99 protein-coding genes, 5 tRNA genes and 1 pseudogene (2 of these 105 running past the window's edge) are annotated in these 115,343 nt (G+C 34.9%); 44 read left to right on the forward strand and 61 right to left on the reverse strand.

The genetic code is table 11. From position 1 onward, the window contains the following. From Q0K76_RS01955 to citX, 6 genes are all read left to right on the forward strand, one after another. Positions 1-594 carry the 3' portion of a fumarylacetoacetate hydrolase family protein gene (locus Q0K76_RS01955; protein WP_294610433.1) on the forward strand. Its footprint begins 252 nt before the window's first position, so the window shows 594 of its 846 coding nt (coding positions 253-846); its start codon lies off the left edge, out of view; the stop codon is at positions 592-594. A gap of 4 nt (positions 595-598) precedes the next feature. Then, complete coding sequence (citC, locus tag Q0K76_RS01960) at positions 599-1,633, forward strand: [citrate (pro-3S)-lyase] ligase (protein ID WP_294610437.1); 1,035 nt, start codon at positions 599-601, stop codon at positions 1,631-1,633. A 22-nt stretch (positions 1,634-1,655) separates the two neighbouring features. Continuing rightward, the gene (gene citD, locus Q0K76_RS01965; RefSeq protein WP_294610440.1) at positions 1,656-1,946 is read left to right on the forward strand and encodes a citrate lyase acyl carrier protein; all 291 of its coding nucleotides are present in this window, start codon (positions 1,656-1,658) and stop codon (positions 1,944-1,946) included. After that, on the forward strand, positions 1,943-2,830 hold the full coding sequence (gene citE, locus Q0K76_RS01970; RefSeq protein ID WP_065557567.1) for a citrate (pro-3S)-lyase subunit beta: 888 nt from the start codon (positions 1,943-1,945) through the stop codon (positions 2,828-2,830). The genes citD and citE overlap by 4 nt, the downstream gene beginning before the upstream one ends. A gap of 12 nt (positions 2,831-2,842) precedes the next feature. Next, complete coding sequence (gene citF / locus Q0K76_RS01975; RefSeq protein ID WP_294610446.1) at positions 2,843-4,372, forward strand: citrate lyase subunit alpha; 1,530 nt, start codon at positions 2,843-2,845, stop codon at positions 4,370-4,372. Positions 4,373-4,440: 68 nt separating this feature from the next. Then, complete coding sequence (gene citX / locus Q0K76_RS01980; protein ID WP_294610450.1) at positions 4,441-4,989, forward strand: citrate lyase holo-[acyl-carrier protein] synthase; 549 nt, start codon at positions 4,441-4,443, stop codon at positions 4,987-4,989. An 88-nt stretch (positions 4,990-5,077) separates the two neighbouring features. On the opposite strand, the gene metB is transcribed toward citX, so the two are convergent. Then, positions 5,078-6,244: a cystathionine gamma-synthase gene (gene metB / locus Q0K76_RS01985; RefSeq protein WP_294610453.1), complete on the reverse strand. Its 1,167-nt coding sequence runs from the start codon at positions 6,242-6,244 to the stop codon at positions 5,078-5,080. Between the two features lie 177 nt (positions 6,245-6,421). Between metB and metJ the strand changes: the two genes are divergently transcribed. Beyond that, the gene (metJ, locus tag Q0K76_RS01990; RefSeq protein ID WP_294610456.1) at positions 6,422-6,754 is read left to right on the forward strand and encodes a met regulon transcriptional regulator MetJ; all 333 of its coding nucleotides are present in this window, start codon (positions 6,422-6,424) and stop codon (positions 6,752-6,754) included. A 92-nt stretch (positions 6,755-6,846) separates the two neighbouring features. Here the strand turns inward: metJ and rpmE are convergent, their stop codons facing one another. The 8 genes from rpmE to Q0K76_RS02030 form a co-directional block, all read right to left on the reverse strand. Next, a complete protein-coding gene (gene rpmE / locus Q0K76_RS01995; RefSeq protein WP_065557564.1) occupies positions 6,847-7,062 on the reverse strand; it encodes a 50S ribosomal protein L31 in 216 nt (71 codons plus the stop codon). A 139-nt stretch (positions 7,063-7,201) separates the two neighbouring features. Next, positions 7,202-8,254 (reverse strand): outer membrane-stress sensor serine endopeptidase DegS, encoded by a 1,053-nt coding sequence (gene degS, locus Q0K76_RS02000; protein ID WP_294610469.1) that lies wholly within the window; start codon positions 8,252-8,254, stop codon positions 7,202-7,204. A gap of 115 nt (positions 8,255-8,369) precedes the next feature. Then, positions 8,370-9,743: a Do family serine endopeptidase gene (locus Q0K76_RS02005; protein WP_363322368.1), complete on the reverse strand. Its 1,374-nt coding sequence runs from the start codon at positions 9,741-9,743 to the stop codon at positions 8,370-8,372. A gap of 80 nt (positions 9,744-9,823) precedes the next feature. After that, positions 9,824-10,228: a DUF1043 family protein gene (locus Q0K76_RS02010; protein WP_294610475.1), complete on the reverse strand. Its 405-nt coding sequence runs from the start codon at positions 10,226-10,228 to the stop codon at positions 9,824-9,826. Positions 10,229-10,285: 57 nt separating this feature from the next. Next, complete coding sequence (locus tag Q0K76_RS02015; protein WP_294610478.1) at positions 10,286-10,747, reverse strand: DciA family protein; 462 nt, start codon at positions 10,745-10,747, stop codon at positions 10,286-10,288. Between the two features lie 437 nt (positions 10,748-11,184). Then, positions 11,185-13,560 (reverse strand): glycoside hydrolase family 31 protein, encoded by a 2,376-nt coding sequence (locus tag Q0K76_RS02020; protein WP_294610481.1) that lies wholly within the window; start codon positions 13,558-13,560, stop codon positions 11,185-11,187. Positions 13,561-13,651: 91 nt separating this feature from the next. Next, positions 13,652-15,061, reverse strand: a complete 1,410-nt coding sequence (gene uxaC / locus Q0K76_RS02025; RefSeq protein WP_294610483.1) for a glucuronate isomerase — start codon at positions 15,059-15,061, stop codon at positions 13,652-13,654. A 14-nt stretch (positions 15,062-15,075) separates the two neighbouring features. Continuing rightward, the gene (locus Q0K76_RS02030; protein WP_294610486.1) at positions 15,076-16,548 is read right to left on the reverse strand and encodes a fructuronate reductase; all 1,473 of its coding nucleotides are present in this window, start codon (positions 16,546-16,548) and stop codon (positions 15,076-15,078) included. A 274-nt stretch (positions 16,549-16,822) separates the two neighbouring features. On the opposite strand from Q0K76_RS02030, the gene Q0K76_RS02035 reads away from it, so the two are divergent. Next, positions 16,823-17,584, forward strand: a complete 762-nt coding sequence (locus Q0K76_RS02035) for a GntR family transcriptional regulator (protein ID WP_294610489.1) — start codon at positions 16,823-16,825, stop codon at positions 17,582-17,584. A 79-nt stretch (positions 17,585-17,663) separates the two neighbouring features. Next, a complete protein-coding gene (gene uxuA, locus Q0K76_RS02040) occupies positions 17,664-18,845 on the forward strand; it encodes a mannonate dehydratase (RefSeq protein WP_294610492.1) in 1,182 nt (393 codons plus the stop codon). A 240-nt stretch (positions 18,846-19,085) separates the two neighbouring features. Here the strand turns inward: uxuA and Q0K76_RS02045 are convergent, their stop codons facing one another. Further along, entirely contained in the window at positions 19,086-20,384 is a 1,299-nt protein-coding gene (locus Q0K76_RS02045) for an MFS transporter (RefSeq protein WP_294610494.1), read from the reverse strand. Between the two features lie 567 nt (positions 20,385-20,951). On the opposite strand from Q0K76_RS02045, the gene Q0K76_RS02050 reads away from it, so the two are divergent. Beyond that, positions 20,952-21,380, forward strand: a complete 429-nt coding sequence (locus Q0K76_RS02050; RefSeq protein ID WP_294610496.1) for a DUF3597 domain-containing protein — start codon at positions 20,952-20,954, stop codon at positions 21,378-21,380. 104 nt (positions 21,381-21,484) lie between these two features. On the opposite strand, the gene pth is transcribed toward Q0K76_RS02050, so the two are convergent. Further along, complete coding sequence (pth, locus tag Q0K76_RS02055; protein ID WP_294610499.1) at positions 21,485-22,069, reverse strand: aminoacyl-tRNA hydrolase; 585 nt, start codon at positions 22,067-22,069, stop codon at positions 21,485-21,487. 72 nt (positions 22,070-22,141) lie between these two features. Continuing rightward, positions 22,142-23,089: a ribose-phosphate pyrophosphokinase gene (locus tag Q0K76_RS02060; protein WP_294610501.1), complete on the reverse strand. Its 948-nt coding sequence runs from the start codon at positions 23,087-23,089 to the stop codon at positions 22,142-22,144. 254 nt (positions 23,090-23,343) lie between these two features. On the opposite strand from Q0K76_RS02060, the gene trmB reads away from it, so the two are divergent. From trmB to Q0K76_RS02080, 4 genes are all read left to right on the forward strand, one after another. Next, complete coding sequence (trmB, locus tag Q0K76_RS02065; protein WP_294610504.1) at positions 23,344-24,045, forward strand: tRNA (guanosine(46)-N7)-methyltransferase TrmB; 702 nt, start codon at positions 23,344-23,346, stop codon at positions 24,043-24,045. Positions 24,046-24,063: 18 nt separating this feature from the next. Continuing rightward, positions 24,064-24,795, forward strand: coding sequence for an oxygen-insensitive NADPH nitroreductase (gene nfsA, locus Q0K76_RS02070; RefSeq protein ID WP_294610507.1), 732 nt, complete (start codon positions 24,064-24,066; stop codon positions 24,793-24,795). After that, the gene (locus tag Q0K76_RS02075; protein ID WP_294610510.1) at positions 24,795-25,949 is read left to right on the forward strand and encodes a histidine-type phosphatase; all 1,155 of its coding nucleotides are present in this window, start codon (positions 24,795-24,797) and stop codon (positions 25,947-25,949) included. Before nfsA ends, Q0K76_RS02075 begins: the two co-directional genes overlap by 1 nt. Before the next feature lie 207 nt (positions 25,950-26,156). Then, positions 26,157-26,519 (forward strand): hypothetical protein, encoded by a 363-nt coding sequence (locus Q0K76_RS02080; RefSeq protein ID WP_294610513.1) that lies wholly within the window; start codon positions 26,157-26,159, stop codon positions 26,517-26,519. 460 nt (positions 26,520-26,979) lie between these two features. Here the strand turns inward: Q0K76_RS02080 and Q0K76_RS02085 are convergent, their stop codons facing one another. Further along, positions 26,980-27,426 (reverse strand): hypothetical protein, encoded by a 447-nt coding sequence (locus Q0K76_RS02085; RefSeq protein WP_294610516.1) that lies wholly within the window; start codon positions 27,424-27,426, stop codon positions 26,980-26,982. Positions 27,427-27,976: 550 nt separating this feature from the next. Between Q0K76_RS02085 and Q0K76_RS12985 the strand changes: the two are divergent. After that, a pseudogene (locus Q0K76_RS12985) lies at positions 27,977-28,135 on the forward strand (integrase core domain-containing protein); the annotation flags it as partial. A gap of 66 nt (positions 28,136-28,201) precedes the next feature. Here Q0K76_RS12985 and Q0K76_RS02090 read toward each other — a convergent pair. Both Q0K76_RS02090 and Q0K76_RS02095 read right to left on the reverse strand, forming a co-directional pair. After that, on the reverse strand, positions 28,202-28,765 hold the full coding sequence (locus tag Q0K76_RS02090) for a hypothetical protein (RefSeq protein ID WP_294610518.1): 564 nt from the start codon (positions 28,763-28,765) through the stop codon (positions 28,202-28,204). A 645-nt stretch (positions 28,766-29,410) separates the two neighbouring features. After that, positions 29,411-29,486: transfer RNA gene (locus Q0K76_RS02095), tRNA-Asn, on the reverse strand. 155 nt (positions 29,487-29,641) lie between these two features. Between Q0K76_RS02095 and Q0K76_RS02100 the strand changes: the two genes are divergently transcribed. Further along, positions 29,642-30,217, forward strand: coding sequence for a TIGR00730 family Rossman fold protein (locus tag Q0K76_RS02100; RefSeq protein ID WP_294610521.1), 576 nt, complete (start codon positions 29,642-29,644; stop codon positions 30,215-30,217). 49 nt (positions 30,218-30,266) lie between these two features. Here the strand turns inward: Q0K76_RS02100 and fruA are convergent, their stop codons facing one another. From fruA to Q0K76_RS02140, 8 genes are all read right to left on the reverse strand, one after another. After that, complete coding sequence (gene fruA, locus Q0K76_RS02105; RefSeq protein WP_294610524.1) at positions 30,267-32,003, reverse strand: PTS fructose transporter subunit IIBC; 1,737 nt, start codon at positions 32,001-32,003, stop codon at positions 30,267-30,269. An 8-nt stretch (positions 32,004-32,011) separates the two neighbouring features. Further along, positions 32,012-32,947, reverse strand: coding sequence for a 1-phosphofructokinase (gene fruK / locus Q0K76_RS02110; protein WP_294610527.1), 936 nt, complete (start codon positions 32,945-32,947; stop codon positions 32,012-32,014). Beyond that, on the reverse strand, positions 32,947-34,134 hold the full coding sequence (fruB, locus tag Q0K76_RS02115) for a fused PTS fructose transporter subunit IIA/HPr protein (RefSeq protein WP_294610529.1): 1,188 nt from the start codon (positions 34,132-34,134) through the stop codon (positions 32,947-32,949). Before fruB ends, fruK begins: the two co-directional genes overlap by 1 nt. Before the next feature lie 210 nt (positions 34,135-34,344). Next, entirely contained in the window at positions 34,345-35,367 is a 1,023-nt protein-coding gene (cra, locus tag Q0K76_RS02120) for a catabolite repressor/activator (protein WP_294610532.1), read from the reverse strand. Positions 35,368-35,567: 200 nt separating this feature from the next. Then, positions 35,568-36,323, reverse strand: coding sequence for an ATP-binding cassette domain-containing protein (locus Q0K76_RS02125; RefSeq protein ID WP_294610535.1), 756 nt, complete (start codon positions 36,321-36,323; stop codon positions 35,568-35,570). Beyond that, positions 36,320-37,291 (reverse strand): iron chelate uptake ABC transporter family permease subunit, encoded by a 972-nt coding sequence (locus tag Q0K76_RS02130; RefSeq protein WP_294610538.1) that lies wholly within the window; start codon positions 37,289-37,291, stop codon positions 36,320-36,322. The genes Q0K76_RS02125 and Q0K76_RS02130 overlap by 4 nt, the downstream gene beginning before the upstream one ends. Further along, positions 37,281-38,240, reverse strand: a complete 960-nt coding sequence (locus Q0K76_RS02135) for an ABC transporter permease (protein ID WP_294610541.1) — start codon at positions 38,238-38,240, stop codon at positions 37,281-37,283. Before Q0K76_RS02135 ends, Q0K76_RS02130 begins: the two co-directional genes overlap by 11 nt. Positions 38,241-38,248: 8 nt before the next feature. Further along, positions 38,249-39,190, reverse strand: a complete 942-nt coding sequence (locus Q0K76_RS02140; RefSeq protein ID WP_363322380.1) for a siderophore ABC transporter substrate-binding protein — start codon at positions 39,188-39,190, stop codon at positions 38,249-38,251. A gap of 307 nt (positions 39,191-39,497) precedes the next feature. Between Q0K76_RS02140 and Q0K76_RS02145 the strand changes: the two genes are divergently transcribed. Beyond that, complete coding sequence (locus tag Q0K76_RS02145) at positions 39,498-39,872, forward strand: hypothetical protein (protein WP_294610546.1); 375 nt, start codon at positions 39,498-39,500, stop codon at positions 39,870-39,872. Between the two features lie 146 nt (positions 39,873-40,018). Here the strand turns inward: Q0K76_RS02145 and glnG are convergent, their stop codons facing one another. The 4 genes from glnG to Q0K76_RS02165 all read right to left on the reverse strand — a co-directional run bounded on the left by glnG (position 40,019) and on the right by Q0K76_RS02165 (position 45,719). Continuing rightward, entirely contained in the window at positions 40,019-41,470 is a 1,452-nt protein-coding gene (glnG, locus tag Q0K76_RS02150) for a nitrogen regulation protein NR(I) (RefSeq protein WP_294610549.1), read from the reverse strand. Positions 41,471-41,482: 12 nt separating this feature from the next. After that, on the reverse strand, positions 41,483-42,532 hold the full coding sequence (gene glnL / locus Q0K76_RS02155) for a nitrogen regulation protein NR(II) (protein ID WP_294610552.1): 1,050 nt from the start codon (positions 42,530-42,532) through the stop codon (positions 41,483-41,485). A 78-nt stretch (positions 42,533-42,610) separates the two neighbouring features. Next, on the reverse strand, positions 42,611-44,020 hold the full coding sequence (glnA, locus tag Q0K76_RS02160; RefSeq protein WP_294610555.1) for a glutamate--ammonia ligase: 1,410 nt from the start codon (positions 44,018-44,020) through the stop codon (positions 42,611-42,613). A 310-nt stretch (positions 44,021-44,330) separates the two neighbouring features. Next, positions 44,331-45,719: a DUF4952 domain-containing protein gene (locus Q0K76_RS02165; RefSeq protein WP_294610558.1), complete on the reverse strand. Its 1,389-nt coding sequence runs from the start codon at positions 45,717-45,719 to the stop codon at positions 44,331-44,333. Positions 45,720-45,916: 197 nt separating this feature from the next. On the opposite strand from Q0K76_RS02165, the gene Q0K76_RS02170 reads away from it, so the two are divergent. Genes Q0K76_RS02170 through gpsA form a run of 3 tightly spaced genes read left to right on the forward strand, consistent with a single transcriptional unit; the run spans position 45,917 to position 47,925 of the window. Next, complete coding sequence (locus Q0K76_RS02170) at positions 45,917-46,357, forward strand: rhodanese-like domain-containing protein (protein WP_294610560.1); 441 nt, start codon at positions 45,917-45,919, stop codon at positions 46,355-46,357. A gap of 25 nt (positions 46,358-46,382) precedes the next feature. Then, positions 46,383-46,871, forward strand: coding sequence for a protein-export chaperone SecB (gene secB, locus Q0K76_RS02175; protein WP_294610563.1), 489 nt, complete (start codon positions 46,383-46,385; stop codon positions 46,869-46,871). A gap of 40 nt (positions 46,872-46,911) precedes the next feature. Continuing rightward, positions 46,912-47,925: an NAD(P)H-dependent glycerol-3-phosphate dehydrogenase gene (gpsA, locus tag Q0K76_RS02180; RefSeq protein WP_294610566.1), complete on the forward strand. Its 1,014-nt coding sequence runs from the start codon at positions 46,912-46,914 to the stop codon at positions 47,923-47,925. A gap of 75 nt (positions 47,926-48,000) precedes the next feature. On the opposite strand, the gene Q0K76_RS02185 is transcribed toward gpsA, so the two are convergent. Then, positions 48,001-48,975, reverse strand: coding sequence for a hypothetical protein (locus Q0K76_RS02185; protein WP_294610570.1), 975 nt, complete (start codon positions 48,973-48,975; stop codon positions 48,001-48,003). 206 nt (positions 48,976-49,181) lie between these two features. Between Q0K76_RS02185 and aas the strand changes: the two genes are divergently transcribed. From aas to Q0K76_RS02220, 7 genes are all read left to right on the forward strand, one after another. Next, positions 49,182-51,323, forward strand: coding sequence for a bifunctional acyl-ACP--phospholipid O-acyltransferase/long-chain-fatty-acid--ACP ligase (gene aas / locus Q0K76_RS02190; RefSeq protein WP_294610573.1), 2,142 nt, complete (start codon positions 49,182-49,184; stop codon positions 51,321-51,323). A gap of 15 nt (positions 51,324-51,338) precedes the next feature. After that, the gene (lplT, locus tag Q0K76_RS02195; protein ID WP_294610576.1) at positions 51,339-52,526 is read left to right on the forward strand and encodes a lysophospholipid transporter LplT; all 1,188 of its coding nucleotides are present in this window, start codon (positions 51,339-51,341) and stop codon (positions 52,524-52,526) included. Further along, positions 52,513-53,421: an N-acetylmuramic acid 6-phosphate etherase gene (murQ, locus tag Q0K76_RS02200; RefSeq protein WP_294610579.1), complete on the forward strand. Its 909-nt coding sequence runs from the start codon at positions 52,513-52,515 to the stop codon at positions 53,419-53,421. Before lplT ends, murQ begins: the two co-directional genes overlap by 14 nt. Positions 53,422-53,825: 404 nt before the next feature. Further along, complete coding sequence (locus tag Q0K76_RS02205) at positions 53,826-54,800, forward strand: mannose/fructose/sorbose PTS transporter subunit IIA (RefSeq protein ID WP_294610582.1); 975 nt, start codon at positions 53,826-53,828, stop codon at positions 54,798-54,800. Between the two features lie 25 nt (positions 54,801-54,825). Next, complete coding sequence (locus Q0K76_RS02210; protein ID WP_294610585.1) at positions 54,826-55,626, forward strand: PTS mannose/fructose/sorbose transporter subunit IIC; 801 nt, start codon at positions 54,826-54,828, stop codon at positions 55,624-55,626. 17 nt (positions 55,627-55,643) lie between these two features. Continuing rightward, complete coding sequence (locus Q0K76_RS02215; protein WP_294610587.1) at positions 55,644-56,555, forward strand: PTS system mannose/fructose/sorbose family transporter subunit IID; 912 nt, start codon at positions 55,644-55,646, stop codon at positions 56,553-56,555. 171 nt (positions 56,556-56,726) lie between these two features. Then, on the forward strand, positions 56,727-57,101 hold the full coding sequence (locus tag Q0K76_RS02220) for a DUF956 family protein (RefSeq protein ID WP_294610590.1): 375 nt from the start codon (positions 56,727-56,729) through the stop codon (positions 57,099-57,101). Positions 57,102-57,129: 28 nt separating this feature from the next. Here the strand turns inward: Q0K76_RS02220 and Q0K76_RS02225 are convergent, their stop codons facing one another. Continuing rightward, positions 57,130-58,017 (reverse strand): LysR family transcriptional regulator, encoded by an 888-nt coding sequence (locus Q0K76_RS02225; protein ID WP_294610593.1) that lies wholly within the window; start codon positions 58,015-58,017, stop codon positions 57,130-57,132. Between the two features lie 378 nt (positions 58,018-58,395). Here Q0K76_RS02225 and Q0K76_RS02230 point away from each other — a divergent pair, with 378 nt between their 5' ends. From Q0K76_RS02230 to Q0K76_RS02265, 8 genes are all read left to right on the forward strand, one after another. After that, positions 58,396-59,706, forward strand: coding sequence for a citrate:proton symporter (locus Q0K76_RS02230; protein ID WP_294610596.1), 1,311 nt, complete (start codon positions 58,396-58,398; stop codon positions 59,704-59,706). Between the two features lie 21 nt (positions 59,707-59,727). After that, positions 59,728-61,065: an acyclic terpene utilization AtuA family protein gene (locus Q0K76_RS02235; protein WP_294610599.1), complete on the forward strand. Its 1,338-nt coding sequence runs from the start codon at positions 59,728-59,730 to the stop codon at positions 61,063-61,065. A 1-nt stretch (position 61,066) separates the two neighbouring features. After that, positions 61,067-61,369: a hypothetical protein gene (locus Q0K76_RS02240; RefSeq protein WP_294610602.1), complete on the forward strand. Its 303-nt coding sequence runs from the start codon at positions 61,067-61,069 to the stop codon at positions 61,367-61,369. A gap of 212 nt (positions 61,370-61,581) precedes the next feature. Continuing rightward, entirely contained in the window at positions 61,582-61,830 is a 249-nt protein-coding gene (gene rpsP, locus Q0K76_RS02245; RefSeq protein WP_294610605.1) for a 30S ribosomal protein S16, read from the forward strand. Between the two features lie 19 nt (positions 61,831-61,849). Further along, positions 61,850-62,380, forward strand: coding sequence for a ribosome maturation factor RimM (gene rimM / locus Q0K76_RS02250; protein ID WP_363322369.1), 531 nt, complete (start codon positions 61,850-61,852; stop codon positions 62,378-62,380). Positions 62,381-62,396: 16 nt separating this feature from the next. Next, complete coding sequence (trmD, locus tag Q0K76_RS02255) at positions 62,397-63,149, forward strand: tRNA (guanosine(37)-N1)-methyltransferase TrmD (protein ID WP_294610610.1); 753 nt, start codon at positions 62,397-62,399, stop codon at positions 63,147-63,149. Positions 63,150-63,180: 31 nt separating this feature from the next. Beyond that, complete coding sequence (rplS, locus tag Q0K76_RS02260) at positions 63,181-63,531, forward strand: 50S ribosomal protein L19 (protein WP_025314641.1); 351 nt, start codon at positions 63,181-63,183, stop codon at positions 63,529-63,531. 155 nt (positions 63,532-63,686) lie between these two features. Then, positions 63,687-64,289, forward strand: a complete 603-nt coding sequence (locus tag Q0K76_RS02265; RefSeq protein WP_294610659.1) for a MarC family protein — start codon at positions 63,687-63,689, stop codon at positions 64,287-64,289. 174 nt (positions 64,290-64,463) lie between these two features. Here Q0K76_RS02265 and Q0K76_RS02270 read toward each other — a convergent pair whose 3' ends face one another. Genes Q0K76_RS02270 through lysA form a run of 4 tightly spaced genes read right to left on the reverse strand, consistent with a single transcriptional unit; the run spans position 64,464 to position 69,914 of the window. Next, positions 64,464-65,870 (reverse strand): amino acid permease, encoded by a 1,407-nt coding sequence (locus Q0K76_RS02270; RefSeq protein ID WP_294610662.1) that lies wholly within the window; start codon positions 65,868-65,870, stop codon positions 64,464-64,466. 54 nt (positions 65,871-65,924) lie between these two features. Next, positions 65,925-67,031, reverse strand: coding sequence for an alanine/ornithine racemase family PLP-dependent enzyme (locus tag Q0K76_RS02275; RefSeq protein WP_294610665.1), 1,107 nt, complete (start codon positions 67,029-67,031; stop codon positions 65,925-65,927). Between the two features lie 21 nt (positions 67,032-67,052). Further along, positions 67,053-68,462: an APC family permease gene (locus Q0K76_RS02280; RefSeq protein WP_294610668.1), complete on the reverse strand. Its 1,410-nt coding sequence runs from the start codon at positions 68,460-68,462 to the stop codon at positions 67,053-67,055. Between the two features lie 54 nt (positions 68,463-68,516). Continuing rightward, positions 68,517-69,914, reverse strand: a complete 1,398-nt coding sequence (gene lysA, locus Q0K76_RS02285; protein ID WP_294610671.1) for a diaminopimelate decarboxylase — start codon at positions 69,912-69,914, stop codon at positions 68,517-68,519. Between the two features lie 259 nt (positions 69,915-70,173). Here lysA and Q0K76_RS02290 point away from each other — a divergent pair, with 259 nt between their 5' ends. Beyond that, the gene (locus tag Q0K76_RS02290) at positions 70,174-71,610 is read left to right on the forward strand and encodes a sigma 54-interacting transcriptional regulator (RefSeq protein ID WP_294610674.1); all 1,437 of its coding nucleotides are present in this window, start codon (positions 70,174-70,176) and stop codon (positions 71,608-71,610) included. 17 nt (positions 71,611-71,627) lie between these two features. Here the strand turns inward: Q0K76_RS02290 and Q0K76_RS02295 are convergent, their stop codons facing one another. Continuing rightward, positions 71,628-72,812 (reverse strand): NAD(P)/FAD-dependent oxidoreductase, encoded by a 1,185-nt coding sequence (locus Q0K76_RS02295; protein ID WP_294610677.1) that lies wholly within the window; start codon positions 72,810-72,812, stop codon positions 71,628-71,630. Between the two features lie 363 nt (positions 72,813-73,175). On the opposite strand from Q0K76_RS02295, the gene gltB reads away from it, so the two are divergent. Then, positions 73,176-77,633: a glutamate synthase large subunit gene (gene gltB, locus Q0K76_RS02300; protein ID WP_294610680.1), complete on the forward strand. Its 4,458-nt coding sequence runs from the start codon at positions 73,176-73,178 to the stop codon at positions 77,631-77,633. Between the two features lie 13 nt (positions 77,634-77,646). Further along, positions 77,647-79,059: an FAD-dependent oxidoreductase gene (locus Q0K76_RS02305; protein WP_294610682.1), complete on the forward strand. Its 1,413-nt coding sequence runs from the start codon at positions 77,647-77,649 to the stop codon at positions 79,057-79,059. Positions 79,060-79,155: 96 nt separating this feature from the next. Here Q0K76_RS02305 and Q0K76_RS02310 read toward each other — a convergent pair whose 3' ends face one another. Genes Q0K76_RS02310 through mazG form a run of 3 tightly spaced genes read right to left on the reverse strand, consistent with a single transcriptional unit; the run spans position 79,156 to position 81,131 of the window. Beyond that, the gene (locus Q0K76_RS02310) at positions 79,156-79,848 is read right to left on the reverse strand and encodes a glutathione S-transferase (RefSeq protein WP_294610684.1); all 693 of its coding nucleotides are present in this window, start codon (positions 79,846-79,848) and stop codon (positions 79,156-79,158) included. A 46-nt stretch (positions 79,849-79,894) separates the two neighbouring features. Then, positions 79,895-80,335, reverse strand: a complete 441-nt coding sequence (locus tag Q0K76_RS02315) for a hypothetical protein (protein WP_294610687.1) — start codon at positions 80,333-80,335, stop codon at positions 79,895-79,897. After that, the gene (gene mazG / locus Q0K76_RS02320; RefSeq protein WP_294610690.1) at positions 80,328-81,131 is read right to left on the reverse strand and encodes a nucleoside triphosphate pyrophosphohydrolase; all 804 of its coding nucleotides are present in this window, start codon (positions 81,129-81,131) and stop codon (positions 80,328-80,330) included. The genes Q0K76_RS02315 and mazG overlap by 8 nt, the downstream gene beginning before the upstream one ends. A 219-nt stretch (positions 81,132-81,350) precedes the next feature. Between mazG and Q0K76_RS02325 the strand changes: the two genes are divergently transcribed. Further along, on the forward strand, positions 81,351-83,363 hold the full coding sequence (locus Q0K76_RS02325) for an oligopeptide transporter, OPT family (RefSeq protein WP_294610693.1): 2,013 nt from the start codon (positions 81,351-81,353) through the stop codon (positions 83,361-83,363). A gap of 48 nt (positions 83,364-83,411) precedes the next feature. Here Q0K76_RS02325 and Q0K76_RS02330 read toward each other — a convergent pair whose 3' ends face one another. The 6 genes from Q0K76_RS02330 to Q0K76_RS02355 all read right to left on the reverse strand — a co-directional run bounded on the left by Q0K76_RS02330 (position 83,412) and on the right by Q0K76_RS02355 (position 90,451). After that, positions 83,412-84,569: a glycerate kinase gene (locus Q0K76_RS02330; RefSeq protein ID WP_294610696.1), complete on the reverse strand. Its 1,158-nt coding sequence runs from the start codon at positions 84,567-84,569 to the stop codon at positions 83,412-83,414. Between the two features lie 63 nt (positions 84,570-84,632). Next, positions 84,633-85,514: a 2-hydroxy-3-oxopropionate reductase gene (gene garR / locus Q0K76_RS02335; RefSeq protein WP_294610698.1), complete on the reverse strand. Its 882-nt coding sequence runs from the start codon at positions 85,512-85,514 to the stop codon at positions 84,633-84,635. Between the two features lie 38 nt (positions 85,515-85,552). Continuing rightward, entirely contained in the window at positions 85,553-86,323 is a 771-nt protein-coding gene (garL, locus tag Q0K76_RS02340; RefSeq protein ID WP_294610701.1) for a 2-dehydro-3-deoxyglucarate aldolase, read from the reverse strand. 48 nt (positions 86,324-86,371) lie between these two features. Then, entirely contained in the window at positions 86,372-87,706 is a 1,335-nt protein-coding gene (gudD, locus tag Q0K76_RS02345) for a glucarate dehydratase (RefSeq protein ID WP_294610704.1), read from the reverse strand. A gap of 40 nt (positions 87,707-87,746) precedes the next feature. After that, the gene (locus Q0K76_RS02350) at positions 87,747-89,084 is read right to left on the reverse strand and encodes an enolase C-terminal domain-like protein (RefSeq protein WP_294610707.1); all 1,338 of its coding nucleotides are present in this window, start codon (positions 89,082-89,084) and stop codon (positions 87,747-87,749) included. A 35-nt stretch (positions 89,085-89,119) separates the two neighbouring features. Then, a complete protein-coding gene (locus tag Q0K76_RS02355; protein ID WP_294610709.1) occupies positions 89,120-90,451 on the reverse strand; it encodes an MFS transporter in 1,332 nt (443 codons plus the stop codon). A 376-nt stretch (positions 90,452-90,827) separates the two neighbouring features. Between Q0K76_RS02355 and garD the strand changes: the two genes are divergently transcribed. After that, complete coding sequence (gene garD / locus Q0K76_RS02360; RefSeq protein ID WP_363322381.1) at positions 90,828-92,366, forward strand: galactarate dehydratase; 1,539 nt, start codon at positions 90,828-90,830, stop codon at positions 92,364-92,366. Positions 92,367-92,456: 90 nt separating this feature from the next. Here the strand turns inward: garD and Q0K76_RS02365 are convergent, their stop codons facing one another. Continuing rightward, positions 92,457-93,614, reverse strand: a complete 1,158-nt coding sequence (locus tag Q0K76_RS02365; protein ID WP_363322382.1) for a sugar diacid recognition domain-containing protein — start codon at positions 93,612-93,614, stop codon at positions 92,457-92,459. 95 nt (positions 93,615-93,709) lie between these two features. Here Q0K76_RS02365 and Q0K76_RS02370 point away from each other — a divergent pair, with 95 nt between their 5' ends. Next, positions 93,710-95,635: an ABC transporter ATP-binding protein gene (locus Q0K76_RS02370; RefSeq protein ID WP_294610716.1), complete on the forward strand. Its 1,926-nt coding sequence runs from the start codon at positions 93,710-93,712 to the stop codon at positions 95,633-95,635. A gap of 154 nt (positions 95,636-95,789) precedes the next feature. Here Q0K76_RS02370 and fbpC read toward each other — a convergent pair whose 3' ends face one another. The 14 genes from fbpC to Q0K76_RS02440 form a co-directional block, all read right to left on the reverse strand. Next, on the reverse strand, positions 95,790-96,836 hold the full coding sequence (gene fbpC / locus Q0K76_RS02375) for a ferric ABC transporter ATP-binding protein (protein ID WP_294610719.1): 1,047 nt from the start codon (positions 96,834-96,836) through the stop codon (positions 95,790-95,792). A 172-nt stretch (positions 96,837-97,008) separates the two neighbouring features. Next, positions 97,009-99,093: an iron ABC transporter permease gene (locus Q0K76_RS02380; RefSeq protein ID WP_294610722.1), complete on the reverse strand. Its 2,085-nt coding sequence runs from the start codon at positions 99,091-99,093 to the stop codon at positions 97,009-97,011. A gap of 108 nt (positions 99,094-99,201) precedes the next feature. Continuing rightward, positions 99,202-100,230 (reverse strand): ABC transporter substrate-binding protein, encoded by a 1,029-nt coding sequence (locus Q0K76_RS02385; protein ID WP_294610725.1) that lies wholly within the window; start codon positions 100,228-100,230, stop codon positions 99,202-99,204. Positions 100,231-100,732: 502 nt separating this feature from the next. After that, positions 100,733-101,278 carry a transcription termination/antitermination protein NusG gene (gene nusG, locus Q0K76_RS02390; RefSeq protein ID WP_294610728.1) on the reverse strand — a complete coding sequence of 182 codons (546 nt, stop codon included), beginning with the start codon at positions 101,276-101,278 and terminating at the stop codon, positions 100,733-100,735. A 1-nt stretch (position 101,279) separates the two neighbouring features. Beyond that, positions 101,280-101,621 carry a preprotein translocase subunit SecE gene (gene secE / locus Q0K76_RS02395; protein WP_294610731.1) on the reverse strand — a complete coding sequence of 114 codons (342 nt, stop codon included), beginning with the start codon at positions 101,619-101,621 and terminating at the stop codon, positions 101,280-101,282. 196 nt (positions 101,622-101,817) lie between these two features. Beyond that, entirely contained in the window at positions 101,818-103,002 is a 1,185-nt protein-coding gene (tuf, locus tag Q0K76_RS02400) for an elongation factor Tu (protein WP_294610733.1), read from the reverse strand. Positions 103,003-103,186: 184 nt separating this feature from the next. Next, positions 103,187-103,262 (reverse strand) — tRNA-Thr (locus tag Q0K76_RS02405). Between the two features lie 3 nt (positions 103,263-103,265). After that, a tRNA-Gly gene (locus Q0K76_RS02410) sits at positions 103,266-103,340 on the reverse strand. A 56-nt stretch (positions 103,341-103,396) separates the two neighbouring features. Then, positions 103,397-103,481 (reverse strand) — tRNA-Tyr (locus tag Q0K76_RS02415). A 33-nt stretch (positions 103,482-103,514) separates the two neighbouring features. Beyond that, positions 103,515-103,590: transfer RNA gene (locus Q0K76_RS02420), tRNA-Thr, on the reverse strand. A 163-nt stretch (positions 103,591-103,753) separates the two neighbouring features. Beyond that, positions 103,754-106,447 (reverse strand): bifunctional acetaldehyde-CoA/alcohol dehydrogenase, encoded by a 2,694-nt coding sequence (gene adhE / locus Q0K76_RS02425; protein WP_294610736.1) that lies wholly within the window; start codon positions 106,445-106,447, stop codon positions 103,754-103,756. Positions 106,448-106,727: 280 nt separating this feature from the next. Further along, positions 106,728-107,522 (reverse strand): tRNA cyclic N6-threonylcarbamoyladenosine(37) synthase TcdA, encoded by a 795-nt coding sequence (gene tcdA, locus Q0K76_RS02430; protein WP_294610739.1) that lies wholly within the window; start codon positions 107,520-107,522, stop codon positions 106,728-106,730. A gap of 206 nt (positions 107,523-107,728) precedes the next feature. After that, positions 107,729-109,084, reverse strand: a complete 1,356-nt coding sequence (locus tag Q0K76_RS02435; RefSeq protein ID WP_294610742.1) for a PFL family protein — start codon at positions 109,082-109,084, stop codon at positions 107,729-107,731. Between the two features lie 36 nt (positions 109,085-109,120). Further along, positions 109,121-109,390, reverse strand: coding sequence for an ACT domain-containing protein (locus tag Q0K76_RS02440; RefSeq protein WP_294610745.1), 270 nt, complete (start codon positions 109,388-109,390; stop codon positions 109,121-109,123). A 147-nt stretch (positions 109,391-109,537) separates the two neighbouring features. Here Q0K76_RS02440 and Q0K76_RS02445 point away from each other — a divergent pair, with 147 nt between their 5' ends. Beyond that, positions 109,538-110,752 carry a pyridoxal phosphate-dependent aminotransferase gene (locus Q0K76_RS02445; protein ID WP_294610748.1) on the forward strand — a complete coding sequence of 405 codons (1,215 nt, stop codon included), beginning with the start codon at positions 109,538-109,540 and terminating at the stop codon, positions 110,750-110,752. A 91-nt stretch (positions 110,753-110,843) separates the two neighbouring features. On the opposite strand, the gene Q0K76_RS02450 is transcribed toward Q0K76_RS02445, so the two are convergent. Then, positions 110,844-111,407, reverse strand: a complete 564-nt coding sequence (locus tag Q0K76_RS02450) for a hypothetical protein (RefSeq protein ID WP_294610751.1) — start codon at positions 111,405-111,407, stop codon at positions 110,844-110,846. A 114-nt stretch (positions 111,408-111,521) separates the two neighbouring features. Beyond that, the gene (locus Q0K76_RS02455; RefSeq protein WP_294610753.1) at positions 111,522-112,280 is read right to left on the reverse strand and encodes a M48 family metallopeptidase; all 759 of its coding nucleotides are present in this window, start codon (positions 112,278-112,280) and stop codon (positions 111,522-111,524) included. Between the two features lie 155 nt (positions 112,281-112,435). Here Q0K76_RS02455 and queA point away from each other — a divergent pair, with 155 nt between their 5' ends. Then, complete coding sequence (queA, locus tag Q0K76_RS02460; protein ID WP_294610755.1) at positions 112,436-113,473, forward strand: tRNA preQ1(34) S-adenosylmethionine ribosyltransferase-isomerase QueA; 1,038 nt, start codon at positions 112,436-112,438, stop codon at positions 113,471-113,473. A gap of 89 nt (positions 113,474-113,562) precedes the next feature. Here queA and Q0K76_RS02465 read toward each other — a convergent pair whose 3' ends face one another. Next, complete coding sequence (locus Q0K76_RS02465) at positions 113,563-114,243, reverse strand: M48 family metalloprotease (protein ID WP_294610758.1); 681 nt, start codon at positions 114,241-114,243, stop codon at positions 113,563-113,565. A 142-nt stretch (positions 114,244-114,385) separates the two neighbouring features. On the opposite strand from Q0K76_RS02465, the gene tgt reads away from it, so the two are divergent. After that, a protein-coding gene (tgt, locus tag Q0K76_RS02470; protein WP_294610761.1) for a tRNA guanosine(34) transglycosylase Tgt crosses the window boundary here: on the forward strand, positions 114,386-115,343 show its 5' portion. It continues 179 nt past the right edge of the window; 958 of the gene's 1,137 nt are visible here — the first part of the coding sequence; the start codon lies at positions 114,386-114,388; its stop codon lies off the right edge, out of view.

The raw sequence follows: 115,343 nt of genomic DNA on the forward strand, positions 1-115,343 counted from the left end.
GAAAAACGTGCAGAATTTAATGAAACGAGCTCAGCTCCAACATTATTTGTTCGTTTTCCGGATTCTCAAACAGGCCATAAAACTAATATTATTAAACCAGCAATTACTAATGAATTAGATTACGAGGGTGAATTAGCGATTATTATTGGTAAAGCTGGCTTTCGTATTGACGAAAAAGATGCTTTATCATATGTTGCAGGCTATAGTTGTTATATGGATGGTTCGATTCGTGACTGGCAATATACTTGGTTTACTGCTGGTAAAAATTGGCCTAGTACCGGTGCATTTGGTCCTTGTTTAACTACTAGTGATGAAATCCCAGATCCAACTACTTTAACCTTAACCACTTATTTAAATGGTAGGGAAATGCAACACGATTCAGTGAAAAATCTTGTTCATTCTGTACCAGAATTAATCGCCTACATTAGTACATTCACCCATTTATCTCCAGGTGATGTAATTCTTACTGGTTCACCAGGTGGAGTTGGTAAAAAACGTAATCCGCCAGTATTTATGCAAGATGGCGATATTATAGAAGTTGAAATTACTAATATTGGACGTCTAACTAACTTTGTTGTTGCTGAAAAAAGGTAGTTTTATGTACGATGCAGTTGATTATTTAGTTGTTGATATTTCTAAATCTGAAGTAGCACAAAAAGAAATTAAATATTTATTATCAATATCAAATCTTGATTTAGATTCACAAGCGACTATCTTTGTAGTGGCTAAGATGAATAATAATATCATTGCCTGTGCAGGTATTGATCATAATATTATTAAATGTGTTGCAATTCATCCAGACTATAGAGGCAATCAACTTAATCTTACTTTAATCGATAAAGTCATAAAATATGCTAATGAAAATGGCTATTTTCACCTGTTTTTGTACACCAAACCTGAAAATAAAGATTTTTTTAAAGGATGTGGCTTTTTCCCAATTGTTGAAATAACTGATTTAGTTGTTTTGATGGAAAATAATCCGGTTGGGATAAAGCAATATTGCAAACATTTGAGCACACAACGAAAAGAAGGAGCAAAAATTGGCAGTATTGTGATGAATGCTAATCCCTTTACTAAAGGTCATCAATATTTAATTCAATACGCAGCAAGTCAATGTGATTGGTTACATGTCTTTGTGGTTAATGAAAATGTGTCATTATTTCCATTTGATGTGCGTTTACAATTAGTCAAAGAGGGTTGTAAGGGAATAAACAATGTCACTGTACACCCCGGTTCATCATATATAATCTCCAAAGCAACTTTTCCATCTTATTTCTTAAAAGATAAGACCAAAATTGATTATGCTTATATGGGCATTGATTTGCTAATTTTCCGAGATTATATAGCGCCTGCTCTAAATATTACTCATCGCTTTGTTGGTAGTGAGCCTTATAGTGAAGTAACGCGGGCTTATAATGAAGCTATGTATTATTGGTTACAAGACATAACTTTAGATCAATATCCAACTATTACCGTAGTAGAAATCCAACGAATAGCCGAGGGTAAATCAGTAATATCAGCATCATTAGTTAGGAAGTTACTTGTAGCAAAACAATATGAACCGATTAAAAAATTAGTTCCACCTTCTACTTGGGCATATTTATCTACTCATATGGTTGAATCAACCAATTAATTCGTTTTAAAAAGGTAACAAAATGAAAATACAAAAAGAAGCCATGGCAGGAACTCTCGAATCAAGTGATTTGTTAGTGAAAGTCATACCCAATACGGGAATAGAAATTGTTATTAATAGTGATGTTAATAAGCAATTTGGTGATCAAATACGCGCAGTTGTAAATCAAACATTAAACGATCTTAATGTAACAGATGGTTTAATTATTATTGATGACAAAGGTGCACTTGATTGTGCTATTAAAGCAAGAGTACAGTGTGCAGTTTTACGTGGCGCAAACGAAGAAAACTTAGATTGGAGTAAATTACTATGAAAAAATTACGTCGAAGTATGCTGTTTCTTCCTGGTGCCAACGCTGCGATGTTATCAACATCTTTCGTGTACAAACCTGATTCAATCATGTTTGACCTTGAAGATGCGGTTTCAATTAAAGAGAAAGATTCTGCTAGATTATTAGTCGCTCAAACGTTGCTTTTGCCTGTTTATAAAGAGCATGGTATCGAAACTGTCGTTAGAATCAATGCGCTAAATACTCCTTTTGGTTTAAAAGATCTTGAAGCAGTTGTAAGAGCTGGCGTGGATGTTGTTCGTTTGCCTATGACTAATTCTGCTGATGATATTCATGAATTAGAAGCACATGTTGAAAGAATCGAAAAAGAATGTGGCCGTGAAGTGGGTAGCACAAAATTAATGGCTGCGATTGAATCAGCGGTAGCTGTAGTTAATGCCGTTTCAATTGCTAAGTCATCTCCTCGTTTAATAGGCATTGCGTTAGCTGCATTTGACTACCTTGTAGATATGCAAACTGAACGTGGTGACGGTACTGAATTATTTTATGCGCGCTGCGCCGTTTTACATGCAGCTCGTGTAGCTAAAATTGATGCCTTTGATGTGGTTTACTCTAATGTTAATGATGATGAAGGCTTCTTAAAAGAAGTAAGTTTGATCAAAAAATTAGGTTATAACGGTAAATCACTGATTAATCCTAGACAAATAGAACTATTGCATAATGCTTATGCACCAACAGCTGCAGAAGTTGAACATGCGAAAAAAGTGGTTGAAGCCGCAGAAGAAGGGGAAAGAAATGGGCTTGGCGTTGTTTCTTTAAATGGCAAAATGATTGATGCTCCGATTATTGCTAGAGCTCAAAAAGTTATTGAGCTAGCCAAATATTCTGGCGTCCGTAAAGAAATTTGATAGGATTGAAAAATGACTACTTCTATAAACAAAAAAATTGATGACTTGCTTAAACAGCATCCAGAGCTCAAAAATATTGCACCATTTGTTGATGCCAATGCTACTACACCTTATTTAAAAGATGAATCAAAATATACCCGTAAATTATGTGCATCAATCGAACAAGCAATCGAAAAATGTGAATTACGTGATGGTATGACTATCTCTTTCCACCATGCGTTTCGGGAAGGCGATAAAGTCATTAATAAAGTGGTGGAAATCATTAGCAAATTAGGAATTAAAAATCTAACGCTGGCTTCTAGCTCATTATTAAGTTGTAACTCAGCCTTAATTCCCCATATTGAAGCTGGAGTGATCACTAAAATTTACACTTCAGGTTTAAGAGGAAAATTAGCTGATGCAATTTCACATGGTTTAATGGATAATCCTGTACACATTCATTCTCATGGTGGACGCGTAAAATTAATCCAAAGTGGTGAAATTAATATCGATATCGCCTTTTTAGCTGTTTCAACTGCTGATGAACAAGGTAATGCTAATGGTGTGTCAGGTAAATCACGATGTGGTGCATTAGGTTATGCGATGGTTGATGCTCAGTTTGCCAAAAAAGTCGTGTTACTTACTGAAGATATTGTTGATTACCCTAACTATCCAGCAAGTATCCGTCAGGATCAAGTTGACTACATTGTTAAGGTAGATGAAGTTGGCGATCCAACTAAAATAAGTGTAGGTGCTGCCCGTATTACCAGCAATCCACGTGAACTTATGATTGCTCGTTATGCTGCTGATGTAATTGAACATTCTGGTTATTTTAAAGATGGATTCTCCATCCAAACTGGCTCTGGCGCATCTTCAACTGCGGCTACGCGTTTCCTTGAAAATCGTATGCGAGCTAAAAACATCACTGCTGCATTTGCATTAGGTGGTATTACGGCAAGTATTGTTGATTTACATGAAAAAGGTTTGGTTAAACGTCTACTCGATACCCAAAGTTTTGATGGTACCGCTGGACAATCTTTAGCAAAAAATAAAGATCATATCGAAATTTCTACTAACTTTTATGCAAATCCGGCATCAAAAGGAGCAAGTTGTGATGAACTAGATATTGTTATCCTAAGTGCTTTAGAAGTTGACCTAGACTTTAACGTTAATGTATTAACTGGTTCTGATGGTGTTATGCGTGGTGCTTCTGGTGGTCACTGTGATACTGCGGCAGGTGCAAACTTAACTATTATCGTGGCGCCATTAATTCGAAGCCGTATACCAACCGTAATTAAAAAAGTTACTACTGTTGTAACTCCTGGTGAAAGCGTTGATGTTCTAGTTACTGACCATGGTATTGCTGTTAATCCAGGTCGTCCTGAAATTGCTGAGCGTCTTAAAGCAGCTAATTTACCAGTAATGTCAATAGAGGAACTATACCAACGAGCTGTTGCCTTAACTGGTGAACCGCGTCCAATTGAATTTAATGATAAGATTGTTGGTATTGTACATTTCCGTGATGGATCAATCATTGATGTAGTTCGACAAGTTAAAGATTAACGTCTATAGTGATTGTAATAGCATAACATTTTGTAATGTTATGCTATTATTTGTTTATGCTGAATAATATGTTAATAAATTTTAATGATGGTCAACCCATTGACTTAGCGCAGATGCTATTAGCGAAGGAAAAACGAGTAGAAAATCAGAAATTGATGCTTAATCGTTATAACTATCCTCTTATCTCTTTAAGTATAGTTATTCCTGGGCCAATTAAAAATAGCAGTGGTGCTAATTTCTTATTCAAAGAAGCAATCAAAGCACTACATGATGGTTTTACAGAAAACGCTCTTTTAGTAATTGATGAGCAACATTATCACTCTATAGCCGGAGCAGAAGCTATTATGTCAGTGAAATGCTCTGTCAATAAATTAAAACAGTATTGTATAAATATTGAAGAAAATCATCCATTAGGACGTTTATGGGATATTGATGTTATAGATCCAATCACCCAGCAGAGTCTTTCTCGTTATGAATTTGAACATCACGCCAGGCAATGCTTAGTTTGTCAGGATATGGCTAAAGTATGTAGTCGAGCAAGGCGACATTCATTAGATGACATTTTTTCTGCTATGGAAAAGAAAATTAATGATTATTTAATAAATACGCCTGTCTAATATTTAAAAGCAACAATTCAAACAGAACTGTTGAGATTAAATATTATGTTGTATATCATTATTATCAATCCAATTTAATCAAGATTATTTAAATTGTTGTTAGTGCTTGCTCCAAATCAGCGAGCAAATCGCTAATGTCTTCAAGACCAACGGAAATACGTAATAATTGATCTGAGATACCTGCTATTTTTCTAGCTTCAGCAGTAATCCCCGAATGCGTCATCGTTGCAGGATGGCAAATAAGACTTTCTACTCCACCCATCGATTGGGCTAAGGTAAAAATATTCAGCGCTTTTAAGAATTTTGGCATAGCATCTGGTTTATTTATTAATTCAAAACTTAATAAGGAACCAAAACCTTTTTGCTGTTTTTTAGCAATTTCATGACCTAGGTTTGAAGGTAAAGAAGGATGATATACTTTGGCAATTTTTGGATGATTAACCAAGAATTCAACCACTTTTTGTGCATTTATTTGTTGTAATGTTACACGGGCAGCAAGTGTGCGTAATCCACGTAATAATAAGTAACTATCAAAGGATGAGGTTAATGTGCCAATATTATTTGCCCACCATAAAACATCTGTTGCTAGCTTTTGATCTTTAAAGACTAAAATCCCCGCTAATAAATCCGAATGTCCATTTAAAAATTTAGTACACGAATGGGTAACAATATCTGCACCAAGCTCTAAAGGTTTTTGTAAAATTGGAGTCATAAAGGTATTATCTACCAACACTAAAGCCCCTACTTCATGAGCTTGTTTAGCAATTTCTTGAATATCGACTACACGTAATAATGGATTACTTGGTGTTTCAATTAATACTAGTTTAGGTTTTAAGCATAACGCTTCTTTCAACGCTATTTGATTTGATTGATCAACAAAATTTGCCTTAAAATAACCACGTTGACTTAAGCTATTAAAAAGACGATAGCTACCACCATAGCAATCATGTGGTGCAATAACTAAATCATTAGGAGTCAAAAGTGCTATGCTAATTAAATGAATTGCAGACATACCACAATTAGTTAGAATTGCATCGACACCACCTTCTAATTTAGCTACCGTTTCTTCAACTAAACGTCGGCTTGGATTTGTTTTTCGTGCGTAATCAAACTCTCTTGGCTTTGCAAACTCTTGATAACGGAAGCAAGTAGAAGGAGTAATAACAGGGACAACACTTCCATATTGTTCATCAGTATTTAATCCACCACGTACTGCAATAGTTCCTTGATTTAAATTGTCAGATTGAATAGTCATAGTCACATCCCTAAATAGCACTTATAAGTCGAATAAACCAATATGACAAGAATAGCACATCTGATTAAGACGTCAACATGTCTAGACGTCTAACTATCTTGGTGTATAGTTTGCAGCAAAATAAAAAAAAAGATAAAATTACCCACATTATTTGTGTTGTGATTTTGGTGAAAAAATATGATGAAATGGAATGGTGAATATATAAGTCCTTATGCAGAGCATGGTAAAAAAAGCGAGCAGGTCAAAAAAATTACTGTATCAATTCCGTTAAAAGTATTAAAAATATTGACCGATGAACGAACTCGACGTCAAGTTAATAACTTACGCCATGCCACTAACAGTGAACTATTATGTGAAGCTTTTTTGCATGCATACACAGGCCAACCTTTACCATGTGATGAAGACTTACAAAAAGATCAAAATGATGGTATTCCTAAACAAGCACAAAAAATGATGCGTGATTTAGGCATTGATCCGGAATTAATTGATCCAGAATTATTAGAGAATTAGTTAATTATTATATAAAAATTAAATATCTAAAAGTAAAAAGGCGCACTAAGCGCCTTTTTAACTATAAGAATCTGTAATGGAATTGGCTAATACTATTTTTTACCGCCAACCATTGCAAAACGTTGTTTAAATTTATCTACACGTCCACCAGTTGCAACATCGCGTTGTTTACCTGTGTAAAATGGATGACACTCACCACACACATCAAGGTGAATATCATGACCAATAGTTGAATGAGTTTTAATCACATTTCCACAAGAACAAGTTGCAGTAATTGCTGTATATTCTGGGTGAATACCTTCTTTCATAATAAACCTCTAAAATTTGTTCGTATCGCTATATAGACAGCTATTTAAGCAAAACCTATACACCATACGAGTGTTAAAAACAGAATTTGGGCCGCAATTATACGTCCCAATTGACGTATAATCAAGTATAAAAAAGCGACTAAACGGGTAATTGACCTATTGTAACTTGTAATTCAATTCTCTCCCCATTGCGTAACACTATAATGGGGACGGTTATTCCTGGTTTCAACTCTGCAATTTGATCCATTGTTTCAACAATTGATTTTACCGGTTTATTATCTACCATAATTAAAATATCATTAGCTTTTATTCCTGCCTGTAATGAAGGGCCTTCAGTATTAGTCACTAAAATACCTAAAACCACAGGTTTATCACTAGGATTTTGTGTTGGAGCAAACTCGAAACCATCAATACCAATATAACCACGAATAACTTTACCATCCTGGATTAATTTATTCATAATTTTGACCGCTAATGCTGTTGGAATGGCAAATCCTATACCTTCTGGAACTTCATTACCCATATTTTTTGCAAAAGTTAAAGTATTGATACCAACTAACTCTCCTTTGGTATTAACCAATGCACCACCTGAATTACCGTGATTAATTGAGGCATCTGTTTGAATAAAGTTCTGTCTTCTATATGGGCTTAATCCATCACGTCCTGTTGCACTTATAATTCCCTGTGTAATGGTTTGCCCTATATTGTAAGGATTACCTATTGCTAGAACAACATCACCAATCAGAGGATCGCGCTGAGGATTAATATGAATGGTCGGAATATTATTCGCTTCAATTTTTAATACCGCAATATCTACTAGTTTATCAGTGCCAATTGATAAAGCCTCAAAAAGGCGACCATCTTGTAAAGCAACAATGATTTGTTGCGCACCATCAATAACATGATAATTAGTGATAATATAACCGTGTTCGCTCATAATCACACCAGAACCTAATGGTGTGATTGAGTCATCTTGCGTTTGTTTGGGAACTGTACTGATGGAACGGCTATAAATATTAACTACTGCTGGAGCTGCAATTTTTACTGCATCTGAATAACTTAATGGATCATTATTAAAAATAGATACTGAGAAACTAGATTGATTTCCGTTTCGTAAAGAAGGAAAAATAATTAATAATACAATCGCTAAAACTGTACCAATTAACATGGGCCATAAAAATTTTTTAAGCATTATTATCAAATTATGATGAATGGCGTGTATATGATTCTATCATATCTATAAGAAGGTTAGTATTATTGTTTTTCGTCGATGCTATAGCATCGACGAATTTAAATAAATATAGAAATTAACGCAAAATTAAATAAATACGACTATCGCCTCGTACAATATTTAAAGCAATTGCCGATGGATTACTATCAATAATTTTACGAAGATCAGCAATATTATTCACTCGTTGTTTATTAACACCAGTAATAAGATCACCCTCTTGTAGGCTTAAGCGAGAGGCAGGTGAATTTTTAGCAATACTTTCAATCAAGACACCTTTTTGTCCTTTAATATTACCATTACTCAGCGTAGCACCATCAAGTGCCTCATGTAGAGATTTTGCCTCAGTTGTAGACTCATCACTATTTTTCAGTTTAACGTTTACTGATATTTCTTTTCCATCACGAATTAAACCTAATTGAACAGTTCTACCTGCTCCAGTTGTAGCAACCTTAGCCCTTAATTCGGCAAAACTATCAACGGGTTTGCCATCCATTGAGATAATAATATCACCAGCTTTTATACCGGCATCTTTGGCCGCTGAATCATCAAGAACTTCACTAACAAATGCACCTTTTTGAACATCAAGCTCAAATACATCAGCAATATCGGAGGTTAATTCATTGCCTTTAATACCAAGTACCCCACGTTTAACTTCACCAAATTCAATAATTTGTGAAGTTAAATTTTTGACCATGTTACTTGGAATAGCAAAACCGATACCAACATTTCCTCCATTAGGAGCAATAATTGCTGTATTAATACCTATTAATTCACCATTTAAATTAACTAGTGCGCCACCAGAATTCCCTTGGTTAATTGATGCATCTGTTTGAATAAAATTTTCAAATCCATTCATATTCAGCCCACTTCGAGCCAATGCGGAAATAATACCTGAAGTCACTGTTTGACCAATACCAAAAGGGTTACCAATTGCTATTGCATAATCACCAACACGTAATTTATCTGAGTCAGCTAACTTAATGGCTGTCAATTTTTTAGCATCATCAATCTTAAGTAATGCAATATCACTTTGTGGATCTTTACCAATTAATTTAGCTTTATACTCATGACCATCATTCAGTTCAATAGTAATTTTATCAGCATTATCAATAACATGGTTATTGGTTACTATATATCCTTTTTCTGCATCAATAATTACCCCCGAACCTAGTCCGGTAAACGTTCTTGATTGACTTTCGGGATAACCAAAAAAACGCCTAAATTCCTCAGGTATATTATTTTGCATTTTAGCTGTTCCTTCAACTTTAATACTGACAACCGAAGGTAACACTGTCGCAAGCATCGGCGCTAAACTCGGTTGTTTTGTATTATCATCAGAAGGGATTGTCGGAAAAGCAGCATAAACATTTGGTAACGAAGTCAAACTCATACCTAAACTTAATGTTAAAACGCTTAGTAACTTTTTGTGTTTCTTTAATGTGTGGAACATTTTACAACTCTCACTATTTAATAATTTGATATTTAAATATAGTTAAACCAGATACAAATGGCGAAAAAATTTCATAATACTTAAGATTTATTTTCATCTGTTTTGAATAAACCCGAAGGATTATCCGAATAGTCTTTGGGTTGTTTATCAAAAGTAAGTTTGTTGTTGATATTTGAATCACTATTTGCTTCAAGATTTAAATTTGGTACATCTTCATTAACTATAAACTGACTTGAGTTTTCAGCCATGTGTTGATAAAGGCTGCGAAAATCTTTAGCCATATTATCCAATATTTCGGCACTATGTGAAAAATGTTTAGTGATCATTTCTTTCAGCCTATTTAACTCATTTTTAGTTTGTTCAAGCTCTTTTTTTGCTTTGGTATATTTACGTGCATTAGGACTAATAATGCTCATAAAAATAAGCCCAATGACAAAACCAGTAGCCAATCCAATGATTAAAAAAGTTACTATATCTTTATCCATATTTCACTCCTCGTTTTTTGTTATATAGTTATGTAAAAATTGACAATTAGCCTTACTTTATTTTGCATGGTTAGCAAGTTTTATCAATTGTTTTTTTAATTTATCAGGCGAATTTTCAGCTAAGGTATATAAAAACATTGCACTTTTAGGTGTTATAACGCTTAATAATTTTTTTTGATTTAATGACTGATTATTTAGTTCAGATAACTGAGCTGAAATATTTGGATTAATCTGATATTGAATTGAAGATAAAGATGGTAAAGTTTTTCTTCGTATACCTTGTATTAAATTACTTTGTTCATATCTTAATCTCGACAACCAGCTAGCTGAACTTACCTCTATAATAAGTACACCACAACGATAATTAGCAACTCTGCATTGCTGATTTAATGGAGGAGGTAATATATCCTTAACAACATTAGACAACTTACTCAACGCAATAGTTCTTTCTTGAATTTTTGACAATGAGGAAGCTTGTAATAAAATTGACGTTAATATTCTTGGTTCATTATAACGCATGAATTAGTTTTATCCTTCTGTTGTTTACCAAACAAAGAACAAAAAGTCTTTAAGCTAAATAAGGTTATTAAAGATAAACTAATTTACTCTATTTATTATAAAATGTCTCATTCAAAAAAATATATTTACATTTTGTTAAAATTTCATTTACTCAATCACTTTTAAAAGAAGTGGATTAAAGTTATGTTGCTTAATAAAAATTGTTTAGTTTGAATTTTATTCAAGTTAAACCATTTTCTATATTAGAGAATAAATATTGAATATTATGATTAAAATAATCCTATAAAAAATATAAAGTTATTTTAACCCTAATAGAGATTATGCAGACTAATAAAGGTTATTCTTATTATTCTATTTTACTTATTCAACTTAAAATTTTTTACAATAAAACATCTCATTATCTTGAAAAATAGATAATAAGATGTTTGTTCAGTCCATTATCTCAATGAATCTAATTTTACCGTTTTGGTAATTTGGTTATTAATATAAAGAGTTCTTGTTTCCCCTTTAGGTAACGTAATAACAAGTTCATTCCATGCAGGACTATACTCGCCTTTTGATTGTAGCATTAAATCTATTCGTTGGTTATTTGAACTTAGCTGCCAATCGATCCATAACGCTTTACCTTCTTTATATGCATAACTTTCACCATCATCTTCAAAAAAAGTTCCTTTTGAAGAAGCTACCCCTTTAGCTGGGAATACCCTGAATTCACGATAATCATCTTGCTGGTGATTAACAAAAGCCATACGATTAGAAATTGGTATTATCGCACCAGCTCTAACTAATAAAGGGAATGATTCAAGCGGTGCAGGTAATGTTACTGACTGTTTTCCACTAAACCATTGATGAGAGTGAAAACAATACCAACCCGTTTGATTATCGGGTAAATAAACAGTACGTTCACGTTGTTCAGGTTCAACAATACTTGCAACTAAGAGATCTTTACCAATCATAAAATCATCTGTTTCTGCAAAGGTATTGATATCATGTTCATGATCTAGAAAAGTTGGTCTTAACATAGGTTCATCATTTTGATGAGCATCCCATAATAGATTATAAAAATAAGGTAGTAATTGGTAACGAAGGCAGATCATGTCACGAATAATTGGCGTGACTTCTGGGTACATCCATGGTTCATTAACAGTATGATCATCATTCCATGAATGAATTGTAAAGCGTGGATGCATTATGCCATTTTGCACCCAGCGGACAAATAATTCTGGCTCAGGTTTATCACCTGAAAAACCACCAACATCATGACCAACATTATAAAGACCAGATAAACTCATTCCTAAACCCATTCGAATATTGTAACGGAGAGTTTGCCAATTAGTTCGATTATCACCAGACCAAGTTTGCACATAACGTTGAATACCAGCACATCCAGAACGAGAAATTAAATATGGGCGAATATTGGGTTTAGCGCTTTGTTGTGCTTCCATAGAGGCTCTACACATTAGTAACGGCATAACCGGACGAATATGTTTTATCGCTATCTCCCGACCAAAACCATGACAACGAGCTTCACCGTCCCATACCTCAAACTCATTGTTATCATTCCAAGTGGAATCAATGCCCATATCAAGAAGTTGTTTTGTGACATTTTGTTTCCACCAGTTAAAAGTAGCAGGATTAGTTAAATCTAGATGCGATCCCTCATCGTCCCAAAACACAGAACGTTCTGGATTATCAGTTTCTGAATCTTTTATGAACAAACCATTTTTTACTGCTTCACTATATTTGGGATGATCTTGTAATAAACAGGGTTTAATATTAGCGGCTATTTTTAATCCTGCTTCATGGTATGATTTAGTAAAGGCTTTTGGATCGGGGAACTTATCATAGTTCCAATTAAATACATAGCGTTTACCATTAATTGAAGTATAACCTGAAGAAAGTTGAAAAGAATCACATGGAATCCCATGTACTTTACACAAATCAATAAAATGTTGCATCTGCTCTTGAGCATTTGGAGCATCAGTATAAAACATAGTGGACCCACTGTAACCCATACTCCATTTAGGACCAAAAAAGGTTTTTCCTGTAAGTTTGATAAATGATTTAGTCACATCGATTATTTTAGGTCCTAAAAAGAAATACATATCGATATCACCTGCTTCGGCCTGGTAACGACGATACGGAAGATGATAGTTATCATGTTCAGTGCCAAGATCAATCCAACAACTACAAAGATTGTCGTAAAACATGCCAAAACTAACTGCATTACGGTGAGTAATAGTAAAAGGAATATGTTTGTATAAAGGGTCGGTGTCTTTAGCGTTATATCCCATTGCGTCAAGGTTTCTCATTTCAAAGCGTCTACCTGCTCGATTAAGATCACCTGCTTTTTCACCTAAGCCATAATAATGCTCATTTTTATACCTACGTTGATAGTGAGCAATACCATCACCATGTGGATTAATCAAATAAGCACTTGTTTTTCTATCTTCAACCAGAAGTTCCCAAACACCATGTTCATTTTTATATTCCCAGGTTAACGATAATGGCTGGCTAATGGTCACCCGTAACTGTTGTGTACTGATACTGATTTGATCATCACTTTTGGATAAGTGATAGGTTGGTAATGAAAAGCCTTCGGTACTAAGCCGATCTCTTCCTTCTAATGGTGTATCTTTATTTGGCGTGATACTCCAAGTTCGATCTAAAGACAATGCATTATTGCGTTTAATTAATACACGAAATAGTTTTTCTTCAAGAACATAAACACAAAAATTATATTTTTCATCAACTAACAGTTCAATACAGTTATTTTGTTCTTGTTTAAATATCCATTTTTTTAATGTTTTCATTTTACAACCTCATAAAAAACACTTATCGATCTAATATTAGATTTCTTTATTAAATACGCTATTATGTCACTTAAATATATACCGACACTCGTTATTTATTTGGAAAATAACGGCTAGCATTATTGAAACAAATATCTTGAATCATTTTTCCCACCATATCAAAATCCGCAGGGATTTCGCCGTTTTCCATCCAATTTGCAATCATATTGCACAAAATCCGTCTAAAGTACTCATGCCTTGTGAATGATAAAAAACTACGTGAATCTGTGAGCATTCCGACAAATTGACTTAATAACCCCATTTGCGATAACTGCATAAGTTGCCGTTCCATACCATCTTTCTGATCATTGAACCACCAACCTGAACCAAATTGAATTTTTCCGCTTATTCCCGAACCTTGAAAATTACCAGCCATTGTGGCTAAAACTTCATTATCGCTTGGATTTAAACAATATAAGATAGTTTTTGGTAATTGATCAGTTAAATCTAAAATACCTAGTAGAGCAGAAAGTGGTTCTGCAATCGGTCTGTCACCAATTGAATCAAACCCAGCATCAGCACCCAATATCTTAAACATTCTTTGATTATTATTTCGTAATGCACCTAAATGTAATTGCATAACCCAATTACGTTTATGATATTGCTTACCTAGCCATACCAGCACAGCCGTACTGAACTGGGCAATTTCAAGTTCAGAAAGAGTTTGATTATTCAGACGTTTAGTTAATATATTATCAAGTTGTTTTTCAGGTGGAATGGCAGCATAGCGTAATATTTCAATACCATGATCAGATGCTTCACAGCCATGGTATGCAAAATAGTCTAAACGTTTAGATAGTGCATGAAGTAGTTTTTCAAAACTAGTGATCTCAATATCAGTAACCTTACCTAATTGATCAATATAGTTCACAAAACCAGATAACTCTATTTTAAAGACTTTATCTGGTCGCCAACTAGGCCTTACTTTAATTAAAAAAGTGTCATCCAGATGGATTTGTTTATGATATTCCAGTGAATCAATTGGGTCATCAGTTGTACCAACCGCTTTCACATTCATTTGTTTTAAAATACCTCGAGTTGAAAATTCAGCTGTAGCTAATTTTTCATTCGCCTGATGCCAAATGGTCTCAGCCGTTTTTTCATTAAATAAGATATTTTTTATACCAAATGGACGTCTTAATTCTAAATGTGTCCAATGATAAATTGGATTACCGAGTGTTAAAGGTACAACCTTCGCCCAAGTAAGATATTTTTCATAATCTGTCGCCTTACCGGTAATAAAATGTTCATCGATCCCCGCCGTTCGTAGTACTCGCCATTTATAATGGTCACCAGTTAACCATATTTCAGTTAAATTACTAAAATTCTTATTATCGGCGATATCTTTTACTGGTAAGTGGCAATGATAATCATAGATCGGTTGAGCTTGAGCATAATCAAAATAGAGTTTTTGAGCTGTTTGTGTCTGCAATAAGAAATTATCATCTAAAAAACTTTTCATTATTTCTTCATCCGTTATAAGCTAATTAATTCACAGATTGTTTGTTTAGCCCCTTTTTGCATCAAGCTAAGATAATGTTCAGTAATTGTTTGTTTAAACTGGGCATTGTTTGGCAAATCATCACCAAAAACCTGATCCAAACTCAATAATGCATTGACTCGGTCGATACCATCTTGAGTTGAATTAACCAAATCTTTCAATTTTTCATGCATAGGGTCACGAATTTCTATTGGTTGCTGATTATCATCAATGCCACCGACGTAACGCATCCAACCAGCAACACCAAGTGCCAGTAATGAAAAATTCGAATCATTTTTAATGTGCCAACGAATTGAATCTAACATTCTTTGTGGTAATTTTTGTGTACCATCCATAGCAATTTGCCATGTTTTATGTTGCAAGGCTGGGTTACTAAATCGTTCAATAAGTCTATCTGCATATTGTGGTAAATTTACATGGGCGGGGACATGAAGTGTTGGTGCTTGTTGGGTCATCATCAACTTAAGCGTTGCTTTTTTATAATTCTCATCATTCATGCAATCATTAATATGCTGATAACCGGCTAAATACCCTAAATAAGCTAAAAAGGAATGACTACCGTTTAGCATCCTAAGTTTCATCTCTTCATAAGGCACAACATCTTTTACAAACTCAGCCCCTACTTCATTCCAATTAGGACGGTTAGTGACAAAATTATCTTCAATAACCCATTGTATAAATGGTTCACAAGCAATACCACATGGATCGGTCATGCCACCTAGTATAGTTTGAATTTCATTAAGCGTTTCTGATGTGGCAGCAGGTACAATGCGATCTACCATTGTGCAGGGGAAAGTGGTATGAGTTTCAATCCAATCGGCTAATTTTTGATCTCGAACCTTAGCTAACCCTAAAATGGCTTTTTTTAAAACTAAACCATTTTCTGGAATATTATCGCAAGATAAAGCTGTAAATGATTGAAGACCTCGTTGCATTCTCCTATTTAGTGCTTCAACAATAACACCTGGAGCAGACATTGGCTTAGTTGGATTAGCTAGATCTGCTTTTATTAATCCATTATTGAGATCCAACCCAATACCGCCAGGTAACATACAATACCCTTTTTCTGTCACAGTGAGTGAAACAATTTCAACCACAGGATCTGCCATTTTTTCTAAAATGGCGTTAATACCTTCTGTCTGCACTAACATTGATTCTTTTACACTACCAATAATAAATGCTTCTTTTGACTTAGCACCTTTTTCAAGTACGGTATATAAATGATCTTGTCTACGCAATTCTTTTATTAATTCTTCACCGCCCACAATATTGACTTCACAAATAGCCCAATCACTATTACCACTAGCTAGTAACCGATCAGTAAGTAGTGCCTGATGAGCACGATGAAAAGCACCAAATCCTAAATGTACAATGCGCGAAACCATTGTTTCTCTGTTATATAGAGGTTTATTTTTAATTGTATGAGGAATATTTACTAAATTTAACATTTCATCCACCATGTTAAGTGTTTAACAATTTCTTTTGGTTTAACATGTTTTCACTTGTAGATAAATTTTTCACCTTTATTTTTTGTTTTTTGTGATAAATATCACATTTTTTGGTTTATTTTATATAAGTAACTAACAAAGGATCTATAATGCTAACTAATATTGGCATTCCAATTATGAAGAAAAATGAAATTTTTCATAATAGACTTCTTGAACTTGTATTAATTAGCATATAATTGCCTTAATTATTTATAAAAAAAGAGGATTATTTAGAATGCTAACCGTTAACCGGCTATATCAAGAAATTGGTAATGAGCTTAAATCATTATTAAAAAGTGGAACCTATAAAATTGGTGAACGGTTACCACCAGAAAGAGATATTGCAGAAGCATTTAATGTAAGCCGTACAGTGGTACGTGAAGCATTGATAATGTTAGAGCTGGAAAATTTAGTGGTAGTAAAAAAAGGATCTGGTGTTTATGTAATTGGTTTACCGGATGAAGTTTTATCTGAAAAAGATAAAAAAATAGAAGAAGATGATTTGGGTCCATTTGAATTATTACAAGCAAGGCAATTAATTGAAAGTAATATTGCTGCATTTGCAGCTTCACAAATAGTTAAAGCTGACATTATTGAACTCAGAGCAATACTGGAACAAGAACGCCAAATGTTAGAACAAGGAATGCTTGATGATTATAGTGCCGATGAAATGTTTCATATTGCTATTGCTAGAGCGACCAAAAATTCAGTACTCGAAGGTTTACTAGCTGACTTATGGCAAAAACGTTCAGCTAGTAAAATGTGGGATCAATTACACAATCGTATTACTGATCATAGTTATCGTAAAAAGTGGTTATATGATCATGAAAAAATATTACAAGCATTACAAGTTAAAGATGCAAAAACTGCACGTCATGCCATGTGGCAACATTTAGAAAATGTTAAACAGACATTAATGGAAGTTTCAGATAGTGAAGATCCGAATTTTGATGGTTATTTATTCGAGTCTATACCGGTTGCAATTGTCAACCAATAAATAGCAAAAGGAATATCAATATTATTTGTGAATTTTGCTTCAAATAACACTGTAAGTAAATTTTGTTAAGGAGAGTTAGATGGAACAAACAATGCGTTGGTTTGGGCCGAGTGACCCAGTATCATTAGACGACATAAAACAAGCTGGAGCAACAGGAATTGTTACCGCTTTGCATCATATTCCAAATGGTGAGATTTGGACAATTAGTGAAATTCAAAAACGAAAAAAAATGATTGAAGCGAAAGGATTAATATGGTCAGTTGTCGAGAGCATTCCTGTTCATGAAGAAATAAAAACGCATTCAGGAAATGTTGAGCAGCATATTGCAAATTATCAACAATCCATCCGTAATTTGGCAGCTTGTGGCATTGATACCATCTGTTACAATTTTATGCCGGTTCTAGATTGGACACGTACTGATCTGGCTTATGAATTACCTGATGGTTCAAGAGCATTGCGTTTTGATCAAGTTGCTTTTGCCGCTTTTGATATTCATCTGTTACAACGACCTAACGCTGAAAAAGATTATTCTGCCGAAGATATAACGTCTGCTAAAAAATATTTTGAACAAATGACACAAGCCGATAAAGATAAGCTTATAGCAAATATCATTGCCGGTTTACCTGGCGCCGAGGAAGGTTATTCACTTGCGCAATTTAGAGCACACCTTGCAACTTACGATGGTATTGATAAAGCTCAATTACGTGAAAACTATGCTTATTTTTTAAAAGCTATTGTTCCTGTTGCTGAAGAGGTTGGAGCCTTATTAACAGTCCATCCTGACGATCCTCCTCGCCCAATTTTAGGTTTACCACGTATTGTTTCGACTATTGAAGATATGCAATGGATTAAAGAGACTGTTGATAGTATTCATAACGGTTTTTGTTTCTGTACTGGTTCTTATGGTGTTCGTAGTGATAATGATCTAGCTATGATGGCAGAAAAATTTGCTGACCGTGTGCATTTTATTCATTTACGAGCAACAGTGCGAGAAGATAATCCATTATCTTTCCATGAAGGTGATCATCTTGCAGGTGATGTTGATATGTATGCAGTAATTAAAGCTTTAGTTAGTGAAGAAGAGCGACGTAAAAAAGCAGGAATTAAACGTTCAATTCCAGTTCGTCCAGATCATGGGCATCAAATGTTAGATGATCTGAAAAAAAGAACCAATCCAGGCTATTCGGCAATTGGTCGTTTACGTGGCTTAGCCGAAATTCGTGGTGTGGAATATGCGATAAAACGAGCATTTTTCAAATAATATCAAAATTTAGTAATGTCTTTTCAAGATTATGCCCATTTAATGGGCTTTTTTTATTCTAATATTACCAAAGCTTGATAATAAAAAACATGATATTTTATCAACACCAAGTTAGTTCAGTTCTATTAAAAGATGTTTTATCAATGATTCGTCATTTTAATATTGCCAAAACTTGATAATAAAAAAGCATGGTATTTTTGTTAATACCATGCTAGTTAAGTTCTATTAAGTCATATTTTATTAATGCTTCATAGTATCATCAGTAAAACGTTTTTGATTACGTTGATATAATAATGAACACATAATAAGTGCGCCAACAATATCCAAAAAGCCCATTGTAATAAAGAAAGGTTTGAAACCAATAGAATTGACGAACTGTCCTACAATAATGGTAAATAAGAAACTAGCTATCCAAGCCGAGCTACCTCGTAAACCATTGACAGTTGAAACTTCTTTACCTTCAAAGTTTTCAATAACTTGGATTGTTAACATAGCAGATAACATTTGATGTCCCCATGCGCCAATAGCGATTAAAGCAATCGCTGCATAAGGGCTTTCGGTTAAACTAGCAAATGCCATTGACAACATAAAGAAAGCAGCACCTAAATAAGTTGTACAAGCAGCATTAATTCTTGATAATCCAAACCGTTTATTTAACATTCGAGAAAAATAACCCGAAGATAAACCACCAAAATCAGCAGCAAGAAATGGGATCCAAACAAACATTGCCATCTCTTTTAATTGCATTCCTCGTTCTGTCAATAAGTAATAGGGAACCCAAAAGTTTACCGCAGCCCAAGCAGGTTCCGCTAAAAATGCTGGAATTGCAATACCATAAAATCTCTTCTTTGATACAACTTTTTTAATCGCTATCAAGATGTTCTTATTTTGTTGTACCTCACCTTCATCTTGATCGGATAGTATGTATTTCTTTTCAGCTTCGCTTATGAAACGACTATTTGAAGGTTCATTAAAAAAGAATAGCCAGATTCCAGCCCAAATAACCCCTAAAGAACCAGGAATTAAAAATGCTAATTGCCAACCACCAATTTGGTGAATTGAATAAATCAACGGTGGTGCAATCATCGCACCTAAAGAGAAACCAACCATACTCCAACCATTAGCAATAGCTCGTTCTTTTTTAGGAAACCATGAACTAATAACTTTGGCATTTGCTGGTGCCACTACAGACTCTGCACCACCCATTACAAAACGTAAAATAGCTAAATGAATCCATGCCCCTGCCCCTGCATGCAGTAAACACATAACAGACCATATTACGACCATTATAGCGAAACCAATACGTAAACCAATTACATCAACAAACCATCCTACTATTGGCTGAAATATTGTATAAGCTAATTGGAAAGCGCCTGTAATGTATGAATATTCTTTTGCGGTTATACCTAAATCATTAATAATTTCTTTAGACATAATACCTAGTGCATTTCTATCGATATAATTAAGAATAACACCCGTTGCAAACAGAATAATCATTAACCAACGAACGTATCCTCCTGATTTTAATATGGCTTTCATAATAACCTCTAGTTGTAGTTAAATTTTTCTAAAATCTATTTGATCCAATTTTAATATTGGTAAACCAAATCCTACAACTAATTTACTTTCCAGTATTCCAAATTTAGTAGTTTTTGTGATACTGATCACATAAAAATTAATATTGGTATAATATATATAGTATGCCAATATTAATTAAATTTTAAAAAACACACACTGAAAAACATAGTATATATTTGAAGTTATATATTATTAACAGTTTTGATTATTATCATTAATAATTGGTAGCCTAATTTTATTAACTACTGTAGATTGATATCATATTTCCATATAATTTATTATTCTTAACGTTAATGGTTTCATACATTAATCAGCAATAAAATAATTTATTACTTCCATTTTTCGAAGCAAACTTACAATATTCTTCAATCCGAATGTTAAAATGAATAATTGTAAATACAAAAAGTGCTATCAAATAATAACTATTTTGACATTAATTACTTTTAAGATTTATACTGATAGAGATATTTTGTACATCTAAATCGTTAAGCAGTTTTAATAAGCAGTTTAAACATAAGAGGTGTAAATATGGGTATCTTAAATAACATTTTTTCTAAAATATTCCCAAACGCTCAAGCAGCAGTAGGGAATGTAGCTGGTGCAATGAAAGACAAATTTGACAACATAACAGGAAATGTCAAAGAAGCAACAAATAACCCAACTCAGAATCAACAGAATGGCGAAAATAAAGCACCACTTTCCGAAGTTGATGTGATGTCTATTTTAGATAATCTTGCTAAAAAGTATCCAGAATCGCTCAATTGGAAAACATCTATCGTCGATCTACTAAAGTTACTAGGGATAGACAATAGCCTAGATGCACGTAAAAAATTAGCTCAAGAATTGAATTATACTGGTAATACCGATGATACAGCATCAATGAATACCTGGCTAATAAAAGAAGTAATGAAAAAAATAGCAGAAAAAGGCGGTAATGTTACCCATCTTTTTTCTTAAATAAAGATAATCAAGTAAAATATAATCCACCAGATTATTAGGTGGATTTTTTATCTTTATATTGATTATACTTATTTTATCACTTCAATAACTAAATTAATAAACTACGCTTTAAAAGCGTGTAATTGATTCATCGATGCTTCAATACCTTGAGATATTAAGATATCCATGCAACTAATTGATTCATCAATTGCTTTGTCAATTAATTCTTGTTCAGGCTTAGAAGGTTTATTTAAAACATAACCAATAACTTTATTTTTATCTCCAGGGTGACCAATCCCAATTCTTAATCGGTAAAAATTAAGATTGTTACCTAATTTGTTGGCAATATCTTTTAAACCATTATGACCACCATGACTGCCACCAAATTTAAGTTTGGCAATACCAGGATTAAGATCTAACTCATCATGTGCAACTAAAATCTCTTCAGGTTTAATTTGATAGAACGTGGCCATTGCTTGCACAGCTTTACCACTTAAATTCATAAAAGTGGTTGGCACTAATAAATGAACATTTTGACCAGAAATATTGATTCGCGAACTATAACCAAAAAATTTAGGTTCATTTTTTAATGACTGATTGTATCGCATGGCAAGTAAATCGACAAACCAAGCGCCTGCATTATGACGTGTTGCTGCATATTCGCTTCCGGGATTGGCAAGTCCTACGATAAGTTTAATTGTTGTCATGGTTTGGTGAATAACTATTTAATAATTATTAGAGTGCCCCAAAAAAGGGGCATTAGCTAACTGAAAGAAAAATTAATAATGAAACATTGCAGAAATCGATTCTTCATTACTAATTCGACGAATTGCTTCTGCAAGCATTCCTGATAATGTTAATTGACGAACATTTTTTAATGCTTTCACTTCTGCTGAAAGTGGAATTGTATCGCAAACAATAACTTCATCAATTGCTGAATTTTGAATATTACTAACTGCGTTACCAGAAAAAATAGGATGAGTTGCATAGGCAAAGACTCGTTTTGCCCCTCGAGCTTTTAACGCATCTGCACCTTTACACAAAGTTCCTGCTGTATCAATCATATCATCAACCAAAATACAATCTCTATCTGCAATATCGCCAATAATATTCATTACTTCAGCTTCATTTGCACGTTGACGGCGTTTATCAATAATCGCCATGTCGGTATCATTAAGCAATTTAGCAATTGCACGTGCACGCACCACCCCACCTATATCGGGCGATACCACAATTGGTCGTTCAAAATCACGTTGTAGCATATCTTCTAAAATAACAGGGCTACCAAAAACATTATCAACTGGCACATCAAAAAAACCTTGAATCTGCTCAGCATGGAGATCAACTGTTAATACTCTATCTACACCAACTGTAGATAAAAAATCTGCTACAACTTTTGCGGTTATAGGTACACGAGCAGAACGCACTCGGCGATCTTGCCTTGCATAACCAAAATAAGGAATTACCGCTGTAATTCGACCGGCTGATGCTCTTCGCATTGCATCAATCATAACCAGTAATTCCATTAAATTATCATTAGTTGGGGCACAAGTTGATTGGATAATAAAAACATCTTCGCCGCGAACATTTTCATTTATTTGGACATTAACTTCTCCATCACTAAAACGACCAACAACGATATCTCCAAGAGAAGTATAAAGACGAGTAGCTATACGTTTTGCTAGTTCGGGTGTGGCGTTTCCAGCAAAAAGCTTCATATCAGGCACGAGAAATCCTCAAGCATGTTATTATGATTACTCATATGTAATCGGTTAAATCAGGGAAACAATTATATAATCATTTGTAGATCATCCTCAACTATTAATATAAAAATATATCTTAATTATTTTCTATATCACAATATTTAATAAAAAAATAAACAATAATATGTTTTTTGATGAACCTAGAAAATCTAGGTAAAATAGCTAATAATTATAAGTAACCAAACCCAATAAATTACATGACATAAGTAGATAAAGTAATGAATGAACAATTAAATAACAATAATCAAGAAGCAAAATCAAACAGAACTATTCGTAGTTTTGTCCTGCGCCAAGGTCGTTTAACAAAAGGACAAGAACAAGCTTTAACCACTTTATGGCCTATTTATGGTATTGCATACAATGCCAATTCACCTATCGGGTTTGAAGCAAATAGTCCTTTAACATTAGAAATTGGATTTGGTATGGGCGCTTCATTAGTTGAAATGGCTAAAAATGCACCTAATCGTAATTTTTTAGGTATTGAAGTTCATAAACCGGGGATTGGTGCTTGTTTAATGGCCATTGATGAGCAGAAATTATCTAATCTAAAAATAATGTGCCACGATGCAGTCGAAGTACTTGAAAATATGATCCCGAATCACTCACTCGATAAGGTACAAATCTTCTTTCCCGATCCTTGGCATAAAGCCAGGCATAATAAACGCCGAATTATTCAACCTAATTTTGTTGAACTCATTTGGCAAAAACTAGCACAAGGCGGTATATTACATTTAGCTACAGATTGGCAAAATTACGCTGAACATATGCTTGAAGTATTAAGACAAGCAGAAGGTTTTACTAATTTATCACCTACGGGCGATTATATTCCAAGACCTGACGATAGACCGATCACTAAATTTGAAAAACGCGGTCAAAGCTTAGGTCATGGCGTTTGGGATTTACAGTTTAAAAAGAAATAGTTACATCAAGGAGACATTATGCACAATGAAACCATTGATTTACTTTGTAAACATCGTTCTATTCGTAAATATCAGCAACAACCTTTAAAACTGGAACAAATAGAACTGATTCTTAAAGCTGCTCAATCAGTTTCAAGTTCTAATTTTCTCCAATGCTCGACGATCATCCGGATTACGGACATGATTAGACGTAAAAAATTAGCACACTATTCTGGAGATCAAAACTATATAACTCAAGCCCCTGAATTTTGGGTGTTTTGTGCTGATTTTAATAGACATTATCAGATCGAACCAGGTCTACAATTAGAAAAAGCAGAACAACTTTTATTAGGTTGTATAGACACGGCTATTATGGCGCAAAATGTAGTAGTGGCAGCAGAATCACTTGGATTAGGTGCGGTGTATATTGGTGGACTGCGCAATAATATTGATAAAGTGACTGAACTTCTGGCGATACCTAAATATGTTTTACCTCTTTTTGGGCTTTGTATTGGTTACCCAGACCCAGCAGATAATCCAGAAGTCAAACCGCGATTGCCCAAAGAATTAGTCATTTTTAAAAATCAATATCAACCAATAAACCGTAACTTATTAAAACAATATGATGAACAAATAAATAATTATTATCAACATCGTAGCACTAATCAAAAAGTCGGTGGTTGGAGTGATAAAATCGCCAAAATAATTAATCAAGAAAATCGCGATTTTATTTTGGCTTACCTACATAAACAAGGTTGGATCACAAAATAATGAATAATAATTATCAATTAAATAAAGTCGTTATACTAAGCCGTCATGGTATACGTACACCACTACATAATACGCTTGAGTTTCTTAATCAAGTAACACCGTTAACTTGGCCAAAATGGGATCACCCTTTTGGATATTTAACCACACGCGGAGGAACATTAGAAGCCTATTTAGGACACTATTTCTTGTTATGGCTTGAAAACAATAATATCAAATTATCGGTAGAAAACCCTGAATTATTCATTTATGCAAATAGTTTGCAAAGAACGGTTGCTACCGCACAATTTTTTATTACTGGTGCTTATGCAGGGCATGATATCCAAGTAAATCATAAATATCCGATTGAAAAAATGGATGCTATTTTTGATCCAAGTCTGCGCGAGGACTCATTTGAATTCATTCAAAAAATCCGCAACGATATTGATGAAGAAGATAAAACTAATTTTATTTTTGAGAGTTTAACTCCTGCTTATGAATTATTATCAGATATTTTAAACTACAAACAATCGAAGTTATATGCTCAATATCAATGTGATTTAGCCGATATTCCAGCTCAACTCCATTTGACTAAAAATGAAGAACCAGCTCTTCTAGGCCCACTGGCTATTGGTACGTCAGTTGCAGATGCTTTTTTATTGCAATATTACTCCGCTTTCGCTAAAGAACAAATCGCATGGGGGAAAATCAATAGTGAAGAACAATGGCAACAAATTGTTAATATTCGTAATCAATATATCAATTTACTATGCCACACAAAAACCTTAGCTAAACATATTGCAGCGCCCCTGATTAAAATGATCAATGATCTTATGCAAAATGAATCTTATAAATTCTGTTTTTTAGTTGGACATGATAGCAATGTTGCAGCACTACTCGGCGCATTACAATTTAAAACCTATACATTACCTGAGCAATTTGAACAAACACCAATAGGCGGGAAAGTCGTACTGCAACGTTTTATACATAAATTGTCTGGACAATATTTCTTTAAAGCAGAATATATATATCAATCTTTTGAACAACTTCATTCAGGACAAGCATTAAATTTGCAAAATCCACCACAGCATTTTCAGCTTGAGCTTGAAAATGCAACAAAGAATAGTGATGGCTTTTATGAATGGCAAGATTTCAAAAAACGTTTAGAGATGGAATAACCTAAAAAAATATTGTAGCCACCATTTTTTCCTGCTGATATTGAGCAGCGGAAAGTTTAATGCTTATTAAAGGGATTATATTTTTATTAATAATTAAATGGGTATACTTACATTCTTTTTCTCAAGCTTAAGTTGAACTGTTGGAATTAGAATATCAGTCTTATAACAAAACATACACATAAAGCTATTAATATACTTAAAACATCAATGAAAATAAAAAGAAGTTTGGCTGAAATACAATTGTTTATTAACAATAATGATGCAATAAATTTGATATCACTACTTAATAATCTTTTAGATTTAAAAGAGCCATTTTATCTTTTATGCTCATTAGAAGATAAGAAAGCAGTAAATGTGGTTTCATTTTATTGTTCATTATCATCTGATGATAATGATTATATAACATTAAATAAGACAAAATTAGAACTAAACATATCAATCGATACTATTAATCTATTTATTTATAAATTAAATTTATTTTTGGAAACAGGACATATCTCACCTCCCGAACTTTGTGAAATGACAAACAGAGATGGGAAAGGTATATATTTATCTTTAATTAATGCATAATTATTTATATATCATTGAACATAATCTTTTCTTATTGAAACCGTTATGCTGTAAAAGTACCAAATTTTGTATCGCAAAGTTAGTGGCAGAAATTAACGTTGCAGGCAATAGAATATTAATTGAGTTAATTACGCTTTATATTTAACCACATGGTTGGATTTGTATGCTATAAAAAAGTCAATATACTGAAAAATAGTTTAAATAAGAATGTCGATCATTTAATAAATTTCATCTTTTAAAAATACTCAAGATATTATGTGAATGGTTGATCTTGAAATTGTATTAAATAAAACTCATTTTCTAAATGAGAATGAAATGTGCAATCACTTAAAGGAAATATTTGTTCTTTGCAAATTATGCTTTTGGAATACCGAAATATTTTATTTAGATTTTATACCTTATGGAGTTAAACTAAATAGCTATCCAAAATATGGGGTGAGGACAAATTTAAAGTCCGTTATCATTTAGGTACAAGATTTTTATAACAATACCATTTATTGCTTGTTGTTATATTAAATGAATCATTATTATCAAAAATTTCAATAGTAAATTTACAACTCCCTTGCTTATTACTCAAACTAAATATTTTTCCACCAGTATATGCTTCACTTTCTAGGCGACTCCCTATTTTCCAATAAATATCCCATTGCATATGATTAGAAAAAAGCATGCTAAAATTAGGGCGTAGCTTGATAGTTTGATGAGGTGCGATAACCAGAGGTTTTTTTAGTTGAGATACTTCATCAGGTTCTGGTTCCGATTGGCTACTATTCCATTGCATATGGTATAAATATACTGTTTTATCTGTTGTGTTTTCAAAGATAATAATTGGTTTTAAGTTATTTATAATCACATAACCAAGTAATATAAAAAATGATAAAAAAATTATTTTTATATGTTTTTTCATTATATATATTCTCCATTAATCTTGATTATTTTAGGGCATAAACCTATGTATAGGCAGGCTAACACCATTGAATAATTTTTGATTTTAGTATTTGCAATACTTCTTCTATAAAGTCTAACCAATTTTAATGGTTGTCACATCATCAATAGGATCTTAAGTTTCTAATATATTGTATGTAACTATCCCATAAAATAGCCCAGCAAACACATAGATAGTTCTCTATGATAAAAGCAAAAGAGGATTTAAATATAAAAAAATGGCATAGCATCAAATTGTATCTATTTAAAAGAAGCAGGGAAACCAGTTAAGGAACTTTGCCGAAAATATAGCATTAGAAACTCTACTTTTTATAAATGGTGAGAAAAATACGGAGGTATGGAAATCTCAGATATCAAATTATCAATTATCAATTATCAATTATCAATTATCAATTATCAAACGATATTGCCATGAATTTTCCAGCGAAAAAGAAGCTTATAAAATCACTATAGATTATATCAATCCAGGTAGCCCTTATCAAAATAGCTTTATTGAATGATTTAACCGTGCTTATCGGACAAAAGTACTAGACTTATATGTTTTTAACATCCTAAAGCAAGTAAGGAAAATAACTGAAGAGTGGTTAACCATTTATAACACTGAAAGATCCCTTAAGGCATTAAATAATATGACGCCGATTGAATATAAAACACTAAGATATTCAGTGTAATTTTCTATGTGAATTGTGAACTAAGGATAGATTAAATGTAGGTGTCATTATTAATCCTTGCTATTTTCAATTGTGATGCTGGCCAAACCAATCTGGTTCTAATGTTGGTATATAGGGAATTTCAATTAATTTTTCTTTATTTATTTTTAATTGATTGCAATAGTGTTGATATTCAGCATTTGACATAAACATACCAGATAATTCATTACCATTTTCAAAAGCATAAAATTTAAAATCAGAATCCTTAAGCTGTTGGTTCACAATATCAAACAATGCAAAAGTAGCATAACCCCAAGACAAATATTGTTCTATATTATCATCATAAATTAAATAAACTATATTGTTGGCTTTGACTTGATATTGACTATTATCAATACTTTTTATTTCTTCAATTTCAATTGGGTTTGCTACGTAGTTAATTAAATGAGGTATGACTTCTTTTTCATAAATTTCTTTAATTCCTTGCTCGGCAAGATCTTCTGCATCAAGATGAATTAAATTATCCCAATTTATTGAATAAAATAAATTTTTATCTGGATTGCTTTTCAAAAAGCTAGATAAGAAAAAAAGAAATATACATAAAATAACTAAAATTATTTTTCCATAATGTAAATATAGTACATTCAACATACAATTGTCCTTAATTATACCGATTTCTGCTAGTACTCTAAACGTTTTAAAATTACCATCACTATAATTCCAGCTAGGACTCAGATTATTTACTTTTATAATACTTGCAGCTAAATAAATACTACTGTTTTTTCGCAAAAGCAAGGGTTGAAAAACATGCAATAGCTGTTAATACAAATAATATCTTTTTATTGTTTTTCCTTATAAATTACTTTCAAGTCACAAAAACATTGTGATTGTAAATTATTCAATATTTGAAGTATATAAAATCTTAACAGTTCTTAATAAGCATGTAATGCTATGTTTCAACAATAACATGTTAATGTTAGGGAATTAAAAAAATTTATATGCTAACAAAATAATCATTTATTTTGTTTTTTTGAAATTAGCTTAGATAAAATAAAAAAATATTGTTTGAAATATAATGAGGAAAATATTTATTATTTTGATTTGTTATATTTTAGTTACTATTTTTAAATATTAGATTTTCTAAAACCTAACATAACTTCAACCATTAGTTTACTATTCGTAGCTTATACCTACATATAATATAAATATAAAAATCAATATTTTTTATTACTATCAGATAAACAATAACATCAAAGAAAAAAATCTGCTTCGAGCAGATTTTAGAAGTCTGAAATTTGGCTCCTCCAACAGGACTTGAACCTGTGACATACGGATTAACAGTCCGCCGTTCTACCGACTGAACTATGGAGGAACACTTAACGGTCAAAATATTAACCATCTATAATGCTGATGTCAATCCGAAATACATTAAATACATTCAACTGCTCAGCTTGTAATCAAATTAGCATATTACTATGCTAAAATAGTTATAATTTAGATTTGTTAAATTAAAGGTTAAAAGAATTTATGAAAAAAAATATTTGTGTTTTTTGTGGTGCGAGTGAAGGTACTTTAATTGAATATCGCACCCAAGCTGAACACTTAGGTATAACATTGGCAAAGCAAAATAAACGTTTAATTTATGGTGGTGGTAATAAAGGTTTAATGGGCGTAATCGCTAATGCTGTTTTAGCACAAGGGGGGGAAGTAATTGGGGTGATCCCAGAGCGTTTAGTCCAAGCTGAAACCGCTCATCATGGTATTACTCGTTTAGAAGTTGTTGAGAATATGCATCAACGAAAAGCAAGATTAACTGAGCTTGCAGATGGTTTTATTGCTATGCCTGGAGGAACAGGTACCCTAGAAGAGTTATTTGAAGTTTGGACTGGTATGCAAATTGGTTACCACGAAAAACCAGTAGCTTTATTTAATCCTGCTCAATTTTGGCAACATCTGTTAGTTTTTTTACAACATGCTGTTGATCAAGGTTTTATAAGGGAAAGCTTTTATAAAACATTAATTGTTTCTGACCAAGCAGATGTAATTTTACAAGAAATAGATAACTTTATTCCTAAAGATTTACAACGTTGGATTAAAAAATAGCTATTACTAAATAAAAAAAATCGCCATCATTTGATGGCGATTCTTATTTTTAGGCAACGGCTTCTGTAGCTGATTCAGGTTTTTTGATTATTGCATAAACTATACCTGCAATAGCTGAACCAACCAAAATTGATAGCAAATAACCACCTACTGGTTTTACTACACCCGGAATAGCTAAGGCAAACAAACCACCATGCGGTGTCATTAATTGTGAACCAAATGCCAGCGCCATACCACCAGTAATCGCGCCACCAATGATACAACAAGGAAGGACACGAAGAGGATCTCGTGCGGCAAATGGTATTGCACCTTCTGAAATAAAGCATAAACCTAATACCAATGAAGCTTTACCACTTTCTTGTTCGGCTTTAGCAAATTTTTTGCTAGCAATAAGTGTAGCTAGGCCCATTGCTAATGGCGGCACCATACCACCAGCCATAACCGCAGCCATTGGTGCGTAAACTTGCGAAGAAATTAATGCAGTACCAAAAGCATAAGCTACTTTATTAATTGGACCACCCATATCAGTACACATCATACCACCTAGGATAGCACCTAATATAACGGCGTTAGCTGTACCCATTGCTTTCAACCATGCTGTTAGAGCACCCATTAACCAAGCAATCGGTGTACCAACAACAAATTGCATGACTAATCCGGTAACAAGTGTTGCCAGAAGTGGCACAATCAAAATTGGTTTTAAGGCTTCCATACTTTTTGGCAATGGTAAATATTTAGCAATTAATAGTGCTAAATAACCAGCAAAATAACCAATAATAATACCACCTAAAAAACCAGCTCCTGTGGAAACGGCAAGCAGACCACCAACTAAACCTGGGGCAAGGCCTGGCCTATCAGCTATTGAATAGGCAATATATCCTGCTAGTAATGGCACCATAAGCGAGAAGGCTAAGTCACCAATTTGTTTTAAATGTGGTTCACCAACTAATTCTTGAACTAATGCCTGTTTAACAATTTCAACACCATTTTCTATCTCGGTTGTTGTTTTTAATACTTCTTTGAATTCACCAAAAGCAAACGAAAGTGCGATAATTAAACCACCTGCAACCACCATTGGTAACATGTAGGAAACACCAGTTAATAGATGTTGATAAATACCTTTCTTCTCTTTAGTTGTTTTAGCAACAGAACCACCTGCTACTGGTTGGTAAATTGTTGCTTCTTGAAAAGCCTTATCTAACTCTTGCGCCGTCTTTTTAAGTGCCGGACCTGTTTTAGTTCGGTACATTTTTTTACCGGCAAATTTACTTAAATCGACATCGATGTCGCAAGCAACAATAACCACATCGGCATTAGCCACTTCTTCTGGGGTTAATTCATTACCCACACCCACAGAACCACGAGTTTCAACTTTACACCACCAACCACGTTTTTTAGCTTCTTCTTCAATTGCTTCCGCCGCCATAAAAGTATGGGCAACACCAGTTGGGCACGCGGTAACAGCAACAATTCGTTTTACACTATCATTTGTCGATAATGCAGAATCAGCTGTTTGCTCATAAACAACCGCTTTACTTTGTGCGTCAGTTAAAATTTGTTTAGGATTAGCAAATAGATCATTTAAGTCTTTTACTACATAAACTTTTTTACCAATAACCGCTTTATCACTTATTAATCCTGAACCAACAGCAATAATAACATCTGCTGATGTAGCGTTATCAACCACTTTATAATTTAATGAATTAGCCGCTAAGGCTAACTCAGCTTTAGCAAGACGCCCATTAACTGGACCTATACTATTACTTTCAACAATATATATATTCATGCAGACTCCTATCCAGCAATTATTTCAATTTTTTCTAGCATTTTGCTTACTGCCTGACGATCAGATATACCAACTCCAGCTTGTTCAACCGATAAAGCTGCGACGCTTGAAGCAAACACTAATGTGTCTTTAATTGATTGATTGGTCAGCAAACCGTACATTATACCACCAACCATTGAATCGCCAGCGCCAACAGTACTGATCACTTTACATTTTGGTGGTTTAGCCAACCATGCTTCATTATTAGTTACCCATAAAGCACCTTTACTACCGAGTGAAACCACTACGTTTTCAACACCTCCATTTATGAGCTCCTTAGCTGCTGATTTTATTTCAGGCAAAGTCGGTAATTTTCGCCCTACCCACATTTCAAGTTCTTTGTCATTTGGTTTAATCAGCCATGGTTTAGCTTTTAATCCTGCAACTAATGCTTCACGGCTACTATCAAACACAATTTTGGGGCAAACTTTTTTAACTTGCTCCATCCATTTTGTGAAGCTATCAAGTGACAAACCAGCCGGTAGACTGCCACAAATAGCAACCATATCAATCCCTTTTAACCATTCAAGTGAATTTGTTACAAAATCTTGCCAATCTTGATCACTGATAGTAAAACCAGAAAAATTAAGATCTGTCACTTCACTATTTTGTTCGGTCAATTTGACATTAATGCGTGTTTTTCCTTCAATAGTTTGGAATTTATCAATCACATCTAATGTTTTGAATAATAAATTAAATCCATCTCGATTTTCTTTACCTAAAAAACCACCCACAGTTAATTGAACATCTAAATCTGACAACACTTTAGCTACATTGATACCTTTCCCGGCAGCAAGTAACGCGTTAGTTTGCACTAAATTAACATCACCTAGTTCAACTTTTGGGCAAAAGCCTAATAAGTCGTAAGCCGGATTTAAAGTAATAGTAGCAACACGATAAGCCATTATTCACTACCCTCACCTAAACCACTTTCAATTGCTTTACCGATTGCTTCCAATGCTTGTTGAGCATCATTACCTTCAGCGGTAAATAGTAATCGGCTACCTTTTTTAGCACCAAGTGCCACAATTTTCATTAAGCTAGTTGCACTCACAGGTTCAGCTTTACTGTCTAAATTAGCAACAGTTACTTTACTATTAAACTCTTTCACTAATTTAACTAATACTGATGATGGTCTAGTGTGTAAACCATTTTCATTTGTGATCACATATTCACGACTTAGAGTAGTACTACTTTGATCAGTAGTAGGTTCAGATGATGGATTAGAAGTTTGATCCGCTGATACAGAATCGGTAACGAGTAGATTAATAAGATTATCACTATTACCTGATAATAACTTTTGAATATCTTGATTAAAGATTAAATATGCCAAATGATTTATTATATTAGTAACCGAATCATCAATTGCTGACATGGTAATTAGTAATTTAACTGGTTTATTACCTTCATTAATATTACTAATAGTTCGGCTAATCGCCATTGCATTTTTTAAATTGCCTTGTTTACTATCATTTAACCATATGCCATGCCCCAAATAATTTGGTTTATTATCTAATACATTGGCAATAAAACTAGCATTTACTGCATCTAATTGTTTTAACCGTGAAGCATTTAAAGCTTGTAAGGTTGCCAAACTATCTGCCGGAATATCTAATAATAATGATGCTTCATTGATTATAAAGTGACTATCTGCTTTATCAACCTTACCTGTTAAAATAGCAATGGCTTCATCAGCAGATTTAATATTTTTAATTTTTTCCTCAACACCGTCTGCTCCAAGAACATGAGTTAATTGACGAAGTAATTCTAAATGTTCATCAGAACTTGCCGCAATACCAATTGCAAGGTAGGCTTTTTCGCCATCATCACCCCATTCCACACCATTAGGAAAACAAAAAACTTGTACACCAGTCTTTTTTACTAAATCACGGGTCTTAGTCGTACCATGAGGAATGGCTATACCAATACCTAAATAGGTTGCAGCTTGAGCTTCACGTTCAAGCATTCCGTTAACATATCCTTCTTCAACAAATCCAGCACTCGTTAAGGCTGCTGCTACTTTTTTAATTGCTTCTATTTTGTTGGTTGCTTGCTCATTTAAATGAATATTTTCTTTAACTAAATGAAACATATAATAAATACCTCTGAGTTAAATGTTGGGGCGAATGAAGTGACTCAGTAATTCTTGATCCTTATTGAACATAATTGAATCGTTTCAGCAATTATTAATAAAAAGAAAAGAATTATCAAATATTTTATTTCTATTAATAATTAATATGTGATCTAGATCTGATTTTTTAGTTAAAAATTATTAATAGTCTTTTCGCCAATTAAGGTGATTTTACACATCACAGTTACGATCACGACTCAAACTACCTCGATAAATCAATTGACGAGGAATTATTGTTGTTCCAGGTGCATAACTTTTATTATGTAGACTATTTAGTAATAATTTTATCGTTACCTCCGCTACTTCTTTGTGATCTTGCGAAAGTGAAATCACTTTACAAGGTAAAAAGTCGAGTAATTCATTATCACCAAATGTCGCAATAACTAGATTTTCTGGTAACTGACCAAATTTTTTCAATATTGCATCAATTGTACCTTGTAACAAAGAGAAAGAAGTAGTAAAAATTCCATTTGGAAGGTTATGAGTCTCTAACCATTGACTAAAAGCTATCTCAGCATCGTGACGGTTATAATTATTGGCATATAAAAAATCAACCTTATTACAACTTTTTAACGCAATATCTTTAAAACCATTTAGGCGGAGTTGACTAACAGATAAATTAGGTAAAGCTCCAATATAAACAACTGAATCTTGCACAAATTTATTAAATGCATGAGCCAATGTTTTAGAATCTTCTTTATCTGCACCAACAATACTTCTAAATATTGATGCTGACAATGTTCTATCCAAGGCAAACAAAGGAGTCTCAGAATTTTCCCAATCATTATAAAAAATATAATCTTTAGTTGATACAAATGATGAAGATATGACTAATGCATCAACTCTACGCTGTTTTAAATGTGCTACACACTTTTTTTCGATCTCAGGATTATCTTCTGAACAGGAAATCAATAATTGATATCCTTGTTTTCTAACTAGTTGTTCTAGGTAATTAGCAATACGTGTAAAACTGATATTTTCTAAGTCAGGTATAATAATACCAATGGAACGTGTTTTACCTGCTCTTAGCCCTGCAGCAACTGCATTAGGCTGATAATTATATTCTTTCACTATCGCCATTACTTTTTCGATAGTTTTATCACTAACACGATATTTTTTGGCTTTTCCATTAACCACATAGCTTGCAGTTGTTCTTGAAACCCCTGCTAAAAAAGCAATTTCTTCCAATTTCATAAATATTTTCTCAGCAAATAACTTTAGGAAATTTAACATGAAAGAAAATAAGTTGTAAACCTTAAATCATCTCTAACTAAATTATTAAGGTTTAATAACAAGCATAATTAGATTAAATTGTTAAATATGAGATATTTTCACAGATGAGCTTAAGCAAACTGTCAGATTTAGTAGATAGTAACCAATTTGATGATTAATGATTAATAATAAATAGCAATATTTTGATTATAAATATTGGCTATTTTTACAGGGGTATCAAATATATCTTCTAAGATTTGAGTATTCATAATCTGTTTTGGTGTGCCTTGATAAGCTAATTCACCTTTTTTCATAGCAAGAATATAGTCAGAATACACCGAAGCAAAATTGATATCATGAATAACGATGACTATAGTTTTACCCAGTTCATCCGCCGCACGACGCAATTGTTTCATCATTGCAACGGCATGTTTCATATCAAGATTATTAAGTGGTTCATCAAGCAACACATATTTAGTATCTTGACAAAGTACCATGGCAACATAGGCGCGTTGACGTTGACCACCAGATAATTCATCTAAAAAACGATCTTTAAATTCAGTAAGATTCAAAAATTCTAATGCTCGGTTAATATGCTGATGATCATCAGCATTTAAGCGCCCTTTAGTGTAAGGATAACGTCCAAATCCGACCAATTCAAATACTGTCAATCTACTGGTAAAACGATTTTCTTGCCGAAGTACTGAAAGGTAAGTCGCTAATTTATCACTTGGCGTATTTACCACGTCCATATTTTGAATTTTAACCTGTCCTTCATCTGGCAATAACAGCCGGCTAATAATTGATAATAATGTAGATTTACCGGCACCATTAGGTCCTATGATGGCAGTAATACCCCCTTGTGTAATTGTCGCATTGACATTTTTTAATACCGGGATTGTTTGATACTTTTTACTAATATTATCAATTTCTATCACATTGAAACCTTTTTCAATAATAAGAATATAAACAGAGAACCACCAATAAATTCAATCACAATTGATAAAGCACCCACAAGATTAAGCACCTGAGCCAAAAATAATTGCCCACCTACCAGAAAAATAATGCCCAATAACACAGCGGTTGGTAACAAGAAGCGGTGTTGACTAGAACCGCTAATACTATAAGCTAAATTAGCAATTAATAATCCTAAAAAAGTAAATGGTCCCACTAATGCAGTTGATATAGCGACTAACACCGATACCAATAATAAAATGATAGTGACACTTTTTTGGTAATCAACGCCTAGATTAATGGCATTATCACGCCCTAATGCTAACACATCAAAACGGTAACGCATGCGCCATAAAAATAAACCAATCACACTAGCAATAACTAATGAAAAAATGATTAATACTGGTTCTGCACGAGTAAAGGTGGCAAAAATACGACTCTGTAAAATAGCAAATTCACTTGGTGTCATTAAACGTTGAAGTAGATTGGAAAAACTCCGAAACAAAGTTCCTAAAATAATCCCAATTAATAAAACTAAATGTAAATTTTGCTTAAGTTTGGTAAATAAACCACGGTATAAAAATAATGAAAATAGAATCAATAATAATGACTCAAATAGAAACTTACCAATGATACCAATATAAGGTATACCCTGTGCATCGACAAAAAAAATCACCAATGTTTGAATTAAAACAAATAAAGCTTCAAACCCCATGATAGACGGAGTCAAAATTCGATTATTGGTTACTGTTTGAAATAATAAAGTTGAGGTTGCTGCCGAAAAAGCGACTAAAAGCATAGTTAAAATAATCCAAGTTCGATGCATTAGAATATAACTAATGTTACCTTTTAGATTGATAGTCATAAAACATACAATGCAGATCAATGCAATAATCAATAATATTAATAATCTTTTCATAGCGGAAATATGGTCAGTTTGATTAATTAACATGACGTCTTCTACCCAACAACATCAGAAAAATAATAGCACCAATTACGCCCAAAATAACACTAACTGGAATTTCGAATGGATAACGGATAACACGACCAATAATATCGCAAACTAACACTAATCCAGCACCAAAAAGGCAGATCCACGGAATTGTTTTACGCACATTATCGCCAAATAATAAACTCACAATATTGGGTACAATCAAACCTAAAAATGGCAACACTCCCACAACTACCACCACAATACCACCAATTAAGGCAATGACAATTAACCCCATTAACATGACTCGTCGATAATTAAGCCCAACATTAACCGAAAAATCACGCCCCAAACCTGCTACAGTAAATTGATCTGCACTCCAACAGGCGAGTAAGGTCAATCCACCAACCAACCATAATAGTTCATAACGGCCTTTTAATATTCCGGAAAAATCCCCTGACTCCCAGCCACTAAGTGATTGTAACAAATCAAAGTACATTGCAAAAAAGGTGGTAATAGCGCTAATTACAGCGCCTAACATAATACCGACTAGAGGCACCATAAGTGCAGATTTGAAAATAATTTTTCGTGAGATCATCATAAATAGCATAGTGCCAAGCATAGCAAATAAACTAGCTACGACCATTTTAGTCATAACACTTGCTGCAGGTGCAAAAACCATCATAACTAGCAATCCCAAACTTGCAGATTGGGTGGTGCCCACTAAAGAAGGTTCAACAAATCGATTTTGCGTCAGTAATTGCATAATCAAACCGGCAACACTCATAGCACTACCCGCTAATATTAATGCAACTGTTCTTGGAATACGGCTAACGAAGAAGATGTCTCGCATGTTATTATTTGTCAACAGTTCAGACAATGTTACATGCCCTGCACCTATAAATAAACTTATTGCAGTCATTATCAATACAATAACAATGCCTGCAATAAAATAAAAAGATTTAACCATGTTTTACATTAATTATTAGCTGATTTTTGTAAAACTTTATTGATTTGATCCATTAAACGGCTATATGTTTGTATGCCGCCAGCTATATACATAGACGTTGAATCTAAATAAACAATATGATTATGCTGCCAAGCATTCGTTTTTTTGATTAGTTCATTATCCAATACTTGCTGAGCAGATTGTGCTTCTTTATTGCCAATGGCATTATCGCGATCTAACACAAATAACCATTCAGGATTAACGCTTAAAATAAATTCCGCAGTCACTGCATTACCATGACGGCCTGCTTCTTGGAAAGTTGTTGCTGGTTTAAAATTTAACTGGTCAAAGACAAAACCAAAGCGAGATTTTGAACCATAAGCAGACATTTTACCACCATTAACCATGATTACTAATGCTGTGCCTGCATTAGCAGTTTTAGGCTTAAGTTGGTCGATTTTTTGCTGGAAATCAGCAATTAATTTTTTAGCTTCATTTTCTTTATGAAAAATAGTTCCTAACTGAGTGGTTCGCTGAGTTAGGCTCGTTAAAAAATTAGTCGAATCAATATCTAAGGCAATAGTTGGTGCAATTTCACTTAACTTATTATAGACATCGTTAGTACGCCCACCGGCAATAATTACATCTGGTTTGAGGGAGCTTAAAACTTCATAATTTGGTTCAAATAAGGTACCAACATTGGTATAGGCTTTATCACTATATTTAGCCAAGAAATCAGGAAAATGGACATCAGATTGTGGAACAGCTGTTACTGGAATATTTAATGCATCTATAATATCTAGTATTGCCGGATTAAAAACAACCACATTTTGAGGGTTATCAGGAACGTCTGTTTTTCCTTGTGCATGTTCAATAGTAACCGTTTTTATAGTAGTTTGTTTATCTGTTTTATTATCGCATCCAGTTAAAGCTAATAATAATGTACATAATACTAAAAATTTAACTTTGATATATGAATACATTTGATCTCCTAATTGTCAATCCCAGATATAGATTAAAATGATAAACAAAATAATTATCATTTTCATTATTGGATTGTAGCGAAAAACCAAATGGGGTTCAATGTTCTTTAAATATTTAAAGGAGCTAATGATATAATTATTGTCCCAATAAACTTTCTGAACTTAATATTATTATAACTACCTAAAAAAGATGATAATCATCAATAAACATAAAAGAATAACATTATTATAATAATGGGAATGTTGATTTTTATTAAAAAAATACATAATATTTATCAAAAAAAGAGAGAATGGTATGAAGAAATTACTTATTATTATTTTTGCATTTTGCTTATTTGGATGTATGTCAACGCCTAGCGAAAAAGATTTGGCAACAGTAGACTTTGGTAGTAAACCAGTTAATTATGAAGAAAATATTAAAAATATTATAGGAGCAAAATTAAAAGACCCGTTTTCTGCTCAATATAAATTTGGCAACCCTAGAAAAGGATATCGTAAAGGTGGATTAACTTTCGACATTGCGTATGGTTGGATTGTTCCTGTTCAGGTTAATGCAAAAAATAGCTTTGGAGGTTATGTTGGCTTTGAAACTTTATATTTTATGATATCTGGGGAACTAATTGAAAACGTTACATACAATTATAGATATGGAGATGTAGTATTATTATAATAATATATTATAAAGTTCTAAGCGTTTGAATTTTATGTATATCTATTAGTATGTTTTTGCTACGGGCGTATTATAGTTTAGTGTAAACTATCTATAGTTAACTATAATCTCACAAATAAATTAACTAGCAAAAAACTATTAAAAAACTATTGTGTATTTTTTGTATCAATCGATAACTCTTTAAGTTTTCGTGTTAAAGTATTGCGCCCCCAGCCTAATAAATGAGCGGCATCTTGTTTATGTCCACGGGTAAAATTAAGTGCACAATTTAATAAAATACGCTCAACATCACTCACTGCTTCAGTTAATATCTCTGTTTTACCAGAAATCAGTGCTTGCTTTGCCCATTGTTCGAGTAAAGTTTGCCAATTCACCCCTTGCTGAACTTGGGTGCTTGGAAGCGTATTTACTTCATTATCAATTGCAATCTTAGGTTTGGATATTTTTAGCAATTCAGGGGGTAAATCTTGAATTAAAATTTCTTTACTTGAAGACATTACCGTTACCCATCGGCAAGTATTTTCAAGCTGTCTAACATTCCCCGGCCAATTAAACATACATAACACATTCAATGCCTCAGGGCTAAATATTTTATTTTCTACGCCTAATTCTTTAGCCGTAGTAACCAAAAAATGTTCAGCTAACTTTGGAATATCTTGAGCTCGATCGCGTAGCGGTGGTAATAAAATTCGAATAACATTTAGACGATGGAATAGATCTTCTCGAAATTTACCTTCCCTTACTCTCAATTCCAAATCTTGGTGAGTTGCGGCAATAATACGTACATCTACTTTAACCGGTGAATATCCGCCAATTCGATAAAACTGCCCATCAGCTAGTACCCTTAATAACCGCGTTTGTACATCAAGCGGCATATCGCCAATTTCGTCCAAAAAAAGTGTACCACCATTAGCTTGCTCAAACCGTCCATGCCTAATTTGAGCAGCTCCCGTAAATGCACCTTTTTCGTGTCCAAATAGTTCAGACTCAATCAGATCCTTAGGAATTGCTGCCATATTTAATGCAATAAAAGGCGCATTTGCTCGAGGACTATGCGTATGCAGTGCTTTAGCGACTAACTCTTTACCCGTTCCTGATTCGCCATTAATTAATACACTGATAGATGATTTTGATAAACGTCCGATAATACGAAAAACCTCTTGCATTGAAGGTGCTTCACCAATAATACCTGTTGATGCTTTGGCGGTGGTATGAGAATTCGTTTTTTGATTTTGGCTTTGTAAAATAGCGCGCTCAACTAATTGAATGACTTCATCAACATCAAAAGGCTTAGGAATATAATCATAAGCACCTTTTTGGTAAGCATTAACTGCTGCATCAAGATCAGAATGCGCAGTCATAATAATTACGGGTAAATTAGGAATCTGTTCTTTTACATAATGTAATAAAGTCAAACCATCAATTCCTGGCATTTTAATATCAGAAATTAATACGGCCGGTTTTTGCGCCTGAGTGGCTAATGCATCAATGACTTCTTGACCACTGGCAAAGCTGACACAATTATAATTAACTGTAGTTAATGCTTTTTCTAATACCCAGCGAATAGAACTATCATCATCAACAATCCAAACATTCATTTTTAATTTACCTCACTGCTTGATTGGCAAATAGACAGAAAATTCTGTGTGCCCCGGCCAACTATTAAATTCAATCTTACCATGATGCTGATCAACAATATTACGTGCAATTGAAAGGCCAATTCCTGTCCCGCCTTCATAACCACTTACCATTGGGTAAAAAAGCGTATCTTGCAGATGCACAGGTACTCCTGGACCGTTATCTTCAATATCAATGCGAGCACATAAGCGATAACGTTGACCATGTAATGTGATTTGAAAAGCCGTTCTGGTTCTAATGATAATAGTTCCAATATTGGAACCTATCGCCTGCAACGCATTACGAATAATATTTAAAATTACCTGTTCTATCTGTTCAGAATCATGAATCAGATCAGGTAAACTAGGATCATAGTCCCGTAGAATTTCAATGTTTTGTGGTTTTTCTAAACATAGTAGTGTATAAATTCTTTCAATTGATCTATGAATATTCTGCTTTGTTTGCTGTAATCTCTGTTGTGGTCCTAATAACCTGTCAACTAAATTTCTTAACCGATCTGCTTGCTCAATAATAATTTGTGTATAGTCTTGTAATTCGTTGTTAGGTAACTTTCGTGATAATAATTGAGCGGCACCTCTTAATCCCCCTAGCGGGTTTTTTATTTCGTGCGCTAAACCTCGAACTAACTCACGTGCTGCACTTTGTTGTGCTTGTTGTAATTGTTCTTGGCTTAATCGTTTATGATTATTTAATGGAATCATTTCAATCAAAATATTGCCTTTCTCTAAAGGCTGAGCGGTTAACGATAAAATATGCAATTCATTATTAATAACTAAGTTAACTTCATTATCAGTAAATCCTTGATTTTTTGCTAATGCCGTTTGCATCAACTCAATATCAAGTGAAAAATAACTTAATAGATCGGGGAAATAACTGTCTAATAATTTTTTTGAACTTTGAGCTAATAGTTGCTGTGCCGCAGCATTAACATAAATAATATTAAGATTCTTATCAAGTAATAAAATACTTGTAATCATAGAATCGAGAACCAGATTAGCATCAGACTCATTATCAAATGTCATCGTTGGATTTCCGTCCTCATTAAAATCCACCGCAACAAGCGGTGGATAATGCTTTAAGATTTTTTCAAAAAATACTATCTATAAACTATAATATAATTCGAATTCTACTGGATGTGGAGTCATACGAACACGATCAACATCTTGACGTTTTAATTCTATATAAGCATCAATAGTATCGTTAGTGAAGACATTTCCACGAATTAAAAATTCACGATCAGCATTTAATGCATCTAATGCTTCTTCAAGTGAACCAGCTACTTGAGGAATAAGTTTAGATTCTTCTGGAGGTAAATCGTATAAATTTTTATCCATTGCATCGCCCGGATGAATCTTATTAATAATGCCATCTAAACCAGCCATTAATTGTGCCGCAAATGATAAATACGGATTACCAGCTGGATCGGGGAAACGCACTTCAACACGACGAGCTTTAGGATTTGTTACAACAGGTATGCGAATGGATGCAGAACGATTACGTGCAGAATAAGCAAGCATAACTGGTGCTTCATAACCCGGTACTAAACGTTTATAAGAGTTAGTTGCTGGGTTGGTAAAAGCATTTATTGCTTTAGCATGTTTGATAATACCGCCGATATAAAATAGAGCCATTTCAGAAAGGCCTGCATATTTATCGCCTGCAAATAAATTTACACCATCTTTAGATAAAGATTGATGGCAGTGCATACCAGAACCATTATCACCAAACATTGGTTTAGGCATGAAAGTAGCCGTCTTGCCATAGGCATCAGCGACATTTTGAACCACATATTTATAGATTTGTACTTCGTCAGCTTTTTTAGTAAGGGTATTAAAACGGCAGGCGATTTCATTTTGACCAGCGGTGGCAACTTCGTGATGGTGAGCTTCAACCACTAAACCTAGTTGCTCCATAATTAAGCACATTTGAGAGCGAATATCTTGTGATGAATCAACAGGAGGAAGTGGAAAATATCCACCTTTTACGCCAGGACGGTGACCTTTGTTACCTTCTTCATATTTAGTACCAGAGTTCCAAGCTGCTTCAATATCATCAATATGCACAAAACTACCTGACATTGGTGAACCAAAACGCACATCATCAAATAAGAAAAATTCAGGTTCTGGTCCAAAGATTACGGTATCAGCAATACCAGATGATTTTAAAAACTCTTCAGCTCGTTTGGCGATAGAACGCGGGTCGCGATCATAACCTTGTAATGTCGCTGGTTCTAACACATCACAGCGGAGATTTAATGTTACATCTTCAAAAAATGGATCAATTACCGCACTTGATGTATCAGGCATTAATACCATATCAGATTCATTAATGCCCTTCCAACCTGCAATTGATGAACCATCAAACATTTTACCGTCTTCAAAAAAATCAGCATCAATTTGACTAACAGGAATAGTGACGTGTTGTTCTTTACCTTTAGTATCAGTAAAACGTAAGTCAACAAACTTAACATCATTTTCTTTAATTAGCGTTAAAACTTTTTGTGTAGACATGAATCTTCTCCATTGAGACAAATAATTATTCAGAATAAAAGGCTATTTTGCCAAGTAATTTATTTATGCAAATATAATGCCATTTTTTTATTATGATTATTCAATGGATTTATTGAACAAATAATACAAATATTATTTTTGCACCAAAATATAACATTAAGTGCTATGACAATGCACCAAAATAATTCATAATAATATTAATGATAACTTTTAATATTCAAAAATAGCCAAAAAACAGCTAAATAAATATTATTTATATCATATACAAAATCGAATGAATCAAAGTTTACAACATTTAATATAACTAAAATTATACACTATCCCTATCTCCTGAGATGACTAAATAAAATGTAATTTTGTTCCAATCATACTCAATAGTTTCTTCTGAACTAAATGACACCATATACCGCAAATTATCTTTAGGATTAGTCAAGTAAGTTGACGGGTAACCACCTTCCGTCACCCAAGCACAGCAAATTAATTTAAGTTCACCTATTCCCATGGTTTTAGCTATATATTGATGAGCTTGTTTAGCATATTTCCCTTCAATTTTGTAAGTGACGCTGACAGGTCTTGTTTGCCCTCCATCATTAACTTTGCAGTTGTCATATTGAAAAAAATCAGGCGCATTTGCATCAAATTCTCGCAAAAAATCACGACAAGTTAAATCTGGATCATATTGAAAAGGAGGAAAATACTCAGCATATTTGATTTTTAAATCACGTATTTTTGTTTGCTTTAATTGCGCAATTTGTTTATCAAATTGAGTTAAGGCATCAGGATTGTCAGGAAAAAAGGTTGTCAATAAATCTAATTTTTCGTTTGCAGTAACATAATCACTATCTGAAATAATATCAACAAACATCAAATTCCATAGCTTTTCTTGTTTATTAATATATTCGGCTTTGGTTATTTCTTTAATCAACTCATCATGATCAATAAGATTGAGGTCACGATAACAATCATAATAAAGGTCAATAGCCTTACTTATATTTTGCTCGATACCATAACCATTCAATATAAGCCAAGCAAGTGTAGTTTGTACGTGAAGTTTTAATGAAAAATCAGGATCTTTTTTCATTATTTTTGCATATACTAAATAAGCGTTATGATAATCACCATTTTCTAAATAATAATTAGCTAACAAATTTTCAGCATTTATTGTTTCGCTTTCAAATACCGAAATTTCATTCATCTTATTGATAACGTTTAATGCAGTTTGCTTTTGATCCAATTTAGATAAATAGAGGTGCACAAGCATCTTTAATGCAGGTAAATAGTTTTGTTGTGCTGCTTTTAGATACCAATTTTCTGCTTGTTGATAATGATGTTGCTTAAAAAAGATATTACCTAAACTGTACTTAGCTTGTACTACATCTGTATCGGCAGCTTTATAATAATATTGCATGGCTAAATTTAAATTTTTACCTGTTGTTCCCAAGTAACCTTTTTCATAGCAAAATCCGGTATTATGTAATTGATCAACTACGTTTTGATCTACTGCTTTTTTAGTCCAAAAACAAAAATCTTCATAATTAGGTGTCTGGCACTGATTATTAGCAAAAAATTGATTATTGTTACAACTTTCATCCTTAATGACTTGCATCGTTCTTTCTGGGTTAAATAACCATGCTAATTGAGCTTGTGCGTCTTTATTGCCATCATGAGCTTGCTGCCAAATATCGTCTATTTTATTCACAGCAAAAGCTGAATTTATTGAAAAATATAGAAATATAAACAGCAGGAAAAATCGTCTAAATTCCATTTTGGTATGATCCTATTATTAATAAACACTATTACTATAAAACAAGTTTTCTTAAGTTGGTACTATATTTCATTGCACAATATCGTTATAATCTCGGGCTAATATTGAATAAATCAGGTAATTATATAAGTATGGACTTTATTACACTCGAAATTATACCTTTTATTAAAAATCATCTTATACTCTCATTAGGCTGGATAGTTTTATTTGTTGCAATCATTGTATTAACGATAAAAAGTAAATTATCAAAGGTAAAAATCATTAATAATGCGCAAGCGATCAATATGATCAACAAACAAAATGCTATCATTGTTGATATTCGTTCTGCTGATAGTTTTAAAAAAGGACATATTACTCAATCACATAATATCTTGCCCATTGATATTAAAAATGCCAGTGCAAAATCTATTGAAAAATTCAAAGAAAACCTCATTATTTTGATTGACGAAAATGGGTTATCTTCACCTGGTATTGGTGAAACATTAGTTAAACAAGGATTTTTACATATCTTTGCATTGAAAGATGGCATAGCTGGATGGAATGGCGAAAATTTACCGCTGGTTAGAAAATAATATTATTTAAAAATAAGGCATTATCATGACAGAACAAAACAATACGCAACAAACTGAAACAGAATTTGCAATTCAACGAATTTATACTAAAGATGTTTCATTCGAAACCAATAATGTGCCTGAGATTTTCACTAAAGAATGGCAACCTGAAATGAATATGGAGTTAAATTTTTCTTCTCAAACATTAAACGAAAATATTTATGAAGTTGCATTACGTGTAACTGTCACAATGAAATCACATGGCGAAGTTGTGTATATTTGTGAAGTTACTCAAGCAGGTATTTTCGTATTAGTTGGATTTAATGAAAGTCAACTTCAACATTGTCTTGGTGCATATTGTCCTAATATTTTATTTCCTTATGCGCGTGAAACAATTGCCAGTTTAGTAAGTAAAGGTTCTTTTCCATCGGTTAATTTAGAGCCTGTGAATTTCGATGCGCTGTTTATGAACTATATTCAACAACAACAGGCTCAAGCTCAAGCCCAAGCTGAGTCAACTGACACGTTACAATAATCAGCGCTCTTTGGTACTAATAAAGAGTTTTATATTATTTATGAAAAAAAAAGCTGTAATAACAGTAATAGGAGCAGGTTCTTATGGAACCTCTTTAGCTATTTTATTAGCTCGTAATGGCCATTCAACTCTATTATGGGGGCATAATCCAGATAAGATAGCAACCTTACAGCAAGATAGGCAAAATAAACAGTTTTTGCCGGATATTCCTTTTCCTGAGCGACTACAAATTGAAAGTGATTTGCAAACTGCAGTTTCAGCGGCACCAATTTTACTTATCGTGGTACCTAGTCATGCTTTCGCTAGCATTTTAACCCAAATAAAACCTTTTTTACGTAAAGACAGTAAAATTGTATGGGCAACCAAAGGGCTTGAAGTTGACACTGGTCGGCTATTACAAGATGTTGCCAGAGAGATTCTTGGTGATAACATTCCATTAGCGGTAATTTCTGGGCCTACTTTTGCTAAAGAAGTCGCATCAGGATTACCAACTGCAGTAACTGTTGCCTCAAACGATGAACAATTTTTAACTGAATTGCAAAATTTATTCCATTGTAGTAAGAGTTTCCGAGTTTATAGCAGCAAAGATTTTGTTGGTGTACAACTTGGTGGGGCAATTAAAAATGTTATAGCTATAGGGGCGGGTTTATCTGATGGACTTGGTTTTGGTGCCAATGCCAGAACAGCATTAATTACTCGTGGACTTGCGGAAATGATGCGATTAGGATCTGTGCTTGGTGCTGATCCAGCCACTTTTATGGGAATGGCTGGGCTTGGTGATCTGGTGTTAACTTGCACAGATAATCAATCGCGAAATCGTCGTTTTGGCATACTACTTGGGCAAAATAAAACCATTGAAGAAGCCCAAGCGATTATTGCCCAAGTGGTTGAAGGTTGTAAAAATACTAAAGAAGTATGGTTATTAGCACAAAAATATCATGTTGAAATGCCAATTACTGAACAAATTTACCAAGTCCTTTACCAACATAAAGATCCTAAACAAGCAGCAATGGCATTACTTGGGCGTTCACAAAAAGCCGAATTAAAAAGTTAATTTTTATACTAAAACGTATAGCACTCCTGAAACTTTTCACAAAAATATTGCCAATCACTTAGTTTTTATCTTCTTTTATATATTAATTCCAATTCCTTGCTCTTTTGCTTTAAGGTATATATCGTAACCTACATACACATCTAAAACAGCTGTACCAACGGTTTTAAATAAGGTTATTTGTTGAGAGTTTTGTCGACATTTTTGGGGATTGATAATTAAATCACCTAATTCTAAAAAGTCATCTTGAGTTACTATTTTTTGTTTAATAGGATCAATAATATCTCCCGCTTCGGCAAAAACTCCGTCTTTGGTATCAAGAACACGAATATCAGCTTTTTCAACAATATTAGCTGGTATTTCATGCATCTGCGGTGTGTATGCGCCGACACCATTAATATGGGTGCCTGATTTAACTTTAGCACCATTGAAGGTTGCTACTTTTGAAGTTGTTACTGAAGTAATAATATCAGCCTGACTAATATCATCATCTAAATTTTCTGAAAAATAGAGATTTGTGGAAAAATGAACAAACCGTTTTTTCATTTGTTCAGTAAATTGTTTTCCTTTGTCATGATCAATATCAAAAATAGCAACATTGGTTAATGGACGAACGGTTAACATTGCTTCTAATTGTGATATTGCCTGTCCACCAGTACCTATTAACACTGCTCGGCTTGCGTCTTTCCGCGCTAAAAGATCCGTCGCTGCACCTTGCACTGCTCCAGTTCGAAGCTGAGTAACAAAAGTACCATCAAGCATGGCACAAACTTCACCGGTTTGCGGATCGAGCATTAATACCTGTGCTGGGACCGATGGTTTACCAAGTTTTGTATTATCAGGAAAGACAGATACAATCTTAATTCCAACAATGTCACTTCCTCTAATATGCGCTGGCATAAACAAGCATTGTCCATTTTGCACATCAAAATTGATTCGTAATGGTACATCACTATCTCCTTGGGTATAAATTTTTAGTGCCTGTTTATCAGCAGCTATCGCATCTTTCATACTATAAATTTTTTCAATATCTTTTGCCGTTAATACTAACATTTCAACTCTCCTTCGCCGGTACTATTTAGCATTTTATTTTACTTTTTTGCTTATAATTGTCTATTTTAAAAAAATAGCAAACATTATTAGTTAATTAACAAGTTGTTTTATAACAATAAAATTGATGGCGTATACATAACTTGTATATTTTATATAATTTCACTATCATTATTTGGTGCAATTTTGCACGATAATTGAGAAATAAGATGTTATTTAAAGTATTAAGATTTTTCTTAAAGATTTTATTTCATGTTAAAATTCATGGTAATCTCGATAATTTAAAACAAGACAGACTTTTAATCACTCCTAATCATGTTTCATTCCTAGATGGTGTTTTAATCGGTGTTTTTTTACCTGTTCGCCCTGTTTTTGCTATTTATGCAGGCTATATCAATCATTGGTTAGTTCGCTTAGCCAAACGTTATGTCGATTTTGTGCCAATGGATCCTATTAGTCCTATGGCAATAAAAAGCTTAGTTCGTGAAGTCGAAAAGGGACGCCCAATTGTAATTTTTCCTGAAGGACGGATTACCATAACGGGTTCATTAATGAAAATTTATGATGGTGCAGCTTTCGTCGCAGCCCGTTCTAAAGCGACTATTGTACCGGTTTGGATCGAAGGTGCAGAATTTACGCTAACCAGTCGTTTAAAAGGTTTATTTAAACGTCACTTATTCCCTAAAATTACCATTCACGTACTTGAACCGACTTCAATTTCTATGCCTAATGCAAATAAGGCCAATGAACGAAGATATATTGCTGGAGAACAGCTTCATCAAATTATGATGAATGCCCGTATGGCTAGTCGTCCAAAATTAACACTTTTTGAAGCATTACTCGAAGCTCAAGTGCGTTATGGCGTAAAATCTCGAATGGTACAAGATCCGACTACCAATGAGGCATCTTATCGTAATTTATTAAAACAAATTATTGGTGTTAGCTGTATTATAGCTAAAATAACTAAAAGAAAAGAGCGGGTTGGTGTATTGCTTCCCAATGCAACAATTACGGTTGCAACGATTTTTGGACTATCAGTTAAAGATCGAATCCCGGCAATGCTCAATTATACCGCAGGTACCAAAGGTCTAACTTGCGCTATTACAGCAGCAGAAATTAAAACCATCATCACTTCACGTAAATTTATACAAAAAGGGAAGCTTGATTATTTACTTGAGGAAATTAAAAATGTTAAGTGGTATTTTCTTGAAGATTTACGTCAAAGCTTAACCTTTACTGATAAACTCTATGTCGCTATCCATCAATACATTCCACGATTAGTTCAACGATATCAATCAAGTAGTGATGAAGCTTTGGTCCTCTTTACTTCTGGATCTGAAGGAAATCCAAAAGGCGTAGTACATAGCCATGGTAGTTTACTTGCCAATGTTGAGCAAATTCGTACCGTAATCGATCCCACTCCTGCCGATCGGTTTATGTCAGCATTACCACTATTTCATGCTTTTGGTATTACCGCTGGGTTATTTTTACCATTATTTTCCGGTAGCCGAACCTTTTTGTATCCCAATCCGTTACATTACCGTATGGTACCAGAAATTATATATGACCAAAACTGTACCATTTTATTCGGTACGCCAACTTTCCTTGCTAATTATGCCCGTTATGCTCACCCTTATGATTTTATGCGATTACGTTATGTTGTAGCTGGCGCAGAAAAACTATCTGAAGCGATTCGCGAACAATGGAAGGATAAATATGGTATTCGTATCCTAGAAGGCTATGGAGTTACAGAATGTGCACCAGTTGTGGCTCTTAATGTACCTATGGCGTTTAAAAATAATACCGTTGGCCGCTTATTACCGGGTATGACATCACGAATAATTCCAGTATCTGGGATCAGCAATGGTGGTGAATTACAAGTCAAAGGTCCAAATGTAATGAAGGGTTATTTACGAATTGAAAATCCGGGTAAACTTCAAGCACCTGAAGCAATTAATGAACAAGGCCAACTAGAACCAGGTTGGTATGATACCGGCGATATCGTGGCAATCGATGACGAAGGATTTTTAACCATTAAAGGACGTTTAAAACGGTTTGCAAAAATTGCCGGTGAAATGGTTTCCTTAGAAAGTGTTGAAGCACTAGCTAAAAAGATTGATCCTAATGCAATGCATGGTGCAACGGTCAAATCAGATGTATCAAAAGGGGAAGCTATTGTGCTATTTACTACTTCAAAAGAATTGAATCGTGATCAACTTAATCAAGTAGCTCAAGAACTCGGTATCCCTGCATTAGCTGTCCCACGTGATATTCGTACAGTCAAAGAGTTACCACTTCTTGGTACGGGTAAAATTGATTTTATCACTCTTCGAAAAATGGCCGACGAGTAAGCAAAAAGGTACATCATGAATCAACATTCTCTTTTTAACAAAGGCATGGTCGCAACCATGCTGGCGCAATTTTTTTCAGCATTTGCTGATAATGCCCTTTTTTTTGCCATATTAGCTTACATCAAAAATCTTCATTATCCGGAGTGGAGCCAATCTGTACTACAGATCGGTTTTGTTATCCCTTTTATAATACTTTCACCTTTTGTTGGTCAATTTGCCGATAGCATGTCAAAAGGAAAGGTTATGATGATCTCAAACTGTATAAAGTTAGTCGGCGCTGGTTGTATTTGTATTAATATTAATCCTTTTTTAGGCTATTTTTTAGTTGGTATTGGTGCGGCAGGTTATTCCCCTGCCAAATATGGTATTTTAGGTGAACTAACATCAGGGGATAATCTGGTTAAAGCTAATGGCTTAATTGAAGCCTCAACTATTGCTGCCATTTTACTAGGTTCACTTGCCGGTGGTCATATTGCCGATCTTAATATCGTTGCCTCCTTAATTGCTTGTGTGGTAATGTATGGTTTAGCTGTGATTGCTAACTTTTTCATACCTAAATTGCCAGTTGCAAGGCAGGATATCAAATGGCAATTTACTAGTATGATAAAAGACTTTGCTAACACAGTGAAAGTCATTTTCACTAATAAACAAGCTCGTTTTACCCTACTTGGCACTAGCCTATTTTGGGGAGCCGGAATCACTTTACGTTTTTTATTAATTAGCTGGGTACCTATTGTACTGGGTATTTTAGACAATTCGACACCTACTAATCTCAACGCTGTTGTTGCTATAGGGATAGTTATTGGTGCAGGGCTGGCAAGTACATTTATCTCGATGAATAATACTTTACGTTGCATTCCTGCAGGAATAATGATGGGAATTGCAGTTATTGCTTTCACTTTGCAAAGTCACATTATTTCATCTTACATCTTATTAATTGTAATTGGTGCTTTAGGTGGATTCTTTTTAGTACCACTAAATGCCTTAATTCAAAAGTTAGGTAAAGAGCTTGTTGGCGCAGGGAGTGTTATTTCTGTTCAAAATTTAAGTGAATATAGCGCAATGATGATCATGCTTGGGCTCTACTCCTTAGCGATTGCTCTTCATATTCCCGTTATTGCTATTGGTGTTGGTTTTGGTTGTTTATTCGCATTTGTTATCTTCTTATTGTGGTTAGGATTAAAAAATAATGCAGCACATTAATTTATCAGCTATGGTAACCGAAAATCGTAATCCGAACAGTGAAAAAATTGACAACTGTTCAACACTTGAGATCCTACAAATTATCAATAATGAAGATAAAAAGGTTGCCACTGCTGTTGAAAAACAGTTACCTCAGATTGCTAAAGCGGTAGAGACTATTACTCGTGCTTTTTCCAATCAAGGTAGATTAATCTATATCGGTGCAGGTACCTCTGGTCGACTAGGTATTTTAGATGCTAGTGAATGCCCACCGACTTATGGCACGCCACCACAACAAGTGATAGGGTTAATAGCAGGTGGTCAGCCTGCTATTTTTAGAGCTGTCGAAAATGCCGAAGATAACCCAGAATTAGCTGTTGCAGATTTAAAAAATATAAATTTCAATGCCAAAGATGTATTAGTGGGTATTGCCGCTAGTGGGCGCACACCTTATGTAATAGGAGCAATGCAATTCGCTAAATCCATCGGGGCAACTGTCATTAGCCTATGCTGTAATCCTAAAGCGCCGATGATAGCGATCGCTGATATCGCAATCACTCCTATTGTTGGTGCTGAAGTTATTACTGGCTCATCAAGAATGAAAGCTGGGACAGCTCAAAAAATGGTCTTAAATATGCTAACTACAGCAAGTATGATTAAAACAGGCAAAGTCTATGGTAACTTAATGGTTGATGTTGAAGCAACCAACGCTAAACTGATAGAACGTCAAATATCAATTGTAATGCAAGCCACTGAATGCAATCGCGAAACCGCAATTTTAGCACTTGAACAATGCCAAAGGCATTGTAAAACTGCAATTTTAATGATTCTAGCTAATCTCAATGCTGAACAAGCAAAACAAGCTCTTAGTAAAAATAATGGTTTTATTCGTCAAACTTTAAATAAAACTATTTAATTAATGTAAACAAATATAAAAATACCCACTGAGATATCTTTTTACATAATTGTCTTTCATAACTACAAAGAATAATAAATATAATATTTTTATATATTAATATAGTGTTTTATATCGTAAATTAGATATAATTGATTGATAATATAGCATGTTATTAAAAATCAAATTCTAAATAACTGTTGTATTTTACTTTTTAAATTTATAACAGAATGGAATAGATACTTTTTTTAGAAAAATAATTATCTAATCAATTTTATAAATTAATTTATCACTAAAAGTGGCTATAATAGTTATATAACAACAAATAATAACCATATATTTTATATTGTAAAATAATATACTTTTAGAGTTATAAAATAATAATTTCGTTTTATCCAATAATGTAGAAATTGGGAGGTAATTGTATGGTAGGAATCATTCTTGCAACTCATGGTGAGTTTGCTGAAGGTATTCTACAATCAGGAACGATGATATTTGGAGAACAAGAAAACGTTAAAGCGGTTACCTTGCATCCAAGTGATGGTCCTGATAGTTTAAAGGAGAGAATGTTAGCCGCAATAGCGACATTCGAAAATCAAGATGAAGTACTATTTTTAGTGGATTTATGGGGAGGGACACCATTCAATCAGGCAAATAATTTATGTGGTCAGCACAGTAATTGGGCAATAGTTGCTGGTCTAAACCTTCCAATGCTAATTGAAGCTTACTCTGCACGCTTATCTTGCGAATCAGCTAAAGAAATTGCAGCTTCAATTTTATCTGCTGCCCAAGAAGGGATCCGAGCCACTGTTGAATCGGCTTCATCAACACCAACTACAAATCAAACTTCTAATACCATCCCTGAAGGAACTGTTCTTGGTGATGGCAAAATGAAAATTGTTCTTGCTCGTGTTGATTCCCGTTTATTACATGGACAAGTTGCAACTGCATGGACTAAATCTACCAATCCAAACCGAATTATTGTTGTATCTGATTCTGTGGCTAAAGATGATTTAAGGAAGAAACTTATTGAAGAAGCGGCACCGCCAGGAGTAAAGGCTAATGTAGTACCGATTAAGAAGATTATCGAAGTTTCACGAGATCCTCGCTTTGGCAACACGAAAGCATTGCTCTTATTTGAAAATCCGCAAGATGTTTTGCGAACAATTGAAGGGGGCGTCGATATTAATGTTGTTAATGTCGGTTCAATGGCGCATTCAGTTGGTAAAGTTATGGTAAACAAAGTTCTATCAATGAATTCTGATGATGTTGATACCTTTGAAAAATTAAAAGCTAAGAATGTAAAATTTGACGTTCGCAAAGTACCTAATGACTCTACTAGCAATATGGATGAATTATTGAAAAAAGCCAAAGAAGATTTAGCTGAACAAAAGAATTAGTTTTTATTTGATGAGGAATTATATTATGACATTATCTATTATTGCTATCATTTTGGTGATAGTTGTTGCCTTTCTGGCAGGTATGGAAGGTATTTTAGATCAATTCCAGTTCCATCAACCTTTAGTTGCTTGTTCGTTAATTGGACTAGTAACAGGTAATTTAGAAGCTGGAGTTGTACTTGGTGGTTCATTGCAAATGATCGCTCTAGGTTGGGCAAATATTGGCGCAGCCGTTGCTCCAGATGCAGCATTAGCTTCCGTAGCTTCTGCAATTATTTTAGTTTTAGGTGGACAAGGTGTAACTGGTGTATCAACCGCAATCGCTATTGCAATTCCACTTGCAGTTGCTGGACTATTCTTAACTATGATTGTGCGAACTATCGCCGTTCCACTTGTTCATATGATGGATGCAGCAGCAGAACAAGGAAATATTCGACGAATTGAATGGTTACAAATTTTAGGTATTTGTTTACAAGGCTTAAGAATTGCTATTCCTGCTGCAGCTTTATTATTCATCCCAGCAGAAACCGTAAAACAAGCTTTAAATGCAATGCCTGAATGGTTAACTACTGGTATGGCTATTGGTGGTGGTATGGTTGTTGCTGTAGGTTATGCAATGGTTATTAACATGATGGCAAACCGTGAAGTATGGCCATTTTTTATCATTGGTTTTGTCGTCGCAGCTATATCGCAATTAACTTTAATTGCACTTGGTGCACTAGGTATTGCACTAGCATTAATTTATCTTAGCCTTTCAGAGCGTGGTAACTCATCAAACGGAAGTAACAAGGGCGATCCTCTTGATGATATTTTGAATGATTATTAAGAATTTGGAGAAAAAAAATGACAGATAGAATTCAATTAAACAAAAAAGATCGTTTAGCTGTGGCTTGGCGTTCAACTTTTCTCCAAGGTTCTTGGAATTATGAACGTATGCAAAATGGTGGTTGGGTCTATTCAATGATCCCTGCAATCAAGAAATTATATTCTACTAAAGAAGACCGTTCTGCAGCACTTAAACGTCACTTAGAGTTTTTCAATACTCACCCTTATTTAGCCTCACCTGTACTTGGTGTAACACTTGCCCTTGAAGAAGAACGAGCTAATGGTGCTGCTGTTGATGATGTAGCTATTCAAGGTGTAAAAGTTGGTATGATGGGACCTTTAGCTGGGGTAGGTGATCCTGTATTCTGGTTTACTGTTCGCCCAATGCTTGGTGCACTTGGTGCATCATTAGCATTAAGCGGTAACATTATCGGACCTATCTTGTTCTTTTTATTATGGAATATTATCCGTTGGGGCTTTATGTGGTACACACAAGAATTTGGTTACCGCACTGGCTCTAAAATTACTGATAACTTATCAGGTGGCTTACTACAAAAAATCACCAAAGGCGCATCTATTTTAGGGATGTTTGTACTCGCTGCCTTAGTGCAAAGGTGGGTATCAATAAAATTCCAACCAGTAGTATCAACAGTCAAATTAGATAAAGGAGCATTTATTGATTGGAATTCACTGCCTGCTGGAGCTGAAGGCATTCAACAAGCATTGATACAGGTACAAAGCGGGCTAGCACTCACTCAAGAAAAGGTCACAACTTTACAAAATAACTTAGATCAATTGATACCAGGATTAGTTCCTTTACTTCTAACTTTCCTTTGTATGTGGTTATTACGTAAAAAAGTATCACCAATTTTGATCATCCTTGGTCTATTTATTGTTGGAATTGTTGGTCATGTAATTGGTCTATTATAATCTTAATACTTTGTTAAGATGTTTCAGGAGAGCATAATGTTTAAGTATAACATTATGCTCTTTATATAACTAAAGCTAGTTGTGTCAGAGTTTTATAAGCCATATTCTAATTCCAAATAAATCTTGAGGTTCTGACCACTAATTGACTAATCAATATGGATATACAAAGAAATGGTACAATCATTAAATACTAAAATCGATCTAACGGTTAAGGGTACTGCTTTTGTCGGTTTTTCTGAGTATGGTAATATTATGATTGGAGACAAAGCCTTTGAATTCTATCATCAAAGAGATAGCCGTAAATATATCCAAATTCCATGGAAGGAAGTTGATTATGTTGTTGCCTCTGTTTTATTCAGAGGGAGATGGATTCCTCGTTACTCGATCCAAACCAAACAAAATGGTACCTTCACTTTTGCATCAGAAGATCCTAAAAAAGTTTTAAGAGCCATTCGTGTTTACATAGATGGACAGAAAATGGTCAAATCATTAGGTTTTTTTGATGTTCTAAAACGATCTTTATTTAGAAAAAAATCAAAAAATTAATATAAGTAATCAGTAATATGCTAACTAATTAATTTATAATGTTATTACTTCTAATAAATTGATAAAATTTCTGAGCTTGCATTGATAATTGCCGCTCTTTTTTCTTAATTAAATACACCGCTCGTTTTAATGAAATATCTTTAAAAGGAATAATAGCAATATTATCATGCTCAAATTGAAATAAAGTCAATCCGGTTGTAATACTAATACCATGATTAACTGCAATTAATCCCATCATAGAGGTTAACTGTGTAACTTCCATAGCATATTGAATATTATATAATTGAATTAATTGGTCGGTATATATTCTAATACTGGTCCCTTTAGCAAAAGCAATAAAATTTTGTCCTTCTAACTCTTTCAATTCAACTGACTGTTTTTGCGCAAGTTCATTGTCCTTATGGCAAATTAAATAAAAATCATCCGAAAATAATAGCTCTGCCTCAATCTCTTTTAATGCTGGAGTACCAGCCGCAACGGCAATATCGGCTGAATTATCAATGATAGAATGTAAACACCTATCCCATTGAGTATCTAAAATATCAACACGAATTTTCGGATTTTCTTCATTAAATTTAGCAATCACTTGCGGTAACCATTTCACGGCTAAAGAAGGTAAAACAGCTACGGTAACACTTCCTTCTTCGCCACTTGAATATCGTTTAATTTCTCGAATAGTATTATCATAACTACTAATAAGGCTTCTGGCTAATTTAATAAAATGTAATCCATCAATATTAAGTTGAACCTTTCTTGTATCTCGATCAAACAATCTAAAACCAACTTCTTGTTCTAAAGCTGCAATAAGAGCACTAAAAGCAGGTTGCGATAAATTAACCATCTCTGATGCTCGAGTGAAATTTTCTGTTTCTGCTAAAGCAAGAAATGCACGTAATTGCTTAATTGAAATGTTCATATTGCCAAAATTCTCTAATTATTTCTCAAAACTTATAAAACCACGAATTATCATAAAAATATGCTCAAAGGCCTAATTAATCTTTTTATTGAACTGTATCACAGTTTTTATTTATTTGAACAAGTTATCAAAAATGATTTTCTTTTTTTGTGATATGAGTATAGGTAAATATTCTTCCATTTTTTTGAGCAGATTTAACCAATTGATAAATAATATGTTTTTATTTAAAAATATATAATTTTAAACAATTAATCTATCGAAAAAACAAATAAATTAATTTATATTCATTACACAAATATATTCATCAGATATTTAAATAATTTTTTCATTTTAGTTATGTATCATATGCCAACATTTATTTAATTAAGGAGATTATTTATGTTAGCACTCACCGGCATTTTAACTATTGTCGTTATGCTTTATTGCATAATGTCAAAACGAATGTCCCCAATTGTTGCATTAATTGTGATTCCAACAATAGGCGCATTAATCGCTGGATGTGGTTTAGAAACGCCAAAATTTATTGTAGCAGGGATCACTAAACTGGCGCCAATGGCTGCAATGTTTGTTTTCGCAATTACATTTTTTGGTGTAATAACAGATGCGGGAATGTTTGATCCTATTATTAAACGCATTTTACGCTTTGTAGGAGCCAATCCAGTTAGAATTATTATTGGTACTGGTATATTGGCTTTAATTGCTCACTTAGATGGCAATGGTGCAGTAACATTTTTAGTCACAGTTCCAACTATGCTACCTCTTTTTGAAAAATTAGGTATGGATAAACGTATGTTAATTGGTATCACCGCGTTAAGTGCTGGGGTTAACTTCTTACCATGGACTGGACCAATGATTCGCGCAGCAAGTGCATTAAATATCACTACACACGATCTTTTTGTACCACTGATTCCGGCACAAATAGCTGGACTAACATTCATGATAATAATGGGTTATTATTGGGGTAAAAAAGAACAAAAACGTTTAGGGCTAACCAAAGAAGCAATACTGGCAACTGGCGGTACTGCGCATCATGAAAAAGAATTAACCGAAGAAGAAAAGAAACTTCGCCGTCCACACTTATTTTGGATAAATATTGCTCTTGTGATAGCTGTTTTATGTACAATGGTATTTACCCGAATTTCACCAACAGTTGCATTTATGATCGCCCTAACACTAGCGTTAATGATCAACTATCCTAACGTTAAAATGCAATCTGAACGTATTAATGCCCATGCAAAAGCCGCTTTAATGATGGCAAGTATTTTATTTGCTGCCGGTGCCTTTACTGGAATTATGACTGGTTCTGGTATGTTAAAAGCAATGTCTGAAGCCGCAGTTCACTTCATACCTGAGCACTTTGCCAGCCATGTACCATTTATTACAGGTATTGTTGCAATGCCTTTAAGCCTCATTTTTGACCCTGACTCATACTATTTTGGCATTATGCCTGTTGTGGCCAATACTGTTGAAATGCTAGGTGTACCGAGTATTCAGGTTGCTCAAGCATCAATTATGGGCCAAATGACTACGGGATTCCCTGTTAGTCCATTGACACCAGCTACATTCCTATTGGTTAGTCTTGCCGGGGTTGAATTAGCAGATCATCAAAAATTTAGTATTCCAGTATTGTGGTTAGCAAGCATTATTATGACCGTTGCTTGTGTGGTTACTGGTGTGTTTCCGATTTAAATTAAAAAGAGGTATTTAACTATGAAAAAAATAAGAATTGGTTGTGGCGCAGGTTATGCTGGCGACCGTATTGAACCAGCAGTAGAACTCGCACAAAAAGGACAAATTCAATATTTAGTATTCGAATGTCTAGCAGAAAGAACTATTGCAATAGGACAAAAACAAAAACAAACTAACCCTAATGCAGGTTTTAATGAATTATTAGAAGCAAGAATGCGTGCTGTTTTACCATTATGCGTTGAAAATAAAATAAAAATCATTACTAATATGGGTTCAGCAAATCCTCAAGCTGCAGGTAAAGCTATTCAATCAATAGCTAAATCACTTGGCTTATCCGGTTTAAAAATTGCTGTGGTTGAAGGTGATGATGTTTATCAATCAGTTGTCGATCAGAATCTAAAACTTGATGATATTGGTAAAAAGATTTCAGAATCTGATAAGAAAATTGTTTCGGCTAATGCTTATTTAGGCTGTGAAGCTTTAATTGAAGCACTTAAATCTGGAGCAGATATTGTTATTACTGGGCGAGTTGCTGATCCATCACTATTTTTATCACCAATGGTTTATGAATTTGGTTGGTCATTATCAGATTGGGATAAATTAGGTAAAGGTACTTTAATTGGTCACTTACTCGAGTGTGCTGGTCAAATAACAGGCGGTTACTATGCTGATCCTGGTTATAAAGATGTACAAGGACTTGCTCGTTTAGGTTTTCCTATTGCAGAAGTGAGTGAAAATGGCGAAGCAATTATTACTAAAGTTGCAGATGCTGGCGGTTGTGTCAATATTGATACGTGTAAAGAACAGATGCTGTATGAAATACACAATCCTCAATCCTATATAACCCCAGATGTTGTAGCTGATTTTTCTAATGTTACGTTCAAACAAGAAGCAAAAGATCGCGTAGCCGTGTCTGGAGCGACAGGTAAACAACGAACAGAAACATTAAAAGTGTCTGTTGGTTACTTAGATGGTTTTATTGGCGAAGGTGAAATGAGTTATGCTGGACCAGGAGCAACCGAACGCGGTCAGCTTGCATTAGACATTGTCAAAGAGCGTTTATCTATTATTAAAGCAAATGCCAACGAGTTACATTTTGATTTAATTGGCGTAAATGCATTACATGGCAGCAAACTATCACAAAGTAGCAAACCTTATGAAGTAAGAGCACGAGTTGCTGGTCGTTTTAATAACAAAGCCGATGCCACTTTAATCGGTAATGAAGTTGAAGCACTTTATACCAATGGTCCAGCAGCAGGTGGCGGTGCATATAAATCAGTTAAAGAAATTGTTGCGATGGATTCAACATTGATTGAACGTAAATTGGTTAAACCAATTATCAGTTATTTGGAGGTATAAGATGAAACTAAGAGAACTTGCACATTCACGTACAGGAGATAAAGGCAATATCTCAAATATTTCAGTTATTGCTTATGATATAAACAATTATGAAAAATTAAAAGCTGCGGTAACAGCGGAAAAAGTCAAAGAATTCTTTTCAGACATCGTGAAAGGAAAGGTTGTTCGTTATGAATTACCGAATATTGGTGCATTAAACTTTGTCATGTATGAAGCTTTAGGCGGTGGGGTTACGCGTTCTTTGGCGCTCGATATGCATGGTAAAGGACTTAGTGCAGCACTAATGGATATGGACATAGAATAAACTTCTTTTATTATCATTGTTTTTTTACCTTTAAAATCCCATCAAGCAACTGCTGATGGGATTTATCATTTAGATAGGAATAAATGAGTATATTACTAGCTATCAGCTAGAAACAGTCATTGCACTTTTTGCCAGAAAGAGTATAATTCTCGGGCTTTGATTTTGTCCATGTTGGGCAGAAAAAAGATTATTTTTTAATTTAAGAGGACGTTATGGTAACTATTCGTTTAGCTCGTGGTGGCTCTAAAAAGCGCCCATTTTATCAAGTAGTTGTCACTGATAGCCGCAACCCACGTGATGGTCGTTTTATTGAGCGCGTTGGCTTTTTTAATCCAATTGCACAAGGTAATGCAGAAGAATTACGTTTAGATCTTGATCGCGTAAATCATTGGGTTGGTTTAGGTGCAACTGTTTCTGATCGTGTTAATACATTGATCAAACAAGCACAAAAAGCTGCTTAATTAAGTAATAGTAACTGTGATGATGAATACTGAGAATCTAATTGTTGTTGGTAAACTTGGTTCAAGCTACGGCATTCGTGGATGGCTCAGAATTTTTTCGTTTACAGAATTTCCAGATAGTATTTTTGATTACACACCTTGGTATATTCAGCGAGCTGGACAATGGCAAGAAGTAATCGTAGAAAGCTTTAAACCACATAATCAAGATATGATTGTGAAGCTTGTAGGTATTGATGATCGTGACCAAGCCCATGCATTAACCAATATTGAAATTTATGTTGATGCACAAAAATTACCAAAACTAAATGATGGTGATTTTTATTGGAAAGATCTAATTGGTTGCCAAGTGAAAACAATCAATGGTTACAATTTAGGTCAGGTAACTGATTTAATGGAAACGGGTTCTAATGATGTATTGGTAGTAAAAGCGAATCTAAAAGATGCATTTGGAGCAACAGAACGTTTAATCCCTTTTGTTGAAGAACAATTTATTAAACAAATTGATTTAACAACAAAAATGATTGTGGTCGATTGGGATCCCGCTTTTTAATTGGTAAGGTAAGAATATGTGGATTGGCGTTATTAGCCTTTTTCCCGAAATGTTTCAAGCTATTACTAGTTATGGCGTAACTGGTCGGGCCGTTAAAAACGGACTGTTAGAAGTAAATTATTGGAACCCGCGCGATTTTGCGCATGATAAGCATAAGACTGTCGATGATAGGCCTTATGGTGGTGGTCCGGGCATGTTGATGATGGTACAACCACTTAAAGATGCGATTCATGCAGCTAAAACAGTAGCAGGTGACGATACCAAAGTAATTTATCTGTCTCCACAAGGGCGCAAATTAAACCAACAAGGTGTTTGCGAATTGTCACAAAATCAAAAATTAATTTTGATTTGTGGACGATATGAAGGCATAGATGAACGCGTTATCCAAACCGAAATTGATGAAGAATGGTCAATTGGGGATTACGTGTTGAGTGGCGGTGAATTACCGGCGATGACTATGATTGATGCATTAGCAAGGTTTATTCCTGGCGTATTAAATCATGAATCATCAGCAGAAGAAGATTCTTTTGCTAACGGTTTACTTGATTGCCCTCACTATACTCGACCTGAGGTGTTAGATGGAATGGCGGTGCCTGATGTATTAATGTCTGGTCACCATGAAGCGATTCGTCGCTGGCGATTAAAACAATCACTAGGACGAACTTGGTTAAGAAGAGAAGATCTTCTTGAAAATCTAGCTCTGACTGATGAAGAGCAACGTTTACTCACTGAATTCCAACATGAATATCGTGATGAACAGAGCCATTAATATTTCAGTATAACTAGTAAGAGACAATATTATGAAAAATGCAATTATTCAGCAATTAGAACAAGAACAAATGAAAAAAGACATCCCGTCTTTTCGTCCGGGTGATACGGTAGAAGTAAAAGTATGGGTTGTTGAAGGTAACAAAAAACGTCTTCAAGCATATGAAGGTGTAGTTGTAGCAATTCGCAATCGTGGTTTACATTCTGCATTTACAGTACGTAAAATTTCGAATGGCGAAGGTGTTGAACGAGTATTCCAAACTCACTCACCAATTGTTGATTCAATTACTGTGAAACGTCGTGGTCAAGTGCGTCAAGCGAAACTTTACTACTTACGCGAACTTCGTGGTAAAGCGGCTCGTATTAAAGAGCGCCTTAACTAATTTTTATTAGTTAACAATTAAAAATTAAATAAAATATATCAGATTAAATATGGTCACCTTTATGGTGACCGTTTTGCTTATAATAAAAATTATTTCCTACCAATATTTATTGATACAATCACAATTATTTTAAAGCAATATAAAAGGTATATGCTATGGCTGACTATCTTGTTGATATTCTTGCGACAACTGTAAAATTATTTGCATTAATGACACCTCCAGCCGTTTTGAGTGCATTTTTAAGTGGTACCAAACAATATAATGAACAACAGCGACGCAAAACCGCTTTTAAAACATCATGTGCAGTTTTTATTATTGGAATTGTGTTGTTCTTTATTGGTAATACCATGTTTAGTGTGTTTGGCTTTACGCTTGATGCTTTTAGAATTGGTTCGGGAGCACTATTATTTTTGACTGCTGTTTCGCTAATGAATGATTCCCCGGAAAAAAACAAAATTAATAGCGATGAAGATATCAGCGTGGTGCCATTAGCCATCCCATTGTGTATGGGACCGGCATCCATTGGTACCATTATTGTGCTAGGAACCGGTGCGGTAGGTATTAGTCAAAACTTGATTGGTGCATTTTCATTATTGATTGCTTCAAGTGGTATTTATGCCATGTTGTTATGTGCTAAAAGCATTGCTAACGTATTAAAAAATACGGGAATTGCCATTTTAGCAAAATTAACCGGACTATTACTTTCTGCAATTGCCGCCCAAGTGATTTTCACCGGTGTGGCAGCGTTCCTAAAATAATCCGGATGAGTTAGATTTTACTTATTCATGTAAAACTAATATATCTTTGTTCACTTAAAATAATCAACTTCGATTATTAAAAATGATTAACTAGTGTAGTAATAAACTGACATAACATATACAACACAAACAATCTATCGCCATTTGTATTGTATATGTTATAGAAAATAATGATTAATTTGAATGGTTACTCTTAGTGGTTAAATTTTTACTGGTATAGAAAAAATAAGAAACCAGAATAATCAAAACTAATATTATTTCAGATAACAAAATGAAATGGCCTGATTCACCAAACCAAACACCAACAATTATTATAATATTTACAACAATAGAAATTGCTGCCAGCCAAGGGAATAAAGGTGATTTAAATTTGATCATCTCTTTAGGGTATTTACCACTATTTATACCCTTACGGAATTGATACTGACACCAAGCAATAATAATCCACGCAAAGCACCCCACTTGACCAGTACTTGCTACCAAATAGATATATAGTTTTTCTGCTGCTATATATTTTGAAAATAAAGATACGAGTGCAATGATCGAAATAAACAAAATACCTTTAATTGGCACTCCGCGTTTATTTACTTTAGAAAAAGATTTTGGTGCAAGATTATCTTGCGCCATAGACCACAACATTCTCGAACTAGCATAAATTGCTGAGTTGGCCGCCGAAATGGCTGCACAAAAAATGACAAACAACATTACATATGAGGCAAACGTAATCCCCACTTTATTGAAAACCCAAACAAATGGACTAATTTCATTATGTTCAGTTCCATATGGATAGACCAATGCTAATACAGCAATTGCTAGTACATAAAAAAGAATAATACGAAAAGCTACACCAGTTATAATTTTCGGCAACACTGCTTGCGGCGATTGTGCTTCACCTGCAGCACTACCAATTAATTCAACCCCTTGAAATGAATAAGTAACAATGGTCATACAAACAAATATCGACAAAAATCCATTTGGAAACCAACCATTTTCTGTTTTGAAAGTTGGAAGGATGTGAGTTTGTAAATATTGCTGATAAAGTAAATAAATACCGACTCCAATAAAAGCAATAATCGCCAATACTTTAATCGTTGAAAACCAATATTCACTTTCGCCAAAAGCGCGAACTGAAGTTAAATGCACTGAGGTTAAAACTATTAAAATAAGGAGACTATACAAATATATGGGAATGGAAGATAAAACTTGGTGGGCTATTATTGACGCAGCGGTTAAATCTGCTGCCATAGATAGTACCCAACTTAGCCAATATAACCAACCTATGGTGTAACTCCAAATAGGATTTGGTATGAACATTAATGCATAGTGTTGAAAAGAACCGGCATGGGGAAATGCGCAAGAGAGCTCTCCTAAGCACAACATCGTTGAGAGCATTATGCTACCGGCCATTAAATAAGCAAGAATTGTTCCCAATGGTCCAACGGTATTAAGTGGTGCTGCAATACCAATAAATAATCCCGTACCAATAGAGCCACCCAAGGAAATCATCAATAGATGACGATTTTTTAAATTCTTCTTTAAAGTACTGGGATAAGGACTTTCTTGAGATTCGGATGTTGCCATGTAAACCGCCTGATAATCAATAACAACTGCTGGTTTCCCAGCAGTTAACACGAATTAATAAATAAACCGTTTTTCTACACCATTAGTTTGACATGCCATTAATAAGGCAGTGTAATCAAGCTCAAAACCAATGATATCACCTACGCGTAATGTTTGCGAAACATCTTGGATATCAACGAGAGTATGATCACTAGTTTGGCCTAAAACAGTAATATTATCATCAATAGGAACACAATTTTCCGCAGGTACATCTTGACGCCCAAAAGCCAGAAGAGCACGCTTGCGAGTTCCATGATCAATAAATGTTTTACTATTTAAGAAAGCATCTACACCTAATTCACCAACAGGAACAGTTGGTTTACTATTAAGTTCAATGATTTGAGCATATAATTTATATAAATTACTACATGCTTTATCAATTGGTTTGTTTGAATGATGAAACTCATCAAGGTATTTCATATCCACATATTCAATACCAAATTCATGTAAACCACCAATCCTTATATGATTTAATCCTTCTGGCCAAATACCTTTATCTAATAAATGATAACTTGTACAATTCCCAGCCGATAAATATTTTATTTTAATATTACACGATTGTTCTACCTTACGAGCTATCTGTAAAAAATCTTCGCCATTTTTTACAGTAGGTAAAACCGTGCCATAGCAGTTAAAGTTAGTGCCAAGCCCATAAAGCTCAACACCTGGTAAGGATAATATCAGTTTAACAGTATTAATAATTTCATCAATATGTTCAAACCAAATTCCTTCGCGTAAATCGCCCATATCCACCATCAACAAAACTTGATGGATCTTTTGCTGTTTAACTGCTTCATCTGAAAGCGCTTGAATAACTTCTTTTTCGCTATTTAAACTAATATCAGCATATTTAACTACATCGCTAATCTCACTTAAACAAGGGCTACGTAGTAAACAAGTTTTACATTTTAGTGCTTCTTTCAATTTCTTCAAATTGTAAGTTCTTGATTCAGCTATAACATCAATACCACCATCAAGAACGGCTTTCGCCGTTTCAACACAGCCATCAAATACTTTATTTACAGCCATCACTTCAATGCCATGTTTCGCTAACAGATCTTTTTCAACTCGGGCATTATTTTTTAATTTGCGTAAATCAATTTCTAATATAGGTTTGTACATTTTTCACTCCTCTATATTTTATTATTGTTGTAGACGATTGCGTTTTTGGGCACGATGGTATATCCATTCAGCTAACCCAATAGCAAGTACCGCACCACCAACAATTTTAGCAATATATTCTGCATATCCACCCATATCAATTTGCGCAGGTGGAATAAAGACTAATATCACTGCAAATAGAGTCGATAAGAATCCTAAGCCAGGTAACACAATCGGCATTACTTTACCTGGAATTTTGAAACTACGTGGTACATCTGGTTGAGTAATACGTAAACGATAATAAGCAATAAACATCACCAAATATGGAATAAAATAACAGATGGTTGTTAACGCCGTTAACATCCAATAAGCTGCAGCAATACTTGGTGATACAAAAGTTGAAAAACATAAAACCGTTACAATAATTGCTTGGATAATCAACGCAAAAGCAGGCGTTTTATAAACTGGATGTAAACGACCAATTCGCTCGCCAAGTAAATTATCTTCTTTAGATGCCTCTTGTAGCATATAGATAGGGCCAACTAACCATGAATTGATTTGCCCTAACGCACCAAAAAATAGACAGATTGCCATAACAGGTAATAACCAAGGCATATGTAATTCATTAGCAGCAGCTTCCATAGCCTGCATGACACCCGCAACAATATCAGTATCTTGAGCAGGTAATAAGGTGTTAATTGCCCATGAACCAATCATATAAATACCCACAATTACAATTGCTGATACTGCCATTGCTTTAGGGAAATCGCGCTGTGGATTACGAGTACGCCCAGCTATCATTGGTGCAACTTCAAGTCCAGCAAAAGCAAACATCATACTAGATAAAAATACAATTGTATCCCAACTACTTAAATCAGGGATCCAATCACTAACATGACTATAATCAGTTGCCATTGGGTGACCAGTTAATAACCAAACTACGGCTAAGACGATAATAATTGCTGCTGGGATAAATACCCCAAGCCATGCACTTACACTATTAATAATCTTGGTCCATTGCATGCCTTTAATATTCATCAATGTTAAAATCCAAAAGACAATCATGGAACCGACACCAATAAATACTTGATTCTGAGCTAACTCTGCACTAAACATATAGCCAATTGCGGTAAAGCCAAATTGCAACATTAGTGGAAAGAAAAGTACACAAGAAAATAAAAAACAAACTACTACTATCCAACCAATACGTTTACCAAATGCTTCTTTTACCCATACAAAAATCCCACCATCTTTTGGCCAACCAGTTGAAAGCTCACCACAGACCATGGCTAAAGGGAAGAAAAGACAAAATGCAGCAATTAGCCAAAGCAACATTGCTGACGCCCCATAAGGAGCCACATTAGGAATTTGCCGTAAACTCAATATCGCAATGACATTCATAAACACAATGTCTTTAATACCAAGTAAACTTGAATCTTTAGAATCACTCATAATTAACCTCAGATTATAATATCTGGAGCTTTTAGTGCTCCAGATAGTTCATGATTAATACAGGTCGTATCCAACCATATCTTCGTAAGTATCTTCACGGCGAATCAATCGATCTTCACCTTTTTTATCGATCATCACAACAGCTGTGCGAGGGCGATTGTTATACACGGTTTGACTTTCGATGGTGTAAGCACCCGCATCAAGGAAAGCCACAATATCACCAATTTGTGTATCTTTAGGCATTAAGAATTCTTCACCTTTAACACCAACATGGTAATAGTCACCACCATCACATAACGGTCCGGCTAATTTGATATATTCATCATGTGCTTCATTGATTTTTGACGCATTATAGACATAGAAGAACCAATCAAAATGTTGACTGTCAGACAATACACTATAACCAGCATCAACAAATTTCCATTCAACATGTTCTTCAACGTTACCATCTAAATCGTAATTAGTTTTACGTTTTTCACAGGCAACTTCGGTTACCAAAACACCTGCTGAACCAGTTACTTTACGGCCAGGTTCAATACAGATTTCAACATCAGTACGCCATTTGTGTACTTCACTAATTACTGCATCAGCAAAGTCTTGTGCCGTAATACCTGCGTACATGTTGTCTTGTAATGGATTACCATTTTCTTCGTCATATTTATATGGTACTGGAATACCACCACCAACGTTGATTAAATCAAATTTAATGCCAAGTACTTCTTCTAAACGGCGTGATTCATCAACTAGTACTTTCGTTGCTTTAGCAAAAGGCTCTGATTCAGGAACTTGATCCCCTACATGCATGTGTAAACCACGTAAATGTACATAAGGCATTTTAAGAATACGGCGGCAAGTTTCTTCCGCTTGTTCTAAATCGATACCTGATTTAGCATGGTATGCAGTTACTAATTCTGCATGTGTTGCCGATGGCACATTTGGTTCTACGCGCACACAAACATTAGCAACTTTCTTCAAGCGAGTTGAAATTTCATCAATAATATCAAGTTCATAAAGACTATCGACATTGATAATGTAAAGATCATTTTGGATAGCAAACTCTAAATCTACTGGTTTTTTAACTACACCATTAAACACAATTTGGCTACCACTAAAACCAATATCTAAACATTTACGGACTTCATACATTGAGTTAGCTTCTGCATAGATACCCGCATCTTTAATTGCTTTTAATACACCCATAACTGAACAGGTTTTTGAAGCATAAAAAATCTTAGTGTTAGGATGTGCTTTAAATGCATCTTTAATTTCTTGCACATTACGATCAATTTCTTTTTCAGAAAAAACATAAAAAGGAGTTGGATATTTTTTAGCTAATTGTTCCAAATTAACGCCATCAAAACATAATTTACCGTTTTCGGCACTGAAACGGCGATCTTTTGTTATAAGATCTGTGCGTAATTTGTTATAATTTGACATAATTGTGTCGGACATATGACCTCCAGTTAATTAGTACATAAAAAACAAGTAAAAAGATTTCTCACTACAATGCAAGCTGCATGCCAACTTAAAAAATACAAATAATCAATTAATTAACAAAATAATTACAAAATTAATATTAGTCATTTAGTAAAAAAACTGTTTTTATGACGGATGTTTGTCATTATTGCCAGCTATAGATGAAAGATATTCAACTTAATTAGAAATAAGCTAAATTTAATAAACAAGCCAAATTTTAAAAGGTACTAATAGCATGATAATTGATCCAGAATTATTACAAGCTTTGGAAATTTTCAAACATTTTTTTGATTTAATACATCAGCCAATGGCTATTATAGATAAAGAAGGTAAATATATTTATTACAATCAGGAAAGCGCAGATCTTGATGGTTTTCCTCAGGAACAAGCCATTGGAAAGCCAATGCTTAAAGTTTATCCTAATTTAAAAAAAGAAGATAGTACTATGTTGCAAGCTTTACAATACGGTAAAGAATATCAAAGTAATTACCAGTCCTATTATAATCATGTTGGGAAAATTGTCGATTATTTGCACACCACCGTCCCCCTTTACAATAATAAAAATGAGATTATTGGTGCTGTAGAGATTGGTAAAGACTTATCAACAGTTAGGCAACTTCAAGATCAGGTATTTAAGCTTAATAGCAAATTATATCAAAATAAAGAGCAACCCTTACCAGACATTGTTTTTGCATCTAAAAAAATGCAAGACGTTATTGATCAAACCAATATATTAGGCGCTAATGATGTACCCGTTTTAATCGTGGGTGAAACCGGAACGGGTAAAGAGCTCTTTGCTCGTTTAATCCATCAAACTAGCCAGCGGCGTGATAAAGCCTTTATTTCTCTAAATTGTGGAGCACTGCCAACAACACTGATTGAAAGTACGTTGTTTGGCACTGTTAAAGGCGCTTTTACGGGTGCGGAAAATCGTCAAGGGTATCTAGCACTAGCCAATGGAGGAACATTGTTTTTGGATGAACTCAATGCGATGCCTCTGGAAATGCAAAGTAAATTATTACGGTTTTTACAAGAAAAAACCTACTGGCAATTAGGTGGCAATAAAGAACAACATTCTGATGTGCGTATTGTTGCGGCTATGAATCAGTCCCCTGCTGAACTTTTAAATAGTGGCAAAATGCGCAGCGATCTGTTTTATCGATTGAATGTTGGTTTAATCAAGCTACCCGCATTACGAGAAAGGGCCGAAGATATTCCAGTATTGGCAAGGTATTTTATTGATAAACATAAAAATGATGTCAATGTCGTAATTAGTGGCATCAGCGATCATGCACTACAACAATTAATGGCAACACCTTGGCCGGGTAATGTACGTATGTTAGAAAATGCAATAGTACGCAGTATGGTGTTACAAAGTGAACCGGGAGAATTACAACATATCACACTTGATGATGAGTTGTTTGATATCAATAGTCCTTATCCACAAAATGAAGTTAGTCATAAACCCGAAAAACCAGTAATCAATTATTCTAACAATAGTGATAATTTAACCGAACAAGTTGAAAATTACGAACGACAACTTATCATTGATGCCCTAAATCAAGCTAATGGCAAAATTATTGCAGCAGCTAAATTATTAAATATTTCTCGTACAACTTTGCAATATAAAGTAAAAAAATACAATATTCAGTTAGGTGTACTTGGTAGTTAGTAAAATGACACCAACAGTTATGCCGTAATCGCATCAGCACAAGCAAAAGCACTGCTCCAGGCCCATTGGAAATTGTAACCACCTAACCAACCTGACACATCTACAACCTCACCAATAAAATAGAGGTTGGGTTGTGTTTTTGCTTGCATCGTTTTTGATGATAAGGCATCAGTACTCACGCCACCTAATGTCACTTCGGCAGTACGATACCCTTCAGTGCCATTAGGAGTAATACACCATTGAGATAAAGCCTGATAAAGTGCTTGTTGTTGCTTACTATTAAGTTGCTTTACAGGTAGATCAGGAATAATGTTAAGTTGAATTAACACATCAACAAGCCGTTTAGGTAAAATTTGTGCTAAACAATTTTTAAGCGTTTGATTTCGATTGTTTTCAAGTAATGGGTGAAATTGAGCTGCAAATGACCAATCCGGCAACAAATTAATGATAATTGATTCACCTGCTTGCCAGTAACTAGAAATTTGTAAAATTGCTGGCCCGGAAAGTCCTCGATGAGTAAACAGTAGATTTTCTTTAAAACTAATTTTTGTGTTAGATACTTCAACCGGGATCGCTATTCCAGATAAAGTAACTAAAACATCTAGTAAAGGTTTATGTAAAGTAAACGGCACTAATCCAGCTCTAACTGGTACGACAGGTATAGCAAATTTTTCAGCTATTTTATAACCAATTGACGTCATGCCGAGTGCTGGCATAGATAAACCACCCGTTGCCACTATAACCTTATCACTGTCAATAACGCCTTGTGAAGTATATAATTTGAATTGCTGATTATAGGACTCAATATTCTCAACTTGAGTTTGCAATTTAAATTTAACTGTCCCTTTTTGGCACTCATTAACTAACATATCAACAATGTCTTGTGCTGAATTATCACAAAACAGCTGACCATGATCTTTTTCGTGATAAGCAATATGATATTGATTAACTAATTGCATAAAATCCCATTGCGTAAAACGTTTTAAAGCAGATTTACAGAAATGTGGATTTTGAGATAAATAATTGACGGCACTAATATCAAGATTAGTAAAATTACATTTACCACCACCTGACATTAAAATTTTACGTCCGACTTTTTTACCATTATCAACGACCGTCACATCATAACCTTTCTGCCCTAGTAATCCAGCACAAAAAAGCCCTGCCGCACCGGCACCAATAATAGTGATTTTAGTTTGCATAATAAATATTTAAAAATAAAAGATGATAGATTATAACAGCATAAATTTGTGCATCCTAATTTGGTGTTTTATACTGAAACGCATACTTAACCTGAAACTTTTTTACAAAGATAAATAATAAATTGATACAAAATATATTTGGGTTATAACTATTATTAAGCTGCACAACATAACAGTAAACTGCATTAATAAGGTATTTACAATTATTAGCTTCATTAATAAGTATAATAGAAGTTATGAAAAGATTGACTTATAAGTAATATTTATTTGACCAAATAACTATTTTTCTTTAATTTCTCTGCCTATAAGGGATAGAAACCAATCCCTACTCCAATAATAAAATTATAAATTAGAGGCAATGATATGTTATATAACCAGCATCATGAAAAAGATAACTGCGGATTTGGTTTAATTGCGCATATTGAAGGGCAACCAAGTCATAAAGTGGTGCGAACTGCTATTCACGGACTTGCCCGAATGCAACACCGTGGAGCAATTTTGTCTGATGGCAAAACCGGCGATGGCTGTGGGCTACTATTACAAAAACCCGATCGATTTTTTAGATTAGTCGCGCAAGAAGCCGGCTGGCGTTTAGCGACTAATTATGCAGTTGGTATGCTTTTTTTAAGTCAAAATGAACAAGAAGCACAAGCAAGCCGCGATATTGTTGAAGAAGAACTGGCTAATGAAACTTTATCGATTCTAGGTTGGCGTGAAGTGCCTATTGATCAAAGTGTATTGGGCGAAATCGCCTTATCCTCACTACCCAAAATCGAACAAGTTTTTGTTAACGCTCCCGCTGGATGGACAAAAATAGATTTAGAACGACGCTTATATATGGTGCGTCGTCGCATTGAAAAAAGAGTTCAAGACGACACATTTTATGTATGTAGCTTTTCAAATCAGGTAAATATCTACAAAGGTCTATGTATGCCTAAGGATTTACCGCGCTTTTATTTAGATTTGGCTGATTTACGTATGGAAACCGCTATTTGCTTATTCCATCAACGTTTTTCTACCAATACCGTACCACGTTGGTCATTAGCTCAACCATTTAGACATTTAGCTCATAATGGCGAAATCAATACTATTGAAGGTAACCGTCAATGGGCCAAAGCTCGGTCATATAAATTCAGAACTCCGCTCATTCCAGATTTACAAGATGCTGCACCTTTTGTCAATGTAACCGGTTCTGACTCAAGTTCATTAGATAATATGCTGGAACTGTTCCTCGTAGGTGGTATGGATATAGTGCGGGCTATGCGATTACTGGTGCCACCAGCTTGGCAAAATAATCCTGACATGAATGAAGATTTACGCGCCTTTTTTGATTTTAATTCAATGCATATGGAACCGTGGGATGGACCGGCCGGTATTGTGCTGTCTGACGGACGTTATGCGGCATGTAATTTAGACCGAAATGGATTACGCCCAGCGCGTTATGTTATTACCACTGACAAACTTATCACTTGTGCATCTGAAATCGGTATTTGGGATTACCAGCCAGACGAAGTGATAACTAAAGGACGAGTAGGGCCCGGTGAATTGCTGGTTATTGATACTGAAGAAGGCCGTATATTACAATCATCTGAAACTGATAATGACTTACAAAAACGGCATCCTTATAAAGAATGGATGAGTAAAAATGTTAAACAACTTATTCCATTTGAAAACTTGCCCGATGAAAATATTGGCTCACGTGATTATGACGATGGCTTATTAGCGACTTATCAAAAACAATTTGGTTATAGCTTTGAAGAGTTGGATCAATGTATTCGTGTACTCGGTGAAAACGGTCAAGAGGCTACTGGCTCAATGGGTGATGATACACCATTTGCGGTATTATCTAGCCGACCTCGCATAATTTATGATTATTTCCGCCAAAAATTTGCTCAAGTAACCAATCCACCTATTGATCCTTTACGTGAAGCACATGTGATGTCACTTTCAACCAGTATTGGACGAGAAATGAATGTGTTTGCAGAAGCAGAAGGACAAGCACATCGTGTGTCATTTAAATATCCAGTACTAGTTTATTCAGATTTACAACAATTAACCGCATTAGAATCACGGTATTACAAATCTGAAACATTAGATATAACTTATGAAATTGATGGTAGCTTACGTGACGCCATTGAACAGCTATGTGGTGATGCAGAAACTAAAGTCCGTAACGGCACAGTATTATTAATTTTATCAGATAAAAATATAGCAGCGGATCGTTTACCCATTCCAGCTCCAATGGCTCTTGGTGCGGTACAACAACGTTTGGTTGAGAAGAATTTGCGTTGTGATGCCAATATAATTGTTGAAACTGGTAGTTGCCGTGACCCACATCAATTTGCAGTGCTCATTGGTTTCGGTGCTACTGCGATTTACCCTTACTTAGCTTATGAAACGCTTGCACAAATGGTAGATAATGGCACAATTAAAAAATCTTACCGCGAGGCCATCCTCAATTACCGCAATGGTATTAATAAAGGCCTATATAAAATCATGTCTAAAATGGGGATTTCTACGGTTGCTTCGTATCGTTGTTCAAAACTGTTTGAAGCGGTTGGCTTACATAACGATGTAGTTAATCTGTGCTTTCAAGGTGTAACAAGTCGTATAAGTGGCGCTAATTTTGATGATTTTTCTCAAGACCAATTTAATCTTTCCCAAAAAGCATGGTTACGACGTAAACCATTAGACCAAGGAGGACTACTTAAATTTGTCCATGGTGGTGAATATCATGCCTATAATCCTGATGTGGTACAAACACTACAAAAAGCCGTTAATAGTGGTAATTATGATGATTATAAACGCTATGTTGATACAGTAAACCATCGCCCTATTGCCACTTTACGTGATTTATTACAATTAAATCCACCACAAAATGCCGCAATTCCATTAGAGCAAGTTGAAAGTGAAGAGTCACTATTCAAACGGTTTGACTCAGCCGCTATGTCAATTGGCGCACTTAGCCCAGAAGCGCATGAATCACTGGCTGAAGCGATGAACACTTTAGGTGGTTTTTCAAATTCCGGTGAAGGTGGTGAAGATCCAGCTCGTTATAACACTATAAAAGTATCTCGTATTAAACAAGTATCATCGGGACGTTTTGGCGTTACTCCTGGATATTTAATGAGTGCTGATGTAATCCAAATCAAAGTAGCTCAAGGAGCAAAACCTGGTGAAGGTGGTCAATTACCGGGTGATAAAGTCACGCCTTATATTGCTAAATTACGCTATTCAGTACCAGGAGTGACACTGATTTCTCCCCCACCTCATCATGACATCTATTCTATTGAGGACTTAGCTCAGCTTATTTTTGATCTTAAACAAATTAATCCGAAAGCGATGATCTCAGTAAAGTTAGCTTCTGAGCCTGGAGTTGGCACTATCGCAACAGGTGTGGCTAAAGCCTATGCCGATTTAATTACTATATGTGGTTATGATGGCGGCACCGGAGCCAGTCCATTAACTTCGGTGAAATATGCCGGTTCACCTTGGGAACTAGGACTAACTGAAACACAACAATCACTAGTTGCCAACGAGCTCCGTCACAAAATACGTTTACAAGTTGATGGCGGTTTAAAAACGGGTATTGATATTATCAAAGCGGCTATTTTAGGCGCTGAAAGCTTTGGTTTTGGAACAGGGCCAATGGTAGCACTAGGTTGTAAATATTTACGTATTTGCCACTTAAATAACTGTGCTACTGGTGTTGCCACTCAAGATGATAAATTACGCAGTGAACACTATCATGGTTTACCAGAAAAGGCCATGAACTACTTCCGTTTTATAGCCCGCAATACGCGTGAAGTAATGGCTGAACTAGGAGTCAGTCGTATTGTTGACCTTATCGGTCGTACTGATTTATTACTAGAATTAGACGGAATTACAGCTAAACAACAAAAATTGAATTTATCGGGATTACTGGAAACCGCTAAACCCGTTGAAGGTAAACCTGTTTATTGTATAGAAGATAATAAACCATTTGATAAAGGCGTACTTAACAAAGAAATTATGACCCAAACCCAAGAATGGGTCGACAATCGGCAAGGTAAAAGTTTCTATTTTGACATTCAAAATACCGATCGCTCCGTGGGTGCCACTTTGTCAGGTTATATTGTTAAAAAATATGGCGATCAAGGTTTAGCGACTGATCCTATCTCATTGAACTTTAACGGTACCGCTGGTCAAAGTTTTGGTGTATGGAATGCCAGTGGTGTTGATTTGATGCTCACAGGAGATGCCAATGACTATGTAGGTAAAGGCATGGCTGGGGGTCGCATTGTTATTCGTCCGCCACTTGGTTCTGCATTTAAAAGCCATGATGCCACTATTGCCGGCAATACCTGTTTATATGGTGCCACAGGAGGCAAACTCTTTGCCGCCGGGCGTGCTGGTGAGCGTTTTGCGGTACGTAATTCTGGCGCAATTAGCGTTGTTGAAGGTATTGGCGATAACGGCTGTGAATATATGACTGGTGGCATTATTTGTGTATTAGGTAAAACGGGGGTGAATTTTGGTGCCGGTATGACGGGTGGATTTGCCTATATTCTCGATGAAGATAGTGATTTTCATAAGCGTATTAATAAAGAACTGGTGGAAATTTTAAATGTCGCCGATCACTCAATTCATGAAGAACATTTACGTGGGTTAATCATGGAACATGCTCAACTTACTCATTCATCACGTGCCGAAGATATTTTGGCTAACTGGGATAATTTTGCTAAAAAGTTTGTTTTAGTCAAACCAAAATCAAGTGATGTCAAAGCATTGTTAGGTCACCGTAGTCGCTCATCAGCAGAACTACGCGTTCAAGCACAGTAAGGAGAACACGAAAATGAGTCAAAATGTGTATCAGTTTATCGATTTACAACGTGTTGATCCACCTAAGAAATCATTAGGCATCCGCAAAATAGAATTTGTCGAAATTTATGAAGGATTTTCTGCTTCACAATCACAAGCACAAGCCGATCGTTGCCTTGCCTGCGGTAATCCCTATTGTGAATGGCGTTGTCCAGTGCATAACTATATTCCCAATTGGTTAAAATTAGTCAATGAAGGTAAAATCTTAGAAGCCGTTGAATTATCTCATCAAACCAATAGTTTGCCCGAAGTGTGTGGTCGTGTTTGCCCACAAGATAGACTTTGTGAAGGGTCTTGTACTCTCAGTGCTGAATTTGGTGCCGTTACTATCGGTAATATTGAACGCTATATTACTGATGAAGCCTTTAAATTAGGTTGGAAACCGAATCTATCTAACGTTGAAAATACTGGTTTAAAAGTGGCAATTATTGGTGCTGGTCCTGCCGGACTTGCTTGTGCCGACGTATTAGTGCGAAATGGTGTTAATCCAGTGGTTTTTGATCGCCATCCTGAAATCGGTGGTCTATTAACATTTGGTATTCCAGCGTTTAAATTAGATAAAGAAGTCTTAATTAACCGTCATCATATTTTTACTGAAATGGGAGTTGAATTCCGGCTTAATACTGAAGTGGGTAAAGAAGTACAATTAGCTGATTTAATTAACGAGTTTGATGCTGTTTTTGTAGGCACTGGTACATACCAATCGATGCGAGCCGGTTTGGAAAATGAAAATGCTACTGGTGTTTATGATGCTTTACCATTTTTAATCGCCAATACCAAACACATTATGCAACATAAACAAACCAAAGATACTCCGTATATCGACATGAAACACAAACGTGTGGTGGTACTTGGTGGTGGTGATACCGCCATGGACTGTGTACGTACATCTATTCGTCAAGGTGCTATTGAAGTTACCTGCGCTTATCGTCGTGATGAAGCCAACATGCCAGGTTCCAAACGAGAAGTCAAAAATGCCAAAGAAGAAGGGGTTCAATTTCAGTTTAATGTACAACCGCTTAGCATTGAAACCAACAATAATGGACAAGTCAGTGGAATAAAGATGGTTAGAACTGAGCTTGGTGAACCTGATGCAAAAGGTCGTCGATCACCTGTGGTCATTGAAGGTTCTGAATTTGTGTTGCCCGCAGATGCAGTTGTTATGGCATTTGGCTTTAAACCACATTCAATGCCATGGTTAGAAGAGCACGGTGTTGATTTTGATCCGCAAGGTCGAATCATTGCACCTGAAATTAAAGGCTATCAAACATCCAATCCGAAAATCTTCGCCGGTGGTGATGCGGTGCGAGGTTCTGATTTAGTGGTTACAGCAATCAGTGAAGGCCGTAAAGCAGCCGAAGGGATTTTAGATTATTTAGAAGTGTAATCTAAAATAACTTGTAAATAATTACTTTATTTCAATAAGTCAAGGAGGAATAGTTCCTCCTTGATTAGAATTGGTTTATACAAATTTATAATTATATCATCTGTGTAAACGATAAGGCTCATCCATAACCACAAAACATTGCTCTTTTAATGCTTCATTTATCCAATCTTTAATCCCTTTTGTATGGCAAATTGTATCAATATAATCAGCTAAAATTGGGCTTGTTTTTATATGATAGTTTTTCAATCTTAGACATATAGGTGCATAAAATCCATCAGCTATACTAAAGTCACCAAACAAATAACTTTGATTTGATGAGTTCGACATCAATAATGAGGATAACAGATCATCTAATAATGTGATTTCATTTTTTACTTCAGAATGATCGCGTAATATTATTTGCCCTACTTCAGGAAACTCAGCTTCAATGTTCATTGGTAAATACTTTCGGATAGCGGGAAAACCTGAATGCATTTTAGCAACTAAACTTCGTGCCACAGCTCTATGTTTAATATCAGTAGGCCATAAAGCTAAATCAGGATGTTTTTCAGCTAAGTATTCGCAAATAGCTAAAGAATCAGTGATCACAAAATCATCATCCATTAAAATCGGTACAGTTCCATACTTTGAAATTGAGGATATTGTTGTCTTAAACAAAGAATCTGCACCAAAATCGTCAAATTTAATTAATTTTTCGTTAAAAGGAATACCGAAATACTTCATTACAACCCACGGTCGCATCGACCATGTGGAGTAATTTTTGTTACCAATATAAAGTGTATAGCTCATATTGGATCCCCTATTAATCAACATTTATAGCACTTTGGTTGTTTTATTATAAATAAACCACATGTGTTCCTTTTTCTGGTTGAAAAGTTGCTTTGCCAAATTCATCTAAGAAATAAGCAATATGATCAGCTTTATCACCAACTAACCGCCCTTTTACTTTATTCCAAGTCATCAGTACAATCATCGCATCTGGCTCACAACAAATCAGCATAGGCTGTTGAAATTCTTCATTCCAATAAAACTCACCACCATATATTTTATGTGCGGTAAGTAATAGATAACAACCATACTCTTGAGCGATCATATTCAGCTGTTCTTCGGGAATACTAAAGTTTTTTTCTGCTAATTCACTCACAATCATTTCGACAACGGTAATACTTTTTTCAGAATAATCGAGTTGATTAATACTCCATGTAGGGCTATGTAAAATTGCATTTTGAGCCCAGGCTTCAATTTCTTGATATAGTTCATTTTTCGGTTCAGTCATTTTTATTCACTTCGCTATTAGATTTAATCAGTTCTGTTTGTTTAACACTTTGCCATGCATCTTCCATTTCTTCAAGTGTTGCGTTTTTTAAAGAATAACCTTTTTCTTTTAATATAAATTCAACTTGCTTAAATCGACGGACAAATTTTTGGTTAGCTTGTTGTAAACAAAGTTCAGACTTAACTTTTAAGTGCCTTGCTAAATTAACTGTGGCAAAAAATAAATCACCTAATTCTTCTTCTATTTTAGATTGCTCTTGAACTGTCTGATTAAGTTCTTGTTCCACCTCATTAAGTTCTTCTTTTACTTTATCTAAAACTGGTTTTAATTCCTGCCAATCAAAACCAACAGCAGCACAACGCTTCTGTATCTTTTCAGCTTTCATCAAAGCTGGAATAGCATTAGGTATATCATCTAATATAGAGAATTGCGCACGCTGATCTCTTTCTTTTTGTTTGAGCTGTTCCCAATTAGGTTTATTTGTTGTTTTATCTGCAAAAACATGGGGATGGCGACTAACTAACTTATCCGCAACTGCTTGACATATATCGTCAAAATTAAATTGCCCTTGCTCATTGGCTAGATCAGCATAAAAAATAATTTGAAACAACAAATCACCCAACTCTTTTTTAAGTTCGGGCATATCCTGTTTATCTATCGCATCTAGAACTTCGTATGTCTCTTCCAAAGTATAAGATTTCAGGGATGCAAAGGTTTGTACACGATCCCACTCACAGCCATTAATTGGATCACGAAGTTGTTTAACAATAGTTTGTAAGCGTAATAATTGGTTCAAGGTATTTTCACAAAGTTTGATATTGAGTCATGCTATTGTAATTTTTTTATACTAAAACTGATATTGTTTTTTTAGGTTAATACTATGATTTGATGAGCGTTTTTAAGTACGAATTACGCAAAAATACATTGAAAAACACGTTTTTACGCATAATTTCTCGCGAAACATGATTAATTAAGTATATAATACTTGCAATCACATTAATTTAATTAAAAAAACATGAATAATTTACGTGAACTTACATTACGTGGCACAATACTCGGAGCTGTTATAACCATAATTTTTACAGCATCAAATGTTTATCTAGGTTTAAAAGTTGGATTAACTTTTTCATCAGCTATTCCAGCAGCTGTTATTTCAATGGCCATATTAAGATTGTTTTCGGGTGCCACAATTTTAGAAAATAATATGGTACAAACTCAGGCTTCTGCTGCCGGTACTTTATCTTCTATCATTTTTGTTCTTCCTGGATTATTAATGATCGGTTATTGGCAAGGTTTCCCATTCTGGCTAACTTTTGCTGTATGTATGGCTGGTGGAATGCTTGGTGTTTTATTTTCAATTCCTTTGCGCCATGTAATGGTAGTAAAAAGTAATCTGCCTTATCCTGAAGGTGTCGCTGCTGCTGAAATTTTAAAAGCTGGTTCAAAAACAGATAATAACGACTCGAATGAAGGACTAAAAGACATTTTATTTGGTGGTATTATTGCATCATTAGTCAGTCTTTTTACGAATGGTTTTCGTGTTTTATCTGATAGTACCGCCTATTGGTTTACTGGGGGAAAATCAATATTTCAATTACCTATGGGATTTTCATTAGCATTACTTAGTGCTGGTTATTTGATTGGCATTATCTCGGGGATAGCTGTATTAATTGGTACAGTTATTGCTTGGGGATTTGGTATCCCGATTTTAAGTGCGCTAAGAGATTATGATACTAGCTTACCGTTATCCAAAATTGCAATGGGCTTTTGGGATAAAGATATCCGTTTTATCGGTGCTGGGACTATTGCTATTGCCGCTATTTGGACACTCATTACCCTAATTAAACCGATGATTGAAGGATTGAAAATTTCTTTTAAAACTTTACGTTCTGATGTATCAGTTAACGATATTGAGCGAACAGAACAAGATTTATCACCTAAAGCTATTTTCTTGATTATGGCTGGCATGCTAATTATTTTGTTAGCAACTTTTTATACCTTTATCTCTGATAGTGGTTTATCTGCTGGTGTTGCTTGGACGTTAGTTTTTTGTGCAGTGTTATTTGCTTTCATTATGGGCTTTTTAGTTGCAGCAGCTTGCGGTTACATGGCCGGATTAGTTGGTTCCTCTGCCAGTCCTATATCAGGTATTGCTATTGTTGCAGTTATAGTAATTTCATTGATTTTACTCGGATTAGGCGAAACAAATGGTATGTTATCTTCGGTTGAAGGTTCCAACTTTGCTACAGCTCTAGCATTATTCACTACCAGTGCAGTATTAGCGATTGCTTGTATTTCGAATGATAATTTACAAGACTTAAAAACTGGATACTTAGTACACGCCACACCTTGGAAACAACAGGTAGCACTATTAATTGGTTGTGTGATCGGTGCAATTGTTATTGCGCCTATTTTAGAAATTTTATATAACGCATATGGTTTTACTGGTGCCCTACCACGTCCTGATATGGATCAATCACAAGTATTAGCCGCACCTCAAGCAACATTAATGACAACTATTGTGAAAGGTATTTTTTCACATCAACTAGATTGGACCATGATTGTTATAGGGCTAGCTTTAGGTGCAGTGATTATTATTATTGATTTATTGCTAGCTAGTAACCGAGCCAAATTCCGTTTACCGGCCTTAGCTGTTGGTTTAGGCATATATTTGCCACCTAGCATTACTATGCCTATTTTCATAGGGTCGCTATTATCCTGGATCATCAAACATTATGCCTTTGTAAAAGCTAAAAAACAAAATCTAAATTCTCAAGTCGAATACAAAAAAGTGGATCGTAAAGCGGCTTTAATCGCATCAGGTTTAATTGTGGGTGAAAGCTTAGTTGGCGTTATTTTAGCTATTGTCATTGTTATTAGCATTACCAATGGTGGTAGTGATGCCCCTCTTGCTATATCAGCTGATTTAGGCATGCTACCACAATATTTAGGTTTATTTGTTTTTATAATTATCTGTTTATTATTTATTCGCAGAGCTTTAACTGCAATAAAAAATAAAGTTAATTAATTATTAAGTTAAAGCTCTTTTTTCCTTTTAATAGATAAAGGGCTTTTTCTAATTATCAACCTTTAAGCTATTGCCTAACTTTAATGCCAAAGCAATATTCATTGCTGAATTATAAAGATTATCTTTTGCTGTTTGTGGATCTAACGCTTCAGATAATGTCGATATTTTAGATAAAATACTGAACATTGCGGTAATACCGTAAGGATAAACTATTTCAGCTTTATCGCCCAGGCTACCAACTATAGCTATGACTGGCTTATTATATTTTTTAGCAATTTTTGCAACACCTATAGGTACTTTTCCACTAACACTTTGATAATCTAAACGCCCTTCACCAGTAATAACTAAATCAGCTTGTTTAATTAAACTATCTAAATTTAGTAGGTTAGTAATAATTTCAATACCTGGCCGTAATTTAGCGTTTAAAAACGCTAATAGTGCCGCACCCATCCCACCTGCTGCTCCTGTTCCGGGTATCTGTTCAATATCTACACAAAGGTTTTGTTTGATTATGTCTGCAAAATGCTTCAAATTTGCATCAAGTAATTTGACATCTTCTGGAGATGCACCTTTTTGTGGTCCAAATATAGCTGAAGCTCCTGTTTCACCAGTTAATGGATTAGTCACATCACATGCTACTTCAAATTCACATAAACTTAAGCGATTATCCATTTGGCTTATATCGATTTTCTCAAGGGTACTTAAAGATTCTCCACCATAACCAATCTGGTTGCCAAATTTATCTAATAGTTTTACGCCTAAAGCCTGTAACATTCCTGCGCCACCATCATTTGTTGCACTTCCACCTATCCCAATGATAAATTTGTTACAACCTTGATCTAACGCATCTTTAATTAACTCACCAGTACCATACGAAGTAGTAATTTTTGCGTTTCGTCGATTTAATGGTACTCGCTCTAATCCACTGGCAGCAGCCATTTCGATAATTGCTGTATTTCCGTCACCCGATATACCATAAAAAGCAGTACCTTTTTCGCCCAACGGGTCGGTAACTGATACGGTAACTTTATGTCCTTTTAATGCATCAACCATTGCATCAACTGTCCCTTCCCCGCCATCAGCTACTGGTACTAATGTATATTTTGCATGAGCACAAACTTTCGAAAATCCAGACTTTATTATATTAGCAACTTCCATGGCACTTAAGCTTTCCTTAAAAGAATCAGGGGCAATGACAATCTTCATACATTTCCTTACAAAATCAGCTAATGTTATTGAGTATGTTTCCATACTCAATATAATTAATTATTATTTAATTTCTATTTTTGCTAATGCTTCGTAATAACGAGCTAATGCGCTATGATCACATCCTCCCATGCCATCAGTTTTAAGTGCTTGCATCATTTCCATCACAATTGCTGTTAGTGGTAATGAAGTCCCAACACCATGAGAAGTATCTAGTGCATTTTGCAGATCTTTTATATGTAAATCAATTTTAAATCCTGGTTTAAAATTGCGATTTAACACCATTGGTGCTTTCGCATCTAAAACAGTACTACCAGCAAGCCCACCACGAATAGCTTGATAAACTAATTCCGGATCCACTCCAGCTTTAGTTGCCAATACTAATGCTTCAGACATGGCAGCGATATTAAGTGCCACAATAACTTGATTTGCTAGTTTTGTGACATTACCAGCTCCAATATCACCAGTATAAACCACAGAACCAGCCATTGCTTTCATCAAATCATAATGTTTGTCAAAAATAGCTTTATTCCCACCAACCATAACTGATAATGTTCCATCAATTGCTTTAGGTTCACCACCACTTACTGGAGCATCTAACATATTTAAGCCTTTTTTCGCTAATTCATCATGAATTTCGCGACTGGCTAATGGCGCAATAGAACTCATATCAATAAGAGTAGTGCCCGTTTTAGCACCTTCAACAACACCATTTTCACCTAAAACAACTTCTTTAACATGTGGTGAGTTAGGTAACATGGTTATTATAACATCACAAAGTTTAGCCACTTCTTTTGCATTTAGTGCACTTTGCGCACCCGCGGCCACGACTTCGTCAACAGAGGCTTGATTTTTGTCACAAACTACCAGCGAGTAACCTGCTTTTAACAAGTTTTTACTCATCGGTTTACCCATAATACCTAAACCAATAAAACCAATTTTCATTTTATTCTCCTTTATGATTACAATTAAAATAATATTAATTATTTTAAAAATTTATCTGCTAGCGATTGTGTAGAACTTCTGAATAAACCCAGATCACTACCTACTGCAACAAATGTTGCACCCATTTCTATATATTGACGTGCATCGGCTTCTATTGGGGCTAAAATTCCACAAGCTTTACCTTTATTTTTAGCAACATCGAAAACACGTTTTATGACTTTTTGTACTTCTGGATGTTTTGGATCGCCAAAATGCCCTAGTGAGGCTGAAAGATCACTTGGTCCAACAAAAATACCATCAACACCATCAACTGAGGTAATGGCTTCTACATTATCAACCGCTTGTTGAGTTTCAATTTGAACCATGACACAAATATTTTGATTAATTTTTGTGAAATAATCAGTGATAGTTCCAAAAGCATTACTGCGATGAGAAACAGAAACCCCTCTTACACCTTCTGGTGGGTAACGAGTATAAGATACAGCAAGTTTAGCTTGCTCAACGGTTTCAATATAAGGAATTAAAAAATTGTAAAAACCAATATCTAATAATCGTTTAATTAACACTTGATCATTCCATGCTGGGCGAACAACAGGCGCACTCACACTATCTTTTAATGCCATTAATTGCGGAATAAACGTTAATACATCATTGGTTGCATGTTCCCCATCGAGTAGTAACCAGTCAAAACCTGCCAGACCTAATATCTCTGTGGAAATAGGGTTGCCTAATGCAGCCCAACAGCCAATTAATTTTTTCCTTGCCAACATATCTTGTTTAAATTGATTGTGGCACGTTGTTCTTTTCATAATTTACCTTCGTATTTTTTTGCTTCATATTTTGACAAACATTTAAGATTATCTAACCAAACACGGTTTTTTATTATCAAACTTCCAACCAGGAATCAAATATTGCATTGCAACTGCATCATTACGATTACCCAGTCCCATACCTTTAAATAGTTCATGAGCTTTCATGACTTGATCCATATCAATTTCGATACCTAAGCCTGGTTTTTCAGGGACTTTGATTTTACCACCGACTATTTGCAGAGGTTCTTTGGTTAAACGTTGGTTGCCTTCTTGCCAAATCCAATGGGTATCAAGTGCGGTTGGCGTTCCGGGAGCTGCAGCCCCAACATGAGTAAACATGGCAAGTGAGATATCAAAGTGGTTATTAGAATGCGATCCCCAAGTCAAACCAAATTCATGACACAATTGTGCAACCCGAACTGAACCATTCATGGTCCAGAAGTGAGGATCAGCTAGTGGAATGTCAACTGATTGTAGTGATAAAGTATGCCCCATTTGACGCCAATCCGTGGCGATCATATTTGTTGCAGTAGGTAAACCCGTTGCACGGCGGAATTCTGCCATAATTTCTCGACCTGAATACCCTTGTTCAGCACCGCAAGGATCTTCAGCATACGTCAACGTATTTTTTAAATATTTACCTATTTCAATAGCTTCATCTAATAACCAACCACCATTTGGGTCAAGCGTTACACGAGCACTCGGGAATTTTTTCTTAATTGCGATGACTGCTTCTGCTTCATCTGCTGCTGATAATACGCCACCTTTTAATTTAAAATCACGGAACCCGTATTTTTCATATGTTGCCTCGGCTAAGTGTGCTATTGTTTCTGGGGTTAGTGCTTCTTCATGACGTAAACGATACCAATCGCATTTATCGTTTACTTGACTTTGATATGGAAGATCGGTTTTTTTACGATCACCAACATAAAATAAGTAACCAAGCATTTCGACTTCATCACGCTGTTGACCATCTCCAAGCAATGATGCGACGGTCACCCCTAAATGTTTACCTAATAAATCTAACATTGCAGCTTCAATCGCTGTGACGACATGAATGGTTGAACGTTGATCAAAAGTTTGATTTCCTCGCCCGCCTACATCACGATCAGCAAATTGAGTGCGAACACGATTCATCACATTTTTATATTGGCCAATTGATTGACCAATAACCAGCGGTTTAGCATCTTCAAGAGTTTGTGTCACCGTGCCAACGCAAGGAACTTCTCCTACTCCTGTGTTACCGGAATTATCCTTAAGGATAACAATATTACGTGTGAAATAAGGTGCATGAGCACCACTTAAATTTAATAACATGCTATCATAACCAGCAACTGGATAGACATGCATTTGAGTAATAATAGGCGTTGACGAACTCATAATAATTTACCTCTTTAATTTCTAATTTTTTAAATCAATACTATCGAACCATGCACGGGCGTTTTCGATCAAATTTCCAATTTGGAATTAAATATTGCATGGCTATGCCATCGTTACGAGCACCATTTGGTAATTTTTTATATAATTGATGGGCTTTGTTAACTTGTTCCATATCTAATTCAATACCTAAACCAGGTTTATCATGTAATTTAATTTTTCCATTAATAATCTGTAATGGTTGTTTAGTTAGCCGCTCATGTCCTTCTTGCCAAATCCAATGTGTATCAAGTGCCGTTGGATTGCCTGGCGCGGAAGCACCAACATGACAAAACATTGCTAATGAAATATCAAAATGATTATTAGAATGGCATCCCCATGTTAATCCCCACTCATCACAAAGTTGCGCTACTCGACTTGCCCCAGTTAATGTCCAAAAATGCGGGTCAGCAAGTGGAATATCAACAGCCTGTAACATAATAGAGTGGCACATTTCACGCCAATTGGTTGCAACCATATTAGTTGCGGTTGGTAATCCGGTTGCGCGTCGGAATTCAGCCATAATTTCACGACCAGAATAACCATTTTCAGCACCACAAGGATCTTCTGCATAAGTTAATATGCCATTTAATCCTTTACATAACCTTATAGCATCATCGAGCAACCAGCCACCATTGGGATCTAAAGTAATTCTGGCATCAGGAAAATGTTTTTTTAGCGCAGTAACAGTCTCAATTTCGTTTTCACCAGCTAAAACGCCTCCTTTCATTTTAAAATCTTTAAAGCCATAACGATCTTTAGCTGCCATTGCTAATTCCACAACAGACTGTGTCGTCATTGCCTGTTGCCGACGCAATTTATACCATTCATGCCCTTGTTTAGCGGGCTGATCATAAGGTAGATCTGTTTTCTTATCATCACCAATATAAAATAGATAACCTAGAACTGTTACCTCTTCGCGTTGTTTTCCTGGACCAAGCAACTCAGCAACGGGGACATTTAAAAACTGTCCCATTAGATCTAATAAAGCCGCTTCTAAGGCAGCAACTGCGTTAACACGTAATTCAAATGTCCAAGCTCCTTTACCAAAAGTATCATAATCTGTATCAAGATAACCTTGATGCATATCATTAACAATACGGTTAAGAATGGAAATAGAACGACCTTCTACATGAGCAATAGCATCTTTTAATGCATTCTCAATTATTGTGCCGCCTGGTGCTTCACCAACACCGGTATGACCGGCATTGTCTTTTAAAATAACTATATTTCGTGTGAAATAAGGTCCATGAGCGCCACCAATGTTCATTAGCATACTGTCACAACCCGCAACCGGTATGACTTGCATTGAGGTAATTGTAGGAACTGATTGTGTACTCATAACATACTTCCTTTTAATATTTAGAGGATATTAAATTAACCCTTTTTCTTTAATTCCATACGTTTAATTGGACCAACAATGACCAAATAACTAAATGCGGCAACAAATGCATGACCGGCAACAAAAACTAAAGCCCATTCAAAACGACCTGTCCATGCAACGATATAACCAATAATAATAGGTGAAACAATACTTGATGCATTACCAAACATGTTAAACAATCCACCAGCAAGTCCACTCATTTCTTTAGGTGCAGTATCTGCCATTACCGCCCAACCCAATGCGCCAACACCTTTGCCAAAAAAAGCCATAGACATAAATAGAATAACAAGCGCAATAGAATCAACATAATTACAGAAAATCATGGTCATCGAAAATAACATACCCAATATAATTGGCGTTTTACGCGCAAAAGAAAGCGAGCCGGTTTTTCTCATTAAAAAGTCTGAGAAAACCCCACCACTAATTCCACCGACAAAACCACAAATTGCAGGTATAGCAGCAGCAAAACCAACTTCTTTAATATTCATACCACGCTGAGTTGCAAGATAAATAGGAAACCAAGTAATAAAAAAGAAAGTTAAACAGTTGATACAATATTGACCTAAATAAACACCAAGTAACATTCTATTGGTAAGTAATTGAATTAAATAACTTAATTTCGGCCCTTCTTTTTTTCCATTTGATTTTTTTCCATCCATATCAACTAAGGCACCACCTTCAGTGATATATTCAATTTCTGCTTCATTTGCCCAGGGATGATCTTTGGGATTACGAATAATAACTAGTGTTACAATACTAACAAGAATACCAATACCCCCCATAAAGAAGAATACTGATTGCCAACCATATTCATGAGTTAACCAGCCCATAATAGGAGCAAAAATAACAGTAGCAAAATATTGAGCGGAATTAAAAATGGCCACCGCAGTAGCTCTCTCTTTGGCAGGAAACCAAGCCGCGGTAATGCGACTATTTCCAGGAAATGAAGGTGCCTCGGCCAGTCCCATTAAAAAACGGAAGGTAAAGAGCATAATAATTGCCCATCCCCCGATAAAAAAATGTACTGTACCTTGCAGTAAAGTAAAAATAGACCAAAAGAAAATACTACAAAAATATACACGTTTTGAACCGAATTTATCAAGTAACCATCCTCCGGGTAATTGCCCAATTACATATGCAATTCCAAAAGATGACATAACCCAGCCCATCGCAGCAGCATCAAAGCCAAGTTCTCCTGACATTGCTTTTCCTGCAATACCTAGAGTTGCCCTATCACCATAATTTATGGCGGTAACTATAAATAAAAAAACGACAGTCAACCATCTGGCATTAGTCCTTTTTTGTTTTATTTTATTTAGTTCCATGTTTTAACTCCTAACTGATTATTAATTGTAAATTAGTATGGTTATTTAACATGAAAATATCATTGGATAAAAACACAGAATATTAAATAAAAATCTATTTATTTTTGTGCAAATTAACAAAGCAATGTTATATTCTTCACAAAATTTCACAAAATATACTAATTTTGTGATATAACTCACTTTTTTTGGTCAATTTTATAAATTTACTCTCTTTTAAAAACAAATAATTATGAATATTCACAATGATATTTGTTTTATTCAGATTTAATATATAGTTCAATGAGCTTATAGAAACATTATTAATAATATTAGAAAGATGTTTGTAGGTAAGTGAGGAATTTTAGAATCTAATGGGAGTCAAACAATGGAGCATCATATTAGTAAACCACTCTACATTAAAATAAAGGAGATCGATAATGTAGCTATTGTGGTTAATGACAACGGATTGCCTAAAGGTACCGTTTTTTCTGATGGATTAGAATTAATTGAAAATGTACCTCAAGGTCATAAAGTTGCTTTAAATGATATCGATCAGGGTCAAGAAATCATTCGTTATGGTGAAGTCATTGGTTATGCCAAAGTAGATATTAAAAAAGGAGGTTGGATCAATGAATCTGTGACTCAAATGCCAACTGCTCCCGAATTACATGAATTAGCTATAGCAACTAAAAAAGTAGCACCACTGCCACCATTAGAAGGTTATACGTTTGAGGGTTATCGAAACAAAGATGGTTCTGTTGGTACACGTAATTTATTGGGTATTACCATGAGTGTTAACTGTGTTGCTGGCGTAGTGGAATATGTAGCAAAAATTATAGAACGTGATTTGTTACCAAAATATCCTAATGTCGACGGTGTCGTACCCCTTATGCATCTTTATGGTTGTGGTGTGGCAATAGATGCGCCAGCCGCTATTGTCCCAATTCGTTCCATTCACAATTTAGCTAAAAATCCTAATTTCGGTGGTGAAATTATGGTTGTGAGTTTAGGTTGTGAAAAATTGCAACCCGAGCGATTATTAAAAGGCACACCTGACACTATTCCAATCAAAATCCAAGATGATGACCTGATAACCTTACAAGATGAGCATGGCTTTAAAGCAATGGTTGATCACATTTTAACAATTGCTGAAAAGCATTTACAACGTTTGAACCAACGGCAAAGGGAAACAGTACCAGCCTCTGAATTAGTGGTAGGTATGCAATGTGGTGGTAGTGATGCCTTTTCAGGTGTGACTTCAAATCCATCTGTTGGCTATGCATCTGATCTATTAGTTAGATGTGGTGCAACAGTTATGTTTTCAGAAGTCACCGAAGTTCGCGATGGTATTCATTTACTTACGCCAAGGGCGGCTGATGAAGAAGTCGGTAAAGCGTTAATTCGTGAAATGCAATGGTATGATGAATACCTCGCAGCCGGGAAAGTTGATCGCAGTGCTAATACAACCCCAGGCAACAAAAAAGGCGGACTGAATAATATTGTCGAAAAAGCAATGGGATCGATTGCCAAATCAGGTACAAGTACCATTGTAGAAGTGTTATCTCCAGGTCAACGACCATCTAAAAGAGGTTTGATTTTTGCCGCTACCCCTGCAAGTGATTTTGTTTGTGGCGCTCAACAAGTTGCTTCAGGTATTACGTTACAAGTTTTTACGACAGGAAGAGGAACCCCTTATGGGTTAGCAATGGTACCTGTTATTAAGATGTCCAGTCGTAATATTGTCGCTGAGCAATGGTTTGATCTAATTGATATTAGTGCTGGGGATATCGCCCTTGGTAAAGCAACAATTGAAGACATAGGTTGGCGTCTATTTCATTTAATATTAGATGTTGCAAGTGGACGTAAAAAACCATGGTCTGATCATTGGAAATTATATAATCCGTTGGCTATTTTTAATCCAGCACCAATAACTTGATCTAAAATAGACAATATACTTTAATAGGCGTTATCTCTTTTCCTATCTATAATCATCTCTTTATTAAGTTAAATAAGGAGATGATTAAAATTAATTTCGATCTAATTGTAATCCAATATACAAAAGTAACCTATCATCAAATTTATCTAAATTTAATCCGGTTAATCCAGCTATTTTATTTAATCGATATTCTAGAGTATTGCGATGTATGAACAGTTCTTTGGCGGTGTCACCTCCGTGTACATTATTTTTAAACCAAGTTTGTAGCGTTTTTTGCAATACACCATTATTATCACCCATTCTTAATTTTTTTAATGGCAGTAATAACTCTTCGGCCTGCCAATCATAACTTAATCCATGTAATAACACCGGTAAAATTAATTGTTGATAATAATAATTACGAATATTAGGCATTCTTTGTTTACCAATTAGCATGGTAGTTTTAGCCGTTTGATAGGATTTAACTAATGGGTAAGGATGTTGATCGAAGTAATTGCCTAATGAAATTCGGATATCTAGTTGAGTGCTGTTTTTTATATCTATAACTAATTGTTCTAATTTTTTCTTATGTTCTAATAAATCCCAACGTCCATAACGATTAAGAGCAGGAATCAATATAACCAGCTCAGTAATAGATTTAATTGCCACTAAATTATGTTTACTTAATATTTGTACTTGGGTTTGTAAATTTTGAAGCTCACTCATAGCGGTATCAATTCCTAATTGCCCACTATCAACTTCAATCATCCCCACAACTCTGGGTAAATTTAGATCGATATCTAAACGCTTCACCCACTGAACCATGCTATCTGGCAAAATTTCTTTTTCAATTAATGTTAAAATGAGTTCTTCTTTTAAACGATTGTCGTAAGAAAGCTCTTGTAATAATTGAGTCTGTTCCATCATCATTTCAGCAGACATACAAACAAGTTCACCAAATTGACGAATATCAGATGGTTCACCGGTTAAGCCTATTACGCCAACAATTCGATCATTCAATTTCAAAGGTAAATTAATGCCAGGTTTCACTCCTTGCAAACGTTTTACCATAGTACCATCAATTGAAACGGTGCGTTTTTGAGAAATTGCTAGCATAGCACCTTCGTGAACTTCACCTATACGTTCCAAATCACCACTGCCAATGATACAACCATTAGCATCCATAACATTGATATTACAATCGATGATTTTCATTGTTCTTTCAACAATTTGTTGTGCAAGTTTAGGTGTAAGACTATAAGGACTCATTACCATATTGATGATCTTATTTTGATTTTGCATAAACCCATTTTTTTGTTAGCATAGCATATTTTATTTTATTTTGAATAATAGATAATGATTCCATGATAGTGTTCGATTCAATTCAAGTACGCCGGGGTACTAATTTACTTTTAGATAATGCATCTGCAACCATAAATCCTAAGCAAAAAGTAGGATTAGTTGGAAAAAATGGTTGTGGTAAATCAACACTTTTTTCGCTCATAAAAGGGGAAATGCAAGCTGACGCTGGAACATTAAGTATTCCTTCTCAGTGGCAACTGGCTTGGGTTAATCAAGAAACCCCAGCATTAGATACACCAGCTATTGAATATGCCATTGATGGCGATCGTGAGTATCGACAATTAGAACAACAACTAGACATTGCTAATCAACAAAATAATGGACAGCAAATTGCACTTGTACATGAAAAACTTGATACGATTGATGCTTGGACTATTCGTTCTCGAGCAGCAACATTATTACATGGTCTAGGATTTTCGAATGAGCAATTACAACTACCGGTTAAATCCTATTCTGGTGGTTGGCGCATGCGCTTAAATCTCGCACAAGCATTGATGTGTCGTTCTGATTTATTACTTCTTGATGAACCAACCAATCACCTTGATTTAGATGCGGTAATTTGGCTTGAAAAGTGGTTAACTAATTATCAAGGAACATTAATTTTAATTTCACACGATAGAGATTTTTTAGATCCGTTAGTTAATAAAATTATTCATATTGAACAAAAAAGCTTGTTTGAATATACCGGCAACTACTCTTCGTTTGAAATTCAGCGGTCAACGAAATTGGCACAACAACAATCACTTTATGAAAGCCAACAACTAAAAGTGGCTCATCTACAAAGTTATATAAATCGTTTTAGAGCAAAAGCGACCAAAGCCAAACAAGCACAAAGTAGAATTAAAATGTTAGAAAAGATGGAACTGATCGCGCCGGCTCATGTGGATAATCCATTTCATTTTAGTTTTCGACCATCAGAATTTTTGCCTAGCCCATTATTAATGATGGACAAAGTGGTTGCTGGCTATGATGATAAAATTGTATTAGAAAAAATTAAACTTAATTTAGTTCCTGGCTCCCGCATAGGTTTGTTAGGGCGTAATGGTGCGGGTAAATCAACCTTAATTAAATTATTAGCTGGTGAACTTTTACCGCAGGAAGGCCATATCAATTTAGCTAAAGGTATACAATTAGGTTATTTTGCTCAACATCAATTAGAATACCTGCGCGCCGATGAATCACCACTTTGGCATTTGACACAACTTGCCGATACAAATATTACTGAACAAGAATTGCGTAATTATTTAGGTGGATTTGATTTTCATGGTGATAAAGTCAATGAGCCAGTGAACACTTTTTCTGGCGGTGAAAAAGCGCGTTTAGTGTTAGCGCTTATTGTCTGGCAAAAACCAAACCTACTTTTATTAGATGAACCAACTAACCATTTAGATTTAGATATGCGGCAAGCACTAACTGAAGCATTAATCGATTTTGAAGGTGCGTTAGTTGTGGTTTCACATGATCGCCATTTATTACGTTCTACTACTGATGAATTTTATTTGGTGCACGATCATAAAGTAGAACCCTTTGACGGTGATCTGGATGATTATCAAAAATGGCTTGCCGAAGAACAGAAACTTGAAAATCAACCCATTGAGAATAATAACACTAGCAAAAATGAAACAGTTCAAAATATTTCAGCTCAAGATCGTAAAGAACAAAAACGTCGAGACGCTGAACTGCGAGCACTCATGCAGCCTATAAAAAAACAATTACAAAAAGAAGAGCAAAAACTTGAACTATTGACTAAGGAATTACAAGTTATTGAACAGCAATTAACTGATCCTGCTATTTATGACAATAATAAAAAATCGGAATTAACTCAATTATTACTAAAACAAAGCCAACTTAAAAATAAACAAGAAGAAATCGAAATGAATTGGTTGGATTTACAACAACAACTAGAAGATTTTAACTGTGAAAATTAAAAGTAAGCAAACATTGCTAGAGGCCTTATAGAGCCTCTATAGTATAAAAGAACAAGTATTATTATTTATAACCTAAGCACAGGGTAATAATAAGGCAAATAAACTAAATCGCATTCCAAAATAGTGATTTATTGTTCAATTTTATGCTAACAATTTACTCATCCAATACAAACATCCCTTCTGGGTGAATTTTTAGATAGAACTCATCACCTACTTTTGGTTTTAATAAAATAGAATTAACTTGTAAAAGTAAGATTTGATCATGCCAATTAACTGAAATTTCATACTGTGGTCCCATGTATGCTACATTTTCAACACGACATTTTTGACTATCTTCTCCCCCTTCTTTTATCAATTCAACCGCTTCTGGTCTAACACCAACAACACATTGTGTTGATTTCGGTTTGATCTCATCTTGACAATTAAGTTTATACCCAAAGATTGAAATATAGCCATTTTCATAATGACCTGGAAAAATATTGGCATCACCCATAAAATTAGCCATGAACCGCGAAGCTGGTCTACGATACAATCGTTGTGGTGAATCGACCTGCATAATGCTCCCTTTTTGCATCACCAGTACTCGATCGGATACGGCAAAGGCCTCGCTCTGATCATGAGTTACATAAAATGAGGTAATATCAAAACGCTGTTGTAATTCACGGATTTTTTCTCGCATACTGCGACGTAAATTTGCATCTAAGTTACTTAGTGGCTCATCAAATAACAAAACCTTAGGTTTAAGTATCAACGCTCGGGCTAAAGCAACACGTTGTTGTTGACCTCCAGAGATTTGATCCACAAAGCGATCAGCAAATCCAGCTAAGTCAACTAATTCTAGTGCCTCTTTAACCCGTGTTTTGCGCTCTTCCTTTGGCACACCAATCATCTTTAATCCATAACCAATATTTTCACCTATCGACATATGTGGAAATAGTGCATAAGACTGAAATACCATGCAGATGTCTCGTTGTTGAATAGATAAATTAGTTACATCTTCTCCATCAATTAAGATTTGCCCCTCACTTGGCTTTTCTAGTCCTGCGATCTGACGTAAGATTGTGGTTTTACCACAACCGGATGGACCAAGCAATGTAATCATCTCACCTTTAGCAACAGACAAATTGAAATTCTCAATTACCGTATTTTTACCAAATCGTTTAGTAATATTTTTTAACTCAACAAAATTCTTATTTGACATAATACATTCCTATACTCAAATTACTTTTTGTAGTTTAAAGTAAATTTAAAAAACTGTTACCTTTGAGGTTTTTATCCTCTCTTTCTATAATTAAACAGTCTGTAAGACTCAAGCATAACCACCGACAGCTACTTAAAACCCCAAAAACTAGCTGTGTTTTTATTAATACAACTTATTGGGTATTTTTGGCGGTTGAACGCGATGTTCTTGACTCACCTACTAAATAATCAAACAGCAAAATAATTGATAGCATAACCACAATCAATATTGAACCATAGGCAATTGCAATACCATATTCACCATCTTCAACACGATTTAAAATATAAGCTGTTGCAACTCGTGTATCTGGTGTTACCAAAAATACAATCGCACTAACCGTGGTAATAGCACGCACAAAGCTATAGACCAATGCTGATAAAATCGCTGGACGTAACAGTGGAATTAAAATATAAAATATGGTTCTAAATGACCCTGCTTTTAAACTTAATGAGGCCTCATCAAGAGATTTATCTAATTGACCAAGCCCTGCTATTCCAGCCCGAATACCGACTGGCACATTACGCATAATCATGGAGATAATCACTATAGCAGCAGTACCAGTAAGATAAATTGGTGCAGTATTAAAGGCTAAAATATAAGATACTCCAGCAACAGTTCCTGGCACAGCAAAACAAAGCATTGTAGTAAACTCAATCACCTTTTTACCTTTAAAATGTTGTCTAACAACAATATAAGCAATTAGCAAACCAAAAAATGCGGTAATTGGTGCAGCAATACCAGCAAATAATAAGGTATCAAATAAAGATGGCCATGCACCATCGCTGAATCCTTGTCCAAATAGATTAATGAAATTTGCCAGAGTTAAAGTGTAATCAACGCCCCAGTTAACTGTGAAGCTACCATAGAAAATACTGCCATAGAGTAAACCATTAAATAGGGTCCAAAATGCAAATAAACCCATGATTATCCATTTCAAACTGATTGGTAATGGCTGAACATCACCTCGCGAGAATTTCCCTGAAATAGTGACATAAGATCGCTTTCCAATCCAAAGATACTGCACACAAAATATGACCAGAGAAAAGAGTAACAATACACTACCCAGGGTACTTGCTGAAGGATAATCTAATTGTGCACCAGTAATATAAAAATAGATTTGTGTAGCAAGCACATCAAAGTTACCACCTAATACTAAAGGATTACTAAAATCAGCAAGTGATTGCACAAAGACAATTAAAAATGAATTAGCTAATGCTGGTTTTATCAATGGTATAAAAATAGTAAAAAATGTTTTATATGGTGTTGCCCTTAGTGTATAAGAGGCCTCTTCCAAAGAAGGATGAACTGTTTTGATTGCACCATCTAAAATCATAAATGACATTGGCGCAAAAGCTAGCACCTGAGCCAGCCAGATTCCCGTAAAACCATACAACCAGTTAGTATCTGATAAACCTAAATAGTTAGCTGCAAATTCGGTGACATAACCTGAGCGTCCCATCATCAACGTAACACCAAGACCAACGACAAAAGGAGGCGTAACAATTGGTAATAAAGAAAAAATTCGTCCTATAATCACTGAACGTTTAGCAATTCTAGCGGTATACAACGCACAAATTAAACCAAAAAATGTTGCACTAATTCCAACAGCAATACCTAATGTGATCGAGTTAATAATCACTCGAATAATATAAGCTTTTGATAAAATTTTAACAAATTGGAATGGTACAAATTGATCCCCATCCATAAACATTGGTTTGAAGATAGCAATAGTTGGGTATAAGATAAATGCAAGTATCAAAACGATAATTGTTATTAGCGCTCCGATAACAAAGCAATCGCCCCCCATCCACTCAAGGCGGGCAAGCGCATGAGTCATTATCATTCCTAAGCCAACAAACAAAAATATTGTCGCATAGCCCATACTACGATAAAACAACCATGCACTTATTACGGTAAATACCATACAAAATAAAGCATAAACAGCATCGAAATAATGACGCTTCACCGAAGTTCGATCTAGGGGCTTAATAGGCCTTATCACTAAAGCTAATGGTAATACAAACCATATAATACTGATATCAAAACTTGACCAACCATAGGATTCTAATAATTCATCAGTTGTTGATTCAAATAACCCATAATCTAACCCATAAGATGGAAATAGAATAAAAGCAATAACAATAAAAGCCAGCCAGAAAAATATTGGATCGCGTTTATACGACTGTTGTTTTAATTGACTAGAAATACTATATGACATACATTCACCATAACTAGCATAGTGCAGAAAATTATTATTCAAACAAAAAGAAGTAATTACTGGCTTATTTATACAGCCAGTAACATGAAATTTTCAAAAGAAATAACTCTATTTTTCCATTTTTACTTCATTAACCCATTTATTGATTAAATAATTTCTCATTGTCGAATCACCGTATTTATCAAAATCATATTTAATCAAGTTAAGATTATCCAATTTTAATGCTAGAGGGGAAGATTCTGCTTTTGTGTTAGTTGGTATCTGATAGGATTTAGCTTTTTGCCAGGCAACTTCTTGTGCTTTTGTAGATAATGTCCAATCAACAAATAATTTAGCATTATCCAAATTACGAGCGCCCTTAATAATACTTACACCACCAATTTCGTAACCGGTACCTTCACATGGTGAGATTAGTTCTAATGGTGCGCCATTTTCCTTTTCTAATGAATAGTCATGTAAAAATCCAATACCAATCATCGTTTCACCTCGTGCAGCATTACGTGCCGGGGCAACCCCAGATTTAGTATATTGAGAAATATTATGATTAATCGCTTTCAAATAATCAAAGGCTTTATCTTCACCCCATAATTGAGCAAAAGTTGCAAGTGCAGTATAAGCTGTGCCTGAACTTTGTGGATCAGCAATTTGGATTTCACCTTTAAATTCAGGTTTAGTTAAATCAGACCAACATTTTGGAACTTCAACGCCAAGCTGTTTTGCTCTGTCAGTATTTACACCAAACCCCAAAATACCGATATAAACTGCTGATGAATAATTCCCTTTTATTTTAGCTGGATCACGAAACTCAGGAATAATTTGATCTAAATTTGGCGATTGATACGTTTGCAATAATCCCATTTCACCTGCTTGGGAATGAGGATCTAGCGTTCCACCATACCAAATATCCGCTTGAGGATTTCCTTTCTCTGCTTCAATTTTAGCTAGCGTACTGCCACTACCATTACGAATTAGTGAAGTTTTAACAGCATACTTTTCGCCAAAAGCCTTAGCTTCTTCTTCACATAGTGCATTAGTACCACTACAATAAATCACCAACCGACCTTTAGCAGTAGCAACAGATACACTTCCTATTGCGACTCCAATCACCATTAATAATGTTAGCATTGTCTTTTGCATAGTTAATTCCTTTTTTTTACTTGATTTAGTCACTTTTTTACTTAAAAAAACAATTTATATTCCTTTAATGTTACATGAAATAATTACTAGATACTGTGATGTCGATCTAATTTTTTAGACTGCTCAATATTTTCATTTTAAAAAAAATGTTATTTTATTCTGATATTTTTAACCTATAGTTTTTTATTACTCGCATGATACTTGAATAAATTTGTGTCATATTAGGTAATTATTATAGATATTCTTCTTACTGGTGGTTTTGGCTATATTGGTGATCGTAGTTATATAAAAGAGATAGAATTCGGCTTCACACAAATTATTATTAATAATTTGCATAATAATAAAAAAGGAAAACATATTAAAAATTATCAGAATATTATAATCATATTTAGAGTTTGGATAGGTGAGGTTACAAGTTTTTTGCAAAAAAAAATCACAGAATAATTTCTGTGATTTCTCATTAATGGAAAGAAACTTATTAATAGTAATTAACTATATTTACTTAACTTTTCTCTACCTGACTAAAATCAAGTTCAACAGGTGTTGAACGACCGAAAATAGATACTGAAACTTTTAAGCGACTCTTTTCGTAATCAACTTCTTCAACTACCCCATTAAAATCGGCAAAAGGTCCTTCATTAACACGAACAAGTTCACCTGGTTCAAACAAGGTTTTTGGCCGTGGTTTATCACCAACTTGTTGTAAGCGATTCATTATTGCATCAACTTCACGTTGGCTGATCGGTGCTGGTCTATCAGATGTCCCGCCAATAAATCCCATTGTTCTTGGCACACTTTTCACTAAATGCCAAGTCGCATCATTCATCATCATTTCAACTAATACATAACCAGGAAAGAATTTGCGCTCACTCTTGCGGCGCTGACCACTTTTCATCTCAACAACTTCTTCAGTCGGTACTAATACTTCACCAAACGAATCTTCCATATTATGTAGTTTGATATATTCACGTAATGATTGTGCAACACGTGCTTCGTAGCCAGAATAAGCCTGAATAACATACCATCGTTTTTGTTGTGCTTCACTCATATTAACGTCCTATTGATGTTAAATAAAAGACTATCGAACGGAACAAAGAATCCATTCCCCAAAGAGCTAAGCCAACAATAATAGTAATCGCAGCAATGAGTAGAGTGGTGTGTACTGTTTCTTTGCGAGCAGGCCATACTACTTTTCTTAACTCTTTTCGTGATTCTTGTAAAAATACGAAAAACAATTTCCCTTTTCTGGTTGTAAAAGCAATCAATAAAGTTAAAAGTGAAATAACAACCACTACAATAATTCGAACTATTGTATTAGGTTGATATATATCATTAGGTCCAGCAAAATAAAAATTCCCCCAGACAATAAACGCAATTAAAACTAGAACCAATCCCCACTTGAACTTGTCTAGAATCGTGTTTGTATCTTGACTTTCGTTACTTACTAGCATATAAAACCTATGATTATGTTATTTATAATAATATCTATTTTCCAAAATGCTCTTTTTAATAAAAGCATTTTGCTAAACAGACCAGATAAGAAAGGGCATCAAATGATACCCTTTTTTCGAGTAATCGATAGTTAAATTATTTAATAACCTTAGCCACCACACCAGCACCAACAGTACGGCCACCTTCACGGATAGCAAAACGTAAACCGTCAGCCATGGCAATTGGGTGAATTAATGATACAGTCATTTTGATGTTATCGCCTGGCATTACCATTTCTACACCTTCTGGTAGGGTGATAGTTCCGGTTACGTCTGTTGTACGGAAGTAGAACTGTGGACGGTAACCTTTGAAGAATGGAGTATGACGACCACCTTCATCTTTGCTTAAGATATACACTTCTGATTCAAAATCAGTATGTGGTGTAATTGAACCTGGTTTAGCAAGTACTTGACCACGTTCGATTTCTTCACGTTTTGTACCACGTAATAATACACCAACGTTTTCACCAGCACGGCCTTCGTCTAGTAATTTACGGAACATTTCTACACCAGTACAAGTGGTTTTTGTAGTTGGTTTGATACCAACGATTTCAACTTCTTCACCAACTTTGATTACACCGCTTTCTACACGACCGGTTACCACTGTACCGCGTCCTGAAATTGAGAATACATCTTCAATTGGAAGTAGGAATGGTTTATCAATATCACGTTTTGGCTCTGGAATGTAGCTATCTAATGCTTCTGCTAATTCAACAATTTTGTCTTCCCATGCGGCATCGCCTTCTAACGCTTTAAGCGCTGAACCACGAATAACTGGTGTGTCATCACCTGGGAAATCGTATTGAGATAGAAGTTCACGTACTTCCATTTCAACTAATTCTAATAATTCTTCATCATCAACCATATCACATTTGTTTAAGAATACGATGATGTAAGGTACACCTACTTGACGACCTAAAAGGATGTGCTCACGAGTTTGTGGCATAGGACCATCAGTTGCAGCTACTACTAAAATAGCACCGTCCATTTGTGCAGCACCAGTGATCATGTTTTTAACATAGTCAGCATGGCCCGGACAGTCAACGTGTGCGTAGTGACGAGTTGGTGTGTCGTATTCAACGTGTGATGTATTGATGGTGATACCACGTGCTTTTTCTTCTGGTGCATTGTCGATTTGGTCAAATGCACGTGCTTGTCCGCCATATTTTTTAGCAAGAACAGAAGTGATTGCAGCAGTTAAAGTTGTTTTACCATGGTCAACGTGGCCGATTGTACCAACGTTAACGTGGGGTTTTGTACGTTCAAATTTTTCTTTAGACATCGATTGTCCCTCAAATGTAATACAAATCGGTGGTTATTCACCACATTAACCAAGTATCATATTTAATTATCAACATAATACTAACTTAAAATTAGCTCTGAATAATAACAGATAAAGCTGTATAGTGACAAGCTTTAAAGCAGGCAAATTCGATATTTTTAGAAGTTTAGGAGAATAACAAGAATGGTGCTGATAGGCAGATTTGAACTGCCGACCTCACCCTTACCAAGGGTGCGCTCTACCAACTGAGCTATATCAGCGATTGGAGCGGGCAGCGGGAATCGAACCCGCATCATCAGCTTGGAAGGCTGAGGTAATAGCCATTATACGATGCCCGCATGTTCAAACTCGGCTACCTAAATGCTTCGATTAGCTATTGCTAATATTAGATTTATGGTGGTGGGGGAAGGATTCGAACCTTCGAAGTGTGACACGGCAGATTTACAGTCTGCTCCCTTTGGCCGCTCGGGAACCCCACCCCGAATCTTTATAACTTTATTTACTTAGGAAAATGGTGCCGGCTGCCGGAATCGAACTGGCGACCTACTGATTACAAGTCAGTTGCTCTACCTACTGAGCTAAGCCGGCCTAAGTGCTGCGCATTATGGACTAGAACATTTAACCTTGCAAGTAAAAAAAACGAATTTTATTTTGTTTGCTTAAAAAAAAATCAAAACCATAAAAAATCCTGAAATAAACGACTATTCCAGGATTCTGTTTAATACAAAGATTTTAACTTATTTCTTTGTTTTTACTTTGTTGTTACTTTATTCTTAGTTGTAGCTATGCCTTTAGCTGCGGTATGTACAGCAACATCTTCACTAATATCACCTTTGTCTTCGTAAACGCGTCCATAGTATGAATCTAAATAGATTTGTTTCAATTCAGCAATAAGTGGATAACGAGGGTTTGCACCAGTACATTGATCATCAAAAGCATCAACAGATAATTGGTCAACTGCAGCTAAAAATTCTTTCTCAGGTACACCATATTCTTTAATTGAAGCAGGGATATTGAGATCTTTTTTAAGTGCTTCCAACCATTCGATAAGTTTTTCTACTTTCTTCTCATCTTTATCTGATGACAAGGTTAATCCTAAATGATCGGCAACTTCAGCATAACGTTGGATCGCTTTAGGGTAACCATATTGGCTAAAAGTACCTTGTTTAGTCGGCTTATTAGTTGCATTAAAACGTACCACGTTACACATTAACATTGCATTAGCAAGACCATGAGGTACATGAAACGCCGCACCTAATTTATGCGCTAATGAGTGACAAACACCTAGGAACGCTTGCGCAAAGGCAACACCTGCAAGCGTTGCAGCGCTATGCACTTTTTCACGAGCTATAGGATTTTTAGCACCTTCTTTATAACTTGCTGGTAAATAAGCTTTCAACATACTTAATGCTTGTAATGCCTGACCATCAGAAAACTCATTTGCCATAATTGAAACATAAGCTTCTAAAGAGTGAACTACTGCATCATAACCACCGAAAGCACAAAGTGATTTTGGCATATTCATCACTAAATTAGCATCAACAATTGCCATATTTGGCGTAATTGCATAATCTGCTAAAGGATATTTTTGTCCGGTTGCATCATCGGTAACCACAGCAAATGGTGTTACTTCTGAACCAGTACCTGAGGTTGTTGTCACACAAATTAGTTTGGCTTTTTCACCCATATGAGGGAAATGACATGCACGTTTACGAATATCCATAAAACGTAATGCTAGTTCATCAAATTTAGTTTCCGGATGTTCATATAGAACCCACATAATTTTTGCTGCGTCCATTGGTGAACCACCACCCACTGCAATAATTGTATCTGGTCTGAATGCAATCATTGCTTCAGTACCTTTATGAACGATGCTTAATGTTGGATCGGCTGCAACATCAAAGAAGGTTTCACAAAGCGCGCCTCTTGCTTCAAGTTGATCAGTGATTTGTTTAGTATAGCCGTTGTCAAATAAAAATTTATCTGTGACAATAAATACTCGTTTGGCACCTTGGTCAACAACTTCGTTAAGGGCTACTGGTAATGATCCACGACGGAAATAGATAGAACTTGGTAATTTATGCCATAACATGTTTTCTGCTCTCTTAGCGATTGTTTTCTTGTTGATTAAGTGTTTCGGTCCGACATTTTCAGATACCGAGTTACCTCCCCAAGAACCACATCCTAGAGTTAAAGATGGTGCCAAATCAAAGTTATACAAATCACCAATACCACCGTGAGCAGCTGGTTGATTAATTAAAATACGACAAGTTTTCATTTTACTGCCGAAGTAATCAATACGATCACGGTTACTATCTTGATCAGTGTAAAGTACAGATGTATGGCCCATACCACCCATTTCCACTAATTTTTCAGCTTTCTCAACAGCTTCAGCAAAATCTTTTGCTTTAAACATTGCTAAAGTAGGTGAAAGTTTTTCATGCGCAAATGGTTCAGATAAATCAACTTTAGTTACTTCACCAACAAGCACTTTTGCTGATGATGGTACTTTAATACCAGCCATTTCAGCAATTTTAGCTGCTGGTTGACCAACGATATTGGCATTTAAAGCACCTTTATCGTTTAAAATAATACCTTGTACCGCTTTGGTTTCTTTAGCATCAAGGACATAAGCCCCGTATTGACCAAGCAATTGGCGCACTTCATTGTACACAGACTCAACCACAACAATTGCTTGTTCTGACGCACAAATCATACCATTATCAAAGGTTTTAGACATAAGTACTGAAGCAACAGCACGTTTTAAATCAGCGCTTTCATCAATAATAACTGGCGTATTACCTGCTCCAACACCCAGTGCAGGTTTACCTGAACTATACGCGGCTTTAACCATACCTGGACCACCTGTTGCCAAAATAGCAGCAATATCAGGATGATGCATTAGGCTGTTTGATAACTCAATTGTTGGTTCATCAACCCAACCAATAATATCTTGTGGTGCTCCAGCTTTTACTGCTGCATCAAGAACGATACGAGCGGCTTCAATAGTTGATTTTTTAGCACGCGGATGAGGTGAAAAAACAATTGCATTACGCGTTTTCAAACTAATTAATGATTTGAAAATAGCAGTTGATGTGGGGTTAGTTGTAGGGACAATACCACAAATGATACCTAATGGTTCAGCTAAAGTAATGGTGCCATATTGTTCATTTTCAGCCACTACGCCACAAGTTTTATCATGACGATATTTATTTAAGATATACTCAGCTGCAAAAAGATTTTTTATAACCTTATCCTCAACAATTCCCATTCCTGACTCTGCAACCGCTTGCTGTGCAAGAGGGATTCGAGCTGCGGCTGCGGCTGTTGCTGCCGCTACGAAGATTTTGTCTACCTGTTCTTGTGTATAAGTTGAATAAGTTTCCTGGGCTTTTTTTACTCGTACCATTAACTCATTTAACTCATTCATGTTGGTTACTGCCATAGATTTCTCCTTGAAATTAAAAATAAATCTGGATCGTTTGGCGTCTTCCATGAAATTTTCATGCTTATGCATTATTACAAAACGAAATTGCCGATATCCTAAATCAGTTTTCTACTTTATACAATAATATAATGAACAAAAAATGATGTTATTGAAGGGAATTAATGTGTTATTTTTTAAATCGAAGAAAAAACTTTTAATGACTTTTTCTATATATAAAAGTCATTAATCAATATGAGTTTTATTAAATAGCTAAGTATTAGCCGATAAAATAATCTAATTATGTTTTGTGTAATTTATCTAATACATAGCTAACAGCCACAAAACCAAAAGTTGCTGTAACAGTTGCTATCGCACCAAACCCTGATTCACAATCCATTTTTTTGACACCATCAGCTAAATTTTTAGAATAACAAATTTGACCATTTTTTGCTGGATATGTCAGTTGTTCAGTTGAAAATACACAGGGTATCGCAAATTTACCTTTACTGTCTTTATTAAGCTTATAGTCATTTTTTAGCCTTTCCCGTAACTTAGCTGCTAGTGGGTCTTGAATAGTTTTGGCTAAATCAGCAATTTTTATTTTGGTTGGATCTTTTTGTCCACCTGCGCCACCAATGGTAATAACTTTTAACTTTTGTCGTTTACAATAAGCTAATACTGCGGCTTTATCACGAACGCTATCAATAGCATCAATAATGTAATCATAATAAGGCTTTTGTTTAGTACCTAAATAATTACTCACATTGTCAGCATTAATAAAATCATCAATAATATTTACAATACATTCCGGATTAATTTGTAAAATTCGCTCAGCCATAACCTCCGTTTTAGCTTTACCAATATTAGATTTTAATGCATGAATCTGACGATTAGTATTAGTTATACATACATCATCCATATCAATTAATGTAATTTGACCAATACCACTTCGTGCAAGGGTTTCAGCTATCCAAGAACCCACACCACCAATACCAATTACACAGATATGTGCTTGTGAAAAGCGTTGTAATGCTGATTCGCCATAAAGTCTGGCTATACCACTAAAACGTTGAAAATAGGATTCTGAATTCATAAATAATTTTTAGTAATGTTTATACTTAAACACCACCCTCTCCTGAAACTTTTTTACAAAACATAATAAAACGTAATTATCTCTATATCTTTTGTAGTTGGTTTAGAACACAATTTGATTTGTAGATAATCTACACTGTTTCTAAATAGGAATAGCGTTTATAATTGATGCCTTTTACTTCAAAAGCATCAATTATAAATTAACAATTAATTTTTGAATGAATGAATCGGTGCTGGAATTCGTCCGCCACGATTAACAAAATCACATGAGCTGAATTTATTAACTGGCATGACTGGAGCATGTCCTAATAACCCACCAAATTCAATGTTATCACCCACTTTAAGACCTACTGCTGGAATAATTCGGACCGCTGTGGTTTTATGATTAATGACACCAATTGCCGCTTCATCAGCTATTATAGCAGAAATGGTTGCCGCTGGCGTGTCGCCTGGAATGGCAATCATATCAAGGCCTACTGAACAAACACAAGTCATGGCTTCTAGTTTTTCAAGATTTAATGCGCCGTTATTTACTGCATCAATCATACCAGCATCTTCCGAAACGGGAATAAATGCCCCGCTTAAGCCACCAACATGACCACAAGCCATCACGCCACCTTTTTTAACTGCATCGTTAAGCATAGCTAGTGCGGCGGTTGTGCCATGTGTACCGACAGCTTCCAGCCCCATTTCTTCTAAAATATGGGCAACAGAGTCGCCAATTGCTGGCGTTGGTGCCAAAGATAAATCAACAATACCAAATTTTACGCCCAAACGTTCTGATGCTTCTTTTCCAACCAGTTGCCCCATGCGAGTAATTTTAAAAGCAGTTTTCTTAATAGTTTCAGCGACAACGTCAAATGATTCACCTTTAACTTTTTCTAGTGCTCGCTTAACCACTCCCGGGCCACTTACACCAACATTAATGACACAATCAGCTTCTCCTATACCATGGAATGCGCCCGCCATAAATGGATTATCTTCAACCGCATTAGCAAATACCACTAATTTGGCACATGCCAGACTACTATTATCAGCAGTCAACTCTGCGGCTTGTTTAATAATTTGCCCCATCTGTTTTACCGCATCCATATTGATACCCGTTTGGGTTGACCCTACATTTACTGATGCACATACTCGTTCTGTTTTTGCTAACGCTGCGGGAATAGATTTAATTAATATTTCATCCCCTTTATGGTAGCCTTTTTGCACCAATGCCGAAAATCCGCCAATAAAATTGACGCCAACTGCTTTTGCTGCTGCATCAAGAGTTTTAGCAAATTCAACATAATCTTTGTCATTACTCGCGCCTGCAATTAATGAAATCGGGGTTACAGAAATACGTTTATTGATGATTGGAATACCAAATTCAGAAGAGATATCCTCTCCAACTTTGACAAGATTATTAGCCAGCCGTGTAATTTTTTCATAGATTTTTTGACGTGCTTTTTCACCATCACTATCAATACAATCAAGGAGTGAAATACCCATAGTTATTGTGCGGATATCGAGTTTTTCTTCCTCAATCATTTTAATTGTTTCGAGGATCTGCTTAGTTTCCATTAATATTATCCTTACCAAAAAGTATTGAACGGCAAATTATAAACGATGCATAGCATCAAAGATTTCTTCTCGTTGAATATTTACTTTTACTTTTAATTTATCACCTGTTTGCATTAATGCAGTTTTAACTTCATCAAAAGATACTTTAATTTTAGAAAAATCAAGTAACATAATCATGGTAAAGTACTCATCCATGATGGTTTGACTCACATCCAAAATATTAATATCTAATTCATATAATTTTTGGCTAATACCAGCAATAATGCCTGTTCGGTCTTTACCAATTACCGTTAAAATAGTTTTCATAACACTCCCCGCACGATTTTCATACAATATTAAAATATTTATTGAGTTAGTTATAATAACATCTTCAAAAATTATCTAAATAGGAGTAAATTGTTTTTTTAATAAAAAATATAAAAATTATCAAAATAATCAAAGAAAGGCGGTATTATGATGAATTTCCAAAAATCAAATAAATTGGATCATGTTTGTTATGACATTCGTGGGCCAATTCTTGAGCATGCAAAACGACTTGAAGAAGAAGGTCAAACTATTCTTAAACTCAATATTGGAAACCCCGCCCCGTTTGGTTTTACTGCACCCGATGAATTACTTGCTGATATCATTCGCAATTTGCCATTTTCACAAGGATATTCTGATTCCAAAGGAATTTATTCTGCGCGTAAAGCGATTATGCAACATTATCAAGCTAGAGGAATTACTAGCTTAGATGTTGAGGATATTTATATTGGTAATGGGGTATCTGAGCTTATTGTGCAATCTATGCAGGCTTTACTAAACAGTGGCGATGAAGTACTGGTTCCTATGCCGGATTACCCTTTATGGACGGCAGCTGTAAGTTTATCAGGTGGTAATGCTATTCATTATGTTTGTGACGAAGATGCCAACTGGTCACCGGATATAGAAGATATAAAAAGTAAAATCACTCCAAAAACTAAAGGATTAGTGATTATTAATCCCAATAACCCAACAGGAGCAGTTTATAGTAAAGAAGTGTTACTAGAAATAGCTGAAATTGCGCGCCAAAATAACCTGCTCATTTTTGCTGACGAAATTTACGATAAAATTTTATATGATGACGCAGTACATCATTCAATTGCAGCATTAGCTCCTGATTTGTTTGTTGTCACTATGAGTGGATTATCCAAAACCTACCGAGCTGCAGGTTTCAGGCAAGGCTGGATGGCACTTTGTGGACCAAAGCTCCATGTGAAAGGCTATATTGAAGGCTTGAATATGTTAGCTTCAATGCGTCTATGTGCTAATGTTCCAATGCAGCATGCTATCCAAGGCGCACTTGGTGGTTACCAAAGTATTAATGAATTTATAGTTCCTGGTGGGCGACTTTACGATCAATGTATGTTGGCATGGCGTTTACTTAATGACATTCCAGGTGTTTCATGTACCAAACCGCAAGGTGCTTTGTACTTATTCCCTAAAATTGACCAACAAAAATTTAACATTCATAACGATCAAAAACTAGTTTTAGACTTTTTATTACAAGAGAAGGTACTACTGGTTCAAGGTACAGGTTTTAACTGGCACAAACCAGATCATGTCAGAATTGTTGCCTTACCTCATACCGGTGAACTACAAGATGCTATCGAGCGTTTAGGGAATTTTTTATCTCGTTATAAACAATAAACAAACTCTAAAATTAGAAAACAGTGATTAATTAAAAAACCCGATCTTTAAATCGGGGATTTTTAATTTCAATCATTTTACTTTAAATTTTTCATAAAATGACATCCGTACCTTCAAAGATTTTTTCAATCTTTATAGTACTAGAATCTAATGCAGGTAAAAGTCCTTTTTCGACAAGATCTATCTGTTCTTGTAATTTAGTAATACCAATAGTGATAGCCATATTTCCTTTGGCAATTTCTGTATGAATACGATCAACTTCACGATAAAAACGTTGAGCATCACGTAAGAATTCTGGAGGCGTTCCCAAGGTTGTAGAGGAAAATTTCATGTTTTCCCAAACTAATTTATAAAAATTTAATGGTTCATTACGTGCACCATAATAGCTACTATCTTGGCTTTTAGTAATATAATCTTTCAAAATAACAATATTATCCATTAACTCATATTTTAATGATTTTTGTAGATAATAATTTTCTTTATAGCTTTTCATATTATCAAATTGTACTGCTTGCTTATAGCCTTGATTTGCTGCTAAATAAACACCAGTAACTGTTGCCAAAAGAATAAACAGTTGGCTTATCCAAAAACTAACTTTTTTAATTTCAGCAATCTGCTCAGTCTTAACATTTGATGTTAATTTATCAGATTCCATTATTTTCTCCTTCATTTAATTAAATATAATATTTAATTTATTCCAATAAAATAATATAAAAAAAGCGCCACTCCTAAATAGTGTCGCTTTTTATAATTCATAGCTTTTTTATGCTTATTTTTTCAAATCTGCAATTTTGTTACGAACATTTTTTGCGCGGTCAGCAGAAGATGGGTGACTGCTTAATAATGATGCATCACCACCACCTAATTTCTCAAATGCAGTCGCAAGACCTAGTGGATTAATTTTCTTCTTAACTAAGAAATCAAAAGAGTAGTTATCTGCATCTTGTTCTTGTTTTTGTGAAAATTGAGAATTAATTACTGCTTCAGCTAAAGCACCTATTGATGATTGAGATAATGAACTTACAGCAGCATTACCAGATGCAGCTGCTGCATCACGAGCAATTTCGGTTGCATAAGCTACTTGCATTCGTTTTTTACTATGACCTAAAGCAACATGACCCAATTCATGACCTAATACACCTTGAATTTCGTTATCAGTCATCATATCCATTAAGCCACTATAAACACGAACACAACCGTTGGCCATAGCCCATGCATTCACATCTTTAGTTATATAAACTTTATATGAAATTGGGGTTCCATCTATATTTTTACCAAGACTTTTGGCAATTCTATTTAAACGTTTAGTGTATTTACTTTTGGCTGAAGCTACTTTAGATTGGGCATCCATTTGAGCACATGATTGTGCACTTAATGATTTCACATCATCATCACTTAGGGTTGCAGCCTTGAAAGATTTCATGCCAAGATCGCTTAAGCTATCAGCACTCATATTTTTACAACCTACTAGTGACATTGCAGCAACTAAAGGTAGTGCAATTAACAATGTTTTTTGATGTTTTTTCATACTATTTTCCTTATATAAGTAATAATTCGTTTTATGCTCACTTCTGTTAAGCAGAAGGAATTTTAACTCAACTCAAATAATAATCAACAAATAATTGCTTGCGTAGTGATAGCATGGGATTTAGACTATCGCCTCTTTTTTAAAGGTTCAAGAATATGCAGCTATCCGATTTTAATTTCACATTACCCAAAGAACTTATTGCCAAACATCCAGCAGCGACTAGAAGTGCATGTCGACTTTTATCGCTTAATGGTAGTACAGGAAAGATAGAACATGGAGTTTTTACTGATATTATTGATAAAATTAATCCTGGTGATTTACTGGTTTTTAATAATACCAAAGTAATTCCTGCTCGCTTATATGGTAAAAAAAAGTCAGGTGGAAAAATCGAAATCTTGATTGAACGTTTATTAGACAATAATCGCGCACTTGCCCATATCAAAGCTTCAAAATCACCTAAACCCGGTACAGAATTATTATTAGGTGAAAATGAAACCATTCGAGTGGTCATGTTAACCAGACATGATACTTTATTTGAATTACAATTTCCGGATGATGTACTTAGCATTTTAGATAAAATTGGTCATATCCCTTTGCCACCTTATATCGATCGTCCTGATGATGATGCGGATAAAGAGCTTTATCAAACTGTCTATAGTGAAAAACCAGGAGCTGTTGCCGCACCAACAGCTGGACTTCATTTTGATGAATCTTTATTAGAAAAACTCAAACAAAAAAATGTTGAGATGGTTTTTGTCACTTTGCACGTTGGAGCAGGTACATTTCAACCGGTAAGAGTCAAAAATATTGAAACACACATTATGCATGCTGAATATGCTGAAGTGCCAACTTCGGTTGTTGATGCGGTCTTAGCATGTAAAGCTCGTGGTAATAAAGTTATTGCAGTTGGCACAACATCTGTTAGAGCACTGGAAAGCGCGGCACAACAAACCGGAAAAATTATGCCATTTTTTGCTGATACCCGGATTTTTATTTATCCAGGTTATCATTTTAATGTGATAGATTCGCTTATTACCAACTTCCATTTACCAGAATCTACCTTAATTATGCTGGTTGCCGCTTTTGCTGGTTATGAAAATACCATGCATGCTTATCAACAAGCTGTTAAAGAACAATATCGATTTTTTAGCTATGGTGATGCCATGTTTATTACTGGTCAAAATCATAAATAAGACGTTAAAGCAATGTTAGTCACAACCAATCAAGTTTTAGTGACCTAAAACTTGATTGATAAATTAAATTGTTAACAATCATCTATAAATTATTGCATCTGCAATTTTTCTAAAAGATTATTGACTCGTTCCACCGTTGATGGATGTGATGAGAGTTGTTCTGAGGGATGAAACGGTATTTTGTGTAAAAAATTAATCAATCCTTGCGGATCAATTTTTTCCTTAATTAGCAAATTTAGTGCGTAATTATCAGCATCAATTTCATATTGTTGAACAATGTCTTTTTGCATCATAACGACAATTTCATCAGCTTTATTAGTAATTTCAATATAAGCAGCCTGTTTAAACAACTTTATCGCATGTTTAAGTGCTATATGCGCTTGTTCATGGGCTAATACCGCTTGCAGCTCATTATCCGTTAGTAATTTAATCAATCCACTATTTACTCGTATGCAACCATTAGCCGTCGACCAAGCATTTGGTTGTGTATCTAAATAAACTTTGTAATTTAAATCAATGTTTTTCACAGTATTAGGTAACGTTTTAGTTATTGAATTTAAACGATAGTTAAGCGCATGAGAATCCGCAAGAATAATTGCCTTATTATCCGACTCGGCGCAGGCTTGTTTACTAATTGCCAAAATATCACTTTCAGAAAACATTCTGATTTGTTCTGATGAAATTAGTAAAGGTTTATGTGTATTTTGATTTTGACAACCAATCGATAAACATATTAATAAACATAACAAAGGTATAATAATATATTTCAATTGTTCCAAAACCTCAGCAGATATTGTTTATTCAAATAAGGCACGTTAAACTAGGCGCCGCAAATTAATGATACGTGAGCGTATTATAACAACAATTCGCGCCAAACTGTTTATTTGGTCGCAAGAGGTTAACACAACAAAAATGAAATTTGAATTAGATAATACTGATGGTTTAGCCCGTCGGGGAAGAATGAAATTTGATCGCCGTGGAATTGAATATACTGTTGAAACTCCAGCCTTTATGCCTGTTGGCACTTACGGTACAGTAAAAGGCATGACGCCAGAAGAAGTTGCGGCAACCGGTGCACAAATATTATTAGGTAATACTTTTCATTTATGGCTAAGACCTGGTCAAGAGATTATGCGTAAACATGGTGATTTACATGACTTTATGCAGTGGCATGGCCCTATTTTAACCGATTCTGGTGGTTTTCAAGTTTTCAGCTTGGGCGAGATCCGCAAAATTAAAGAGGAAGGAGTCCATTTCCGTAATCCTATTAATGGTGATGCTATCTTCTTATCTCCAGAGATATCAATGGAAATTCAATACGATCTTGGTTCTGATATTGTGATGATTTTTGATGAATGTGCACCATTTCCAGCCGATTGGGATTACGTTAAAAAATCGATGGAAATGTCACTACGCTGGGCAAAACGAAGCCGTAAACGTTTTGATGAATTAGGTAATAAAAATGCCTTATTTGGTATTGTACAAGGGGGTATCCATCAAGAATTACGCGATATTTCAATTAAAGGATTAACGGAAATTGGTTTTGATGGCTATGCAGTAGGGGGATTAGCAGTTGGCGAGCCAAAAGCGGATATGCATCGCATTTTAGAAGGTACCTGCCCCCAATTGCCAGCAGATAAGCCCCGTTATTTAATGGGTGTGGGCAAACCAGAAGATTTAGTTGAAGGTGTACGTCGTGGTATTGATATGTTTGATTGTGTCATGCCAACTCGTAATGCACGTAATGGTCACCTATTTGTCACTGATGGGGTGATTAAGATTCGTAATGCAAAATATAAAGATGATACTACACCACTCGATCCACATTGTGATTGCTATACCTGTAAAAATTACACTAAAGCTTACCTTC

It is taken from the genome of uncultured Gilliamella sp. (assembly GCA_945271295.1).
In the GTDB taxonomy this organism is placed as follows: domain Bacteria; phylum Pseudomonadota; class Gammaproteobacteria; order Enterobacterales; family Orbaceae; genus Gilliamella.

Bases quoted from the DNA above. Each gene is read 5' to 3' on its own strand.
- citC (WP_294610437.1), top strand. From the start codon at position 599: ATGTACGATGCAGTTGATTATTTAGTTGTTGATATTTCTAAATCTGAA.
- Q0K76_RS02315 (WP_294610687.1), bottom strand. From the start codon at position 80,335: ATGACTGAACCGAAAAATGAACTATATCAAGAAATTGAAGCCTGGGCT.
- secB (WP_294610563.1), top strand. From the start codon at position 46,383: ATGACAGAACAAAACAATACGCAACAAACTGAAACAGAATTTGCAATT.
- Q0K76_RS02275 (WP_294610665.1), bottom strand. From the start codon at position 67,031: ATGTACAAACCTATATTAGAAATTGATTTACGCAAATTAAAAAATAAT.
- Q0K76_RS02355 (WP_294610709.1), bottom strand. From the start codon at position 90,451: ATGGAACTAAATAAAATAAAACAAAAAAGGACTAATGCCAGATGGTTG.
- Q0K76_RS02305 (WP_294610682.1), top strand. From the start codon at position 77,647: ATGAGTCAAAATGTGTATCAGTTTATCGATTTACAACGTGTTGATCCA.
- Q0K76_RS02440 (WP_294610745.1), bottom strand. From the start codon at position 109,390: ATGAAAACTATTTTAACGGTAATTGGTAAAGACCGAACAGGCATTATT.
- Q0K76_RS02010 (WP_294610475.1), bottom strand. From the start codon at position 10,228: ATGGATAAAGATATAGTAACTTTTTTAATCATTGGATTGGCTACTGGT.
- Q0K76_RS02130 (WP_294610538.1), bottom strand. From the start codon at position 37,291: ATGTTAATTAATCAAACTGACCATATTTCCGCTATGAAAAGATTATTA.
- metB (WP_294610453.1), bottom strand. From the start codon at position 6,244: ATGACTATTCAATCTGACAATTTAAATCAAGGAACTATTGCAGTACGT.
- citX (WP_294610450.1), top strand. From the start codon at position 4,441: ATGTTAATAAATTTTAATGATGGTCAACCCATTGACTTAGCGCAGATG.
- tcdA (WP_294610739.1), bottom strand. From the start codon at position 107,522: ATGAATTCAGAATCCTATTTTCAACGTTTTAGTGGTATAGCCAGACTT.
- glnG (WP_294610549.1), bottom strand. From the start codon at position 41,470: ATGAATGTTTGGATTGTTGATGATGATAGTTCTATTCGCTGGGTATTA.
- garR (WP_294610698.1), bottom strand. From the start codon at position 85,514: ATGAAAATTGGTTTTATTGGTTTAGGTATTATGGGTAAACCGATGAGT.
- Q0K76_RS02185 (WP_294610570.1), bottom strand. From the start codon at position 48,975: ATGTTAGTATTAACGGCAAAAGATATTGAAAAAATTTATAGTATGAAA.
- lplT (WP_294610576.1), top strand. From the start codon at position 51,339: ATGAATCAACATTCTCTTTTTAACAAAGGCATGGTCGCAACCATGCTG.
- Q0K76_RS02330 (WP_294610696.1), bottom strand. From the start codon at position 84,569: ATGAAGATTGTCATTGCCCCTGATTCTTTTAAGGAAAGCTTAAGTGCC.
- degS (WP_294610469.1), bottom strand. From the start codon at position 8,254: ATGCTTAAAAAATTTTTATGGCCCATGTTAATTGGTACAGTTTTAGCG.
- uxaC (WP_294610483.1), bottom strand. From the start codon at position 15,061: ATGAAAAGTTTTTTAGATGATAATTTCTTATTGCAGACACAAACAGCT.
- fruB (WP_294610529.1), bottom strand. From the start codon at position 34,134: ATGTTTCATTTAGTTAAAGAAAATATTCATTTAAATGAGCAAGCAACC.
- Q0K76_RS02455 (WP_294610753.1), bottom strand. From the start codon at position 112,280: ATGAAAAAACATCAAAAAACATTGTTAATTGCACTACCTTTAGTTGCT.
- adhE (WP_294610736.1), bottom strand. From the start codon at position 106,447: ATGGCAGTAACCAACATGAATGAGTTAAATGAGTTAATGGTACGAGTA.
- metJ (WP_294610456.1), top strand. From the start codon at position 6,422: ATGATGAAATGGAATGGTGAATATATAAGTCCTTATGCAGAGCATGGT.
- Q0K76_RS02310 (WP_294610684.1), bottom strand. From the start codon at position 79,848: ATGAGCTATACACTTTATATTGGTAACAAAAATTACTCCACATGGTCG.
- Q0K76_RS02290 (WP_294610674.1), top strand. From the start codon at position 70,174: ATGATAATTGATCCAGAATTATTACAAGCTTTGGAAATTTTCAAACAT.
- Q0K76_RS02215 (WP_294610587.1), top strand. From the start codon at position 55,644: ATGACAGATAGAATTCAATTAAACAAAAAAGATCGTTTAGCTGTGGCT.
- uxuA (WP_294610492.1), top strand. From the start codon at position 17,664: ATGGAACAAACAATGCGTTGGTTTGGGCCGAGTGACCCAGTATCATTA.
- Q0K76_RS02050 (WP_294610496.1), top strand. From the start codon at position 20,952: ATGGGTATCTTAAATAACATTTTTTCTAAAATATTCCCAAACGCTCAA.
- gudD (WP_294610704.1), bottom strand. From the start codon at position 87,706: ATGAGTTCGTCAACGCCTATTATTACTCAAATGCATGTCTATCCAGTT.
- glnA (WP_294610555.1), bottom strand. From the start codon at position 44,020: ATGTCTACACAAAAAGTTTTAACGCTAATTAAAGAAAATGATGTTAAG.
- Q0K76_RS02370 (WP_294610716.1), top strand. From the start codon at position 93,710: ATGATAGTGTTCGATTCAATTCAAGTACGCCGGGGTACTAATTTACTT.
- Q0K76_RS02270 (WP_294610662.1), bottom strand. From the start codon at position 65,870: ATGGCAACATCCGAATCTCAAGAAAGTCCTTATCCCAGTACTTTAAAG.
- lysA (WP_294610671.1), bottom strand. From the start codon at position 69,914: ATGTCCGACACAATTATGTCAAATTATAACAAATTACGCACAGATCTT.
- Q0K76_RS02280 (WP_294610668.1), bottom strand. From the start codon at position 68,462: ATGAGTGATTCTAAAGATTCAAGTTTACTTGGTATTAAAGACATTGTG.
- Q0K76_RS02085 (WP_294610516.1), bottom strand. From the start codon at position 27,426: ATGAAAAAACATATAAAAATAATTTTTTTATCATTTTTTATATTACTT.
- Q0K76_RS02005 (WP_363322368.1), bottom strand. From the start codon at position 9,743: ATGTTCCACACATTAAAGAAACACAAAAAGTTACTAAGCGTTTTAACA.
- Q0K76_RS02210 (WP_294610585.1), top strand. From the start codon at position 54,826: ATGACATTATCTATTATTGCTATCATTTTGGTGATAGTTGTTGCCTTT.
- Q0K76_RS02325 (WP_294610693.1), top strand. From the start codon at position 81,351: ATGAATAATTTACGTGAACTTACATTACGTGGCACAATACTCGGAGCT.
- queA (WP_294610755.1), top strand. From the start codon at position 112,436: ATGCAGCTATCCGATTTTAATTTCACATTACCCAAAGAACTTATTGCC.
- fruA (WP_294610524.1), bottom strand. From the start codon at position 32,003: ATGAATATATATATTGTTGAAAGTAATAGTATAGGTCCAGTTAATGGG.
- Q0K76_RS02030 (WP_294610486.1), bottom strand. From the start codon at position 16,548: ATGTTAAATTTAGTAAATATTCCTCATACAATTAAAAATAAACCTCTA.
- Q0K76_RS02145 (WP_294610546.1), top strand. From the start codon at position 39,498: ATGAAGAAATTACTTATTATTATTTTTGCATTTTGCTTATTTGGATGT.
- Q0K76_RS02445 (WP_294610748.1), top strand. From the start codon at position 109,538: ATGATGAATTTCCAAAAATCAAATAAATTGGATCATGTTTGTTATGAC.
- fruK (WP_294610527.1), bottom strand. From the start codon at position 32,947: ATGGCTTATCGTGTTGCTACTATTACTTTAAATCCGGCTTACGACTTA.
- Q0K76_RS02295 (WP_294610677.1), bottom strand. From the start codon at position 72,812: ATGCAAACTAAAATCACTATTATTGGTGCCGGTGCGGCAGGGCTTTTT.
- rpmE (WP_065557564.1), bottom strand. From the start codon at position 7,062: ATGAAAGAAGGTATTCACCCAGAATATACAGCAATTACTGCAACTTGT.
- Q0K76_RS02350 (WP_294610707.1), bottom strand. From the start codon at position 89,084: ATGAGTACACAATCAGTTCCTACAATTACCTCAATGCAAGTCATACCG.
- pth (WP_294610499.1), bottom strand. From the start codon at position 22,069: ATGACAACAATTAAACTTATCGTAGGACTTGCCAATCCCGGAAGCGAA.
- Q0K76_RS02080 (WP_294610513.1), top strand. From the start codon at position 26,157: ATGAAAATAAAAAGAAGTTTGGCTGAAATACAATTGTTTATTAACAAT.
- rpsP (WP_294610605.1), top strand. From the start codon at position 61,582: ATGGTAACTATTCGTTTAGCTCGTGGTGGCTCTAAAAAGCGCCCATTT.
- Q0K76_RS02170 (WP_294610560.1), top strand. From the start codon at position 45,917: ATGGACTTTATTACACTCGAAATTATACCTTTTATTAAAAATCATCTT.
- Q0K76_RS02020 (WP_294610481.1), bottom strand. From the start codon at position 13,560: ATGAAAACATTAAAAAAATGGATATTTAAACAAGAACAAAATAACTGT.
- gpsA (WP_294610566.1), top strand. From the start codon at position 46,912: ATGAAAAAAAAAGCTGTAATAACAGTAATAGGAGCAGGTTCTTATGGA.
- garL (WP_294610701.1), bottom strand. From the start codon at position 86,323: ATGAAAAGAACAACGTGCCACAATCAATTTAAACAAGATATGTTGGCA.
- Q0K76_RS02220 (WP_294610590.1), top strand. From the start codon at position 56,727: ATGGTACAATCATTAAATACTAAAATCGATCTAACGGTTAAGGGTACT.
- Q0K76_RS02450 (WP_294610751.1), bottom strand. From the start codon at position 111,407: ATGGAATCTGATAAATTAACATCAAATGTTAAGACTGAGCAGATTGCT.
- Q0K76_RS02135 (WP_294610541.1), bottom strand. From the start codon at position 38,240: ATGGTTAAATCTTTTTATTTTATTGCAGGCATTGTTATTGTATTGATA.
- Q0K76_RS02045 (WP_294610494.1), bottom strand. From the start codon at position 20,384: ATGAAAGCCATATTAAAATCAGGAGGATACGTTCGTTGGTTAATGATT.
- trmB (WP_294610504.1), top strand. From the start codon at position 23,344: ATGAATGAACAATTAAATAACAATAATCAAGAAGCAAAATCAAACAGA.
- glnL (WP_294610552.1), bottom strand. From the start codon at position 42,532: ATGACATTTGATAATGAGTCTGATGCTAATCTGGTTCTCGATTCTATG.
- Q0K76_RS02435 (WP_294610742.1), bottom strand. From the start codon at position 109,084: ATGGAAACTAAGCAGATCCTCGAAACAATTAAAATGATTGAGGAAGAA.
- Q0K76_RS02090 (WP_294610518.1), bottom strand. From the start codon at position 28,765: ATGTTGAATGTACTATATTTACATTATGGAAAAATAATTTTAGTTATT.
- fbpC (WP_294610719.1), bottom strand. From the start codon at position 96,836: ATGTCAAATAAGAATTTTGTTGAGTTAAAAAATATTACTAAACGATTT.
- Q0K76_RS02100 (WP_294610521.1), top strand. From the start codon at position 29,642: ATGAAAAAAAATATTTGTGTTTTTTGTGGTGCGAGTGAAGGTACTTTA.
- cra (WP_294610532.1), bottom strand. From the start codon at position 35,367: ATGAAATTGGAAGAAATTGCTTTTTTAGCAGGGGTTTCAAGAACAACT.
- rplS (WP_025314641.1), top strand. From the start codon at position 63,181: ATGAAAAATGCAATTATTCAGCAATTAGAACAAGAACAAATGAAAAAA.
- citF (WP_294610446.1), top strand. From the start codon at position 2,843: ATGACTACTTCTATAAACAAAAAAATTGATGACTTGCTTAAACAGCAT.
- Q0K76_RS02380 (WP_294610722.1), bottom strand. From the start codon at position 99,093: ATGTCATATAGTATTTCTAGTCAATTAAAACAACAGTCGTATAAACGC.
- Q0K76_RS02075 (WP_294610510.1), top strand. From the start codon at position 24,795: ATGAATAATAATTATCAATTAAATAAAGTCGTTATACTAAGCCGTCAT.
- Q0K76_RS02205 (WP_294610582.1), top strand. From the start codon at position 53,826: ATGGTAGGAATCATTCTTGCAACTCATGGTGAGTTTGCTGAAGGTATT.
- aas (WP_294610573.1), top strand. From the start codon at position 49,182: ATGTTATTTAAAGTATTAAGATTTTTCTTAAAGATTTTATTTCATGTT.
- Q0K76_RS02015 (WP_294610478.1), bottom strand. From the start codon at position 10,747: ATGCGTTATAATGAACCAAGAATATTAACGTCAATTTTATTACAAGCT.
- citE (WP_065557567.1), top strand. From the start codon at position 1,943: ATGAAAAAATTACGTCGAAGTATGCTGTTTCTTCCTGGTGCCAACGCT.
- gltB (WP_294610680.1), top strand. From the start codon at position 73,176: ATGTTATATAACCAGCATCATGAAAAAGATAACTGCGGATTTGGTTTA.
- Q0K76_RS02235 (WP_294610599.1), top strand. From the start codon at position 59,728: ATGAAAAAAATAAGAATTGGTTGTGGCGCAGGTTATGCTGGCGACCGT.
- Q0K76_RS02035 (WP_294610489.1), top strand. From the start codon at position 16,823: ATGCTAACCGTTAACCGGCTATATCAAGAAATTGGTAATGAGCTTAAA.
- Q0K76_RS02365 (WP_363322382.1), bottom strand. From the start codon at position 93,614: ATGAGTCCTTATAGTCTTACACCTAAACTTGCACAACAAATTGTTGAA.
- tuf (WP_294610733.1), bottom strand. From the start codon at position 103,002: ATGTCTAAAGAAAAATTTGAACGTACAAAACCCCACGTTAACGTTGGT.
- citD (WP_294610440.1), top strand. From the start codon at position 1,656: ATGAAAATACAAAAAGAAGCCATGGCAGGAACTCTCGAATCAAGTGAT.
- trmD (WP_294610610.1), top strand. From the start codon at position 62,397: ATGTGGATTGGCGTTATTAGCCTTTTTCCCGAAATGTTTCAAGCTATT.
- rimM (WP_363322369.1), top strand. From the start codon at position 61,850: ATGATGAATACTGAGAATCTAATTGTTGTTGGTAAACTTGGTTCAAGC.
- Q0K76_RS02240 (WP_294610602.1), top strand. From the start codon at position 61,067: ATGAAACTAAGAGAACTTGCACATTCACGTACAGGAGATAAAGGCAAT.
- Q0K76_RS02265 (WP_294610659.1), top strand. From the start codon at position 63,687: ATGGCTGACTATCTTGTTGATATTCTTGCGACAACTGTAAAATTATTT.
- Q0K76_RS02225 (WP_294610593.1), bottom strand. From the start codon at position 58,017: ATGAACATTTCAATTAAGCAATTACGTGCATTTCTTGCTTTAGCAGAA.
- Q0K76_RS02230 (WP_294610596.1), top strand. From the start codon at position 58,396: ATGTTAGCACTCACCGGCATTTTAACTATTGTCGTTATGCTTTATTGC.
- Q0K76_RS02385 (WP_294610725.1), bottom strand. From the start codon at position 100,230: ATGCAAAAGACAATGCTAACATTATTAATGGTGATTGGAGTCGCAATA.
- murQ (WP_294610579.1), top strand. From the start codon at position 52,513: ATGCAGCACATTAATTTATCAGCTATGGTAACCGAAAATCGTAATCCG.
- nusG (WP_294610728.1), bottom strand. From the start codon at position 101,278: ATGAGTGAAGCACAACAAAAACGATGGTATGTTATTCAGGCTTATTCT.
- nfsA (WP_294610507.1), top strand. From the start codon at position 24,064: ATGCACAATGAAACCATTGATTTACTTTGTAAACATCGTTCTATTCGT.